The organism is Pseudomonas sp. ZS1P83, assembly GCF_054897825.1.
Genome location: NZ_CM142706.1, coordinates 1538531 through 1648623, shown reverse-complemented (window position 1 = coordinate 1648623; position 110093 = coordinate 1538531). Strand labels below are relative to the sequence as shown.

The following is a 110093-nucleotide window of genomic DNA, read 5'->3' as shown; positions in this document are numbered from 1 at the left end:
TAAAACCTGGTGAAACCGTTCGATTTATCCTTCGCAATGAGGGTTCGATGCTGCACGAGTTCAACATCGGCAAAGCCGCTGCTCATGCAGCGCACCAAAAAGAAATGGCTAGCATGTTCCAGAACGGGACGCTTAACCCCACCGGTACCGGGAAAACGATGAGCGACATGGGCCACAGCATGGGTGGAATGAAGATGGTCGGAATGGAACACAACGACCCGAACAGCGTCCTGATCCAGCCAGGCGCAACCCAGGAGTTGATCTGGACCTTCAACAACAGCACTGGGCTTCAATTTGCCTGCAACGTGCCCGGGCATTATCAGTCAGGGATGGTCGGTCAGTTTGACCTGAAATAAGCCAGAGCTGGCTGCTAACACCGCTTCGACGCAAGAGTTGGCTACGCTCTATCGCAGAGATCACAGCAACGCTCACACAGTGGGGGTTTAGATCATGAGTAACCATCAGCATCCGGATGGAAACACCACCGCACCATTTTGGAGGCGCAAAACAGGCGTTGTACTAATCATGCTCATTGCGATTGGTGTCTTTTACGTTTTGCGGGAGCATTTCAGCCACGTTTATCCATTTTGGCCTTATCTGATTCTGTTGATCTGTCCATTGATGCATTTTTTTGGACATGGACATGGACATGGACATGGCGGACATAGCCATGGCGATCAGGCAGCAACCCACAAGGACGAAAAAGGGAAATAGCCATGCCTACCATATCGAGCCACCACGACCACAGTCACGCCCATGCTGCTCCGCTCAATGACGATGATCTACGTGACCCGGTGTGCGGAATGGCAGTCACTTCACCAAGTAAATTGGGTGAGTCTTATCAGGGACAGACATATCAATTTTGTAGCCTGAAATGCCAGGAGAAGTTTCGAGCTGATCCTGAACGCTACAGCGGTAATGTTTCGAGCGCCGAATCCCGCGTCACCACTCCAGAGTCTGCGGTACAAACAGGCACTGAGTTTACCTGTCCGATGCACCCGGAAATACGCCAGCCCGGACCCGGCAACTGCCCTAAATGTGGCATGACATTAGAGCCGGTCATGCCCGCGCTCGATGAAGAAGAAAATCCTGAACTCCGGGATTTCGCCCGCCGCTTTTGGTGGTCGCTGCCATTAACCGTGATAGTGACCGTGCTCGCCATGGCGGGACACTCGTTACAACTCCTCCATGGCTCGATCCAAAACTGGATCGAGCTCGCTCTGGCGACACCGGTGACCTTATGGGCAGGTTGGCCATTTTTTGTAAGGGGCATCGCATCTATTAGCAATCGCAGTCCAAACATGTGGACTCTAATTGGTTTAGGTACCGCCGCCGCCTATCTTTACAGCGTCGCGGCAACACTCATGCCCCAACGTTTTCCCGCTACCTTCGTTCAAGATGGCCGAATCGGCGTCTACTTCGAAGCAGCCGCGGTCATCATCTCGCTCACCTTGCTTGGGCAGGTTCTCGAACTCAAGGCCCGATCGCAAACCTCTGCGGCCATTAAGTCTCTTCTCGGCCTATCTCCCAAAACGGCACGCAGGATCAACGCAGATGGCCAGGAGGAAGACATTCCTATCACCCATGTGCACCTGGGTGACCATCTGCGCGTCAGACCTGGTGAAAAGGTGCCGGTTGATGGGTCTGTACTGGAGGGCGAAAGTGCAGTGGATGAGTCCATGCTCACTGGCGAGCCAGTGCCGGTAATGAAGAGATCTGGGGATACCTTGATCGGTGCAACACTCAATACTCATGGGAGCTTAGTAATGGAGGCGCAAAAGGTCGGCGCCGAAACCATGCTCTCGCAGATCGTACAGATGGTCGCTCGGGCCCAACGCTCCAAAGCGCCAATGCAACGAATGGCAGACACGATTGCCGGCTACTTTGTGATGGGTGTTATCACGATTGCAATACTGACACTCGTAGGCTGGGGGCTCTTCGGCCCGGAACCCAGCTGGGTCTTTGGTCTGATCAATGCTGTCGCCGTGCTGATCATTGCTTGCCCCTGTGCGCTGGGGCTTGCAACACCCATGTCGATCATGGTTTCGACAGGTAAGGCAGCCAGCATGGGGGTGCTGTTCAGGGATGCCAGTGCCATCGAAAAACTTTGCAAAATCGACACGCTGATTGTCGATAAGACAGGCACCCTGACAGAAGGCCGGCCGGTGTTTCACAGTGTGGAGGCGACACCCAGTTTCAAACCTCAAGATGTTCTTCAGCTAGCCGCCAGCCTTGATCAAGGCAGCGAACATCCCCTGGCTCATGCCATCGTCGATCACGCTCGATCCGAGAAAATTGAGCTCACCAAGCCCCAATCCTTTGAGTCTGGTTCAGGTATTGGGGTCAGTGGCCTGGTTGATGGCAAGAAGATACAGCTGGGCAACACGGCGTTGATGGAAGCCGCCGGCGTGAGTACCAAGACCCTACAAGACCGTGCAGAGTTGTTACGTCTTGAAGGCATCAGCATCATCTATGTCGCAGTTGACGGGGTATTGGCAGGGTTGCTGGCGGTGTCAGACCCGATAAAACCGACCTCCAAAGAAGCAGTGACCAAGCTCAAAGCTGATAACGTAAAAATCATCATGGCCACCGGAGATGGGCTCACGACCGCTCGGGCTGTCGCCAGGGAGATGGGTATTGAAGAAGTACATGGTGAAGTGAAGCCTCAGGACAAGGAACGCCTCGTTGCAGACCTCCAGCAATACGGGCGGAAAGTTGCCATGGCTGGTGACGGCATCAACGACGCACCGGCCTTGGCGCGGGCAGATGTGGGCATTGCAATGGGGACAGGGACTGACGTTGCGATGAATAGCGCGCAACTCACGCTGGTTAAAGGCGACCTGATGGGAATTTTACGTGCACGGGCCCTTTCGGTTGCAACAGTAAAAAACATGCGGCAAAACTTGGGTTTCGCCTTTCTTTACAACGCGATGGGTATCCCCCTAGCCGCAGGCCTTCTCTATCCACTGACGGGACACCTCCTGTCGCCAATGATCGCCGCCATAGCAATGAGCGTCAGTTCGGCGTCTGTAGTTTTCAATGCATTGAGACTGAGGAATATCCGAATTGACTGAGCGTCAATGATGCTCACAACCCGAAACAGATAACTGTTGACCTTGCCATCGTGTCAACGTTGATGCTGTCGGTGCGGTGAAAAGAGACCGCTCAGCACGAGAGGAATAACCATGTTCGTCTTAGATGTATCAGGCATTGGTTGCGGCAGTTGCGTCAGCAAAATTACCAAAGCAATTCAATCACTCGACAACCAAGCTAAAGTTTCCGTGGATCGGGCAGCTGGTAAGGTGAGCGTTGAAAGCGTGGAAAGCCCAGAGCAGGTTCGCAGAGCAGTTGAAGCTTTAGGTTTTCCTTCCCAGATCAGCGCTTGAGAGGATGCCGTAATCGGGACAGTTGCAGGGCTCCAGCCGACGTCGACCAGTAATGCCTGTCGACGATAGCGGGCTAAATAGATAGCCGCCGTCAGCTCAGCAGGGCGTGCACCGACGATAAGGTAATCTTCCGCTCGACCATCATGCTGTCATAGAAATTAGCCCGGACAAACGCTTTGGCCCACGTCCTAGTTACATTCTGTCTCTTTCGCTCCCAAGCGATCAGGCTTCACGAGCCCAGTGGCAGAATACGTCTCGGGCTCAGATCAGTGCCCCTGTTTGCAGACCTTTGACCCAAGCGCGAATGACCTGGAAATCCATGGTCCAAGCGGAGCTTGGTTTTGCTCCTACCGTTCAAGATGATACGCCCGGATGGGAATCACCGGCCAAACCAGCGCGGAAATTTCTGTCACATAGAGGCAACGCACAGATCGATATCGCCATGGTCATGGTCATGGTTTTTTATTCGCTTTCATCCACTGATCGAATACAGCGATTTCCTTTTCCTGTGCGGCAATTATGTCCTTGGCCATTCGAAGCATCTCTGGATTTTTTCCGTTCTTGAGTTCGGCTTGCGACATCTTGACTGCCATCTGGTGATGCATGCGCATGTTAGCCGCGAAGTCATAATCCACATCGCCGGTCTTGGACATACCGCCCATTTCTTTCATGCAGTCCATCTTCGAGTGATCCATCTGCTCGGAGGGCATCGGCATCGTTTCGCTTTTCGCCGGCTCTGCGGCACTGGTCCACGTCGGCGCTGTCGCCATGAACGCGACAGCCATGGCTATTGCCCTCGCTGATAAAGTGAACCGGCTAGAGCTGCTGTGCTTGATATGCTGTGACATTGTGAATCTCCTGGTTAAAAGGCAGAGGATCGGCATATACATACGGCTGCGACATTTTCGATTGAAAACAGCTGATCATTTTCGACAGAAATGCCAGACGTGATGTCAGCAGGAAAATGCTTCATGGCTAGAGATAAATAAGTGCTCAAGAGCTCATATTTCACCCTAGACCACGCTAGGCGCACAGTCGATAGAAATGAAAATTACATTCCTGTCAGGTTCCAGTTGGTTAGCATTCCGTCGCGAATGAGCTGTAGGAAAACTCAAAAAGCTTCCTTCTCTGGTGCAATACCCGTCTCAGACAAACTCAATGGTAGAGCCTGTTGACGCCAATGCCGAATTGACCCACGTGCTGACGCAAGGCTAACCCGCCTTCAAATCGGCACAAATCCACCAAAGGTTTTGGTTCGCGAAGAATCAGACCGAGTCAGTGATATCTCGGCAACTGGTCAATTCGGCGTCGGCGCCAACACGCGTTGTACTGCGCCAATCTTTTCTGGACGCTTCATCCGCTTCCATTTTCTGATGTCTTCCTTGGTGCGACCGCAACTAAGGCACAGTTCACTGTTAGTTTGGCAAACGGAAATACAGGGGTTTTCTATGTCCTTGGCCATGGTTTAATTCCGCGTAGATCGTGCACAGGCTAAGCGCTGCTGCCAGTCACCGGCATTCGAGCGCTGACATTGCTCTTCACTATCGAAATGTAGGTTGGCCAACACCTGGCTGGCGTGAACATCCGCTTCGCTTAACGCCTGAGTCGTTAGTTCAAGCATTCGCTTATCTTGCCCATTGGCAAGAGCCTGATCTCTGTTGGCATCGGTGTCGAAGACCCAAACAACCATCAGGCTGGAGGGGAACCGCGCGTAATCCACATCGTGAGTCAACCAGGAGAAGCCCACGATTTCCGCTTTGGCGGTCTCGCAGGCCTTGGTCAGGGCGGCAATCAGACGACGCTCGATGTGCGCTTGATCGCGTTTGCTCAACAGCATCTCTCGATCCTTATTTTCAGATCAGTTAACTTTGCGTTCATTTCTAAGCCGGAGCCGAAACTTGAACCGATGAATCAGCTCCCAGCTTTGTGCGGTACTCAACCGTCAGATGAGTGACCTCATGAACCGTAGCAAGGCGTTCTCGTATGTTTTCGGCATTTATTGCTGGGCTGCCCAGAACACTCACAATCGCGGCTCGGGCCTGAGGCCCCACCTGCCAGACATGAAGATCAATGATCGAAGCATCCCCCGGTTTTTCAACCAATTCACGAATCTCTTCGGCAACATGATCATCTGTCTGGTCGAGCAATACACCCGCAGTCACCCGCATCAACGACCAAGCCCAGCGCGCAATGACAACTGCACCCACAATCCCCATCGCAGGGTCGAGCCATACCCAACCAAGGTATCGACCAGCAAGCAACGCAGCGATGGCCAAAACCGAAGTCAGGGCATCTGCAATGACGTGAACGTAAGCAGAGCGCAAATTATTATCGTGACCATGCGCATGGTGAGATTGATCGTGGCCGTGGTCATCCCCATGGTGATGATCATGACCGCCAGAAAGCAAAAGCGCGCTCACGACATTCACTGCTAATCCGACGACTGCGATAAGAGTCGCTGTCCCGAATTGCACTTGAGTCGGTTGAAAGAGGCGGAAGAGCGATTCTCCGCCAATGCCCAGGGAGACAAGCCCCAAAATCAGAGCAGAAGCGAAACCGCCCAAGTCTCCCACCTTGCCAGTTCCAAAACTGTAGCGAGCACTTGATGCATGCCTTTTTGCGTAACCGTAAGCAGCTGCGGCTATGCCGAGTGCTCCTGCATGCGTTGCCATGTGAAATCCATCGGCAAGCAACGCCATGGAACCTGTGACATAACCTGCAGTGATCTCAGCGACCATCATTACAACGGTCAGAGCCACCACCCACAAGGTTCGCTTGGCGTTTTCTTCATGCGATGCTCCCAGGAACATATGGTCGTGGGCATAGTCGGTGTACGAATTACTCATCTGGGTAAATCCTATTTGGAATAGCGGCGAATGGCTTCGAGAAGCTCATCGACGCCTTTCGCTCTTTCTTCGTTGCTGAGTGTCGGATTCGCGACGTGTTCACGAGCGTGGTCTTCGATGATTTCATCCATCAGCCCATTGATAGCGCCACGGGTTGAAGCGACCAAAAGCAAGGTCTTCGAGCAGTCTTCATCAGAATCGAGCGCTCGCTCAATTGCCTGAATTTGCCCAGCGATTCGTTTTACGCGTTTAAGAAGATTATCTTTACTCGATCTAACATGCCCCATACCATACTCCCCCTACCTATATTAAAGACATGATCACACGTCCCAGCTAGGTAGACAAGCAGGTCAACGCTTCCGACCGGCAGCATTGCGGTATTTGAACCTGAGATCTGAAAAGTGAGCACATCGACTTCGCTGGTCAAAACCAATGCAAACCGATGGTCAGCTTCCCACTTCAATCATTCGATGGAAGGCGCAGCGCCTATTCCTTGAGCTGCCATTGCCTATGGTTTAGGATCGAGCATGTATCCTCCCAGGGGGGATACATGCTCATCCATAAAGGCGAAGCTAGTAATTCGCTTCCTTCCGAGAAAAGTTCGGCAACCACCTGGTCACGCACTTCACCACTTGAGATCTTTCATGCTGAAAATCCTAGCCAATCGAACTTACCGTCACCTCTTCCTGGCCCAAGTGATTGCGCTCATAGGAACTGGTCTTGCCACTGTCGCGCTGGGCCTACTGGCGTTCGATCTCGCAGGTGCCCAAGCGGGCGCTGTCCTCGGTACAGCATTGGCGATCAAGATGACGGCCTACATCGGCGTTGCCCCCATTGCAGCGGCTTTTGCAGAGCGTCTACCCCGTCGAGCAATGTTGGTTTCGCTGGATTTGGTGCGAGCGCTGGTCGCGCTTGCTCTGCCGTTCGTGACGGAAGTCTGGCAAATCTACGTATTGATTTTCGTCCTTCAGTCCGCTTCGGCAGCGTTCACCCCAACGTTCCAGGCGACCATTCCAGACATACTGCCGGATGAAGACGACTACACCCGTGCCTTGTCGCTATCGCGTCTGGCCTACGATCTTGAAAGTGTCGCGAGCCCAATGCTCGCCGCCGCGTTGCTCACCGTGATCAGCTTCCACAATCTGTTCGCCGGCACTGTCATCGGGTTCCTTGCCTCAGCGGCCCTGGTCGCCACAGTGCTGCTGCCCAAGGCGAAGCAGACGCCGCGACGCAGCATCTACGAGCGAACTACCCGTGGCATGCGCATATTCCTAGCCACCCCCCGTCTACGGGGGCTTCTGGCTCTCAATCTGACGGTAGCTGCCGCCAGCGCCATGGTTATCGTCAATACGGTAGTGCTGGTGCAGTCGCGCTTCGCTCTGCCGCAGAGTTCTACGGCATTGGCGCTGGCCGCGTTTGGCGGCGGCTCCATGATCGCTGCCTTGGTCTTGCCTCGCCTGTTGAAAAACATCAAAGACCGGACGGCCATGCTGTTTGGCGGAGGGATTTTGGTCGCAGGCTTGGCCGCTGGCATCAACCTGACCACCTACAACTTCCTGTTGCCTCTGTGGATGGTGCTCGGCGTGGGCTATTCCCTAGCGCAGACCCCAAGCGGTCGACTTTTGCGTCGCTCGGCACATGCCGAAGATCGCCCAGCGCTGTTTGCCGCCCAATTTGCGCTATCCCATGCCTGCTGGTTGATTACCTACCCCTTGGCGGGATGGCTGGGTGCCAACATCAGCCTCACTGCGTCGTTTGTTGGGCTCGTTGTCGTGGCAGGTAGCGCATTGGCGGTCAGCATTGTGATCTGGCGTCCTGCTCATGACCAAGAGTCGATCAAACACACCCATGAGAACCTGCCAGACGATCACTCTCACCTCGACGGTCAAGATGGCGTGGATCACGAACACCCGTATGTCATCGATGATCAGCATCGCAGATGGCCGAATTGACGGGGCGCAGGGCGTTCAAGATCTGCTGAGTCTGATCGAACACAAAATTTAGCAACCTATGCCACAAGACCCTGATTTACATCTGCCCGCGGTGACCTCCGGACAATAGGGTGATACGCAGAAAACATTGGAAAAGATCATGAATTTCTCCCTGTTAAAAGAAGTTTTTGCGGGCTTCCTCCGCACACGCCACATCGCCCGCCACTTCCGGCGACTTGCATTACTGGAATCACTGGCCCAAACCGGTGTCAGCCGCGAAGTGCCTGCTACGCTCGCGCAAACGCTTGTTGCGGCCGCCAAGAGTGACGCGGGCTCACTGCTCAAAACGCTCGACACCCATGCTGCTGGCCTAAGCGAAAGCCAAGCCGACGCGATTCGCGAGCGGGTCGGCCCGAACGAGGTCGAGCACGAAAAACCACTGCGCTGGTGGCTGCACCTGTGGTACTGCTACAAGAACCCGTTCAACCTGCTGCTGTCCCTGCTGGCTGTCGTCTCCTATGTCACTGCGGACATGAAGGCCACAATCGTTATCGGCACGATGGTGGTGCTCTCGACCTTGCTACGCTTCTGGCAGGAAGCCAAATCAAACAAGGCGGCCGATGCGCTCAAGGCAATGGTCAGCAACACCGCGACCGTGATGCGGCGCGATCTTTCCGAAGATAGCGCCGGGGTTACCCAAAAGTATTTCGATATAGCATTGCATCCCGACGCAGCTCGGCGTGTTGAAGTCCCGATCAATCTGCTGGTGCCGGGGGACATGATCGTACTGTCGGCGGGCGATATGATTCCAGCCGACTGCCGTCTGCTCATGGCAAAGGATCTGTTCGTCGCGCAGGCGGCGATGACGGGAGAGTCGATGCCGGTGGAGAAATTCACCGAGTTGCGCGATGCCAAGATCATCAGCCCCCTCGAAATCGACAACATTCTGTTCATGGGTACCAACGTGGTTTCCGGCTCGGCCACGGCCGTGATTGTCGGCACCGGCAACGACACATATTTCGGGGCACTGGCCACCCGCGTTACCGCCATCGACCGCGCCCCGACTGCTTTCCAGCTCGGCGTGAACAAGGTGAGCTGGCTGCTGATCCGCTTTATGTTCGTCATGGCACCGCTGGTACTTTTCATCAACGGTTTCACCAAGGGCGACTGGATGGAGGCGCTGCTGTTCGCACTGTCCATTGCTGTGGGCCTAACGCCCGAGATGTTGCCAATGATCGTCACCTCGACGTTGGCCAGAGGCGCGGTGAACCTGTCGCGCAAAAAAGTCATCGTCAAACGTCTCGATGCGATCCAGAACTTCGGCGCGATGGACGTGCTGTGCACCGACAAGACCGGCACGCTGACACAGGACAAGATTTTCCTGTCGCGCCATACCGATGTCTGGGGTGAAGAATCAGATGATGTGCTGGAGATGGCCTATCTCAACAGCTATTACCAGACTGGCCTGAAAAACTTGCTGGACGTGGCGGTACTGGAACATATCGAAGTGCATCAGGAGCTGAACCCTACACGGAACTACCGCAAGGTCGATGAAATCCCCTTCGACTTCACCCGTCGTCGCATGTCGGTGGTGGTTTCGGAGCGTGAGGATCTGCAAGGGCGCGGTCGAGGAAGTCCTGTCGGTCTGCACCCAGGTGCGCCACGGTGAGTTGGTCGAACCTCTGTCGCCGGAACTGCTGGAACGTATCCGAAGAGTGACATCCGACCTGAACGAAGAAGGTCTGCGCGTGGTAGCAGTCGCGGCCAAGGAGTTGCCGCCGAGGAAGGAAGTCTATGGTTTGGCTGACGAACGCGAACTGACGCTGATCGGCTACGTCGCTTTCCTCGATCCGCCGAAGGAGTCCACGGCGCCGGCGCTGCGGGCTCTGGCTGAGCATGGCGTGATGGTGAAAGTTTTGACCGGCGACAACGAGCTGGTCACGGCAAAAATTTGCCGCGAAGTGGGGCTGGAGCAGCAAGGGGTATTGCTGGGTAACGACGTCGAGCGTATGAGCGATGTCGAACTAGCCAAGGAAGTCGAAATACACAATGTGTTCGCCAAACTCACACCAGCCCACAAGGAGCGTATCGTTCGCTTGCTAAAAGCCAATGGACATGTGGTGGGCTTCATGGGCGACGGTATCAACGACGCGCCCGCGCTGCGCGCTGCGGACATCGGCATCTCGGTGGACACAGCGGTGGACATCGCTAAGGAAGCGGCCGACATCATCCTGCTGGAAAAGAGCCTGATGGTGCTGGAAGAAGGTGTGCTGGAGGGCCGCCGGACGTTTGCCAACATGCTTAAGTACATCAAGATGACGGCCAGCTCGAACTTCGGCAACGTCTTCTCGGTGCTGGTGGCATCCGCCTTCATCCCTTTCCTGCCGATGCTGCCGATGCACCTGCTGGTGCAGAATCTGCTCTATGACATTTCACAGATCGCCATTCCCTTCGACAACGTGGATGAGGAACTGCTCAAGCAACCGCAACGCTGGCAGTCCGGCGATGTTGGACGATTCATGGTGTTTTTCGGCCCGATCAGCTCGATCTTCGATCTCGTCACCTACACGATGATGTGGTTCGTATTCAGCGCCAATACACCACAAGCGCAAACACTCTTTCAGTCTGGCTGGTTCATCGTCGGCCTGCTGACGCAAACGCTGGTCGTGCACATGATCCGTACACCAAAGATCCCGTTCTTCCAGAGCCGCGCCTCGACACCACTGATGGTGATGACTGGCGTCACCATGGCGGTTGGTATTTTCTTACCGATGGGCCCACTGGCGCACTACTTCAAGTTGCAGGCCCTTCCTCCGCTGTACTTCGTATTCTTGCCCTTGATCCTGCTGGGGTACATGGGACTGACCCAAGCCATGAAGAGCTTCTACACCCGCCGCTTCGGGTGGCAATAAGAGCGAGTACCCAAATCAACCGTTAGGCGGCTTGGTATGGTTTGAGCATCGCCGATGTGCAGGCGATGGTGTCGACTGTCATTGGCGACACCAATTTGGGTGCTGCAGGAATAACCAGAACTCGACAATGGGTGCGGTTTTCATAGGCCGTGCCCCTGAGGGCGCGCACTTGGCTCTGTCGTAGCGTGTGCCAAATGATCCGTTTGACACTCAGATAGAGCGGCCGCAACTACCACTTTTGTCGCCATTGCTTTGGTGAACACTCCGATTTCTAAATGCGCGTGAAAATTCGCGCCAGTCTCAGACTGGCGCGCTTGCCACTATCCTCCCCAGGGGGATAGGATGTATGCGTAAATCATCCGGCCAAGAGGTCAGGTCATGAGCGAACACGATCATCCCCACCAGAGCCATGACGACATGACGACATGACGACATGATCAAACAGCTTAAACGGGCTGAAGGCCACCTCAAGAGCATCATCATGCTGGAAGAGGGACGCAACCTAGCCGCGACAGACCGTCGAAAGCGCGATCAGCAACACCACGAAAACCATGGTGCATGACCACACGACCATTTCCTTGAGCTACAAGTGCACTCGGACGCCGACTCGACGAAAGACACGCTTGAATCAGCGAGTATTTGTGAGGAGTAGAGCTTGATGAAAAAAATTCTCGACTGGCTTGGTTTTGGAGACCAGAAACGTGAGCGCGGGCACGGCGGAAGCGGTCATGATCACAGCGGCAGTTCGCATGGCCACACTCACGGAGTGATCGACGCTACGATTGCGACTACCAGTCGAGGCATCTGGGCCATCAAGTGGTCTTTTATCATCCTCGCCATTACATCGGTGTTGCAGATTGGGGTCTTCCTAGCAACGGGGTCGGTCGCTTTGCTCGCGGACACGATCCACAATGTGGGCGACGCAACGACAGCTATTCCGCTCTGGATCGCCTTCGTGCTTGCTCGCCGCAAACCGAGTAGCACCTTCACTTACGGCTATGGTCGAGTCGAGGACTTGGCAGGGATTTTGATCGTTTTGATCATTCTCTTCAGCGCGGTGATCGCCGGATATGCGGCTATCAACCGCCTGATCCACCCGCAGCCGATCACACAACTTCTTTGGGTCGGCATTGCCGGCGTCATTGGTTTTGTCGGCAACGAGGTGGTGGCCGTTTTCCGTATCCGCGTCGGTCGCGAGATCGAAAGCGCCGCGCTGATCGCCGACGGCTATCATGCCCGCACGGATGGCCTGACCAGTTTGGCAGTGGTTCTCGGTGCGGTCGGCGTATGGGCCGGTTTTCCCCTTGCTGATCCGATCATCGGCCTGTTAATCACAATTGCCATTCTTGGAATTGTTTGGCAATCCTCGAAAGCCGTACTGACGCGCATGCTTGATGGCGTCGAACCGGGAGTCATAGAGGAAATCCGTCACGCGGCTGAGCATGTCCCGGGGGTTAAGCGGATCATCAATACGCGGGCACGCTGGATCGGTCACCGACTACATGCGGACGTAGTGATCGACGTCGGTAACGATCTATCTCTGACCGAAGCAAAAGGCATCGTCTCATCGCTACATCAAGAGTTACTCGGTCACCTGCCGGCACTCAGAACTGCGAGCATTACTTTTGGTGCTGCAGATGCTGTCGCAGACTCGTTTTCCGACTCAGACTTGCACGTGCACCATCACGCACCAGAACCGTTCAAAGTCGTTTGCAATCTGGTAGAAGGCAGTCTTGAGATCGTAGACACCCCACAAGGCGAGCGGATGCAGCTGACCCTACGCCGTCCCGTTGAAGGGCTGCAAGCTTCGGTTAGCATTAAGCGACCAGGGCTGACGAGGGAAACGCTTCCTCTCTCCCCCATGCCCGGAGATGCGACCTATCAGAGTGCTGTAGCGCCTGAAGAGCCACACGAGTTTGAGGCCGAGTTGCAACTCTGGGCAGGAGACCAGAGGGAAACTCTTTGCTTTCAAATGAGAGAGCCAGACCATGATCATTGACCTTGCGAGAGATCGTAAACAACATCAACTTGATCGGCGATGAAGATGAATGTCCGGCCTTTTTCATGAACACGTTCACCTGGCTAAGGCGGGCTAAGTGCAATAGACCAAAGGTTAGACCAGGAAACGGAGGGCTTGCAGCGCCGCAAGGTGACCCGGATAGAACCAGTAGCCCCACTGCCGCACGGGCCAGACCTTGAGGGTGAACGTCTGGCACAAAAGCCAGAGTCCGATCAGGGGAGCGGCAAAAGCGGTGCTCAAGGCCAGCAATGAATAGATTTCCAAGTCCATCGCCCGGGTCACTATGCTGCTGCGAGTGTTGCTCAACAGGCATAGAGCTGCTGGCAGCAACCAAAGAACACCGGGCCTCTTGATCGCTAACAAGACAGCCGCAGGAACGAGTGCCCCGTAAAATCCATACATCAAAGGATCGTCCAGCACATAGGCAATTGCGGCGGCAATTAACGCCATAGCACCACTCAACAGCGTGCGATGCTGCCATCCCCAAGCAATCACCAATCCCAACGCCAAGGTGACCAGCACATTAAATGATCCCGAGGTGCTGATGTAGTGATAAGGCACTTCTGAAATGGCGGCGAACAACAGCATCAACGCGAGGTATCGACCATTCGAGACAGTCACCAATGCGCCCGGTTTCGAGCGCGCCACGTTGGCCGCAATGGCGACACAGAAAAGCGGAAAAGAGAGTCGCCCCGGAATGAACAGAGTGCTCATCTCCGGCCACACCAAGCGCAGGTGGTCGATGACCATGGTCAGCATCGCCAGCCACTTGATCAAATCCAGGCTGCTGCTTCGGTTCTTGAGTGAGGATTGTTGGATTGTGTGCGCCATCGTCATGCCCACCCCCGCGTGACTGCGGTCAGCACGAGATAACGCACGCCCTTGGCCAGCGTGACGATCAACAGAAAGCTCCAGAGTGGCTCGCGCATCGCACCGGCGACGACCGTCAGCGGATCGCCAATGATGGGTACCCAACTCAGCAGTAATGACCAGCGCCCGTAGCGCAGATAGGACTGCTGGGCCTTTTCGAGCTTGTTCTCGCTCACCGGGAACCATTGCTTTTGGCGAAATCGTTCAATAGAACGACCGAGAATCCAGTTCAGTGCAGAACCGAGAACGTTGCCGAAGGTGGCGACCGCCAATAGCGTAGAAGCCACGTATTGGTCGGAGAGCAACATCCCGACCAACACTGCTTCAGACTGCATTGGCAATAACGTGGCGGCACCGAATGCCGCCAGGAACAGACCAACGTAGCTGGTGAGTTCAAACACTTAAGCGTCGCCTTATGCGTTCAGACCGATCCAGCCATGGATGCCCACGTAGAGGCCGACTCCGATGATCAGCGCGCTGGACAGATAAGGTGCGCGACGAGCAACGGTGCCCAACCACGGCCAGCGGTTGGAGGCCTGCTTGGCACCAATGGCTGCCGCCGCACCGACAGATACCAACGTGAGCGCCAAACCAATGCTGAAGCACAGGACGAGCACACCACCCAAGGCGACTTCTTTGACCTGAAGACAGAGCAGCAGCACGGTGATAGCAGCTGGGCACGGAATGAGCCCACCCGTCAAACCGAACATGACGATCTGTCCCGTGGTGACTTCGCGGTTGGTGAAGCGCTTGCGAATATCGTTGGCATGTGCGCGCTCATGCGCATCCTGATAGCCATCAATCGACAACTCCAGGCCTTCCAGTTCGGAATGCCCGTGCCCGTGCCCGTGATCATGCTCCTGGTATTCCAGGTCGTAATCATGGGAATGGCCCGCATGCCCAAGACTCAAGCGAGCACTGAACTCATGAGGCTCCGGGATATCGACTGCCGACGCCAAAAAGCCTTCGCGCTCGACGAAAGAGAACGATTGAGTGCTGCCGTCTGGACGAGTAGTAGTGAGACGAACGTCTGAAGCAGGCCACGCATGCCCGGTCAACGCTTTCAGGCGCCAGTGTGGCGGCATGCCCTCTTCGAATATCGACAGTTCGATACGGCCATGGCCGGTATCGACTCGGTGGGTTTCATCATGATGACCATGGTCATGCTCGTCGTGTTGGTGGTCACCACCTTGCTCGAACTTGAACATCTGCTCACCGCGCCAAGTACGCCACAGCATCCAAAGCGCAATCACAATGATCAGTGCAGAAGACGCGAGCTGGAAGTAAGGCTCAGTGGTTTGAGCGTCCAGACCTTTGCCCAGGTACATGCCGCCGATGGCGACCAACCACACCACGGCAGTGTGTGACAGCGTAGCAGCCAGGCCCAACAAAACGGCCTGTTTTACCGAGCCACGGATGGCCACGATGAAGGCCGCCATCATGGTTTTTGAATGGCCCGGTTCCAGGCCATGCAAGGCACCGAGCAAAATAGCACTCGGGAAATACAGCCAGGCGTGAGCCCCACCTTGTTGCAGCAGTTCAGCGAAATTGGGCATGTCAGACCTAGAGGTACTTGGTGATTTGTTTGAATGCTTCTAGCGGTGCACGCTCGCCATTGCTCAATGCCGAGACAGTGTTCTCCAGGCAATGATCAATGTGATCCTGGATAAGCGTGCGCTTGGCCTGACACACCGCTTTTTCGACCGCATGCAACTGCTGAGCAATGTCGACACACTCACGACCTTCTTCGATCATGGTGATGATGCTGCGCAGATGACCGTCCGCACGTTTAAGCCGTTTGATAATCGCTTCGTGGCTTTGGTGGGTATGCGGATGGGTGTGTTCCTGCTCATTCATGACTTGAGCCTCTGGCCTCAATGAATTACGCTTGCATCCTATCCCCCAAGGGGGATATGGTCAAACGTATAGCGACCACAACAAACGAGTTAAAACACGGACACTATGCTCAGTAGATCCCTGACAACGACGGTGGTAATCGCGCTTGCTCTCGCCATGTTTGTGGCTTGGGCCGGGCATACCTATACGTTGTCAGTGATGTCGAAACAGCCAGCCTGGGAGATTGCGCAAGACGCCTATCACTCCCATGACGAGCAAGCAGAGATGTCGTGTGCGAGCTGTTCGGATCACTATCACTCCCCATTGACCCCTGACCACCAGCACGAAACGCCACAGCTCAGTTCTGTGTTGACTTTGTCTGCGCAGCCGAAGCTATCCATGCGGGTCGATGCCCTGCGCTATTCCGTTCCTCGTCCGCCGATTTTCTTAATCGAGCGTCCACCCCGTCCTTCGTTCGCATCCTGACCATGGCCGTACTGCGGCCTTTGATCCCTGCAACGTAGGATTGATCTATGTATTCGCACTCGATGAGCGGCGTTGACGCATTTACTGCGCCTTCGCGTCGCCTGCTACTGCTGTTGTTTTTATTTGTCGCGGCACTTTTCCTCGCAATGCCCGAGGCGATGGCTCATGCCGTCGCGGAAGGTGATAAGGGGTTCATCCAGGAAAGCTCCGGCGTCATGTTGTTGCCCTTCATCTATATGGGCGCCAAGCACATGATGACGGGCTACGACCACCTGCTGTTTTTGTTCGGAGTGATCTTCTTTCTCTACCGCCTGAAAGACGTGGGGCTCTATGTCACGCTATTCGCTGTAGGCCACTCGGTCACGCTACTGCTGGGCGTGCTGACCGAGATCAGCATCAGCTCCTACATCATCGACGCCATCATTGGTTTCTCGGTGGTGTACAAGGCACTCGATAACCTGGGCGCATTCCAGCGCTGGTTCGGTTTCCAACCCAACACCAAGGTGGCCACGCTGATCTTCGGCCTGCTCCATGGTTTCGGTCTGGCCACCAAGATTCAGGAGTACGAGATCTCGCCTGATGGCCTGATTCCGAACCTGATCGCCTTCAACGTTGGTGTCGAGATCGGCCAATTGCTGGCCCTCAGCGCGATTCTCATTTTGATGGGGTATTGGCGGCGCACCGGCAGTTTCTGGCGCCACGCCTATACCACCAACGTCGCCATGATGAGTGCCGGTTTCCTCCTGATGGGTTACCAGATCACCGGACTGTTTGTCTCCGCGTAAGGAATTCTGACCATGTTCAATACTCCGCTTCCAACTGTTAATGAATTGCCCAGCACTCGCAAACTGGTGCGCTCGACTGTCATCGCACTGCTGACAGCAGTCGGCTTGCTGGTGACCGTTGTCATGCCTTCGGAATACGCCATTGACCCAACGGGTGTAGGCCGCGCACTGGGGCTGACGCAGATGGGCGAACTGAAAATCACCCTCTCACAGGAAGCCTTGGCGGATACCGCCCCACCGCAACCGACAGCGGTAGCTCCAGCTCCGGCTCCGGCTCCGGCTCCGCAAGTTGCGCAGATTGCGCAAATCCAACCTGCTGCGAAACCTGCCGCTCAGCCAGTGGTGACGCCTACCCCAGCTTTGAAGACCAATCAAATGACCGTCACGCTCAAGCCAGGTGAAGGGACAGAAATCAAACTGGAAATGCTGAAGAACAAGACTGTCAGCTATGAATGGACAGCAGCCGGTGGGCCTGTGAACTACGACACTCATGGTGAGCCCTACAACGGTGAAAAGGGTTACTTCCACAGCTACAACAAGGGCAAGCAGGTCAACAGTGATAAAGGTGAATTCACCGCCATTTTTGACGGCACTCACGGCTGGTTTTGGCGTAATCGCAGCGGCAACGACGTGACGATCTCACTGAGTGCTACCGGTGATTACCTGAGCGTTAAGCAGTAATCGCAGGAGCTAGCGCTCCTACCAAGGGGGAAGGAGCGCTTTAATCGAATATACAACTCCATAATCTCTTGGAAATACACGTATGAAAACTTCAGCAACGGTGTTCCGTTCAGTTCTTCTGATCTGCTTTCTGGGTCTGATGACCGCATGTAGCGGTGGTGAGAAAGACGCGGGATCGGAAAGTGCGGCATTTTACTTAGATCGCCGTCAATAGCTCTTTGGTTGCGATAAATTAACGCTCTTCCTGCTGAGCAAAGTGCTTTTTCAGAATCAACACTCACATTCAAACACCTTTAGTCGCACTACTCTTTCCAACATATATCAAACCCAAGCATTTAACTCGGCGCTCAAGTCGACGCATTCAATTCCAGTGCCGCTGCAAAAGTAGCGCAAGACCTCTGCCAAAGTGACCGGGAGCTTACAAACCACATCGCTGCAACTTCCAATCGGTAACTGGCGATTATGTGTCACTGGATGATCGAACCCTTACGGATTAAGTAGTGTGTTCCTCTAGAGAGTATCGCAACCTGACACAACTGTAATATTGGCCTAAGCTTCCTGACAGGGGAAAGTCTTATAGTCCTATTGAGCTTTAAGCTCACCCCTAAGAATCAACGCTTGATGTGGATTCAGGGGTTACCGAATACTCATCCGAGGAAACCCAAATGAACCCTATCAAATCCTTGTTCATCATTGCTGCTTTGAGCATCTCTTCTTTGGCTATGGCTGAAGGCGGTGGTGACCGGGCTTTCGCACGCATGGAAGCGGCCAGGAATAATTCGATTGAATCGTACCAAGTAGCTCAAACGCAAAGCTCCCAACCTCCCGTCGCAGAAAGCAAAGCCAAAGTGATGGACCACAAAAGTTGCTAAATAGCTGGGTACATTCCCAAGCTGACAGAAATGTAATCACTGTGGTGGTTTAAATGTGGCAATTTCTGAGCTCGCTTGCCGTAAGAGTTCGTTTTTTGTGACGGTGGGCGAAGCTCATCCGGGCAACTCATTGGTTGTTTCGCACGGCTTCCCTTTGACTGATTGGACATAAAACGGCATGCATTCCAAAACCTCTAGGCGGACATTCGTAAAAGGCTTGGCCGCTGGTGGCATTCTCGGCGGTCTTGGTCTGTGGCGCACGCCTGTATGGGCAGTGACCAGCCCTGGTTTTCCGAGCGTACTTACCGGTAACGAGTTTGATCTGTTTATTGGTGAAACCCCGGTAAACATCACCGGCTCGGCGCGCACGGCCATGACCATCAATGGCTCATTACCCGGACCTTTGCTGCGCTGGCGCGAGGGAGACACAGTCACGCTTCGCGTAAAAAATCGCCTAGATCAGGACACCTCCATTCATTGGCACGGGATCATTCTTCCGGCCAACATGGACGGGGTGCCTGGCTTGAGTTTCCACGGCATCGCACCCGACGGCATGTACGAGTACAAATTCAAGGTGCATCAAAACGGTACGTACTGGTACCACAGCCATTCGGGGTTACAGGAACAGGCTGGCGTTTACGGCCCAATCGTCATCGACTCGAAAGAGCCTGAACCCTTTCAATACCACCGCGACTATGTGGTGATGTTGACTGACTGGACCGATGAAGATCCTGCTCGCGTCATGGCCAAGCTCAAGAAGCAATCAGACTATTACAACCACCACAAACGGACCGTTGGCGACTTCATCGACGATGTCAGCAAGGAAGGTTGGTCTGCTGCCGTGGCCGATCGGAAGATGTGGGCTGAAATGAAAATGAACCCCACTGATCTCGCAGACGTCAGTGGGGATACTTATACCTACCTTATGAATGGCCAGGCGCCTAACGGTAACTGGACCGGTATTTTCAAACCGGGCGAAAAGCTGCGCCTGCGCTTCATCAATGGCTCGGGTATGAGCTATTTCGACGTCCGTATTCCTGGTTTGAAAATGACCGTTGTGGCCGCTGACGGACAACATGTCAAACCAGTCAGCGTCGACGAATTCCGCATCGCGGTGGCAGAAACGTATGACGTAATCGTAGAACCTGCCAACGAAGAGGCTTACACCATCTTCGCCCAGTCAATGGATAGAACCGGGTATGCACGCGGTACCCTTGCCGTTCGCGAAGGATTACAGGCACAGGTGCCTGCGACTGATCCTCGGCCTCTTTTGACCATGGATGACATGGGAATGGGCGGGATGGCGGGCATGGACCATGGCAGCATGGCGGGCATGGGCGGGGGCGATATGAAACAAGGTGACATGTCCGGGATGACAGGCATGGACCACAGCAAGATGTCCGGTATGGACCAAGGTGGCATGACTGGGATGACCGGTATGGACAGCGGTGACATGACTAACATGGCCGGCATGGACCACAGCAAGATGGCGGGCATGGACAAAGGCGACATGGCCGGAATGGATCACAGCAAGATGGCAGGGATGGGCAGTGGTGATATGTCGGGAATGGCTGGCATGGGCAGTATGGGTGGCGAAATGCAGACTCACCCGACTTCCGAAACCAACAACCCCCTGGTTGACATGCAAGCCATGAACCCAACGCCAAAGCTAAACGATCCAGGTATCGGGTTGAGGAACAATGGTCGTCGAGTACTCACCTATTCTGATCTGAAAAGCACTTTCCAAGACCCTGACGGCCGCGAGCCCAATCGCACCATTGAGCTTCATCTTACCGGTCATATGGAGAAATTTTCGTGGTCCTTCAACGGCATCAAATTCTCTGACGCCGAGCCGCTTCGCCTGAAGTATGGGGAACGTCTGCGTATCACCCTAGTGAACGACACCATGATGACTCATCCCATCCACCTTCACGGTATGTGGAGTGACCTTGAGGATGAGAGCGGCAAGTTCATGGTGCGCAAGCACACTATCGATATGCCACCAGGCACCAAGCGCAGCTATCGAGTTACCGCTGACGCATTAGGTCGCTGGGCCTACCACTGCCACCTGCTTTTCCATATGGAAATGGGCATGTTCCGTGAAGTACGGGTTGATGAGTAAAGGAGACGATCTGTGAGCGAATACCTAAATCGTAAATCGCTGGTGGGTTGCCTCTTTGCCATTGGCCTGTTGGGTGGAATCTCATCCGTGGCACTGGCAGGGGATGATAGTAGTGACCTTTCACCTGCGACTCCTGCGAAAGCAACGAATCAGCCCGCACCTACGGCAACTGAGTCAAAGCCCGATCACGGGTCAATGGACCACAGCAAGAAGCGCCATGAGTCGATGGATCATGACCCAAAAACCAAAAAGGCAGATTGAGATCATGACCAGCAAATTCATACGCCCAACGCTGTTAGCACTGGCAGTCTCTACCAGTCCTGCTTTCTTGGTCATGGCCCAGGCGGCAGAAGAGATGGATCATTCGATGGCAATGCCATCAGGTGCGAATTCAAAGCCTTCGTCCGCGCAACAACCCAAGCCTGCCCATGCGAAAGATGGCGTGATGGATCACTCCAAGATGGACCACGGCTCAATGGGAGCTATGGACCATAGCAAGATGGGGGCAATGGATCACAGCAAGATGAGCATGGACGATGGAGCAATGGACGGTATGGAAAGTATGGATGAAGGGGCTACCACCACCAGCCGAACTCCAATCCCTGTACTGACCGACGCTGACCGTGCAGCCGCGTTCCCAGGTGTGGCTGGGCATGGTGTTCACGACAAGAAGGTCAACTCCTTCATGCTGCTGGATAAGTTCGAATATCAAGATGCCGACAATGGCAGTGCACTGAGTTGGGACGCAAAAGGATGGATTGGTGGCGACATTGACCGTCTGTGGCTGCGCTCTGAAGGTGAGCGCACCAATGGCGTCACCGAAAGCGCTGAACTTCAAGCGTTATGGGGACACTCTATCGGTCCTTGGTGGGATGTCGTCACTGGCATTCGTCAAGATTTCAAACCAGGGTCGCCGCAGACTTGGGGAGCGTTCGGGATTCAGGGCATGGCCCTCTACAACTTCGAAACAGAAGCGACCGCCTACATCGGCGAGAACGGTCAGACCGCCGCGCGGTTCGAGGGTGACTACGATATTTTGCTCACTAATCGCCTGATTTTGCAGCCAACCGCCGAAGCAAATTTCTACGGAAAAAATGATCCTCAACGTGGCATTGGCTCCGGACTGGCCAACACCGAGGTGGGTTTGCGGTTGCGCTATGAAATTGTCCGTCAGTTCGCGCCCTATATCGGTGTTTCCTGGAATCGCTCCTATGGAAAGACAGCCGACCTGGCCAGCGATGAGGGGGAAAATACTAACGAGGCGAAATTTGTAGCCGGTATTCGGATGTGGTTCTGAATGGTTTGAGTAACGCCACTACGAATTTTGAATGATCGAGAAGTCGCTTTCTCCACTCTAGGGTAAGCGCTTCGATTGAACCGAAGCAGCGGGATTGAACGCTCGAGTCAGAGCTTGTCTTCTATCCGAAGGTATCCCGACGCAGCCAGGCAAGAGGAAAAATTAATGACAGCTAACTTCCGACTCTCAAGTCGCTTTCTGCGTATCGCAACGTTCGCAGCACTATTCATCGGTTCTACCGCTCAAGCAGCACAGGCGCTGACCATCGATGTTCATCGAGATGCAAACTGCGGATGCTGTAAAAAATGGATTCAGCACCTACAGGCAAACGGTTTCACCGTCATTGACCATGTAGAAACCAACATGAGCGCCGTCAAGCAGGATCTCGGTGTTGCTCCACGACTCTCGTCCTGCCACACAGCAATGATCAATGGAAAGTTTGTTGAGGGTCACGTGCCCGCCGAGCAAATCATTGCGATGAGCAAACGTGACGACCTTCTCGGGATCGCTGTTCCTGGCATGCCGGCTGGCTCTCCTGGCATGGAAGTCAACGGAAAACATGATGCTTACCAGGTAATCGGCTTACCCAAAGCAGGCGCAGACCAGGTCATTGCTGAATACCCTGGAAACTAATCCGGCCCCTTCTCAGGCGGGGCAAACGCAGTTACTGACAAACCAGAGCGTCGCGCCCTTATGTCAAGTTCCCTCAGTCATCTTGCTCACCCAAGGAAGATCGTATCCACTTCAAAAACCATAGATCATTTGGTAACAGTGTCTAGGTTCTTAAACAACGTCAGTTTCGATGGCAGGGGCAAGGTCGACCATAAAAGCTTCATGACCTGCGCGCAATGGAGTCGCGTGCAGCAAAAAGCCCGGGAGCCTTCCCACAGCTCCGGCGGCGGCTATTAGCCTAAGACCTCAGTGCCATGCGAAGAAAAGCCCCGGCGAACCGGGGCTGCAAGCGCACTATCAATCTGACTTCTGGCTGCGTGCAGGCCGGCTTGATCTGGCCTTGTAGCCGGGAAGAGAGGCCGCAAAGGCCAGTGCTTCCTCTCTGCTGCCAAAGGCTCCAAGCCGGTCACCTTTGGTGCACACCCGCCACGGGCCGTTGTTCACGCTGAGTACGTCATAACCGTTCATGTGCATTTTGGTCAGCATCGGAACGCTCATAGTCACCTCCATTTCGGCAGTGATGGTCCTGGATTCACCTGAATACCTTACACCCGACCTTCATTGAAGTGCCGACCAGACGTCGCGCCAGGAGGGTATCCGTAGAAACCCGACACCACGATGGCTCCATTTCTGGAGGGGTTGTTTGCGTGTCAGCCCTGGTCGCCGCCACCGACCGGCATGATCATGCCGGTGATGTAAGACGCTTCGTCGCTGGCCAGAAACAGAATAGCGCTTGCCTGTTCATCCAGCGTGCCGTAGCGCTTCATCAAACTGCTGTCGAGCGTCTGGTCAACAATCTGCTGATACCAGACCTTCTCTTGCGCACTCTGATCGGCGCTGTTGCGCGGAATGACCCGCGGCGGCGCTTCGGTACCACCGGGCGCGGTGGCATTGACCCGAACCCCACGACCGGCGGTTTCGAATGCCAGGCAAGCAGTCAGCGCGTTGACCCCACCCTTTGCCGCACCGTACGGCACGCGATTGACACTGCGAGTGGCGATGGACGAAACGTTGACGATGGCGCCGCTGCCCTGTTCAAGCATGAACGGCAGCGCGGCATGACAGCACCACAGCGTCGGGAACAGCGAACGGCGGACTTCAGCCTCGATCTGCTGCGCGTCGTAGTGCTCGAAGGGCTTGGCCCAGATCGTCCCGCCGACATTATTGATCAGAATGTCGAGACGATCGAAACGCTCGATAGTGGTTTGCATTACGCGGCTGCATTCGCTGTATTGCTCAAGATCAGCGGTCAACGCCAGCACCTGGCTCACCACCCCCAATTCCTTCTGCACCTCGAATACCAGCTCGGAGCGGTCGACCAGAATCAACCGCGCACCTTCTGCCGCCATGCGTTCAGCAACGCGCCGACCGATGCCTTGGGCGGCTCCGGTAATCAGCGCGACTTTTTCGTGAAATCTGTTCATGTCTCTCTCCCACAACAGCGCGGCTCAGGCCGCGCTGGCGGCAAATTTCTCGTAGTAAAAGTTTGTCGGCGCGATGCCTTTCTCACGGATGAACTGGCTGACGGCTTCGACCATCGGCGGCGGGCCGCACAGGTAGACATCGACGTCGCCTTTGTTCAAATGCCGCGGCTCGATGTGTTGGGTCACGTAGCCCTTGAGCGGGTGCTGACTGTCGGGGTTGGCCACGCACGCACTGAAGCTGAAGTTGGGAATGCGTGCAGCGAAGGCTTCGAGTCGATCCATTTCCACCAAGTCGAAATCGTTGGTCACGCCGTAGATCAAATGCAGCGGATGTTCACTGCCCTGCTCGGCGATTTTTTCCAGCATCGCCGTAAACGGTGCCAGCCCCGTACCACCGGCCAGCAGCAATAACGGACGACGGATATCGCGCAGATAGAAACTGCCCAACGGACCGGCCAGGCTCATGCTGTCACCCGCCTTGGCCATGCCTGTGAGGAAGCTGCTCATCAAGCCGCCGGGCACGTTGCGAATCAGAAAGCTGACCTCGCCGTCACGCTGCAACGAGCTGAACGAATAAGCGCGGGTCTGCTCGCTGCCGGGAATCCCGAGGTTCACGTATTGGCCCGGCAGGAACGCCAGTTTGCTCAGCGCCTCGCCCTTGATCGACAGCGCGATGGTGCTGTCGGACAACTGGCGCACGGCGCTGATGGTGGCGTCATAGCTGGCTTGACGGGTACGGCAAACCTGCGAGGAGGTCGGCACGCGAATCACGCAATCGCTCTGGGCGCGCATCTGGCAGGTCAGGACGAAACCTTGCTCGGCTTCTTCCGGGCTGAGGGCATCTTCGATGTACTCCTCACCCAAATCATAACGACCGGCCTCGGCGAAGCATTTGCAGGTACCGCAAGCGCCATCGCGGCAATCCAGCGGAATATTAATGCCCTGGCGGTACGCGGCATCGGCCACGGTTTCGCCGGCGTTGGCGTCGATGAATCGGGTGACGCCGTCTTCGAAATTGAATGCAATGGAATGAGTCATGACGGCCGCCTCAGAGGTGGTAGACATCGATGACCTGACGAACGTAATCGTTCTTCAGGATCACTTTCTTGGCCTTGATCAGCGGGTTCTCACCGCGCACATCGAGGGTGTAGAAACTGCTGCCGAAATAGCTGTCGACGGTCTTGTAGCGAAAGCTCAGGGTGTGCCAGTTGAAGCGCACCTTGCACAGTCCGTCGGCCTGTTCGAGCAGCTCGATGTTGCTGATGTTGTGCGAGGTGCGAGTGTCCGGAATGCTCGCACTGGAGCGCTCAGTCTTGATGCGGAAGACGCGGTCTTCCAGACCGGTGCGGTTGCCGTACCAGATCAGCGAGATTTCCCGTTGTGGGTCTTCGGTCAACTCGTCGTTGTCGTCCCAGGACGGCATCCAGAACGTCGCATCGGCGGCGTACAACTCCAGCCACTCGTCCCATTGCCGGTCATCGAGGTAGCGCGCTTCGCGGTAGAGAAAATCGCGCAGGTTGTCATAAGTGATGGTCATTGCACGGCCTCCACAGCAATCAGTTCGGACTGCTCTGCGGCCAAGGCCTTGAGCATGGTCTGCTGCCAATACTTGTGTTGCAGCACGAACAAACCTTCGTCTTCGGTGCGCACGCCGCTGAGTAATGGATGCAGGTCAATCTCTTTGGCCGCCTCATCCGCGCCTTCGACCCAGTGCTCGGCGCCACGGGACATGTCGTTCCAGGCGGTCACGCTGCCCTGGTAACTGGTCTGGCAGGAGCGAAACTCTTCCAGATCGTCCGGCGTGGCCATGCCGCTGACGTTGAAGAAATCCTCGTACTGACGAATCCGGCACGATCTGGCATGGTCGCTTTCGCCTTTGGGGGCGATGCAGTAAATGGTGATTTCCGTGCGATCGACCGAGATCGGCCGGGCGATACGGATCTGCGAACTGAATTGGTCCATGAGGTACACGTTCGGGTACAGGCACAGGTTGCGCGAGTTCTCGATCATCCAGTCGGCGCGAGCCTTGCCAAAATCCTGAGCCAATTCATCGCGACGCTCGTACAGCGGACGGTCCTCTGGATTGGCCCAACGGGTCCAAAGCAGCATGTGGCCCTTGTCAAACGAGTAGAAACCCCCGCCCTGCTTGGCCCAACTGCCGGCACTCATCGTCGGATTGCAATCGCCGGCCTCGCGCTGCTTGCGCTGGCTCTGGGTGGCCGCGTAGTTCCAGTGCACGGAGCTGACGTGATAGCCGTCGGCGCCGTTTTCGGCGGTGAGTTTCCAGTTGCCTTCGTAGATGTAGCTGGAGGAACCGCGCAGCACTTCCAGGCCATCGGCGGACTGGTCGACGATCATGTCGATGATCTTTGCCGACTCGCCCAGGTGTTCAACCAGCGGCACAACATCAGCCTTCAGGCTGCCAAACAGGAAGCCGCGATAGGATTCGAAACGCGCAACCTTGGTCAGGTCGTGGGAGCCTTCGCAGTTGAAGCTCGCCGGGTAGCCCGCTTCGGCCGGATCCTTGACCTTGAGCAGCTTGCCGGAGTTGTTGAAGGTCCAGCCGTGGAATGGGCAGGTGTACGAACTCTTGTTGCCGGACTTGTGCCGGCACAGCGTTGCGCCACGATGGCTGCAGGCGTTCAGGAACGCATTCAGCTCACCGTCCTTGTTGCGCGCAATGAAGATCGACTGGCGCCCCATGGTGGTGGTGTAAAAGTCGTTTTTGTTGGGGATCTGGCTTTCGTGGGCCAGGTACAGCCAGTTGCCTTCGAAGATGTGCTGCATCTCGAGATCGAACAGCCGCGGGTCGGTGAACATCTCGCGCTTGCAGCGATAGATGCCCTGTTCTTTGTCATCTTCGAGCAGGGAGTGAAGGTATTCGGGTCGCAGGGTCATGGCCGCCGCCTCCATTGTTTTTATTCAGGCAGGGCCATGCTAGGACGGGGGGATATGGTGGACTATCCGATGGGTGCAGACCTGTATCCGTTTTGTGCAAAGGTTTATACGGCACGTACACGTAGCAGCAGCCGAGCCCGTGAGGTGTGATGAGGTGAGGTGAGGGGATTTATCCCCGTTCGGCGGCGAAGCCGTCGTAATCCATTGGACGCGGTGTGGCTGGAAAAACAGGGGCCGCTTCGCAGCCCAACGGGGATAAATCCCCTCACCACACCTCGCGGGCTCGGCAGCTGCTACAGGTGCTTTTTGGTGTTTCAGTGCCGGCGTTTGAGGGTGTCGGACGGTAATTCGCCAAACTGTTTGCGGTAGCTGTCGGAGAACCGGCCCAGGTGCAGGAAGCCGTAATCCATGGCGACTTCCGTGACGTTGCGCACGTTGCAGGTCGGGTCGCTCAGGCAGGCGTAGATACGCTCAAGGCGTTTTTGCCGGATGTAGCTTTTCGGCGTGGTGCCGACGTTACGTTCAAACAATCCATACAACGAGCGCAGGCTCATTCGCGCCTGACGTGCCAGCTCTTCGCTGTCGATGTCTTGCTTGAGATTGCGCGCGATGTAGTCGGCAATCACCTCGAACGTAGCCGTCTGTGAGCCGAGACTGATTCGGCTGACATTGGTCTTCATCAGGCTGAGCATCTTGCTGACGATGATCTGTGCGTAGTGCTCCTGCACCTTGGGAATCTGCTCGGTGGCCTCGGCTTCCTGGCAAATCATCGCCAACAGACCGACAAAGCCTTCCAGCTCATCAAGCTGATAACGGTTCTCCAGAAACCGCACGCCCTGCCCCGGATACCGCCAACGCTGCTCATCGCACACGGACTCCAGCAACGGGGTGGGGACTTTGAGGATGAATTTTTCGCAATCGTCGGAGTAGGTCAGGTCTACCGGATCGTCGGGATTGATCAGCAGCAATTCACCGGGGGCGAAGTAGTGTTCCTGGCCGTGGCCGCGCCACAGGCAGTTGCCGCGCAGCAAGACTTGCAGGTGATAGATGCTTTCCAGAGCACCGGAGGTGACCCGTACGCTGCCGCCATAGCTGATGCGGCACAGGTCGAGGCTGGCAAATTTACGGTGATTGAGGCTGGCCAGCGGTCGCCCGGCCCGGGGCATCAGAATGCAATGGTTACCGACATGCTGATTGACGTAGCCCGACACCGCGTAAGGATCGGCGTGGTCGAATACGGTGCTGCGCTGACTCAACAGTTGCGCTTGCATCATCGGGTCACTCTCATTGTTGTTATCGGTGCGTCGGGGCTTTCAAGGCAGTGTAATCAACAGGGTGTCAGTAAACGGAGTGTTGGATGTTCCGCCCTCTTCGCGAGCAAGCTCGCTCCCACAGGGCCACGAGATAAACGCTCGGTTTCTCGTGGCCCGGTCCCGCTGTTCGAGGATATCAGTCCTCGAGCGCGCGGACCCGTTCGTGGCGCCGCTGCTCGTCGGGTTGCGCGGAGTTCTGCAAGGTGAAATCGAAGTCGATTTCGGCAAAACGACCGCTCACACCATGGGCCGCCGCACGCGCTGGATCGTCGCTGAACGTGATTTTCGCGATCAGCTCATCCCGTGTGGCATAAGCGAAATCGTCGTGCAGGTATTGATCGCCTTCGAGGTTGATCTGAGTGGTCAGGTGACGATGATCTGGCGCGGAAATAAAGAAGTGAACATGCGCCGGCCGTTGACCATGACGGCCCAGTTGATCCAGCAATTGCTGGGTCGGACCGTCCGGCGGGCAGCCATAGCCCGACGGTACGATGCTGCGCAAGCGATAACGGCCTTCGGCATCGGTGACGATACGACGACGCAGGTTGAATTCCGACTGGGTGGTATCGAAGTAGGAGTAAGTGCCGCCCGTATTGGCGTGCCAGACATCCACCACCGCGCCGACCAACGGTTCGCCGGCGGTGTTCTTGACCTGGCCCTGCATGAACAGCACCACACCCGGATCGACACCGTCATCCAGTCGCGCCTCGCCCTCCGACAGTGGCGCGCCCGCCACATACAGCGGGCCTTCGATGGTCCGCGGTGTGCCGCCAGCCTTGCCGGCCTGCTCGTCTTCGGCGTCCATCAGCAGGTCGAGGTAATGTTCCAGACCGAGCCCGGCCACCACCAATCCAGCCTCTTGACGCGCACCCAGCACGTTGAGGTAGTTGACGGCTTTCCAGAACTCTTCCGAGGTCACGGCCAGGTCTTCGATGATGTTCACCGAATCACGCAGGATGCGATAAACCAGGGCCTTGACCCGCGGGTCGCCAGCCTCGTTGTGCAGGCCGCTGGCCTCTTCGAGAAATTTCTGGGCACTGGCAGTATGGGAAATCTTGACGTTCATGGGGGTTCCTCATCTTGTAATTATTAGCGTAGCGAACTGAACAGGCGGGGTTCAGCGGTCATCCTCGTGAATGGAAGAAGGATGCCGGCACATCGCGTCGACCTCGATCGCCATGTACGGAAACAGCGGCAATTGCATGAGCAGGTCGTGCAGTTCCTGAACGCTCTCGACGTCGAAAACGCTGTAATTGGCATAGTGCCCGGCGATACGCCACAGGTGACGCCACTTGCCCTGCTCTTGCAGGCGCTGGGCCAGGGCTTTCTCGTCAGTCTTCAGCTGGGTGGCTGTTTCCGAATTCATGTCGACCGGAAAATTCACGGTCATTTTTACGTGGAATAGCATGAAGCACTCCTCAGACTTGATGAATGACAGTGGATGTCTTGTCGCGACGGAAAAACGCCAGGCGCTCTTCATCCAGGCTAAAACCCAGGCCCGGTGTTTTCGGAACATGCAGCTCAAAATCGCGATAGACCAACGGCTCGCTGAGAATGTCTTCAGTCAGCAGCAACGGGCCGAACAGCTCGGTATCCCACGCCAGTTTATTCAGCGTGATAAAGGCATGGGCCGAGGCCAGGGTGCCGATACCACCTTCAAGCATGGTGCCGCCATACAGGCCGATACCAGCGGCTTCGGCGATGGCAGCGGTTCGCAGCACGGCGCGCGGGCCGCCGTTCTTGGCGATTTTCAGCGCGAACACCGACGCCGCGCCCTCCCGCGCCAGGTTGAACGCATCTTCCACGCATTCGATGGATTCATCGGCCATGATCGGCGCCGGGCTCATCGCGTTCAGGCGTACCATGCCGGCGCGGTTGTTGCGCGAGATCGGCTGTTCGATCAAGTCGATGCCATTCGTGCCCAAAATCCGGCAGGCGCGCAGCGCAACCGCTTCATCCCAGGCTTGATTGACATCGACCCGCACGCTGGCGTGATCGCCCAGGGCTTTCTTGATTGCAATAACGTGGGCCAGGTCGCGGTTGACCTCACCCGCACCGATTTTCAATTTGAAGATCCGATGGCGGCGCAGGTCGAGCATTTTTTCCGCTTCGGCGATGTCCTTGTCGGTGTCGCCACTGGCCAGGGTCCACGCCACCGGCAAGGCATCGCGAACGCGGCCGCCCAGCAGCTCGCTGACCGGCAGCCCAAGGCGTTTACCCTGAACGTCGAGCAAGGCGGTTTCGATACCTGATTTAGCAAAGGTGTTGCCACGGATGCTGCGCTCCAGGCGCAACATCGCGGCATTCACGTTGGCGCTGTCCTGGCCCAGCAGCAGCGGTGCGAAGTGCCTGTCGATGTTGGTCTTGATGCTGTCAGGGCTTTCGTTGCCATAAGCCAATCCACCGATAGTAGTGGACTCACCAATGCCCTCGATGCCATCGGCACAGCGCACACGAATGATCACCAGCGTCTGGTTCTGCATGGTGTGCATCGCCAGCTTGTGCGGGCGGATGGTCGGCAGATCGACGATGATCGTCTCGATCGATTCAATGGCTGTTGCAAGCATGTCGATACCCGTGAGGTTCTTGAGTTCTGGAACCGATTCTCGTACGGCTTTTTTCGGGAAGCCAATATAGAATTGGTCTGACTTGATACCTTTAAGGTATGCAACCGACTTGTGTCTGGAGGTTCCATGGAACTGCGTCACCTGCGTTATTTTCAGGTGTTGGCTCAAACCCTCAATTTCACCCGTGCCGCCGAGCTCCTGCACATTGCCCAACCGCCCCTGAGCCGGCAGATGCAGCAACTGGAGGATGAACTCGGGGTGTTGTTGCTGGAACGCGGGCGGCCGCTGAAGCTGACCGACGCCGGTCGGTTTTTCCATGAACACTCCACCGCGCTGCTCGAGCAACTGAGCAAGGTGTGCGACAACACGCGACGGATCGGTCTGGGTGAAAAGACCTGGCTGGGCATCGGCTTTGCACCGTCGACGCTCTACGGCGTTTTGCCGGAACTGATTCGCCGTTTGCGCAGCGGCGAGCCCCTGGAACTTGAACTGGGGCTCTCGGAAATGACCACGCTGCAGCAAGTTCAGGCGCTCAAGGCCGGGCGTATCGATATCGGTTTCGGTCGAATCCGCATCGACGACCCGGCCATCATCCAGACGGTGTTGACCGAAGATCGGCTGGTCGCCGCCCTGCCCGCTGGCCACCCATTACTGGCTGGCCCAATCAGCCTTCGCGACCTGGCGAAAGAACCTTTTGTGCTATACCCCGGCAACCCGCGCCCCAGCTACGCCGACCATGTCATCGCGTTGTTCGAATCCTACGGCGTGAGCATCCATGTGGCGCAATGGACCAACGAACTGCAAACAGCCATCGGCCTGGTGGGGGCAGGAATCGGGGTGACCCTGGTGCCGGCATCGGTGCAATTGCTGCACCGCGACGACATTGGTTTCACGCCGCTGCTGGAGGACAACGCCACCTCGCCGATTATTCTCAGCCGGCGCATGGGCGACGTTTCCCCGGGGTTGAATCATTGCTTGCAGATGATTGATGAGCTGCTGCCGCGGGACTAGCCGGCAAACGCCCGGCGCCCGGCACGCATCTCGATGCGCAACTCGCCAATCAGATTGGAGATATCGCGAACGCTGGTCAGCCGTTCGGGTGATACACCGGTAATCAACAGATCAATTCGCCCGGTGGCGGGTTCGTAGACCTTAATCCGTAACGTTGCGTCGAGATTCACCGTGCAAGCACAGGACAGCGGTTGAAAACCGGACTCAACAATGCGGCAAAGCTCAGGAACTGAAACCATGACTGGCGCCTCCGTGGCAGTTAATCGGATCCAACTTGCTCAGCATAGATGCACATTTCCCATCCTGCGCCGCCAATGCTCAAAATAGGTGTTAACTGTTTCTCACTTCGGAGTTCTCTCAGTGAGAATCCCGATCCCAGATCCAGTTCCAGATCCCCGGCAATTTAACCGCCTCTGAACCGTCGCGGACGGTGCGCGCCATGGCCGCGCGTTGCAGCGCTGCCGTGTCGTCATAAAAAGGTCTCTGAGCTGTTTTCAGACCGGTGGCGCTCGCACTGTCGAGGAGGATTTGCAGGTACTCCCGCGTGTGCCGGGCGGTGTAGCGATTGAGGTCGTGAAAGGTCACCACCACCGGAATCACCCCATCCACCACCGGTAACTCGCCAAGGGCGATGCGCTCGCGCACTTCGGACATGGTGCGCAGCATATGGGCTCGCCGCCGGGGGCTGGCGTTGAAACCCCAGATCTTGCCGTCATTGGCACTCAGATCGGTCAGCAGCACCTGCATGCCATGTTGCTGATAGGCCGCGAAGGTGCGTTTGTCGTAGCTCCAGAATGGCGGGCGCACCAGCGTCGGCGGCGCGCCGGTGATCGCGGCGATGTCGGCGCTGCCATTGGTGAGGGACTGCTCCAGTGCTTGCGGGTCCAGGGAGCGATGATTGGAGTGCCCGGGCGTGGACGTGTGAAAGCCCAGGATCTGACCTTCAGCTTGTTCGCGGTGCATGACCTGGCGACCTATTTCACTGCCGCCGGCTCGTGAGGCGCGGGTCTGCACGAAAAATACCGCTTTGAGGTTCGGCTGCACCGGGTTAGTGGCCAGACTGTCGAGCACCGTCATCGTCGGGTTCCAGAAACTCGATGCGCTGGGACCGTCGTCAAAGGTCAGCAGAAAACGGATCGGTGGTTGCGCACTCAGACGCTGCTCGGTCCGCGGTGTCATTTCGATGGGAGAAGCAATGCACCCGACCAGCCCTGTGGCGATGACGAGTGCAGCTAGAACCTTGAACAGCTGTTTCATGTTTTGCCTTGGGCCAGACCGTTATGGTCAACACGTCAAAGGGCAAAAATTCTCCGCCCATTTATCCTTCGTCGGCCCACCTGTCGCTGCGGGCCGAGGTTGGATAAGGGTACACAGTGTTTGGTTCCCGTGCGGCAATGGCTTCGCGCTTGCTGTCGATCGAAGGCGTCGGCCTCGGTGGTTTGCTCAAGCCCTGCCCAAAGCGCTGTCCGGCGGCATGGCGCAGCGGATGGCAATCGCTCGCGGCCGCTACTCGCGACCGCAAGTGCTGTTGCTCGACGAACCCTTCAGCGCGGTGGACGACTTCACGCGCATGAAATTGCAGGACCTGCTGCTGCAACTGGCCGAACGCCACGCCATCGCCCTGCTGTTGGTGACCCACGACGTGGATGAAGCGCTGTACCTCAGCGATCGGGTGCTGGTGATGGACAATCGCCCCAGCAGCATTCGTCAGGAGCTGGCGGTGCAACTGGTCCATCCCCGGGACCGGCGGGACCCGCTGCTGGCGCGCCTCAAGGCCTTGTCGTTGACCGAGTTGCAGCGCGCCCATTTGATCTGAGCAACTAAGCTGAAATCTCCAGCCAGCGCTCTTCAATCAGAGCGTTTCAATCAGGGCTCTTCAATCACAGGATCAGCCTATGTGCGGACGCCTGTCGCAGTACCGTGGCATTCACGATTTTGTCGCGGCGCTGAGCATCCCCGACGCGCTGATCAACCACGTCGGTGATGAACCGCTGGCCCGCTACAACGCGGCGCCCACCACGCAACTTGCCCTCCTGCATCTGGAGAGCAACGGCCTGCACGCCGAATTCCAGCGCTGGGGATGGCGGCCACACTGGGCGAAGGATCGTGCGGCACCGATCAATGCGCGGGTCGAAAAAGTCGCCCACGGTGCGTTCTTCCGGGGGATCTGGCCGCACCGCGCGATTATGCCGATCGACAACTGGTTCGAATGGGTCGACGCCGGGGATTCGACGAGGCAACCATGGCTTATCCGCCGACGGGACCGGGCGCCGATTTTATGCGCGGCAATCGGACAGTTTCCCGGCGCGGAGGGTGAGCCGCGGGCCGACGACGGTTTTGTGATCATCACCGCCGACAGTATGGGCGGCATGCTCGACATTCATGACCGGCGCCCCGTGGTGTTGTCTGCGCAACTGGCGCGGGAATGGCTTGACCCGGCCACCCCCAAAGAACGCGCTGAACACATGGCGCTGTTGCAGAGTGAAGTCAGCGAGGTTTTCGAGTGGTACAAGGTGGACAAAGCGGTTGGCAATTCAAGAAATCAAAACGCGGCACTGATTGACGAAACACCCTGAACGTATCAATACGGACCCTTACGGCGGGTCACTTTGGAACCAAAGGGTTCTTGCCCCTTTCGTTCGGTGCCTCGCTAAGGCTCGGTATGCCCTCGCTCCGGCCCTGCTCCGTGGGCTCGCCGCGAGTGCGCACTCTCCCTCCTGTGGGAGCGGGCTTGCTCGCGAAGCTGTTGATCTTGCTGTTGCTTTGGCTTTTGATTTTGATCTGTTGCCCCTTTCCAAGAGGCCGGAGTGAGGGCATGCCGAGCTTGGGCGAGGCACCGAATGGCGGGGCAAAAGCCCTTGGTTACTTGGGGTTGGGCGGCACTCAAATCGGTCAAGGCTTCAGCGGACGCTCCTGGTCGCGATCTGACAGCTCTTTACCGTCGTCGGGGTGCTTCCAGTCCGGCGTCGAACGCCGCTGCCGCTTGAGCTCCTCTTCCGTGGGTTCATCCACCTCTTCATCCGGGTTCGGACGTTTTGGATCAGTTGCCATGCTCACCTCTCATCCTGAAGGGATTTCCTTTAAGCGTAGAACAGTTTCGACGGGAACGATTTAGAGCCACCAGCGCAGCAAAAAGAAAAACCCCATGCTCAACAACATGCTGAGCAAGGTATTGCGGGTGTACAGCACCAGCCCCACCGCCACCAGCGAACTGATCAGATACGGGTTGTCCCACTGTAGATTCAGCTGCTTGTCCGGCATGAACACGATCGGCCCGCAGATCGCGGTCAGCATGCCCGGTACCGCAAAACCCAGGAACTGCCGCGCATTACTGCTCAAGCGCACGGGCAGCCGAGGCTCCAGAAACACATAGCGGTTCAGGAAAACCAATATCCCCATACCGACAATAACCGCCCAGACCATCATGTGCGTCCACCGTAGAATTTGTTGCAGATAAAGCCTGCGGTCATGCCCGCCAACCCCGACAGCACCAGCGCCGAGCCCCACTGCCAGTAGCTGAACAGCACCGAACAGAACAGCGACACCGCCACGCACACCACGGTCGGCACGTTTCGCACTACCGGGGTGATCAAGGCGATAAAAGTCGCCGCGATGGAGAAGTCCAGCCCCAGATGTTCGAGCCCAGGAATGCTGCTGCCCAGCACGATGCCGGCCAGGGTGAAGAGGTTCCAGGCGATGTAAAACGTCAGGCCCACGCCAAGGGCGTACCAACGGTTGAATTGCTGTTTGTCATGCTGACTGGTCAGGGCGAACAGCTCGTCGGTGAGCAAAAACCCCAACCCCACACGCCAGCGACCCGGCAACGGCGAAATCACCGAACGCATACTCATGCCGTAAAGCAAATGCTGGGAGGTCAGCAACAACGTGGTCAGCAGAATCGAAAAGATCCCGGCACCGCCCTTGAGCATGCCAATAGCCACCAGTTGCGCCGCCCCGGCAAACACGATGCTCGACAAACCCTGGCTTTGCAGGGGAGTGAGATTGGCCTCGATGGCCATGGAGCCGGCCAACAGTCCCCAAGGCGCGGTTGCCAGGGACAACGGCATGATCGCCGCAGCGCCGCGAAGAAAGGCACTGCGCGGCATGAGTGAATTGGACATAACGCTCTACAACCAGGGAAAGACCTCAGACTGTGCCAGCAGTCGCGGCCGATGGCTTGAACAATCTTGCGCACGGCTGCGAACTTGTTCCTTTCCTCGGCGGCTGGTAGCGCACAAATGCCCGCAGGGCCAAGCACAACGGCAGGATGCGTGCTGAGCTCGCTGATTTTCGCAATTGACAAAAACCGCGCCGGCTTTTAAAACTGAGCACCTCATTCAGGGTGTAAGCAAGTATGTCCGCAACCTTCAACCTCAACACTGTCGTCATTGGCTTGAATGCCAAGGCGCAAGGTTGCGCTGCGCACGCCCTCAAATCGAAGAAACAGTCGCTCATGTGACCGGGGCGCGCTGTCCCGTCAGATGAGCTGACAGGACATTGAGCGCGACGGACACCCTCCCCTTGCTTACTGCCTTCTACGCTTCTGACGGTGACGAAATCGGTCAACCTTCAGGAGTAAGTGCATGTCATCGTTTCAAGGTATTTGGGTTCCCCTCGTTACGCCGTTTCGCAACGGTGCGATCGATTTCGTCGGCTTGCGCCGGCTGGTCAGTCATTTGCTGGAAAAAGGCGTCGATGGCGTTGTGGTCTGCGGCACCACGGCGGAAGCGGCGGCATTGAGTAAACACGAGCAACTGGCGGTGCTCGATGCGGTGCTGGCGCAGGTGCCGGCGGAACGGGTGGTCATGGGCCTGGCCGGCAACAATATGACCGAGCTGCTGCAGTTACAGAGCGAAATCCTGAAACGTCCACTGGCCGGTTTACTGGTACCGCCGCCGTATTACATCCGCCCTTCCCAAGCGGGCCTCGAAGCGTTTTTCAAAACCGTCGCCGATGCCTCCAGCGTTCCACTCATTCTTTACGACATTCCTTACCGCACCGGCGTGGCGTTCGAGCAGGCAACGCTGCTCAACATCGTCGCCCATGAGCGGATTGTCGCGATCAAGGATTGCGGCGGCAATCAGGCCAACACCCTGGCACTGCTCGCCAGTGGCAAGGTCGATGTGCTGTGCGGTGAAGATAACCAGATCTTCAGCGCCTTGTGCCTGGGCGCCAAAGGCGCGATTGCCGCTTCGGCGCATGTTCATCCCGAGCTGTTCGTGGCGTTGTACCAACAGATCCGCGACAACCAGTTAGCAACCGGCCGAGCGACATTCTTCCAACTGCTGCCGCTGATTCACAGCCTGTTCATCGAACCCAATCCCGCCCCGGTGAAAACCGCCCTGGCCCTCGAAGGCTTGATCGACGACGAACTGCGGGCGCCGATGCAACGCAGCAGTGAAACATTGCTGGTGCGTCTGAAGGAAGTGCTCACAGCGTTGAACAGCAACAATCGATAGAGCGTCAGCGACCAGCCCGAGTACCATGGAGCGATTCGCATAATGCGTCAGGGAGTCGACATGCTGTACCGAATCGCCGCCGACGGGCTGGTGCTGTTTCATCTGTTGTTTATTCTGTTTGTGCTGTTCGGCGGGCTGCTGGTGCTCAAATGGCGCCCCCTGATCGGGTGGCACCTGCCCGCGGCTGCGTGGGGCGTGTCGGTGGAAGTCTTCCACCTGACCTGCCCGCTGACCGAGTGGGAAAACCTGATGCGTCACGCGGCCGGGCAAACCGGGTATGGCGGTGGCTTCATCGAACATTACGTGTGGCCGGTCATTTACCCGGCGGGCCTGACGCCGGCGATTCAGCTGGGACTGGGCAGCGTGGTGCTGGCAATCAACGTGCTGGTCTACCTTCGGTTGATCAGGCTGTGGCGGCGCCCAACGGGCGCGTAGCTGCCGCAGGCTCGGGCCGCGTTCGGACGATCTTTTGATCTTTTTCGTTCAAGGATTCCCAAGTGACCGGTTTGTTTGAATTCAGTTGGCAATGACGCTCATGTTCCGGCCGCTGGCCTTGGCCACATAAAGCGCCTTGTCGGCGGCCCCCACCAAGTCATCGGGCTGGGCCTAGGACGCCGGATCGTAAGCGGCGACGCCCAGGCTGACCGTCACCGTGCCTTCAGCACCTGCACTGTGCTCGATGCCCGCCTGCTGAACCGCGCGACGGATTTTTTCCGCCACCATAAACGCCCCCACATAGTCGGTCCCGGGCAGAACTACCGCAAACTCTTCGCCGCCATAGCGCGCAGCCAGGTCGCCGGGGCGCATGAGGTTGTCCCTGATGATCGTGCTGATGTTGCGCAAACACTCATCGCCGGCCACATGGCCGTAAAGATCATTAAAGCTCTTGAAGTGATCGACATCGATCATCAGCAGCGCGAGGTGGGTCTGGTTGCGTCTGGCGCGGCCCATTTCAGCAAGGATGAAATGATCGAACTGACGCCGGTTGGAAAGACCGGTCAGGGCATCCTCCAGGGCTAGCAACTCAAGACTGCGGTTGACCTCAATCAGTTTTTCCTGCGCATCCAGCAATACACTCTGCACGTGATTCTGCTGCGTCATGAGGCGAATGAGGCGATAACCAAGTACGCCTAGAAACCCCAGGAATAACGTGACGATCCCGGCACTCAGCAGTACCTCCTTACGCCAGGCTGCCAGGACTTCTTCTTTATTCAACGCTGCAAAGATGATCAGCGGATAACCGGCGACCCTGCGAAATCCGACCACGCGCTCGACGCCATCCACATAGGAAGGGACCGTTGCCGTGCCCGAATCGCCCTTGGGCAACAGTTGCGTAAACAGCGGCCCCTTGGCGACGCTGGTGCCGATTTCAGCTTCTTTGAACGGCCGGCGAACGACGATGGTGGCGTCATCGGCGATCAGGTTGATCACGCCGTTACCGCCCATGTCGATGCTGTTGTAGAGCGCAAGGAAGTGGCTGAGATAGAGGCTTGCCAGCGCCACGCCGGCAAAGCTGCCATCCGGATGATTGATCCGACGGGAAACCGTCATGACCCATTCACCGCTCGAACGGCTCTTGATCGACGGGCCAATGTGAGGCCCACGATCGGGATGATCACGATGGAAGATGAAATATTCGCGGTCGGCATTGTTCGCATCGGGCACGACGGCACCATTGGAATTGGCAACCCAGCGACCTTTTTCGTCATACACGAACAAGCCATGGAGCTGGCCCAACTCGCTGCGCTGGGCCCTGAGCAATCGCTCCAGCCCGGGCAGCCGGGCCTGGTCGATACCGTCGTTTTCGAGGCGATCCACCAGGGTAAACAGCAGCGTATCGGCTTGCTTGATCAATGCCTGCGCTTGCGAGGCAAGAGTCTGCGCAAGGTTGGACATCGCCACTTCCTTGTCATGCAGATGGTACTGGCGCGAGTTCCAGGCTTCCCACATCACGATAGCCGTCATGGACAGGCACACCGCGACCAGCAGAAACACCGCAGAGCGAACCTTGAGCGTTACCCCGACCTGCTCGGCTACCAAGGGAATGCCGTGGCGGGCTTGTTCAATTCGATCTTTAACGGACGGATGACCCATGACGCTCCTTGAATTCTGACCCCATGGCGAAACTTCCCGTTCGCCCTTTTTATGACCCCTGGCGGGTATGAGCCGCCTGGTGCAAGGCGACTATGCATCATCAAACACCCGATAGGGTGCGTAATGCCAGTCAGTTTAACCGCGATCCGTAGCAGCTGAAATGACTTAGCTGATTGGCATTAGACCCAACGGAACGGTTTCTGCCCACACCAGAGGTCCTACCGAGGCGCCTGCTTCACGGCCTCGATCCAGGCCGGATTCAATTGCGTTTGATCAGTCTCGATGCCCAGCGCTTCCATCCGTGCCTTGTGCTGATCCATCTCGCGGGTCAATTGGCTGTGATCACTGGAGTTGCCGTCCAACTCGTGCATCTGGCTCAACCCCAGATGATAGAAACGCAGCAGCTTCATGGCGCTCGGATCCTCCTTCTCCACCGCCGCCGTCACCTGATGCATGACGTTGGTAATGCTCATCAAACTGCGCTTGAGCCGCCAGCCGTAAACCGCCGGGGCCATCCATTGCTGGCGCCAGAACGTACCACGCATCAGCGCTGCCATCAGCAGTACCGCCACAAACACGCCACCGACGTTAAATCGCAGATTGTCGCCGTCGGGCTCACCGAACAGCGCCACCGCCACGGTGGAGAGCACCATCGCCAGGGCCAGGAAAATCAGGGCTATGATCACTGTGCTGCGTCGCGTCTGGCTTCGATAGCGTTCGGGGTTCTGCGGCTGTATTTCGAACATCGCAACAGGTTTCCTTGAGGGCATGGGTAAAAAGACTGCGGGGCATTATCGCCTCTGCAGGGGATTTAGCTATGCTGAGGTTCCTTTTCATCTTTTCATCGTCAAACGGGGAAATGGCGATACAACGCAGTTCGTGCCATCTTCTTTCATGGATACATACCATTCGGATGCCAGTTGCCTGTATGAATGGCATCGTTTTAAGGATCATTGAATGACCCAACGACAAGTAATCAACGCCTCGGTCAGCCCTAAAGGCAGCCTGGAAACCCTCTCTCAACGTGAAGTACAGCAACTGAGCGAAGCCGGATCCGGCAGCACCTACACCTTATTCCGCCAGTGCGCCCTGGCCATCCTCAATACCGGCGCCCATGTTGATAACGCTAAAACCATCCTCGAAGCCTACAAGGACTTCGAAATCCGCATTCACCAGCAGGACCGCGGCGTACGCCTCGAACTGCTGAACGCCCCGGCCGACGCCTTCGTCGATGGCGAAATGATCGCCAGCACCCGCGAAATGCTCTTCAGCGCCCTGCGCGACATCGTCTACACCGAAAACGAACTCGACGCCCAACGCATCGACCTGAGCACCTCCCAGGGCATCAGCGACTACGTGTTTCACCTGCTGCGCAACGCCCGTACCCTGCGCCCCGGCGTCGAGCCGAAGATCGTGGTGTGCTGGGGCGGCCACTCGATCAACACCGAAGAATACAAATACACCAAGAAAGTCGGCCACGAACTGGGCCTGCGCAGCCTCGACATCTGCACCGGCTGCGGTCCTGGCGTGATGAAAGGCCCGATGAAAGGCGCGACCATCGCCCACGCCAAGCAGCGTATCCACGGCGGCCGCTACCTCGGCTTGACCGAGCCAGGCATCATCGCCGCCGAAGCGCCAAACCCGATCGTCAACGAACTGGTGATCCTGCCGGACATCGAAAAACGTCTGGAAGCCTTCGTCCGCGTCGGCCACGGCATCATCATTTTCCCGGGCGGCGCCGGCACGGCCGAAGAGTTCCTGTACCTGCTCGGCATCCTGATGCACCCGGACAATGCAGGCGTGCCCTTCCCCGTGGTCCTTACCGGACCGAAACATGCCGCGCCGTATCTGGAGCAACTGGACGCGTTTGTCGGCGCCACGCTGGGTGAAACCGCAAAACAACATTACGAGATCATCATCGACGACCCGGCTGAAGTCGCGCGTCAAATGACTCAAGGCCTCAAAGCGGTCAAACAGTTCCGCCGCGAGCGCAACGACGCGTTCCATTTCAACTGGCTGCTGAAGATCGACGAAGGCTTCCAGCGCCCGTTCGATCCGACCCACGAAAACATGGCCAACCTGAAACTGAGCCGCAACCTGCCGGCCCATGAACTGGCCGCCAACCTGCGCCGTGCGTTCTCCGGCATCGTCGCCGGCAACGTCAAGGACAAGGGCATCCGCCTGATCGAAGAGCACGGGCCTTACCAGATCCGTGGCGATGCAGCCGTCATGCAACCGCTGGATCAACTGCTCAAAGCCTTCGTCGCCCAGCACCGGATGAAACTGCCCGGTGGCGCGGCGTATGTGCCGTGTTATCAGGTGGTTGCGTAGCTCGGCTAAAGATCGTTCCCACGCTCCCGCGTGGGAACGATCAGCAACGTGAACTGTAACCTTGCGAGCCGAAGCAGACGCTTCGGCTAGCTGCCTTCTATGGAAAGAGAATTCTTGATGCGCCAACGTAATGCCGCACGACTCCTCGTGGTCAATCCGGCCCGTCAGGTCCTGCTGTTTCGCTTCCAGCACAAGGGAGATGCCTTGGACGGACGCGACTATTGGGCCACCCCGGGTGGAGGCCTTGAGGAAGGTGAAACCTTTGAAGCCGCCGCCATACGCGAACTGCATGAAGAAACCGGACTGCACACCAACACGGTGGGCACTAGCGTGGCAGAGCGCAGCTTTTCGATGATGTTGCCCAGCGGCGAAACCGTCCTTTCCGTGGAACGCTACTTCGTCGTCTGCACCGATGAAGAACGGCTGACGCGTGATGGCTGGACTGCCGATGAAGCCCGGGTGATGACTGAACACAAATGGTGGTCAATCGCCGAGTTGAAAGAAACCGCTGAAACAGTCTGGCCAGAAAACCTGATCCAAATGATGGAGCAGGCCTGACCAGTGCCAGATGAATAACAAAATTCTAATAAAGATCGTTCCCACGCTCCCGCGTGGGAATGCTCAACGGACGCTCCGCGTTCGGCTTTGAAGGGACGCGGAGCGTCCAGGGCTGCATTCCCACGCAGAGCGTGGGAACGATCATGCCTCAAGCTCGCGGCACTAATGCACAGAGGTGATCCGCGTCGATTACTGCCTTGGCAAAGCACTGCGGATCTTCCTGCGGCAAGTTGTGGCCGATGCCGCCGATGATGAGGCGGTACTTGTATTTGCCGGTGAAGCGCTTGGCATAATCCTCGGCCGCCGGGTGCGGCGCCCCGTTGGCGTCACCTTCCATCGTGATGGTCGGCACCGTAATAACCGGGGCCTTCGCCAGCCGTTGCTCCAGCGCTTCGTATTGAGGTTCGCCCTGAACCATGCCCAACCGCCAGCGATAGTTGAAAATCGTGATTGCCACATGGGAAAGGACTCGCTGTAAGAGCGAATCCGCCAGCCGCCGTTACCGCAGAAACGGATATGTACACCAACCCCAAACAACCATCACCGCCAAAACAGCGGTGTTGCCAGCCGAGCCGCCAACGCCTTGGCCTGACTCGCCACATCGGTCACCGCCGTGCTTTCCCACCACATGCCACGTAGCGGTGGACCCATGGCAAACAGGCGACTGGCGACGTGTTCATCGGCGCCCAACACCGCGCCATCCACCGCCGCTGCAATCCCCAGCGCTAACGGCCCCGGCCGGACAAGTCCGCGCGCCAGCAGTTGCTGTGGCAACGGTCGGGCGACCCGTCGCCAGTCATATTCGATGCCGCTGGAATTGATCAGTGCCGCGCCGCTGACAACGGTGGTTTCTGATTCACCACGACGCCGAATGCGAATGCTCACTGCTCCGTCCACTGAAGGCTCCAGCCCTTTGAACGACGCGGCCTGAATCCGCAACCGCCCTTCCTTGTGCAAGCGTTCCACCAACTCTGCACTCAACGGCGGCGAGCGGTGATGGTGACTTTCCCACCAAGGCCGCACATGCCGCACGAATTGCCGACGCTGCACGTCCGTCGCCTGATTCCACAAACGGCCGATATGCACCCGCACGGTGTCGAGTGGCGCTTGCCAGTCGATGCCTTGAGCGATGGCGTCTCGGCAATGCCGACGCAGTTCGCGCACCAGCTGACGCGGCGTACGAATGCTCTCATCCTCGGCGAGAAAATCTGCCCAGGCTGGTGGCTGTCGACGCACGTGAGGCAGCAAGCCATGACGGGAAAACACTTCAATCGGCCCGCGATGCCCGGCCTGTTCCAACGACACTACGGCATCGACCATGGTCAGGCCCGAACCGATGATCAGCACAGTCGACTGCGGATCAAGTTGTTGCATGGCGGCGACATCCCAAGGGTCGAGCGCAGCGGCGTTCAAGCCGCTGGACTCGGTCTGTGGCGTGCGCGCAGCGGGGAACATCCCCGTCGCCAACACCGCATAAACGCCCTGCAAGCGTTGCCCGTCACTCAACGTCAGCAGCACCGAATCGTCCCGGGTTTGCAGGTCAACCACCTCGGCCTGGACATGCTCGACCGTTGACCCGTTCACGGCGCCCACCGCTTGCGCTTCAGACAGGCGCTGTTGCACGTACAGACCGAAAATCCCCCGGGGCGGGAACAATTCACTGACCGGCACCTGTTGCTCGTCAGACTCCGGCCAGCCGCCGGCCGCGATGTACTCGGTCAGCCATTGGGTCAGGTCGTCGGCGTTATCCGGGTCGACGCTCATCCGCGCCGCATTGCCGTTGAGCGTATGACCCAACTCGACCGCGCTGTACGCCTCACCCCGTCCCAGTTCGGCGCGGGGTTCGATCACCAGCACTAGGCGCTTGCCCGGCAGGCGTAGCAACTGCGCCGCCAGCATTGCGCCGCTGAGGCCGCCGCCGACGATCAGGATGTCGGCGTGGCGGATGGCGTGGGTCGCTTGGCCGCTTTGGAGTTCACTCATGCCGTTCTCACTGATCAATGTTTACCTAATAGAAGGTGTGCAGATCGCCCACATTAATGTTTTGCAAGCCAATCAGGAAGCTCCAGACAAACCCTGTGAAATCACTTTACTTTCAATAGGTTAAAGGATTACCCGAGAAAGTCTCGCAGCTTCAAAACAGCAAAGTGTCTATCCAGTATTGATCGGCAAACAGTTAGATCACCACGTTTCGCACAAACCGCGCCGCCACCGGCCCATCGTTGCGATAGCAATGCGGCTGACTGCTCGCAAACATGTAGAACTCGCCGGCGCCAATGTCCTGCGGCGTGTCGCCCAGCATCAACGTCAGGCGGCCTTCAAAGACGTAGATTTGTTCACTCCAGCCCTCGGCGTCCGGTTGCGACGGGTAAATTTCCCCCGGCTGCAGGCACCATTCCCATTGTTCCACCTCACGGGTGGCGGTGGCTTTGGACAGTAAAACGGCTTTGCTGCCCGGAATCGTCCCGGCCCAGGCCAGTTCGTTAATGCGGCTCGGGTCGCGGGCATCCGGGGCCTGGATCAGGTCGCTGAACGCCACGTCCAGCGCTTCGGCCACACGGTCGAGGGTGGTCAGGCTGACGTTCTTCTCGCCGGCCTCGATGGCCACCAGCATCCGGCGGCTGACTCCGGACTTTTCGGCCAGCGCGGCCTGGCTCATGTCGGCGGCGTGGCGCAAGCGTCGAACGTTCTGACTGACGTGCTGGAGGACCGAAGCCCGCTGAGCTGAATCTTTGTGCACTATATTGCTCACTTGGTGGGGTTGGGCAGTATACTGCGCAACATTCGGCGCATTGTGCGTCCCCCTCAGGTAGCGCGCAAGGTCATGACGTCGGTGAACTCCCCTCACACTTCCCCCCGTTTCTCGCGATTCAGCAAGGCCGAGTGCGTGCTGGTGCTGATCACCATGGTCTGGGGCGGCACCTTCTTGCTAGTGCAGCACGCAATGACCGTCAGCGGGCCGATGTTTTTCGTCGGTCTGCGTTTTGCCGCGGCGGCGATCATTGTTGCGCTGTTCTCCTGGCGTCACCTGCGTGAACTGACGTTGTTCGAATTGAAGGCCGGGGCCTTTATCGGTGTGGCGATCATGCTCGGTTATGGTTTGCAGACCGTCGGGTTACAGAGCATTGCCAGCAGTCAGTCGGCGTTTATTACCGCGTTGTACGTGCCCTTCGTGCCGTTGCTGCAATGGCTGGTGCTGGGGCGTCGTCCGGGGTTGATGCCAAGCATCGGGATCATGTTGGCGTTTACCGGGTTGATGCTGCTGTCGGGACCGGCCGGTGCTTCGTTGAATTTCAGCCCCGGTGAAATCGCCACGTTGATCAGCGCCGTGGCGATTGCGGCGGAGATCATTCTGATCAGCACCTATGCCGGCCAAGTCGATGTGCGACGGGTGACGGTGGTGCAATTGGCGGTCACTTCGGTGCTGGCGTTTTTGATGGTGGTGCCGACTCAGGAAAGGATTCCCGACTTCTCGTGGCTGTTGTTGTGCAGCGCATTGGGGTTGGGCACGGCCAGTGCGGCGATTCAAGTGGCGATGAACTGGGCGCAAAAGAGCGTTTCGCCGACTCGGGCGACGTTGATCTATGCCGGTGAACCGGTGTGGGCCGGGATTGTCGGACGGATCGCCGGGGAGCGGTTGCCGGCGATTGCGCTGGTCGGCGCGGGGTTGATTGTGGCGGCGGTGATCGTCAGTGAGTTGAAGACCAAGGGTAAGGTTGCTGTTCCTGAGGAAGAGTTGGAACAAGAAACCCAGCGATAAGCCCCATGTCTACGTTGCCCGCGATGGGGCCGGGACAGGCGAAATCGCACTCTCTGAAACAATGAAAAACAGGTTTTTTCCGTCTACCTTGTAGGATTCTGCGACAGCTTGGCGTTTGGCGATCCGGGAACTGGCACGTATGATGCTTCACAAACTTCCGCAGATTAGAAGCCTATGTCCCTGATAGTTCTACTGCTTCTGCCTTTTATCGGCAGCTGTCTGGCAGCCTTGCTGCCGCACAACGCGCGTAACACCGAATCTCTGCTGGCGGGTCTGGTTGCCTTGATTGGCACCGTTCAGGTCGCTCTCTTGTACCCGCAAATCGCCCATGGCGGGGTGATCCGCGAAGAATTTTTCTGGTTGCCCAGCCTGGGCTTGAACTTCGTCCTGCGCATGGACGGGTTCGCCTGGCTGTTCTCGATGCTGGTGCTGGGCATCGGCACGCTGGTTTCGTTGTACGCCCGCTATTACATGTCACCGGACGATCCCGTACCGCGGTTCTTCGCGTTTTTCCTGGCGTTCATGGGCGCCATGCTCGGGCTGGTGATCTCCGGCAACCTGATCCAGATCGTGTTTTTCTGGGAGCTGACCAGCCTCTTCTCGTTCCTGCTCATCGGCTACTGGCACCACCGCGCTGATGCGCGACGCGGTGCTTATATGGCGCTGATGGTCACCGGCGCAGGCGGTTTGTGTCTGCTGGCGGGGGTCATGCTGCTCGGTCATGTGGTCGGCAGCTATGATCTGGACAAGGTCCTGGCCGCCGGCGATCTGATTCGCGCGCACGCCCTCTACCCTATTCTGCTCCCCCTGATTCTGATCGGCGCCTTGAGCAAAAGCGCACAATTCCCCTTCCACTTCTGGCTGCCCCACGCGATGGCGGCGCCGACACCGGTTTCGGCCTATCTGCACTCGGCGACCATGGTCAAGGCCGGAGTGTTTCTACTCGCACGACTGTGGCCGTCGCTGTCCGGCAGTGAAGAATGGTTCTACATCGTCAGCGGCGCCGGCGCCTGCACCCTGTTGCTGGGCGCGTACTGCGCGATGTTCCAGAACGACCTCAAGGGTCTGCTGGCCTACTCGACCATCAGCCACCTGGGCTTGATCACCCTGCTGCTGGGCCTGAACAGTCCGCTGGCCGCCGTGGCCGCGGTGTTCCACATTCTCAACCATGCGACGTTCAAGGCCTCGCTGTTCATGGCCGCCGGGATCATCGACCACGAAAGCGGCACCCGGGACATTCGCAAGCTCAGCGGCCTGATCAAGCTGATCCCGTTCACCGCCACCCTGGCCATGGTCGCCAGCGCCTCGATGGCCGGTGTGCCGTTGCTCAACGGCTTCCTGTCGAAAGAGATGTTCTTCGCCGAAACGGTGTTCATCAATGCAACGGCCTGGGTCGAGATGACCCTGCCCATCGTCGCGACCATCGCCGGGACTTTCAGCGTCGCCTACTCGCTGCGCTTTACCGTCGACGTGTTCTTCGGCCCGACCGCCACCGACCTGCCGCACACCCCGCACGAACCGCCACGCTGGATGCGTGCGCCGGTGGAACTGCTGGTGTTCACCTGCCTGGTCGTGGGGATTTTCCCGGCGCAGGTGGTCGGTCCGTTGCTGGCCGCTGCTGCCCTGCCGGTGGTGGGCGGGACCTTGCCTGAATACAGCCTGGCGATCTGGCACGGCTGGAACGCACCGATGATCATGAGCCTGATCGCCATGTCCTGCGGCATCGTGCTTTATCTGCTGCTACGTAATCAGCTCAAGCGTGGGCGCTTCAAGTACCCACCGATCATTGGCCGGTTCAACGGCAAGCGCCTGTTCGAACGCTGCCTGGTAATCATGATGCGCCTGGCCCGTCGTCTCGAGCGGCGGATCAGCACCAAGCGCCTGCAAACCCAATTGTTCCTGGTGGTACTGGCAGCGGTGCTGGCCGGGTTGATCCCGATGCTCCACAACAGCCTGAGCTGGGGCGACCGGCCGAAGATTCCCGGCTCGATCGTGTTCGTGACCCTCTGGCTGCTGGCGATTGCCTGTGCCCTCGGCGCGGCTTGGCAGGCCAAGTATCACCGGCTCGCGGCCCTGACCATGGTCAGCGTCTGCGGCCTGATGACGTGCGTGACCTTCGTCTGGTTCTCGGCGCCCGATCTTGCACTGACGCAACTGGCGGTCGAAGTGGTGACCACGGTGCTGATCCTCCTCGGTCTGCGCTGGTTACCGCGCCGGATCGAAGAGGTGTCACCGCTGCCGAGCACCCTGCGCAAGGCACGCATCCGTCGTATCCGCGACTTGTTGTTGTCGACCGTGGTCGGCGGCGGCATGGCGTTGCTGGCCTACGCGATGCTGACGCGCCAGACACCGAACCACATTTCTTCGTTCTACCTCAGTCGTGCCCTGCCCGAAGGTGGCGGCAGCAACGTGGTCAACGTGATGCTGGTGGACTTCCGCGGCTTCGACACCCTCGGTGAAATTACCGTGCTGGTGGCCGTGGCCCTGACCGTATTCGCCCTGCTGCGACGCTTCCGACCTCCGAAAGAAAGCCTGCAATTGCCCGCCCAGCAACGTCTGCTGGCACCCGACGTGGTCACCGACCTGGTCAACCCGCGGCAGGCCAGCGACACCGCGCTCGGTTTCATGATGGTGCCGGCGGTGCTGGTGCGCCTGCTGTTGCCGATTGCGTTTGTGGTATCGGTCTACCTGTTCATGCGCGGCCACAATCAACCGGGCGGCGGCTTTGTCGCAGGGTTGGTGATGTCGGTGGCGTTCATCCTGCAATACATGGTCGCCGGCACCCAGTGGATCGAGGCGCAAATGAGCCTGCGGCCACTGCGCTGGATGGGCACTGGATTGTTGTTCGCTACGGTCACCGGGCTTGGGGCGATGGCGGTTGGTTATCCGTTCCTGACCACCCATACCTGGCATCTGGATCTGCCGGTGTTGGGCGATATTCACATCGCCAGTGCGCTGTTCTTCGACATCGGCGTGTACGCCGTGGTGGTCGGTTCGACTCTGTTGATCCTCACCGCTCTCGCTCACCAATCGGTACGCGGTCACAAGACCGCTGCCCTGCCTAGATCCGTCGCCACGCAAGGAGCCGTCTGATGGAAGAAGTCATCGCAATCGCCATCGGCGTGTTGGCGGCGTCCGGGGTCTGGCTGATCCTGCGGCCACGGACGTTTCAGGTGGTAATGGGCCTGTGCCTGCTGTCCTACGGCGTCAACCTGTTCATCTTCAGCATGGGCAGCTTGTTTATCGGCAAGGAGCCGATCATCAAGGACGGCGTGCCGCAGGACCTGTTGCACTACACCGATCCGTTGCCGCAAGCGCTGGTGCTGACCGCGATCGTCATCAGCTTCGCCATGACCGCGCTGTTTCTGGTGGTGCTGCTGGCCTCCCGGGGCCTGACCGGTACCGACCATGTGGACGGCCGGGAGCCTAAAGAATGAATCTGATGCCGCACCTGATCGCTGCACCGATTCTGCTGCCGCTGCTGACCGCCGCCGTGATGCTGATGCAGGGCGAGAAACACCGGCCGTTAAAGGCCAAGATCAACCTGCTCTCCAGCCTGCTGGGGCTGGGCATTGCCGTGCTGTTGCTGCAATGGACTCAGGAGACTGGCGTCCCCGGCTCCATCGGCGTGTACCTGCCGGGCAACTGGCAGGTGCCGTTCGGTATCGTGCTGGTGGTCGATCGTCTGTCGGCGCTGATGCTGGTGCTGACCGGGATCATCGGCGTCAGTGCCCTGCTGTTCGCCATGGCCCGTTGGGACGGCGCCGGTTCGAGTTTCCACGCGCTGTTCCAGATCCAGATGATGGGTCTATACGGCGCGTTCCTGACGGCGGACCTGTTCAACCTGTTTGTGTTTTTTGAAGTGCTGCTGGCAGCCTCTTACGGCCTGATGCTCCATGGGTCGGGCCGCTCGCGGGTGTCGGCGGGGCTGCATTACATCTCGATCAACCTGCTGGCCTCGTCACTGTTCTTGATCGGCGCGGCGCTGATCTATGGCGTCACCGGCACCCTGAACATGGCCGATCTGGCGCTGAAAATTCCGCTGGTGCCGGAAGCCGATCGCGGCCTGCTGCATGCCGGCGCGGGAATTCTCGCGGTGGCGTTCCTGGCCAAGGCCGGGATGTGGCCGCTGAACTTCTGGCTGGTGCCGGCGTATTCCTCGGCGAGCGCGCCGGTGGCGGCGATGTTCGCGATCATGACCAAGGTCGGCGTCTACACCTTGCTGCGCTTGTGGACCCTGCTGTTTTCCGGCCAGGCCGGCGCCTCGGCGTATTTTGGCGGCGACTGGCTGATCTACGGCGGCATGGCGACCATCGTCTGCGCCGCCGTGGCGATCCTCGCCGCACAACGACTGGAGCGCCTGGCCAGCCTGAGCATTCTGGTGTCGGCCGGGATTCTGCTGTCGGCCATCGGTTTCGCCCAGCCGAACCTGATCGGCGCGGCATTGTTCTATCTGGTCAGCTCGACCCTGGCGTTGAGCGCGTTGTTCCTGTTGGCCGAGTTGATCGAGCGTTCGCGTTCGGCCAATGAAATGCCATTGTTCGATGACGGCGATCTACTCCCGCGACCGATGGAATCCTTGCAGCCACCCAAAGGCATCAACCTCGATGACGAGCAGAAAGCCGTGGTCGGCCAAGTGATTCCCTGGACCATGGCGTTCCTCGGATTGAGCTTCATTGCCTGCGCGCTGCTGATCATCGGCATGCCGCCGCTTTCAGGATTCATTGGCAAACTTGGCTTACTCAGCGCCCTGCTCAATCCGTTGGGCCTGGGCAATGGCAGCGATGAGCCGGTTTCGAACGCGGCGTGGGGCTTGCTCGCGTTGTTGATCCTCTCCGGGCTGGCGTCGTTGATCGCCTTCTCGCGCTTGGGCATCCAGCGCTTCTGGACACCCGAGGAGCGGCCGTCGCCATTGTTGCGACGTTTCGAATGCGTGCCAATCATCGCGCTGCTGGGCCTGAGCATTGCGCTGACCTTCAAGGCCGAACCGCTGTTACGCTACACCCAGGCGGCCGCCCAAGCCTTGAACAACCCACAGCAATACGTGATGGCGGTGCTCGGTACCCGTGCAATTCCGAGCCCGGAAGCCAAAGCCGCGATAGCGGAGGTCAATCCATGAAGCGTCTGTTTCCGGCCCCGTGGTTGTCGTTGGCGCTGTGGTTGTTGTGGCTGGTGCTGAACCAGTCGATGAGCCCCGGCAATCTGCTGCTGGGCGCGGTGCTGGGGTTCTGCGCGCCGTTGATGATGCGCAAGCTGCGACCGCTGCCGATCCGCATTCGTCGGCCGGACGTGATGCTGCGTTTGTTCTTTCTGGTCGGTCGCGATGTGGTGGTGTCCAACCTCGCCGTGGCCTGGGGCGTGCTCAACGCCGGTCGCCGTCCGCCGCGTTCGCGCTTCATCAAGGTGCCGCTGGACTTGCGTGACGCCAACGGCCTGGCAGCGCTGTCGATGATCTGCACGGTGGTTCCCGGCACCGTATGGTCGGAACTGGCGCTGGACCGTAGCATTTTGTTGCTGCACGTCTTCGATCTGGATGACGAAGCGCTGTTCATCCAGCACTTCAAGGCGACCTATGAGCGCCCCTTGATGGAGATCTTCGAATGAGCGCATTGCTGTCGAACGCAATCCTGCTGAGTCTGTTCATCTTTTCGCTGGCAATGATTCTGACCCTGATCCGGCTGTTCAAGGGACCGTCGGCCCAGGACCGTGTTCTGGCGCTGGACTACCTGTACATCATTGCGATGCTGATGATGCTGGCGCTGGGCATTCGTTATGCCAGTGACACTTACTTCGAGGCAGCGCTGCTGATTGCGCTGTTCGGCTTCGTCGGCTCGTTTGCCCTGGCGAAATTCCTGCTGCGTGGCGAGGTGATCGAATGAGCGCTGAACTGTCTTTGTGGGTGGAAATTCCGGTGGCGGTCCTGCTGGTGCTCAGCAGTGTGTTTGCACTGATCGGCGCCGTTGGCCTGGTGCGGATGAAAGATTACTTCCAGCGCATGCACCCGCCGGCGCTGGCGTCGACATTGGGTGCCTGGTGCGTGGCACTGGCCTCGATCGTTTACTTTTCGGCGCTCAAGTCCGGGCCAGTGTTGCATGCCTGGCTGATTCCGATCTTGTTGTCGATTACGGTGCCGGTGACCACGTTGCTGCTGGCGCGGGCGGCGCTGTTTCGCAAGCGCATGGCGGGGAATGATGTGCCGGCTGAGGTGAGTAGTCGGCGTTCCGACGATGCTTTTCAGATCCAGGCAACGGCCAACAACCCTGCCCCCAGCACCACACACAGCGGCGAATAGGCCCAAGTGTCGAGCCGCGCAAACTTCGAATCCTTCACCTGTTTGAAGAACCCAATCAGATTCGAATCGCCGATCGCCCTGGCGAACATCAGCATCGCAATGGCGCTGATCACCCATTGCAGCGACGAGTGATGCACCGTCGGCAGATACAGGCCGACCCGCAAGCACACCAGCATCGCAATCAGCAGCAACCCGACCGCCACCAATAACGTGGCAAAGCCTGAAGGTTTGAAGACCGGCCTGGATTCCCCACCGCCCTCCGTGGATATTCGCGGGACCGCCGCCTCGCTACCCAACTTGCCACCTGCCGCCCAGTACAGGTGGATCAGGCTGATCAACAGGAAGATGGCAGCCATCCATTGCGCGATCAATAGGCTCATGTTCAGACTTCCAGCGTGAAATGTCGCAGCAGGATGAACTTCCTTGAACGATTTTGTAAGGGTATTCGTCATCGGCAATGATAAAGGTGCCGCCCCATGAAACTCGCCCGAACCGATCGCACGCGGTGGCGCGGCGATCCGACTTGCTCGCGAAGGCGCCATCAACTCACCGCATCATTTCAACTCGGCAGACACCTTGTCCGCCACATCCTTCGGCAACCAGGCCTGCCACACGTCCGGGTGCGCCTTCATGAACGCCTCCGCCGCCTGCCGTGGCGGGGTGTGTTTTTCGCTCATTACGGCCAGCGCCTTGTTCAATGGATCGATCGGCAAGTCGACCTTGCTGAAGAACTCGGCAATCTGCGGATACTGTTTCTGGAATGGCGTGGACACGCCGATGGACAGCTTAGAGGCCAGTGAGCGCGTCGCTTTCGGACTCGGGTTGTCAGCGTCGGTCAGGGTTTTCCAGGCTTCGGCGTCGAACGGCGGCTCTTCCAGCTGAATCAGTTTGAAGCGGCCGAGCAACGGCGTAGGCGACCAGTAATAGAACAACACCGGTTTGCCGCGACGAATCGAAGAACTGATCTCCGCATCCAGTGCCGCCCCCGAACCACTGCGGAAGTTCACATAGCTGTCGTCCAGCCCATACGCCTTGAGCTTCTGTTTGTTGACCACTTCCGACGTCCAGCCGATCGGGCTGTTGAGGAAGCGCCCCTTGCCCGGGGTTTCCGGATCACTGAATACACCCTTGTAGCGCGGCAAGTCGCTGACACTGCGCAGGTCCGGTGCCAGCGGCTTGATGCCTTTCGCCGGATCGCCCTTGATCACATATTCGGGCACCCACCAGCCTTCGGTCGCGCCCTTGACCGTATCGCCGAGGCTCACGACTTTGCCTTCGGCCTCAGCCTTGACCCAGACCGGACTGCGACCGGCCCACTCTTCGCCAATCACCTGAATGTCATTGTTGGCCAGTGCGGTCTCCAGGGTGATGGTCGTCCCCGGCAAGGTATCGGTCGGTAGTCCATAGCCCTTCTCGACGATGATCCGCAGGATATCGGTGATCAGGCTGCCGCTTTCCCAGTTCAGGTCGGCAAAGTGGATCGGCGCCTGGGCAGCGAACACCGGAACGGGTGAAGCCAGCAAACCGAAAGTGGCCAGGGTAGCGGCCAGCAACCGTCGAAATCCGTTCATGCTTTTGCACCTCGTGCTGTTCACAGCAATAGCAGGATGGCCTGGCAGAAGACCGCGAAGCCTCTGAATACTCAGTCAACTGACTGTAGTAGAGGTTCCTGCTTTCGAGGGGTGTCAACTAATTTTCGGAAGTTTCCTGCAAGTGCGCCAGCTCTCTTCGTACCATGCTGGCGTACTCCGCCGGACGCAACGTATAGATCTGTGACGCCACCCAACCCAGCCATGCACCTTGCAAAACAGTCTTCTGGTCGAACAGCCGTCGGGCCTCGACTTGCGCACTGGCCTGGTTCTGTACGTGGAAGTCGGCGCGGGTCAGGGTCATTACTCGCTGGCCTTGAAAGTAACCAATTCACCTTTGCGCCACTTGGCAGCCTTGGCGGTAACGGCTTTGAGGGTTTTGGTCAGGCCTTCCTGCAACGGTTGGTGAGCGGCGAACACCATCACCAAGCTATGACCTTCCTTGAACACGATCCCGTGGCCATCAGCGGTGGTGACGAACGCGTAATCACCCAGGCCGTAAACCGTCAGTTTGATGTCGCGGAACTTGATGTCCAGCTTGCCGCCTTCGCGACTGGGCAATACAGAGGCGCTGAAATGATCGCCGACCTTGAGTTTAAGCCCAGGTTTGTCATCAACCACCAGCGCCTCTTCGGTGTCGATCTCGGCAATATAAATGCCTTCAGCGTTCTGTTCGGTGATGTAAACAAAACGTGACTGGAACTGTTTAACCAGCTTTGCGCGCAAATCACCCAGCACGAACAAAGCATGCATATCGAGATTACTTACTGCCAAGGAAACATCCCCACATCTGAAAATGATGCTGCACGCAGGAAGATAGCGCACAGCAGAAAAAAGCGGCAATGCCGAAGGTGTAGCCGAATGGCCCGGGTTGAAATCCTGAAACGAGTAGAGCGCTCATTCATCGCGAGGTTTAAGAAGACTACTGGAACGTCACTCACGTCGTCTTGCCTGGCATTCGTCAGAGGTTGAAGGAAAACGCTCTTCTAACGGCCAGATAAAACCGGACTACCAACCTTAGGGAACAAACTCTTTAATAAAAGCACTTTTCCTACATATCGCCCGCAGAAAATTGCTTTAGATGAGCATCAATCGCCAACCCGTGGTGGTGATTCTAGAGCAGCGATGCTCACTGAGACTACCCAAAACGACGAACACACGTCGGTAAAACAACGAAAAGGACTTCATATGTGCACGCTGACACACTTCGCTCACCCCCCGGCACCTGACACAAACAGCTCGCTGACCTTGCACTCGGTGATGTTTCAACCGCATGAATACCACCCTGAAGAGCTTGCCCGGCCACGCTTTCAGGTGCTTTTGGCCGGCAATGCCTTCTTCCATATCAAGGAAATTTCCACCGGCCGCGTCAGAGGTTTCCGCAGCAGTCATAACGAAGCCTGCGCCCTTGCCCGCTCTCTCGAATTACGCCGTTGACAGTCCCGCCGCATTCATTTCCATAGACGCTTCGTCATGCCGACGACTTATCTCAGCCGCCGGCATGCAACAACTGCCATACTGCCCGACCAATGAAACCCGTCCCCAAGGCGGGCGGCGTTCAAAACAACAGAATATTTCAAGGGAAGGCTGCAACGTGACGGAATTTGATATCGGCGAATTTTTTATCCGCGGCGAAGCCAGAGAGGTCGAAGGCGAATTCCAGGCAGTCATTATCATGCGCGCCAAACCACCGCTGACCACCGTGACGTATCACCAGGTCGAGAAGGATCGCTGGTTCAAGACCTCGGACGTCGCCGCCATTGCCGCCCAGGAAGCCGCCAAGGCGCTGAAGCTTGCGGTCGATGAAGGGGCATTGAAAGCCTGAGATGGCTGGGCAAGTCCGGGAAACGTCGCTGGACAGCGCGATTTTCATGCCCGCCAGCGCGTTGTATCAAGCCAGACCTGCCTCGCCGTCAGGGTCGGCACCTCGGCCCGAGAGGTGTCTGCGGCGTGCCAACCTTGCACAGGTTGCACGCTTCATGTCGACAAATAATTAGATCAGCTTGCGCTTGACCGCTTCATCCAGCGTGCTTTGGGTCAGGTGCTTGAGCAACACGTCCCCTCGCTCATTGAACGGCAACCCGACAATCAGCAGGATCTGCAACCAGGTGCGAGTGCTTTCCTGTTTGACGACTTTACCCAGCACGTTGCCTTCCTGATCCTTGAACACCGTTTCCAGCGTGAAGGTATTGCTGAACGTTGTCGGGATCACGAACAACGTGAACCCAGTCAGCCAGGCACTGGCGATATTGCCCTGCTCGTTATTGGTCAAGGTGCTCGTGACGTACAGGTTCGAGTCGACTTTGTCCGTGGTCACGTTTTTGAACTGTCCGGATTCCTTAAAGGTTTCCAACATGTTCTTTTCCACCAGCGCCGCATTGCCCACACCACCCGACAGTTCGCCGTTGAACTGCTGCTGAGTGGTCACGTGCAGATAAGCACTGGGCTTGTCTTGTCTGGCCTGGGACGGTGGCCACTGATCAACCGGTGGCAAGTCATGCTTAGAGTAGGAAATGCAGCCCGTCAGGGTGCTGCTGACCATCAACAGCAAAACCAAAAGGTATTTATTCATGTGCAGCCAATTCCTTTGACAGTGGACGTAGTTGAGGGGTGGCACCGGCGAGCAATTGAGCGATCAATTCGCGCAACTGAGTACCGCCCAGGCGGGGATTGAGATAATCGGCGTTCCACAGGCCGACATTCTTGTCGAGCTTGACCTGCTCGACCGATCTGGCCAGTTGCTTGCCCTGACGGTCTTCGATGATCAGCTCGCCCGCGAGGTCATATTTGTCGACGTAAATCGGACCGTCGACCCAGATCCATAGGGTCAAGGTCACCAGCGCGCCGGGAATGTATGCCGGGTGCATGGTGCGTTTGCCTGCCAGCGAGGTCAGGTTGAACTTGAGCACCACGTCGTCCTCACCGGCCTTGGCCGGGAACACCACGATGCGCTTGAAGTAATCGCTTTTGTCGACATAGGCGCTGATCTGCTCCGTCAACTGCCGGCTGCCGGCGACACGCACCTTATCGTCCAGCTCGGGGGCGGAAATCACCACGTCGCTGATCGCGGCACTACGATCAAGGGTGGATGGCGCGGGGTTCAAGGGTTCGCCGATGGGACCCAGCGGTGTGAACGACACACAACCAGTCAACGACAGGCCAAGTGCGATGGCCATCAGATAAACAAGACGCTTCACTGCATACATCCTTTTCATGCGGGATCGGGGACGCGTCGACTCGAAAGAAAATCGCACAAGGGATGGGCAATGCAGTACTGAAAGGCGGTAAACCTGGGCAGTGAGTGTCGCCTACATCCTTGTACGAACTCTTTGAATGGCGGCTTAGTGACGCCAAAAACGCGACAGCATCGTAATCGTTGAAGCCCTGCCAGGCAATAGCCAACTGCCATCATAGTGGCGAATCCAGAGAAAGCTGCTAAACCCCAATCGAACTCCTGAAGCGCGGCTCCCTCAGATGTATTGAAGCCGCCCCTCAGATCTCGCACTCGACGTGCCCCGCAAGGAGATGAACATGGATTCACCTACACACGACTTGAAAGGCTTGTTCGACCAACTCGGCCTGGACTCCAACGAAAAGGCCATCGACGATTTTATTGCCAGTCATTCCCCGCTGGCCGACGACAAGAAACTCATCGATGCCGAGTTCTGGACCCCGCAGCAAGCCGGTTTCCTGAAAGAACAATTGCGTGAAGACGCCGATTGGGCACGGGTGGTCGACGACCTGAACCTGCGTATGCATCAGATCCACTAGCCCAAATATCTTGACTGTGGCGAGGGGATTTAGCGAAACGTCCCACCGCCCCGTTCGGCTGCGCAGCACTCGTCAATCAGGACAATTCAGTATGTCTGAACGGACGCTGGGGGCCACTTCGCGACCCAGCGGGGATAAATCCCCTCGCCACAAAAGCCAGCATCCCGCGTCTAGCGAGGATTCTCAGGTTTATAGCCCAATCGCAAACCACCCCAATGTCTGCCCTTGAGCATGATCGGCACCGAGAGGTCGTGCATCAGTTCACCGGTGTCCCGGGTGTAGGTTTGCAGCAGTACGGCCTGCTGATGGCTGCCACAGCGGATCCCGGTGCGGTCGGCGAATTTGCGTTTGGTGCGGTTTTGCAAGGTATCGACCTGCGCATCACCGGTCAGTGGTTGGCTGAAGACTTTGTTGTGGGTCGGCACATAGCCCTGCTGCGTGCAGGCGATGGCGAACACCAGGCCTTCGTGGCGCGGCAACAACGGTTCCTGAATCGCCGGCAAGACCTGATCGGCGTAGCGATCGAAGCGGGTCTGGTACTTGGCGGGGCTGGTGTTGGGAATAGCCTGGTAATTGCGATCAAACAGGTCATCGAGGCTGACGCGGCCCTCGTCGATGTCCGCTTCAAAGCGCGCCGCAATCTGACTCGCGCCTTCGCGGGCCAGGTCATAAACCCGCTGGTGATAGTCATCCAGGCCGACTTCCGCGAGGCGTTCGCTGATGGTTTCAGCCTGACCTTCCATTTGCACCGCGGCCTGGGCCAGGCGCTGGGTCTGTTGGTCACTGATTGCCAGGTCGCTGCGCATCTGTTCGATGGCGTGAAACAGGCTATCGAGTTGCTCTCGGTTGGTGTCAGCGCCCCTGGCGATTTCCCCGACCTGCCTTTCGACGCCAGCGGCCAGACGTGCAATGTTCTCCAGGTGCTGACCGGTGTGCTCGACCTGCTTGACGCCGATATCGAGGTCGCCGGACAGTTGACGGATCTGCTCCACCACTTGCGCGGTGCGTTGCTGAATATCAGCGACCATTTCCCCCACTTCGCCGGTAGCCGTCGCCGTACGCGCGGCCAGACCGCGAACCTCATCAGCCACCACCGCAAATCCGCGACCATGCTCCCCGGCCCGCGCCGCCTCGATAGCAGCGTTCAATGCCAGCAGATTGGTCTGGCTGGCGATGGACTGGATCACCAGGGTGACCCGTTGGATATCGTCACTGCGCAGGCTCAGGGCTTCGATCAGTTCACGACTGTTACTGGCGCGCTGACTGAGTTGATGCATACGAGCGATGGACTCGATCAGCTCCGTACGCCCTGCCGCGCTGCTCTGATGAGCCTCGCTGGCCGCACTGAGGGCTTCCCGGCTGAGTGTCGAGGTGGCTTGCTCGGTGGCGATCATCACTTCGGCGTTGCTGACGATCTGCGCCGCGGCACCGAGCTGCGATTGCAGTTTGTCGGCCAGTTGCTTGACTGAAAAGGCCACACCGGCAGCAGACAAAGCGTTATGACTGGTTGTGTAGGAAAGATCGCGAGTCAACTCGGCAATCGCGCTGGCGCTGCCGGCGGGGGTTGCCTCAGGGATGGCGCGTGAGCGCAAGCGAGGTAGCCAGATCACCAGCACGGCCAATGGCAGGCCAAGGTAAAGCGACCACCCCCCCAGCGTCATGCCGCACAACAAGAGCATCAGGGCGATGCTTTGCAGGGTCGGCGTCAGCCAAAAGTTTTTTGGCAAAAGCACGGGTGCAGGCACTGCCGCAACCAGAGATCCGTTTCGCGTCATCTTCGTCACCCCACGAATAATTCTAATTGTTGTGTCGGCATTAAACGCCACTACAAGGCCATTATCTATGGTCCATTAGTAGTGGGCGTTGCAGCATCAATAGAAGTACGCGAGATTTCTGCAGACGAAAAAAAGCATCGCGGGCAAGCCTTGCTCCTCCGGGAGAAAGGCTTGCCCGCGATGCGGGCGTTACGAAATCAGGCCTGACGCTGGTGCTTGTCGATCTGTTCGTGACGCTCTTGAGCTTCGATGCAGTACTTGGTGGTCGGGCTGATCAGCAGGCGCTTCAGGCCAATGGCCTCGCCGCTGTCGTCGCACCAGCCAAAGCTGTCTTCCTTGATGCGTTCCAGAGCCTGTTCCAACTGAGGCAGCATGCGCTGGTCGCGATCGATCGCGTTCACCAGCCAGGTGCGCTCTTCTTCAACAGAAGCAGCGTCAGCCGGATCGGCCGGGGTGTCCAGGCTTTCGATGGCGATGCGGTTCTGTTCGATGCGCTCATGGGTTTCGACTTTCATGTTCTGCAACAGCTCAGAGAAAAAAGCGTGTTGCTCGGCATTCATGTAGTCATCCGCCGGCATGGCCAGCAACTTGTCCTTTGTCATTGATATCTCTATAAAAAAAACGTGCATTAAGGCGAATTAGGGAGTGTTCCGGCGGACCTGGGCTGGCCATCGGAAAGGCGCCGTTTATTCCAAGCGCCACCCGGCACTCAATTTACGAGGGGCGGCAGTCTAAGGCCGACTTGAGGCCTCAGCAACTGAAAAGACAGCGATTTTGTCCGACAAAGCCCAGAAAGTGCTCTATGGCAACCTTTGTGATGGTTATCGGAGTGCGTTTATAGCAAGAAATTCAATCGAGCGGCTGTATATAGAAGATAAACGGCTGCGCCACGCGGGTCAGGCGTGGCGCATTGGCTGTTTTGTCGGCGGCTCAGCGCTTGAGTTTGCGCTTGTTGCGGTACTGATCGATGACCACTGCCACCACGATGATCACGCCCTTGATGATGTCCTGAATGTAAGCATCGACGCCAACAAAGGTGAAACCACTGGCCATGACCCCGAGGATCAGTGCGCCAATGACGGTGCCGGTAATGCGTCCTACGCCACCGGCCAGGCTGGTGCCGCCGATCACTGCCGCGGCAATCGCGTCCAGCTCATAAGACATGCCCATCCCGGCCTGCCCGGTCGCGGCCCGTGCCGAAGCCACCACACCCGCCAGACCTGCCAGCAACCCGGCGATGCTGTAGACGATCACCAGATGCCGCTTGACGTTGATCCCCGAGGTACGCGCCGCCTGCATGTTGCCGCCGATGGCGTAGGTGTACTTGCCGTACTTGGTGTAACGCAGGGCGATGTGAAAGATCACCGCGACCACCAGGAAAATGATCACCGGCATGGCGCCATGTCCGATGGCTGTGTAGGAATCCGAGAGCATGCTCACCGGCTGGCCTTCGGTGTAGAACCGCGCCAAGCCACGCGCCGAGACCATCATGCCGAGGGTGGCAATGAACGGCGGGATACCGGTTATAGCAATGATGCTGCCGTTGATGGCCCCCGCCAGCAGTCCCACCCCAAGCCCGGTAATCACCGGAATCCATACCGGCAAGTCAGTCAGCGACGGGAACACCGCCCGGGCGAAGTCCGACGTCTGGGCCAGACTGGCAGCGATCATCGCCGATAGCGCCAGCACCGAGCCGGAGGACAGGTCAATGCCGGTGGTGATGATGACCTGGGTCACGCCGATGGCCAGCAGGCCAATGATCGACACCTGCAGGATCATCAGCACCAGACGCTGAGAGTTCATCAGGAAGCTCTGATCGCGCACGATCCAGCCAAACACTTCAAAGACCAGGCCGATGCCAATCAGCACCAGGAAAATACTCAACTCGGTCGGAAAGCGCCGGCGACTCTTGACCGGTGCCGTTGCTGGCTTGTTTTCCAGTATCGCGTTCATAAACACTCACCCTTCTATCGCGTCGCCGATTAGTGAACCGCGGACATGCCCGAAGCCAATTGCATCACTCGTTCCTGGGTCGCTTCGCTGCGGTCGAGGGTGCCCATCAGATCGCCCTCGTGCATGACCATCACCCGGTCGCTCATGCCAAGCACTTCCGGCAGCTCCGAGGAAATCATGATCACCGCCATGCCTTCGCTGGCGAGGCAGGAAATGAGCCGGTAGATCTCGACCTTGGCGCCGACGTCGATACCGCGAGTCGGCTCGTCGAGAATCAGGATCCGTGGATTGGTCATCAGCCAGCGCGCCAACAAAGCCTTTTGCTGATTACCGCCGGACAAGGTGTCGATGCACTGCTCCAGCGACGGGGTTTTGACCCGCAGCTTCTTGCACATGTCTTCGCACAAGGTGCGCAGGGCTTTTTGCTGGATGAAACCGTGGCCGGCGTAATGCGGCAACACCGCCATTTCCATGTTCTCCAGCACCGACAAGCACGGGAACAAGCCGCTGAGCTTGCGATCCTCGGTCAGCAATGCGAAGCCCTTCTCGATCGCCATGTGCGGATCGCTGATGCGCACCACTTCACCATCGAGACGAATCTCGCCACCGTCGCTCGGCGTGATGCCGAAAATCGCTTCGGCGACGTTAGTCCGCCCCGAGCCCATCAAACCGGCGATGCCGAGGATCTCGCCGGCATGCAGGTCGAAGGAAACACCTTTGAAAATGCCGTCCAGTTTAAGGTCGCGCACCGACAGCAGCAGATCACCAATCGGCTGCTCGCGCACCGGGAACAACTGGCTCAGTTCGCGGCCGACCATCATCGAAATCAGGCTGTCGCCATCCATGCTGTCGGCCCGCTGCAGGCCGATATAGGCACCATCACGGAACACCGCCACTTCATCGGCGATGCTGAACACTTCGTTCATTTTATGGGTGATGTAAATGATGCCTTTGCCCTGACGCTTGAGGTCGGCAATGATCGAGAACAGATGGGCGACTTCCTTGTCGGTAATGGCCGAGGTCGGTTCGTCCATGATCAGGATGTCGGAATCGTAGGACACCGCTTTAGCGATCTCGACCATCTGCCGCTCGGCGATGCTCAGGTTGCCGACCTGCTCTTGCGGATCAAGGTTGATCCGCAGGCGTTCCAGCAGGTTCGCCGTGCAACGGTGCATTTCGCGGTGATCGATCATGTGCAGGCCATTGAGCTGCTCACGGCCGATCCAGATGTTCTCGGCGATGCTCATGTGCGGCATCAGGTTGAGTTCCTGGTGGATCATCGCGATCCCGGCCTGGAGCGCTGCCAGTGGCGTTTCGAAGACCACCGGTTTGCCCCTCAGGCGCAGTTCACCGGCGTCCGGCTGATAGATGCCGGCAATGATTTTCATCAGGGTGGATTTGCCGGCGCCGTTTTCGCCCATCAGGGCCAGCACGGAACCGGGGCGTACCCGAAGCTGCACATCGGACAAGGCCACCACACCGGGAAATCCCTTGCTGACGTTGATGATCTCCAGCAGGTACGGCTCATCGACAGGTGTTGCAGCTGGCTGGATACCCACCAACGGGGTGCTCGAAGCAGTCGCTGAAGCGAACATGATCAGGTACTCCATCAGCAAGGTCGCGGTCGCAACCTTGCGTATTTATTGTTGTTATTTGAACGGACGGGCTATTTGAACGTGTCGACGTTTTGCGGGGTGATCAAGCGGTATGGCACCCACACGGCCTGTTCAACCGGCTCGTTCTTGGCCATTTTCACTGCAGTGTCGATTGAACCGTCCGCCTGACCTTTCGCGTCCTGGAACACCGACACCGTCATGTTGCCTTTCTTGATTGCGTTCAAGCCGTCCGGCGTGCCGTCGACACCCGCGATCAGCACACTGCCCTTGTCGATGCCGGCCTGTTGCAGGGCCATCGCAGCACCAATAGCCATTTCATCGTTGTTGGCGATGACCGCGTCAAACTTGCGGCCTTGGGTCAGCCAGTCGTTGACCAGGGTCATGCCTTTATCCCGCAGCCAGGTCCCGGTCTGCTCTTGCTCGATCTTGATGTTCGGGTATTTGGCCAGTACGTCTTTGACGCCCTTGGTGCGGTTGGTGGTGGAGTTGTTAGCAAGGTCGCCCAGCAGAATCACGATATCGCCCTTGCCACCCATTTTGTCGGCCAGGTATTGCATCTGCATTTCACCGGCCTCCAGATCGTTGGAGGCCACAGTGACCACGCCCTTGGGCAGCTTCAGGTCATCCGGGCGGCGGTTGACATAGACCAGCGGGATGCCAGCCTTGACGGCGGCTTCGGTGATTTTTTTGGTGGCGGCGGTATCCACCGGATTGACCACGATGGCATCGACTTTCTGGCTGATGAAGTTTTCGACCTGGCTCAACTGCTTGACCACGTCGCTGCGGGCGTCTTCAAATTGCAGCTGGACGCCATCGGGATAGGACTTGGCTTTCTTGTCCATGGATTCGCGCAGGTAGGTCAGCCAGGTGTCATCGAACTGCGACATGCTGACGCCGATCTTCATTTCGGCGAGTACAGCGCCGCTGGCGAACATCAGGGACAAGGCAAGTGAGGCGAAACGGATCTTGGTCTTCATGAAAAGTCTTTCTCCACATTCTTGTTGGTTTTATGGATGAGGCGTGACGATTTCAGTCAGCGAGAAAAGAGTGAAAACGAGTCGTGAGGCAGGTCGCTGGAAATGACTCTATTGGAATATAATTTCTATATCAACTCATTTTAGAATTTTATTCTAATTTTGTTCCATGGCTTTCGAACGGGCTCAACTCCACCACTTGATGGCGCTCGAAACTCAGTCGCGCAGCGTCTAGCACGCGGGTGGTTGCCAGTGCATCACGGGCGTCCACAGGCAGTGGGCCACCGCTCTGCAACGCGGCTTGCAGCTGTAAATAGAACTGATTCCAGCAACCGCGCTCAGAGGGAACCCGTTCGCGCACTTCACCCTGTTCGAACCAGCCCCATCGGCGATGCTCTTCAATGCCCCAGCGTTCACCTTCGGAGTTTGGCGAGAGCCCGGCGAGCGCCGATGCTTCCTGCCCGTCGAGGCCATCGACGCTGTAACAGCCTTGGGTGCCGGTCACCCGAAAGCGCGGGCCGGGGGTGTTTTGCAGGCAGCTGCCGCCCAAGTGCGAGGTCACGCCACTGGCATGGGTCAGGGACATAAAGAAGCCGTTATCGAAGACCTGGTCTTTTTCCAGGTAATCCAGTTCGGCGTAGACCCGCGTCACAGGACCGAATAAAAGCAACGCCTGATCCACCAGATGACTACCGAGATCGCGCAGGAAGCCACCGCCACTGCCGTTGTTCACCGCCTGCGGTGAGTAACGCTCGATCCGCGATTCGAAACGGGTGACCTGGCCCAGCGCACCGGAGTCGATGAGTTTGCGCACGGTAAGGAAGTCCGAGTCCCAGCGACGGTTCTGGTAGACGCTGAGCCGTACGCCTTGGCGCTCGGCCATGGTGATCAGGGTTTGCGCCTGCTGCGCGTCAGCGGCGAACGGTTTGTCGCTGACCACCGCGACGCCGTGCTCGATGCCATCGAGCACCAGCGCCGGACGGCCCTTGAGCGGAGTGGACACCACCAGCACATCGATCCCGGCTTCCACCAACTGGCCGATGCTTTCAAACGCGGGCACCCCAGGGTGCTCGGCCGCCAGCAACTGTCGGCGCTCAGGTGAACGAGTGACCACACCCACGAACTTCGCTGCCGGCAAACTGCTGATCAGCGGAGCATGGAAAAACCGGCCACCATGGCCGTAACCGACAAGTCCGATACGCATGATTCAACTCCTCTAATGATCGTTCCCATGCTCTGCGTGGGAATGCCGCAACGGACGCTCTGCGTCCGCTTTGTGACGCGGAGCGTCACGGGATGCATTCCCACGCGGAGCGTGGGAACGATCATGTGTTAGCCGTAGAAGTGTGGGCGCGCTGGCAAGCCGACTTTTACGATCTGGCCGTTGTTTTGGGCTTCGATGCACGCGTCTGCGGCGACGGCGGCAGCGAAGCCATCCCACGCCGAAGGCCCACCCACCTGCCCTGCCCGCACACCATCGATAAACGCCTGCAATTCGACGTCGTACGCGGCGATGAAGCGATCCTTCCAGTCCATCAGAATTGCGTTGGACAACTTCGCCCCGCTGCGCAACTGAACCTGCGATGGCTCAGGCAGTTTGGCGATGCCGGTCTCCCCCACGACTTCGCACTGGATGTCGTATCCGTATTGGCAGTTAACGAACACTTCCACGTCGATGCGCGTGCCTTTGGCCGTTTCCAGCAGCACGATCTGCGGGTCTTTCAAATGCGCGAGCGCCTTGCTGCTCTTGCGCGGGAACACCACTTGCACCGACACGTAATCGTCGTCGAGCAACCAGCGCAACACGTCCAGTTCATGGATCAGCGTGTCGGTGATCGCCATGTCGGTCTTGTAGTTTTCACCCACGGTCGGGTTGCGGTGCGCGCAGTGCAACATCAGCGGTTCGCCGATCTGGCCGCTGTCGATCACCGCTTTGAGGGCGCGATAACCTTCATCGTAAGGGCGCATGAAACCGACCTGCACCAGGCGCTTGCCGTGGGCCACTTCAGCCTCGACGATTTTGCGGCAACCTTCAGCGGTGACCGCCAGGGGCTTCTCGCAGAACACCGGTTTGCCGGAAGCAATCGCGGCCAGCACGAACGCTTCGTGGCTAGGCCCCCAGGAGGTGACCAAAATGGCGTCGACTTCCGGCGCCTTGATCAGCGCATGGCCGTCGGGATAGACCTCGGCGGTCAGCTTCAGGTCAGAAACCACATTCGCTGCTTGTTGCAAGTTGATGTCAGTGACAGCGACCACCTGGCTGTTGAGCAAGGTCTGGCTGCAACGACGGATATGGTCCTGGCCGATGGCCCCGGTGCCGATGACGCCTAGCTTCAATGACATATAAACACTCCCGTTTCTTGGTTTCAGGGGCAATCAGTACTGACGAGCCTTAACCAGTCGTTCACTCAGGGTCTTGGCCACCGCATCGGTGCGGGCGCTGGTGGAGACTTGCGCCACGCCGACCCGCCACCACGACAGGTATTTGTGAATCATGGTTTTGGGCAGAACCTTGATGTCGATCAGCGTCGACACCGTCTGCAATCGCGCATCGGCCAATGCCGCTTTCAATTCTTCGACTGTGTTCACTTTGTAGGTTTTGCAGCCATAGGCCGCCGCGCTCATGGCGAAATCCACCGGCACGAAACCACCGTCCAGCTTGCCGGTTTCCGGGTTACGGAAACGGAACTCGGTGCCGAAGCTGTCCATCCCGTGTTCCATCTGCAGGTTGTTGATGCAACCGAACGTCATGTTGTCCAGCAACACCACGTTGATTTTGCGTCGCTCCTGAATCGAGGTCGCCAGCTCGGAATGCAGCATCATGTACGAGCCGTCGCCGACCAGCGCATAGACCTCGCGCTCAGGCTCGGCGAGCTTCACACCCAACGCGGCGTTCACCTCGTAACCCATGCAGGAATAGCCGTACTCGACGTGATAGGTGTTCACCCCCTTGCTGCGCCAGCTGCGCTGCAAGTCACCGGGCAGACTGCCGGCAGCGGCGACGATCACTGCATCATCGGCGAGGGATTCATTGAGCACACCGAGCACTCGGCTCTGGGTCAGGCAGGAACCGGTCAGCTCGATGAATTCGCGCAGCACCGCCGGGGCCATGTGGTCGTTGATTTCCGGGATGAAGTCTTTGCTCTGGTAGTCGACCTGAGAGAGGCGGTCGACTTCCTCGTCCAGTTGCGCCTTGGCCTGACACGGTTGATCGCCCCACGCAGAACGGTAGTCGCCCAAGGCTTCAGCCAAGGCTTGCAACCCGACATTGGCGTCCGCCAGCAGTTGCACCCCGTCGAGCTTCAGGGCATCGCAGGGGCTGATGTTCAGGTTGAGAAATTGCACGTCCGGATGCTGAAACAGGGATTTTGACGCGGTGGTGAAATCGCTATAGCGCGTGCCGACACCGATGATCAGATCCGCATCCTTGGCCAACAGATTCGCCGCCAGACAGCCGGTTTCACCAATCCCGCCGACGTTCAGCGGGTGACTGGACACCACTGCACTCTTGCCGGCCTGGGTTTCGGCGAAGGGAATGTCGAAGCGCTCGGCAAACGCTTGCAAGGCGGCATTGGCGCCGGAGTATTTGACCCCGCCACCGCAAATGATCAGCGGTTTGCGCTTGCCTTTGAACAGCGCCAAGGCATCGCCGAGCATCGCTTCGGTGGCCGGACGACGTTCGATGCGGTGCACGCGTTTTTGCAGGAAATAATCGGGGTAGTCGTAAGCCTCGGCTTGCACATCTTGTGGCAAGGCCAGGGTCACCGCGCCGGTTTCGGCAGGGTCGGTGAGCACACGCATGGCGTGGATCGCCGCCGTCATGAGTTGCTCGGGACGGTTGATGCGGTCCCAGTATTTACTGACGGCCTTGAACGCGTCGTTGGTGCTGATGCTCAGGTCGTGGAACTGCTCGATCTGTTGCAGCACCGGGTCCGGCTGGCGGCAGGCGTAAACGTCGCCGGGCAACAGCAGCAGGGGAATGCGGTTGGTGGTCGCCGTCGCGGCGGCGGTCAGCATGTTCGCCGCGCCCGGCCCGACCGATGAAGAGCAGGCGTAGATCTTGCGCCGCAGGTGTTGCTTGGCGAAACCGATGGCCGCGTGGGCCATGCCTTGCTCGTTGCGGCCCTGATGGACGATCAGGTCGCCACTGTCCTGTTCCAGCGCCTGGCCCAGGCCCAGCACGTTGCCGTGGCCGAAAATGGTAAAGATCCCGGCGACGAATTTGCTTTGAACCCCATCGACCTCGATGTACTGGTTATCGAGGAATTTCACCAGTGCCTGGGCCATGGTCAGTCTTGTTGTGGTCATAACCGCACCTTTCAGGCCAAAGAGTTGTTCAGGTGATCCATGCTCGCGCCGATCGCCTGCTGGATATCCGCCAGGCCATGGACACTGTCGGCAAACGGCTCGAACGACAGATAGCCGCTGTAACCGCTGCTGAGCAAGGTGTCGATTTGTGCCGCGTTGCCGAGGATGTCGCCCTCGCCCACCAGCACCCGGAGGCCGTCGCGCAGGGTCGCCAACGGTGCCTCGGCATCTTCGACACCGGAGATGTGCACCAACCCGGTCAGCTCGGGGAAGAATTCATGCTCGCAGGCCAGGTGATGGTGAAAGGTGTCATGAACCAGACGGAACACATCCAGCCCGCCAATGGCCTTGATCGCCTCCACCGCCGTGCGTTTACGGCGCAGCGAGCACTCTTCAAAACCCAGCGGCTCGATGAAACCGAGAATGCCGTGTTCGCGCAGGATCGGCGCCAGTTCACATAACGCCGTGCGCAGACCTGAAGCACGTGCGGCCTCGTCACGCGGGTCGGCACGGTCGTTGAGCGGACACATGACCAAACCTTGAGCGCCGCAATCACGGGCATAAGCGGCGAGTTTCAAGGCGTGTGCGCGGCGCTCGTCATTCCACACATCAAACGGATACAGCGCGTTGATCGACAGCACGGTAATGCCCCTGGCGGCACACAACTCACGGACGCGCTCGGGTGCGGTGCCGTCTTCGATCTCGACACCTTTAAGGTCGTTGCGAATTTCTATCGCGTCGGCCTTGAGGGTCACCGCCAACTCGATGAACGCGGGCAAGGACAACCGTGGGGCGACCATACGGTTCAGGGCGAAACGCAGGGGTTTGCTCATTATTGTTGTTCTCCGCACAGGTGAATTATTTGGCTGTCGGCATGCTGAATTCGGGGCCCTTGGCGATGCTGTCGGGCCAGCGCTGCATCACGCTTTTGTAGCGGCTGTAGAAGCGGATGCCTTCTTCGCCATAAGCGTGGTGATCGCCGAACAGCGAGCGCTTCCAGCCGCCGAAGGAGTGCCAGGCCATCGGCACCGGAATTGGCACGTTGATGCCGACCATGCCGACCTTGATCGTGCGGGCGAAGGCTCGGGCGATGCCGCCGTCGCGGGTGAAACAGGACACACCGTTACCGAATTCATGGGCGTTGATCAGCGCCACGGCGCTGGCGAAGTCCGGTACCCGAACGATGCCCAGCACCGGGCCGAAAATTTCCTGTTGGTAGATGCTCATCTCGGTCGTCACGTTATCAAACAGCGTCGCGCCGACGAAGAAGCCGTTCTCGGCCCCCGGCACCTTGAAATTACGGCCATCGACGATCAGCTGCGCGCCCTGGGCCACGCCTTCGTCGATGAAACCTTCGACTTTGGCCTTGTGCTCGGCGGTCACCAACGGTCCCATGTCGCTGTCGCCCTGCAGGCCGTTGCCGACCTTCAGTTGATCGATGCGCGGCAGCAGTTTGGCAATCAATTGGTCGCCGACATCGCCCACCACCACGGCAATCGAAATCGCCATGCAGCGCTCGCCGGCCGAGCCGTAAGCGGCACCGATCAAGGCATCGGCGGCTTGATCAAGATCCGCGTCGGGCATGACGATCATATGATTCTTCGCCCCGCCCAGCGCCTGCACGCGCTTGCCGCGGGAGGTGGCTTGCTGGTGGATGTACTCGGCAATCGGCGTCGAGCCTACAAAGGAAATCGCCTCGATGTCCGGGTGTTGCAGCAACGCGTCGACGGCGGTCTTGTCGCCCTGAACCACGTTGAACACGCCGTCCGGTAAACCGGCTTCGGTCAATAATTTCGCCATCAACAAACTGGCGGAAGGATCACGTTCGGAGGGTTTGAGGATGAAGCAATTACCGGTGACCAGCGCCAACGGGATCATCCACAGCGGCACCATCACCGGGAAGTTGAACGGCGTGACGCCGGCACAAACGCCCAGCGGTTGACGCAGGTTCCAGTTGTCGATGCCGCCGCCGATGTTGTCGCTGAACTCGGTTTTCAGCAGGTTCGGCGCACCGCAGGCGTACTCGACGATTTCGATGCCACGGGTGACTTCGCCCTTGGCATCCGAAAATACCTTGCCGTGTTCGCGGCTGATGATTTCTGCCAGCTCATCGTGATGTTGCTCGAGCAATTCCTTGAACTTGAACATCACCCGCGAACGGCGCAGGGACGATTGCTCGGACCAGGCCGGAAACGCTTTGAGTGCCGATGCGACAGCCTCGTCCACAGTCTTCGCGCTGGCCAGCCCGACGCGCGCCTGGACGCTGCCGGTGGCCGGATTAAAGACGTTGCTGAACCGCTCACTGCTGCTGTCTTGCACTTGACCGTGGATGTAATGGCCGACTACCGGGGCGTTGCTCATTGATCGTGTTCTCCGTGAAGAAATTGGAATTCAGGCTTTTTAGTTCAGAGATCAAGCAGCCAGCTGTGCTGCGGATCGTTATGGAACTGCCAGACACGTTTCGGGCCGGCCATCACGTTCAGGTAATACGACTCGTAGCCGTAAGGCACGCTGACCGGGTGATAACCCTTGGGCACAACCACGAGGTCACTGTTCTCCACAGCCATGGCCTGATCGATGTTGCGATCGTCGGTGTACACCCGCTGGAACACGAAGCCCTGGGGCGGGTTGATCTGGTGGTAATAGGTTTCTTCAAGAAAGCTCTGGTGCGGCAAATCGTCGGTGTCGTGTTTGTGCGGCGGGTAGCTCGACGAGTGACCTGACGGCGTGCGCACCTCCACCACCAGCAGCGAATGGGCCGGTTCGGTGTCCGGCAGAATGTCGCAGACGTAACGGGTGTTGGCGCCTTTGCCGCGCACGCTGCGTTTCATGGTGTCGGGTTTGATCAGCCGTGGGCCAAGGCCGTTGCTCGTCGAACCGGGTGCGGCGCACACAGCGATCTGCACGTCGCTGAGCGCCACCACTTGAGCCTGACTGCCAGGCGGCAGGTACGCAGCGAAGGGTGATTTGTCTTCGAACACCGACTGACGATCACCGATGTTGTCCCAGTCGAACGCGCTCTGCCCCGGCGCTTCGCCCTTGATGCTGACCCGGCCGCTGAGTAGCACCAGGCACAGTTCTTTATTACCGGCCGACACTGGCAGGGTTTCGCCCAGGCTCAAGCGGTACGCGGCGAAGCCGACGTACTCAAGCTCACCTTTACCCAGCTCTACCATGGTCCGGCCATGGGCATTGCTTTTGACCAGCAGGCTCATAATGCAGTCCTCTCGTCGAGCAGCGTGCGTAAGGTGTCATAGCCTTTTTTGGCGTAGACGTAGCTCGGCGCCACCGCCGGGTCCTGCTCGGCTTCGACCACCAGCCAGCCGTGGTAATCGGCCGTCAGCAGCACGTCGAGCAAGGCGCCGAAATCGATATCTCCGTCGCCGGGCACGGTGAACGTGCCGTTGATGATGCAGTCCGGGAAGCTCCACAAATTGTTGCGTGCCAGTTGCACCACCGGTTTGCGCACGTCCTTGAAATGCACGTGGCAGACGCGTTCGATGTGTTTGCGCAGCACCTGCAACGGTTCGCCGCCGCCCATGTAGCAATGGCCCGAATCGAACAGCAGACCGACTTCACTGCCGGTCAACGCCATCAACGTGTCGATGTCCGCCGCAGATTCGACGTAAGCGCCCATATGGTGGTGATACGCCAGGCGCACGCCTTGGGACAGGGTGAAGCGTGCCAGCTCAGTGAGCTTGTCGGCATATTCCTGCCAGGCGTGTTCGGTGTTGAAACGCGGGCGCTCGACCAAGGGAATGCGCTGGCCTTGAATGGAGTCGGCGACTTCGCCGTACACCAACACTTTGGCGCCGTTCTTCGCCAACAGCTCGACATGACTGCCGATGGCCTCGATTTCTTCGGCCACCGAGCGGCGGGCCAGACGGCTGGAATACCAGCCGGACACCAGCGCCAGGTCATAGGGGCGCAGTACATCGCCGACACCCTTGGCGTCCTTGGGGAATTTGCCGTTGAGTTCGAAACCTTCGTAGCCGATGTCCTTGCCTTCGCTCAGGGCGGTGCTCAGCGGCGTCTCCCCACCGAGGGACGGCAGGTCGTCGTTGCTCCAGGAGATCGGGTTGATGCCAATTCGAATAGCGGGCATGGCTGCACCTTTTATTGTTTTACCTAACCAGTAAGAGCGAAACAGGCCCTTGTGGGAGCGAGCCTGCTCGCGAAAGCGGTGTGTCAGGCGCCATTGACGTTGGCTGTCAGTCAGCTTTCGCGAGCAGGCTCGCTCCCACAGGGGTATTGCGACAGCAGGTCCTATGCGTCAGGCGCGGGCTGTGCGCCAGGCATCAATCAGTTCAACGAACGTGCCCTGCACCTGACGGATCAGCGCCTCATCGTCGATTTCACCGGCCAGCCACGCTCGGCTCGGCTCCTGGAAAATCGTCCGGCCCACGGCGAAACCACGGCAGGTCTGGCTCTGGCTGGCCCGTTGAAACCCTTCGGCCAGTGCCGCTGCCGGTGCATTCAGCCCCAGCAACACCACGCCACGGCAGTACGGATCACGCGCCAGAATCAGCTCATCGAGTTGTTTCCACTCCTCGGCGCTCTGCGCTTCGATCTTCCACCACGCCGGGTAAATGCCCAGGTTGTAGAGGCGTTTAAGGGCGCGATACAGCACGTCCGGATGCGGCGACGGGTGATCCTTGGGCGGGATGATTTCCAGCAGCAGCTCATGACCACTGACCTGGGAGGCCTGATACAAACCCTTGATCTGCGCTTCCTGTTCAAGTCGCAGCAGCGGCTCGTCGTCCGGGTGGAATTGCACCAGGCACTTGATGATTTGTTCCTGCGGCCAGGCGATCAGGTTGCTGCCAATCGAGCGCCCATGTTCGAAAGCCAATGGCCGCGAGCCCTGCACTTCCACCGGCCGCGCCACCCACCAGCCGCGACCGGTGGCGGTGTTCAGCGAGTCCTGACCGAAGCGTTGATCGGCCAGCAGCCCGACTTCGGCCTCGATGCCCTGCTCGCGCAAATCGGCTTCGACCCGTTCCACAGCCTTGATAAAAAGTTGCTTGAGTTCGCCGATAGCGTTCAGGTCGCGACCGCCCTTTTGGGCCAGTTCCACCAGTTGCCCGCGATGGTCGAAGGCAAAAATGAACAGTTGCTTCCACTGTTTGCGCGGCACGCTGACCTGATGCAGACGCTGCAGCACCGCGTCCTGATCCGGCCGGGTAATCGGCACCGGACTGTTAAACAGATAGTCGAGTTCGGCGCGGGTTGGCATGGCCGGGGCGCAGGCATGGCGCGACACCACCAGCCCGCCGCAGGCATTGGCCAACTGGCAGCAGCGCTCGTCGCTCGCATCCACCAGCCAACCGCTGAGGAAACCCGACATGAAGGCATCGCCGGCCCCCAGCACATTCAAGACTTCCACCCGAACGCCGGGATAAATGGCGCCGTCTTCCAGACGCACCGGAATCACCCCATGAATCACCGTGCATCCCTGCGGGCCGAGCTTGACCACTAACGTCGCCGCGCTCAGACGCCGGACATTACGCAGCGCAGTGAGCAAATCCTCGGAACCGCCGGCAATCAGGAATTCTTCTTCAGTGCCGACGATCAGGTCGAAACGCGGGAGGATTTTCTGCACATGCTGGCTGACGTTCTGGTCGGCGACGAAACGGGTTTCGCCGTCGGCCTTACCGGCCAGGCCCCAGAGCACCGGGCGATAGTCGATATCCAGTACGCGTTTGACGTTGTGCTTCTCGGCGTAATCCAGCGCCTGGATGCTCGCCTTGTAGACGCCGTCGGTGGAGAAATGGGTGCCGGTGATCAGCAAGGCTTTGCTGGAAGCCATGAAGGCTTCGCTGATGTCTTCGGCCCGCAGCGCCATGTCGGCGCAGTTTTCGCGGTAGAAGACCAAAGGAAAGGTTTCGCGATCCTTGAGGCCCAACAGGACCATGGCGGTCAGGCGTTCCGGATCGACCTTGATGCCGCTGACCTCGCAACCTTCGCGGGCCAGGGATTCAACGAGGAAGCGGCCCATGTGATCATCCCCTACCCGGCTCAGCATCGCCGATTTCAGACCCAGCCGAGCCGTGCCGAAAGCGATGTTGGCGGACGATCCACCGAGGTATTTGGCGAAGCTTGAAACATCTTCCAACCGCGCTCCGACTTGCTGCGCATAGAGGTCGACGCCAAGGCGCCCCAGGCAAATCAGATCCAATTGACGCCCACTGGCAAAACGAGTCTGGCCCATGTTGGCTCCTGTTATTTTTATCAGCCTGCGTTCGGGGCGATGGCTGCGCCGAACACGCTGGGTGGATGCAGACTAAAACGTCCGGGACCGAACAATCAATAATTATTCCAAATAATTTTTACGTGGAATATTTTTTCCAATAAACTTTAGTGCAAGCGTTCCAGAGACAGTGCATCGTTTCAGCACACTCCGTACGGACTGCAAGCTCAAGATTTTATTCCGGCCTACCCTGTAGACTGCGCACAGCCAACCTATTGTCAGGGGATGACGCTATCTGTCGTCCCTATAAGAACAAGCCAGAAGGATTCTTTATGACCCGCACCGATCAGCCGGCGACGACCGAGAGTACGCCCGACAGCGATGTCGCCAGCCCCCCGATCAACGCCGAGCGTCTGCTGCAGCTGATCACCAACGAATACGAAAGCCTGCCGCGCCAGCTCAAGCGCATCGCCAGTTACATGAGCCAGCAGAGCGACCGGATCATGGTTGACCGCATCAGCGACATCGCCCGCGAGTGCGAAGTGCACCCCTCGGCGATCGTGCGGTTTTCTCAGCGTTTCGGGTTCAGCGGCTTCAGCGAAATGCAGTCGCTGTTCCGCGAGGCCTATACCCACAAGACCACGCCGGTTCAGAACTACCAGCAGCGCATTCGCAGCATGATCGCCAACAAGTCGCAGAAGGCCAGCGGCGGCGACCTGGCGCGTGAGTGCATCAATGCGACCCTCTCAGGTATCGAACGGCTGGGTCTGGAACTGGATGACCAGGCCTTCGACAAAGCTGTTGACCTGGTGGTAAATGCCGACAACATCTACGTGGTCGGGGTGCGTCGTTCGTTCGCGGTGGCCGACTACCTGGTCTACAACCTGCAGCACACCAACAAGCGCATCCATTTGGTCTCGGGGCTCGGCGGTAGCTACCGCGAGCAAATGCGCAGCGTGCGCGCCAATGACCTGGTAATCGCCATCAGCTTCACGCCCTACGGCAAGGAAACCCAGCATTGCCTGCGCATCGCCCAGCACAATCAGGCAAAAACCCTGATCATCACCGACAGTAACCTCTCGCCCCTGGCCAAGCGCGCCAACACCGTGCTGCTGGTCAATGAAGGCAGTTCGTTTGCCTTCCGTTCGTTGAGTGCGACGCTGTGCCTGTGCCAGGCGCTGTTCATCGCCGTGGCCTATCGGCTGGAATTGAAGGTCGATGAGATTCACGAACAGGTTGGCTTCGAGGATTAGCCCGGTGCCAGTTGCACGTCGCTGAACCTCAGCTAAGGTAGTCCATCCCGAAATAGCCATCTGAAGGAAAGGATCAATGAAGCTGATCGGCATGCTGGATTCACCGTATGTGCGGCGCGTCGCCATCTCTGCCAAACGCCTTGGCATCCCTCTGGAACACCAGTCGGTTTCGGTGTTTCGGCACTTCGAGCAATTCCAGCAGATCAACCCGGTGGTCAAGGCGCCAACCCTGGTGCTGGACGACGGTGAAGTGTTGATGGACTCGACGCTGATCATCGATTACCTGGAAGCGCTGGCCGGTCCCGGAAAGAGTTTAATGCCGGGTGATCTCGATCAACGACTGCGCGCGTTGCGCCTGATCGGTCTGGGATTAGTGGCCTGCGAGAAATCCGTGCAGCTCTACTACGAACGCAGCCTGCGCCCGGCGGAGATCCAATTCGAACCGTGGGTGGAACGAGTCGAAGAGCAATTGGCGGCGGCGTATTCGGCGCTGGAGCGGGAGCTGGAAAAGCAGCCGCTGAAGATTGACGGTTCGATTGCCCAGGACGGAATTACCTTGGCAGTGGCCTGGAGTTTTACCAATCTTGTAGTGCCGGATCAGGTTGAGGCTGCGCAGTTTCCGCTGATCAGCGCGTTTACCGCGTATGCCGAAGGGCTTGAGGTGTTTGTGAGTACGCCGATTGAGTAGATAGACTGAGGGCGCCTGATCTGACCCCTTCGCGCTCCCACAGGTAAACGCAAGTCTAAACATACAAGCGGGCTTGCTCGCGAAGGGGCAGTCACATTCAACATCAAGGTGGTTGCCAGCCCGCTCACAAAAAAACGCCGCTTCCACTCAAGGCAGAAGCGGCAGAGGCATAAGCCCCAGCGTAAATCAGTGCATGAACAGGGCGATCAGGATGATGATCGGGATCGGTACGCCGAGAAAGAACAGCAGTAATGAGCGCATGGTAGTTCTCCTGGGTTAACGAACAGGGGGCAATGAAGTGGTGGTCACGTAATCGTCGGTTTCCAGATACACCACGGCATCCCGACGACGGCCACCGAAGGTAGCAGCGAGGCTGGCGAAAAACGCACCGATCAGCAGCGCAACGAACATCCAGAGCGCGGTCATTGCAGCGACTTTGGCGGCTGTGTCAGCAGCTTGTTTGGCAGCCAGTTTGGCGTCGGCTACGGCTTTCTGGGTGCGGGCATACACTTCATCAACGCGACGTTCAGCGTCCGCTTGCGTGAGGTTGGTCCGTTGAGCCACCAATTGGCCCAGATAGGTACGATCTTCGGCAGCCAGTTGACCGTTATTGCTCAGACTGCGCACGAAGATGCGCGTCACGGTGCCACGGGCGGCATCATCGCTGACGGCGGCCGGACGATCGTCGCGGAACAGGCTGTCGATGAAGTAACCATATTGGTCACTGTCGGTTTTGCCGACCGCGGAGCCAGCAACCTGAGTCGCCGCATTCGCCGCACCACCGACGACACTTGCCCCAGCCTGTACGCCACCGCTGACAATGCTGCTGACCGAGCCAACGACCAATGTCGCGGTCACCAACGTCGCCACGCACCAGGCCAGAAAACCATGGGCCGTGTCACGGAAATAAACCTCATCACCATGCATGTTCGCCCACTTCACCCGCAGGCGACCGGCGATGTAACCGCCAAGCCCGGACGCCACGATTTGGGTCGCGGCCAGCCAGACGATCGTTGAAATACCCAAGCCCTTGGCGCTCACGCCTTCATTGGCCCAAGGCGACACCGCTGAAAAGCCCAGGCCAAAGCCGAGCAGCACGAGGATCAGCGACAACGCCGCCGCCGCAGCGGCCCCGGCGAAAATCGCGCCCCAAGACACGCCAGAGAGCGTGCTTGATTCTTCTGCGGCAGGATAGAAACCATCAGGGGATCTATTCATTGTTATATCGCTCCAGGCAGGAAAGATGGTGTTACAACTCTTCAACGGAGTAATTGCAGTCACCGTGCCAGTTGCCAACTTTCAATAAATCGCGGTATTTCAATAAGTTATAAAATTTTAACTTCCCATGACCATGCAATTTGCAAGGAAGTGCCAATCGCAGCGGGTTTTATGCATTGACCAAATAGATGCCTGCATGAAGTTTTATTTAGAAAGACTGCACTCATTTCTTGGCAAAATGCCGCGCAACGTTGTGAACTCTTAATCAGGCCCGCCCTATGACCCGCATCTTGACCATCGAAGACGACGCCGTGACTGCCCGGGAAATCGTCGCCGAATTGAGCAGCCACGGCCTCGACGTGGATTGGGTCGACAACGGCCGCGAGGGTCTTGCGCGTGCGGTCAGTGGCAACTATGACCTGATCACCCTCGACCGCATGCTGCCCGAGCTCGATGGTCTGGCGATCGTCACCACGCTGCGGACCCTGGGCGTGGCCACGCCGATCCTGATGATCAGCGCCCTCTCCGACGTCGATGAGCGTGTGCGCGGCTTGCGTGCGGGCGGTGACGATTACCTGACCAAACCGTTTGCCACTGATGAAATGGCCGCCCGGGTCGAAGTCCTGCTACGCCGACAGAACACCGTGACAGCCCAAGCCACCACCTTGCGGGTGGCGGATCTGGAGCTGAACCTGATCAGCCATGAAGCCAGTCGCGACGGTCAGCTGCTGACACTGTTGCCTACCGAGTACAAGTTGCTGGAGTTCCTGATGCGCAACACCGGGCAGATTCTGTCGCGGATGATGATTTTCGAAGAGGTCTGGGGTTACCACTTCGACCCCGGCACTAACCTGATCGACGTGCACATCGGCCGGCTGCGCAAAAAAATCGACCCGCCAGGCAATGTCCCACTGATTCGGACCGTGCGAGGCTCGGGTTATGTCATTGCTGAACCCCTCTAACGGCTGGCGCTCTTCCAGCAGCCGTTTGCTGGCGCTCTACAGTTCGCTGTTCGTGCTCTGGAGCGGGATCCTCATGGGGGTCATGTACTACGAGGTTTCCGCTTACCTGGACAACCTGGCCAAACACTCGCTGATGCAACGTCAGCACCTGTTTTCACACTTTTCGGGCGAACAACTGGCAGACGCGCTCGCCGTCAGCATGACCTTCGACATTCGCGGCATCGATGCCTATGGCTTGTTCGATAACCAGCATCGCTACCTCAGCGGCGCTCTGCAGCACATTCCCGAAGGGCTGGCGCTGGACGGCAAGATTCACATGCTCAGCGACTGCGCCGATTCCGACGACCCGACCCTGCCCGCCGACAGTTGCGACGCGGTGGCGACCCAGACAAAGGACGGGCGCTGGCTGGTGCTGGTGCGGGACAACGGTTCGTTGTTCGCCGTCACCCGGATCATCCTTCATGCGTTGTTCTGGGGCGTGACGTTGACGATCCTCCCGGGCATCGCCGGTTGGCACTTGTTGCGCCGCCGTCCACTGCGGCGAATACGCGCGATTCAGGCCAGCGCCGAGGCCATCGTCGCGGGCGACCTGACCCGGCGACTGCCACTGTCCAATCGCCGCGATGAGCTGGACATGCTCGCCGCTATCGTCAACGCCATGCTCGAACGTATCGAGCGCTTGATGAACGAGGTCAAGGGCGTCTGCGACAACATCGCCCATGACTTGCGCACGCCGCTGACCCGCCTGCGGGCGCAGCTGTACCGGATTCAGCAGCAGGCTGACGACGGTTCGACGCTGGCCGTGCAACTGGATTCAGTGCTCGGTGAGGCGGATACCTTGATGGCGCGTTTTCGTGGGTTGCTGCGGATTTCCGAACTGGAAGATCGCCAGCGCCGCTCGGGTTTTGTACAGCTGGATCCGGTGCCGTTGCTGCAGGAACTGCATGCGTTTTATCTGCCGCTGGCAGAAGAAGGCGAACTGGATTTCCAGTTGCAGCTGCCTGAAGGCTTGCCGCTGCTCAATGGCGATCGAGCGCTGTTGTTCGAAGCCGTGGCAAACCTGTTGAGCAACTCGATCAAATTTACACCGCCCGGTGGCGAGGTGATTTTGCGTGGGCTCAATGAAGGCGGGCGTACACGAATCGAAGTGCTCGATTCGGGTCCGGGCATTCCGGTGGCTGAGCGAGAGGCGGTGTTTCGACGCTTTTATCGTGCAGAGGGTGGTCATCAGAAAAGCGGGTTTGGGTTGGGGCTGTCGATCGTTGCGGCGATTGTGAGCTTGCATGGGTTTACGCTTGAGGTGGGCAGCAGTGAACTCGGCGGTGCGCGGTTGGTGCTCGATTGCCAGCAAAGCCTGGTTCCACAGACCTGACACTAACTCAAGAACACGACAGCGAATTCGGCCTCGGTGCCGGGATCTGGAGCCGCGACATCGGCCGCGTGCATCGGGTCGCCGCGCAACTCGAAGCGGGTCGAATCGTGGTCAACGAGTACAGCGGCGGTTTCGTGCAGATGCCGTGCGGCGGGTTCAAGCAGTTCTTCGACCAGGCCTTGAGCGACGGCGATCCGGGACGGGATATGACGCAGGTGGTGCAGGTGCTGGAGCAGTTGGCGGGCGTTACGTTGCAAGGGTAGGTTCAGTCACCTCCTCGCCATCGCTGCTTTTGTGATTTGTAACTGCATTTTGGGAACCGTCTGACATCAATTCGTTTGCGCCCTTGATAGCGTTGCACTGAACCCGGCTCCAGGACGTTCTGTTGTGATTAGGCCATGGAAGGTCTTTCACACGTGTTGCATCAACGTCCCGGAGCCTGTGCTACGTCACCAGACAAGGAACACTGGATGTTTGACGCTAACCCACACGCCCGTTTCAGCCTCACGATCAAAGACTTTGAACATGACCTTCAGGTGCTCAGCTTCACCGGCAAGGAGTTCATCAGCCAGCCTTACGCCTTTGAGATCGAGCTGGTCAGCGACAGGCGAGACCTTAACCAGAACGACCTGTTGAATAAATTGGCCTTTCTCGCTTTCAACGACGCTGGCGACGGCATTCACGGGCAAATTCATTGCGCAGGCAAAAGTAGTCTCGGAAATGGCCTGACCCGCTACAGCGTGACGCTGGTGCCTCGGTTGGCGTACCTGGACCACCGCGTCAATTGCCGCATTTTTCAGCAAATGACCGTCCCGCAAATCATTGCGCAGGTGCTGGAAGGTCACGGCATTCATCGTGATTTCCACCAGTTTCAGCTGGGCAGCGCTTATCCGGACCGTGAGTATTGCGTTCAGTACAACGAGTCAGATCGCCAGTTCATAGAACGCCTCTGCCAAGAGGAAGGTCTGCACTACCACTTTCAGCACAGCCGCGAAAAACATGTGATGGTGTTTGGCGACGACCAGACCGTTTTTCCCAGGCTCGACCGTCCGACACGCTATAAACACGACAATGGCATGGTCGCCGAAACGCCGGTGATCAACCACTTTGACGTGCAAGTGAAAGCGGGCACCAGCCGCACCACTCGCCGCGATTATGACTTCAACAAAGCACGTATTTTGCTGGAGGCCGAGAGCAGGTCTGATATTTCCAAGGCTCAGCCGGATCTGGAGGATTACCAGTACCCCGGTCGTTTTACCCAGCGCGATCGCGGCAAGCTGTTGAGTCGACGCGCACAGGAGCGCCACCGCGGCGGGTGCCGTGTGGCGCGGGGTAAAAGCGATCAACCGGCGCTGCTCTCCGGGCACTTCCTGCCACTGTCCGAACATCCGGACGAAGAATGGAACGACCTGTGGTTACTGACCGAAATCGAGCATGAAGGGGCGCAGCCGCAGGTCCTGCAACAGTACGCGGCATACACCGGCACCGCCGATGAAAACGGCTTTCAGGGTTATCGCAACCAGTTCCTCGCCACGCCTTGGGAAGTGATCTACCGCTCGCCGCTGACGCATAACAAACCACGCATCGCCGGCAATCAGAGCGCAGTGGTCACCGGCCCGAAAGGCGAGGAAATCCACTGCGACGACTACGGTCGGGTCAAGGTGCAGTTCTTCTGGGATCGCGAAGGCCGTCACGACGATAAAAGCAGTTGCTGGCTGCGGGTCTCCTCCCTCCTGGCCGGCAATGCCTTTGGCGGCGTTGCCGTGCCGAGAGTCGGCATGGAGGTCCAGGTCAGTTTTCAGGACGGCGACCCCGATCATCCCGAAATCAGCGGCTGTCTGCCCAACAGCGCCAACCCGGTGCCCTACGAATTACCTGCGAACAAAACCCGCAGCGTATTCCGCTCCCGCAGCTCGCCGGACAGCACAGGGTTCAGCGAACTGCACGTTGAAGACCGTGCCGGTCAGGAATTGATTTATCTGCGCGCCCAGCGGGACATGGAACAGCGGATAGAAAACGACAGCCGTCTGGAGGTCGGCAACGAGCAACGCACCACCGTCATGGGCGACAGCTTTACGGTGCTGGAAGCCACGGAGCATCGAACCACGACCGGTGACCGGCACATACAGCTCAAGGCCAACGACTATCTGCAAGTTGTTGGCAACAGCCACACCCACGTAGATCAAACGCTTGCGCTTAGCGCCCGCCGGGTGGTTGTTATTGAAGCCGACCTTATCATTCTGAAGGCCGAGACCAGGTTCTCAATCGAAGCCGGTGGTGAACATTTACAGGTAGGCGGCGGCGGAATATTCGGCAGCAGCGAACTCCAGATCGGTGGTGCTCCAATGCGAGTGCCAGCCGCCTCAGTCGCTGCGCCTCGGTCAGTTGATGGCTTGTCTGTGCCACCCGAACTGCCGCCGATGCTCGCGTCTTCCCAGCCCGCACTGATGGCGGCAAGCAACGCGCTGGCGGCGGACTTCTGCCCGATCTGCGAAGCCTGCCGAGAGGGCGTCTGCCCAACGGAAGGAACCGCCGCATGATCAACACACTGCCCCGCCGATGGATGAACGAACAGCGCCGCTCTGGCCATGAACTTTGCCTGGTGCTGGACTCGCAGAACGAGCGCGAAACCCGTCAGCTGTTAATGAAGTCCAGCGGACATGACCACTACCTGAACGTCTACAACGCAACAACCCTCGCGAATCTGGCCGATGCCGGTCCGTTCATTTTTACTCTGGATCAGTCCGGCGACAGACGCCTCGATGACCTGCTCGATCATCCCGAACGCAACTGGGGCTGGCTCGCGAGCGTGGAAAAAGGCGCCTTGCGCGGGTTGGTCAATCATTGGCAACAGCGGTTGATTGTCGGGACGCGTCCCTATCAGGCGCTGTATCGCTTTCACGACAACCGAGTGTTGAGTCGCGCGCTAAAACATCTGCCAGCTGAAGAATATCCGGCCTTCCTCGGGCCGGCGATCAGCGTTTGCTACTGGGATGGCACAGCCTGGAACACCGCTCAAAACCCTGCCCCCGGAACGTACCCTGTGCCAGACAAACCACTCTGGTTGCGCACGCCCCTTCCCCAACCGCAGGCCTCGGAAATTCGCCGGCTCAACGCCCATCGTTACTTGCTGGCCGAGCATGTTGAGGCCTACGCCAACCTTGCCGAAGTGCATGATCCTGATGCGTGGTTGCGTGAGCGATTGGCCATGGCGGATGCATGGGGCTGGTTGGAGCCGGAGCAGTTGGAGTTTCTGTTGATTCAGAGTTTGCAGGTGCCGGGTTTTACGTTATCGCCACATTGGGAGGTGCGGGGTGATGAGAGTCCGGTGGAGCACTTTGAACGGGTGCGGCAGTTGGTGGATTTTTGGCAGGGAGATGCGCCGATATGAGATATGCATTACGCATCGCGAGTGTGGGTTGTTGCCTTGCGTTGGCCATGGGTTGCTCGACTGGGCAACCAGACACATTCACCTTCACCGCCGATTTACCGCCCGATTTTGCCTACAAGGCCATCGCCGAGTATGTGCCCGCCAAAGGCGAAACCTGCACCGTGCCGGGGGGAAGGAATACGGCCGTCGGGTACAACATGAAGTGGCGTGAAAGTTACACGCCGAATTCTGAAATTGCCATGTATCGGACGGTCAGTGGCTGTCCGCTGGTGATCAGGCGCATCAAGCTGGATATCAACTCATCTTATTGGACACATCGGGGAGATTTCGGTGGGGACAGTGCAATGGTTATCGTCCGCGATGACCTGGAGGAACAGCACAAGGGCACGTTCAATGAAGCGGGTGAAAGCACTTTCTACGGCCATTGTCAGTGGCTGTTTCGCACTTCGGGTGCGCAGCGACGCATTGTCAAAATTCTTGATTGCAAAACAGCGAACGCCCGAGGCGAGCCGCAACGTGGCCGCCCGGTTTCGGGGTATAGCCTCGATCAGCTGAAAGGCAAAACCGTAAAAATGAAGATCACGTTGGCCGCAGAGGAAAGGCCTGGTTGGGGTGACACATGGGTCGAAGTACCCGGTGGATGGAAGCGCTGCATGGGAAAAGGTTTTGAAGATCAGGATGCGTTCTGTTTTGGAAATCACTCCGATTTCAGCACTTTCAAAATGCCAGATGGCCGTATCTGCACTATTTACCCTGGCTGCACGGAATAAGGAAATTTGGACATGGCATCTTTGGAAAAAGAACTTGCATCACCATTGAGCAGCAGCGTGCTGACATGCCCCTTACAAGGTAAATGGAGCAGCTTCCAACTGGTCGACGAATTCGGATCAGGCGAGCCGTACTCGGGGCTGGCTTATTCAGTAACGGACTCTGAAGGCCAGAAATACAATGGGCATCTAGATATCACAGGGACGGGTAAAATCAACAACCACTTTGCGGGGCCCATTGCGTTGGTTCTCGACCAGAAATATGAAGGGGAGGAAATCGTTTATGTGCGAGCCCAAACAAGACCGCACTACCCGCTCAAAATCACTGAACTTCAAGTACGCGCCGAACAAACCCGCTACCAGAACCAAAACTCAACCCGCACCCGGACAAACCCCGCACAAGCCTGCGCAGATGAGTTCCTCCAAATAGAAGTACGTCACTTGGTAGAGCATGTTTCTCACCTGCCACCCGAGGTCTATCGTCATTATCCCCACAGCCCGAACCGAGCGAAAATCATGGGTGAACATGGGAAGCTCGGCGTTGCGCTGATGCCCCTTAAACACACGGTTCTGGAAGTGCGTCCTCTGCGAGCCTTGCGACCAATGCTGTCGACCGACCCGGAGTTCTGCGCGCTGAATCTCTACCAGCTCGCGCTGATGGCGACGCTGAGTTATTGCCCTTTCGGGCAGCAGCCAGAAGGTCATCCGGTTGAAACGACGACCGTTACCTTCCCGATACAACCCAGCGTGGGAAATTGGTTCGGCGATGCGTTGGCCAAGGCTGATGAGTTGTGGCGTGTCAACGCGGCGCAAAAAAGCGCCTTCTACCCTCTGTATGAGGATGTGCCGTACTCCAAGCGTCTGGAGATCGTGCCGTTCGATCCAGGCCTTTATAAGGCCAACGCACTCGATCAAGAAAGCGCGCAGGAACATCCTGCCAAAATTCACTTTCTCGATGACAGAACACTTGGCGCAGAGTCGACCGATACCCAAGCCTTCATCACTCACAACGACGAACTGATCCTGATCGCTGTACGGGGTACCGCTCAATATTGGGCGGATGGACGGCGCGATGCCGACGCCTCCCAAGTGCGGTTTGAAGACACCGACAGCAAAGTACATAAAGGTTTCTACGAGTCCGCGCAGACAGCCTACGAATTCGTTGTTAACTACCTCGAAAAATTTTACGCCGGACAGAAGCTCATGATTTGCGGCCACAGCCTTGGTGGTGCAGTGGCATTGCTGCTCTCCGAAATGCTGCGTCGTCGCCCGGGCTTCGAGTACACCCTCCAGCTCTACACCTACGGCGCCCCCCGCGCGGGCGATGCCAACTTCGTGGCCGGCGCGAAGGACTTGGTGCATTATCGTGTCGTCAATCACAACGACCCGGTGCCGAGTGTGCCGGGCAGGTGGACGGATACCAAGGCCGATGTGATTAAGATGGGGTTGGCCTTGACGTTCGTCAACGTGCCGGCCGGTTTGTCGGTGTTTTTTGCGGGCATCACGAACTGGAATGGCGAGCCCTACGATCACCACGGCAAGTTGCAGCACTTCATGCCGGTGGAATTCAGCAGTGGGGAAAAGTCCGCGATCCTGTGGGAACCCGGCTGCGACACCATCACCCAACATGCCGCGTGCAGTTTGGCGCTTCAACAAAAAAACGGGTTGCCGCATCGGCCGCCATTGCTGCAGATCTTCCACGTCTTGGATCATTTGATGACCGGTGGGTATGTTCCGGCGTGTTGGGCGGTTCTGCTGCGGTGGCAGGAAGCGCACGAGAAGAAGCGTTCGCGGGTTACGGATCTTGAGTTTAATTGGGTCGCGGGTTCGCTGGCACGCATCACCACACAGTTGCGTGAAATAGAACGTGGTTTGCCGGCGCGTTCGGAGGCTTACGCACGCACTCAGGAGAACAACGTCCGAGCACTCGGCCTGGAAAAAAGCAAAATTGAAATCACAGTCGATCGCTTGAAACGCGTTCGTGAAGAGCGGGTTACGGCACACGCGCTTTACGGGTCGCTGTCGGAACAGCCTGAGCAACTGGCGGCTAACGTGGCGCGCTGGCTGGCGCATCCTGAGAACAAGGTCAAGGAACCGTTCGCCATGGCGCCGGAAGACCCTGAGGGGGATGCGCTGACGGCTTCGATCTATGGGCACACCGTCGGGGCACCGTACACGCTGGATATCGATTCGATCTGTTAAACACCCCGTGTTTAAAAGCCTTCCAGGTTACTTCCCGAGAGCTACAGCGCCTTGCGTCATTGCCTACGGTTACGCCAGAATCCGCCGGCTTGTGCGCCTTGGGCCTGGGCTTTATCGTTTCCCGGTCGCTGAAAAACAGCGATGGGGTTTGGTAGCCCCGGGTTATACAAGGTGCAACGCATCGCCATTTGGGGCATTTTTTGTCTCGGCTTTATGGTGGTCATGCACAGGGCGCCTTCGGGCGCGCCGGTTTCCTTGTGCCCGGTCTACCAACCTGCGTATGGCCGCCACCCTTCGTTTGGTAGCGAGGGTGATGGCTCCTCGTTTGTCGCATAAGGAGTTTCATCTATGTTCAAAGTAACGCCCAACCCGCCGGACACCGATCCAGCATCTCCCTCCGAAAACCTCGATTCAGAAAAACTCCACGAAGACCCCGACCGCATCCCGTCCTATGCCGACATCCGAGCCACCCCGCGCAGACTCACCACGATGTACGTCATCGATCCGCACATCAACACCGAAGACCTGCTGGGTAACGCATGCGAATCGCTGGCCTCCGCCCATGTCATGACCATGGACCTGGCAGATCGCACGCACGGCCCCAATCGCAACACTCTGCTGGGCATCGCGCAAGTCATCATGCTGGGTGAACTGACGGTGAATCGGGCGCTGGACCGACTCGACCCGATCGAGTAGCCGCTGACTCGGTGCTATCCAACTGTGTGAGCGAGCAGGCTCGCTCACACAGGTTTTGCGTTCACGGATGAAATCGCCAATCTGCTGGCTTTCATCGCAGCCTCAAGGTTTGCTGCTTTACTTAACAGACCCCCGAAGCCCTGCGAGTAGCCCTGCCATGAACCGCAACGACCTGCGCCGCGTGGACATGAACCTGTTGGTGATTTTCGAAACCCTTCTCAGGCCTGCGTGCCCTGTTGGCGGGCACCGACATGCTCGCCGCAGTGCCGAATTACGCGGCGTGCGCGTTGATCGAAGGCAGCAGCCAGTTGCGTGCCGACGACCCGCCGTTTGACATCGTACTGTCCGAACTGTCCATGGTCTGGAACGGCGTCAACGATAACGATCCGGCAGAACGTTGGTTGCGCTGGCGAATCGCCCAACACATCGCGGCGCCACTGCCGGTGTATTAATCGATTTGAAAGACTCGGGTCGGTTTCGCGCAGGTATATCGGCATGTCCGTCATCGGCGGCATGGCCGGAATCTCGAAATACATCTGGATCCCCCAGCCGCGGTGATAACTGGCGTGATTGACCACATGCATCAGCATCGCGCCGGCGCTCATGGTGCCACTTTCCCCCGAGACAAAGGTGAACTCAACGGGCTTATCCAGCGAGACATCGGTCTGCCGGGCGCTCCAGTCGCAGTACCAGCGATCGATGTCCTTTTGCGCCATGTGCAACTCAGCGAGTTCGGGATGCAGCAAAGTGAACGGCATTGCAAACGCTGATTACCGGTCACTTCGCCGCGACGCGATCTGTGTAGCCGCTGCGTTGTGGCGAGGGGATTTATCCCCGTTCGGCTGCGAAGCAGTCGTGAATTCAGACAACGCGGTGCATCAGATAGACCGTGCGTTCAGGTTTTACGACTGCTTCGCAGCCGAACAGGGATAAATCCCCTCGCCACAGCGCTGCTCGACAGCTGCTACAAGGATTGCGTCGTCAGATGGTCCACCACCCGATCGGCCAGCACCAGGCAACTGGTCAACCCCGGTGATTCGATACCGAACAGGTTCACCAGCCCAGGCACGCCATGTTCGGCCGGGCCACTGATGACGAAGTCGGCAGCCGGTTCGGTCGGCCCGGTGATTTCCGGGCGGATGCCGCTGTAGGCAGGTTGCAGACTGTTATCGGGTAATGCCGGCCAGTAGCGCCGGATCGCCTCGTAGAAGCGCTGAGCTTTTTCAGAGGCAGTCTTTGGTCTGATCACGCATCGACAGGGAACTCCTGACGACCGCCACGCATCCTAATAGATGAGGCACTTCCTTTTTTGCTTCCCGTTTTAAGAGGACACCGTCATGCGCCGTCTGATTATCATCTCTTCCCTTCTGCTGTGTTTACCCTTCGGCTCCGCTATGGCCAAAGTGGATGCAGGCGATGTCGCCACGTCAGCCGGGGTTTCCGCATCGTTGTACTCGACGTTCAAGGACCACAAACTCATGATTCCTGCCCGGGATGACGCCTCCAGCTTCGTTGCCAGTGACGGTGCGATTCGTGGGGCTTATCTGGAGTCGGTCTTAAAACAGATTCGTCAGGACAATCCCGGTCTCAACGCCAGTGACGAAGACCTGGCCAGAGCGATCCTCGTCCAGGATGGCATTGCTGCGGGTCAATGAAGGCTGAAAAAATAGCGGTGGGGCTCGCAACACCCGGATAGCGTTTGCAGCCCTACTTTGCTTCAGCGCCTGTGAATAAACGCGCCCACCCCGCCACCAATTGCGCGTTGATGCTCACGCCGCCGCACACCACAATCACTACATCATGGGCATCGGCAATCGCCGGATGGTCCAGGTATCCAATCGCCAACGAAACACCACACGCAGGCTCGACCAACTGACGCAAGTCGTTGGCGTAACGGACCACGCCCATGATCGCCTCGTCATCGCTGAGCACCACGCACTCGTGGGGAAAGTCGAGGATGTGCTGCACCGGCCAGGCGGCTACCTGAGCAGCACCAAGCGAAGTGGCAACGGTGTCGATCCGCGGCAGTCTGACCGGATGCCCGGCAGCAACCGCGGTCGCAAAAGAAGCCGCCCCCCGGGTTTCGCAAGCAATGATCCGGCAGTCCATGCGGTCATGGCGAATCAGCCCGGTGAGGATCCCCGCCAGCAAACCACCACCCCCTACCGACGTCACCACGGCATCGACCTGAGGACAGTCTTCGAGGATTTCATCGACTATCGTGCTGTGCCCTTCCCACAACACCGGGTGATCGAAAGCAGGCACGTATTCGGTGTCCGCGTCCTGTGAGAGTTCCTTCGCCCGTTGATTTGCGTCGTCCCAGAGCTTGCCGTGGACAATCACCTCGGCACCGGTTTTCCTGATCCGTGCGCGGGTGGTTTCCGGTGTGGTGTGCGGCACCACAATGCAGGCTGTCAACCCCAGGCTGGCGGCAGCCACGGCGGTGGCAAACCCGGCATTGCCGCCGGAAGGACAGACGACTTTGCGTTTGCCCTGCGCCTTTGCCTGACTGCACAAAAGGCCCATGCCGCGCAATTTGAACGAGCCGCTGGGTTGCAGGTTTTCCAGTTTGAGCCAGATCCGCCGGGCCGGCGTCGACAGGCTCGGGTGCAGAATCAACGGTGTTCTGATGTGAAGCATGGTGGAATTCCTTAAGGGTGAACGGCCCTAATCCAAGCTTAGTTCACCCTGCCCCGGCGGTTACCGTCTTAGCGATAACGCGGTGCCGCCGTGGAATTGCCGAACAAACCTGAAAGCGTCTGACGCTGGGCTTCGTAGGCGTCCCACTGATCGCCTTCGTACGAATGCCTTTGTCCGCCAGCTCGCAGCAGCATGACACCGCCGACCCCGGCATTATTGAGCGGGCGACCAGAATCAGGTCGTAACCCTGCCGGGCCAGACGGTCGGCATACATCGCGCCGATGCCCGAAGATGCGCCAGTGATCAGTGCGGTGCCTTTGGATGAGAGGGCCATGTCGATTTTCTTCACAGTGAGGCGATATGTTCGCCGGGTGTGAACCGTTATAAATGGACTCACGCTCGTCTCAAATGATGTTTAAAGTATGTTTTTCGGACATGACCTTTTGAGGGCATTTCGATGACTTCCGTGGCGTTTGTAGTGTTTGAAGGGTTCCAGTTCATGGCGCTGGCGGCCATGCCGGTGTTCGAGTACGCCAATTTCAGCGCCGGCGAGGCACTCTATGAAGTGAGCGTGGTGTCCGAAGATGGCCGCACGTTGCGTGCTTCTGGCGGTTTGAGTGTCGGCACCCAGGCTTTCGGTGAGCAAGTGTTCGATACAGTGATTGTAGTTGGCGGCGATGCCATCCTCGAGCAGGCACCCGAGGGCGTGCTGAATTACCTGCGTGCAAACGTTAAAACCGTACGACGAACGGCGTCGATCTGCTCCGGAGCGTTCGTCCTGGCCCAGGCGGGTTTGCTCGACGGACGGCGGGTCACCACCCATTGGGCTTATGCACGGGAGCTGCAAGCGCGGTTTCCGTCTATCAAAGTGGAAGAAGACCGCATCTACGTCGTCGACGGTTCGATCTGGACTTCCGCCGGGATGACCGCCGGCATCGACCTGGCGCTGGCCATGGTTGAAAAGGATCACGGCGCCGCACTGGCCCGTTCCGTGGCGCAGAAACTGGTGATGTACCACCGCCGCGCGGGAGGCCAGTCGCAGCACTCGGCGCTGCTGGAACTGGAAGCTAAATCCGACCGCATTCAAACCGTCCTCGGCTATGCGCGAGAACACCTCACCGAGACGTTGTCGGTGGAGCAACTGGCGGACGTCGCGCGCCTCAGCCCTCGGCAATTCAGCCGGGCCTTCCGGGCGGAAACTGGTCAATCGCCGGCCAAGGCCATCGAAAACCTGCGTCTGGAAACGGCGCGTCAGATGCTGGAGCGCGGGCGACTGACCCTCGATCAAATCGCCGAGGAGTCGGGCTTCAGCGACTGCCGCCGCATGCGCGAAGCTTTCCTTCGAGCGTTCGGGCAGCCGCCACAGGTGATTCGACGCAATGCCCGTTCGGCGTAGGATGAAACGTGTCAGGTCCACGTGTGGAGATGCAGATGAAAATCTCGGCCAAACTGGCGTTTTTCGCCATTATCACCACCCTCGCCTACCTCGGCCTCGCGGTTTGGGGGCTTGGCGGATTTTCGGCGTTTTTCGCTCATGCACCGCTGGTGGTCATTGCGCTTGCTACGTTGGTGATGGCCATCGCGTCCTTGTTCACCGAGGTTAACTTGAGTTCCGGCGAACGTGAAGACCGGGCCAATCGCTGGGTGCTGCCGGCGTTCGGGGTGATCGGATTATTGAGCGGGTACCTGCCGGCCTATACCGACCGGATCGACTTCTGGACCTTGGGTGGCGAAGGTGTGCGTTGGCTCGGGGCGTTGCTGTTCATCATTGGCGGCGCGCTGCGGCTCTGGCCGGTGTTTGTGCTGGGCAAGCGTTTCAGCGGACTGGTGGCAATTCAGCCGGGGCACAGGCTGGTCACCAACGGGATTTATCGCACCTTGCGTAACCCCAGTTACCTGGGGCTGATGATCAATGCCGTGGGCTGGGCACTGGCGTTTCGTTCCGGCGTTGGCCTGTTGCTGGCAGCGGCGACGCTGATCCCGCTGATCGCCCGCATTCACTCCGAAGAAGCACTGTTAAGGGCGCAGTTCGGCAGCGAATATGAGGCTTACTGCGCCCGCAGTTGGCGGTTGATTCCTCGGGTTTACTGACGGCCACGCGGCTCAAGGCGCAGCAGGCCTTCAGCCTCCACGCGGCTGCCGACGGACTCATAGCTGGCGAGTGTGGCGTGCGGGGTCTGGAGCGGATGGTCGTGGGTCGAGGTCACCACGATCAGGTCCGCGCCCGCCGCCTCGGCCGCGAGAATACCCACGGTGGCGTCTTCGAAAATCAGGCAATCGGCCGGTTCAACGCCCAACCGTTCAGCCGCCAGTCGATAGCCCGCGGGATCGGGTTTGCCGGCACTGACGTCTTCGGCAGTGACCATCACCAAAGGTTGCGCAATGCCCGCCGCGGCCATCCGCCGCAGCGCCAATGCCTTCGGCGCCGAGGTGACGATCGCCCATTGGTTGGCGGGCAGCGACTTCAGAAAGTCTGCCGCGCCAGGCACCTCAATGATCCCCTCGACATCCTCGATTTCTGCCTCAGTGATGAACGCCGCTTCAGCCTCGGCATTCACCCCGGGCAACGCCAGACGATTGATGGTGTCGATGGCGCGAACGCCATGGATGGTTGGGAGGAAGGTGTCGACATCGACGCCGTGGCGCAAGGCCCAGGCCGCCCAGATTCGCTCGGCAGCGGCGATGGAATTGAGGACGGTGCCATCCATATCGAACAGAAAAGCGCGGTACGGGGTGTTGAAGACGGAATCGTGAGCAGACAAGGGGGGGCTTCCTCTCGCAAGTGCAGGCGGGTTCGCCGAGCAATGTAGCATTGGCGAGGCAGGAGCTGCCGCAGGTTCTACAGGGTACGTTTCGACTTCAAGGCATCTGCTACACAGTCCAGCAACTGCCCAAGCGCCCATGGTTTCTGGATGAATGAAACCGAATGCCTGACCCCGGCGCTTTCCGGTGTTTCGAAGCCAGACATGATCATGATCGGTTTGTCCGGCCAGCGGTCGCCAAACAGATTGGCCAGGCCCGCGCCATTGAGTTTGCCCGGCATGGTGATGTCCGTGAGCAACAAGCTTACCTTTTGTGCATGCAGTTCCAGGTATTTCGATGCGGCGTCTGCGCTGGCCTGCGGTTCAACCACAAAGCCTTCCTCCTGAAGAATTTCGCAGAGAAACTCCAGGATCAGCGGGTCGTCCTCCACCACAAGAATCAACCCGCCAGGGAGATGATTGCCCGCCGTCGATACTGGACTCATGACTGTGCCACTCCCTGATTACCCGAATAATTTCGCGGCTCAAATCCGCTGTATATCAGGTATGAGCAGCGGACTCGGCGGAAAATTCATTTTTGATACAACCGGGTGATGAAATCAGGGTCTGGCCTCGAAGGATGGGTTCGAATCAGTACGACGGAGCGTCTTTTTTCATGGTGTCCTTGGACATCTCGTCCTTCTTCATTCCGTCCTTGGACATGGTGTCTTTCTTCATCGTGTCCTTGCTCATGGAATCGTTGGACATGTCATCCTTTTTCATCGTGTCCTTCTTCATCGTGTCTTTATGCATGGCGTCTTTGGACATCGAGTCTTTGCTCATACTGTCATTGCTCATGCCGTTATTGGTTGTTGCATCGGCGGCAAACACGCTGGCAGTGCCCAACGCGATGCACATGGACAGAACGGCGGTCGTTAACGTTTTCATGATGAAACTCCTTGAAGCACAGGTTGCGAATGAGCGCAGCGAGCGCTACGCAGTGAAGTGGCCAGGCACCGTCAGCTGCCACCGAACCAGTTGTAGCCCTGGTCTTCCCAGTAGCCACCCGGATAGGTGTTGGTGACGAACATCGCCTGAATGTGTTTTGGATTCTTGTAGCCCAGCTTGGTGGGCATGCGCAGCTTCATCGGGAAGCCGTACTGGCGAGGCAACACTGCACCGTCATAGGCCAGCGTCAACAAGGTTTGCGAATGCAGTGCGGTGGCCATGTCGATGCTGGTGTAGTAGTCGTCCGCGCATTTGAAGCCGACATATTTGGCATCCGTGTCAGCACCGACCCGCTTCAGGAAGTCGCTGAACCGTACGCCACCCCAACGCCCGATCGCGCTCCAGCCTTCCACGCAAATGTGCCGGGTAATCTGTTCGGTCTGCGCCATGGCTCGCAGCTCTTCGAGCCGCCAGCTGCGCTTGTCCGTGACCAGCCCGGTCACTTCCAGTCGATAACTCTCTTCCTCCACCGTCGGCGCCTCTTCGATGCCATAAAAGGCATTGAAGGGAAACGGCCGGGTGATCATCGATTCGGGATAGGTCGGCGCCAGTGCGTTGGGGTTGAACAACCAGCCCTGCACCCGATCGTTGAATCGGGACATGCTGGACAACGCGGTTTCGACGCTTTCGTTGTCAGTGAGGTTGCAGCCGGACAACATGGCCACGCCGCCGAGGGTCAGGCTGCGCATCAGGAACGAGCGTCGTGAGCGGTCCTCGATCTGCGGTGCAAGGATCTTTCTGGCGTCTGTCAGGATGGACGACTCGTCCAGTCCTGAGCCTTCGATGCGCTTTTTCATACGGGCTCCTTGCGACCGACAATCATGGCCCACAACGTTTTGGGAACCAGCGCGACCATCACCAGATGAACCGCGACAAAGGCCACCAACAGCGACATCGCGATGAAGTGCACGTGCCGTGCGCCTTCGTAACCGCCCAGCAGTTCACGCAACAGCGCAAACTGGACGGACTTCCACAACACCAGCCCGGACATCACCAGCAGTGTGATGTCGACCATCACGAACAGGTACGCCACCCGTTGCACCTGGTTGTAATGGCTCAGATCGGCATGCCCCAACCGCCCTCTCAACGCCGCCCACAGGTCATGCAGGACACCTTTAGGCGAAACCGGGAAAAAGCGCCGTTTCAGACGACCACTGACGAGGTTGATGATCAGGTAGACAAGACCGTTGACGGCCAGAAACCACATCGCTGCGAAATGCCATTGCAACGCCCCGCCGAGCCAGCCACCCAAGGTGATCGTTTTGGGGAAACTGAAGTCGTACAGCGGGGAAGCGTTATAGATTCGCCAACCGCTGGTGACCATGACCAGCACCGCCAGGGCGTTCAGCCAATGGGTCAGCCGTAGCCAGCGGGGATGTGTGCTGACCGTGGGTGAAGCAGGCAACTGCGACATGATGGGCTCCCGGCGGTTGATCGTTGGAGCCGATTATGTGAGCCGATAGATCGCCAAATCCTCACGTAAAGTTAAATTAAACGTGATAACTCTCGGCACCTTGCAGCGGTCCTCGCGCCGCAATTGTGTTTAAAATGCCGCCCCTTCTCATTGCCGACGCTGCCCGATGAACTCAGACGCCCTCTCCACCCTCCACGACCATTTACTGACGGCCCTGGCAGCGGCGCCCTCCGAAACCCGTCGGCTGTTCCACGGTCGTGGCCGGTGCTGGCCGGGGCTGGAACAACTGACCGTCGATTGGCTGCAAGGCGTGGTGCTGGTGTCGCTGTTCAAGGAACCCGAAGCATCGCAACTGGACGCGCTGAAACAGAAGCTGATGGACATCACGCAATCGCCTGCGTGGACGCAATCCGGCGCGCACACGCTGTTGCTGCAACATCGCTACCTGCTGCAAAGCACGACCGAGTGGCTGTTGGGGGACGCAATCGACGAGATGACGATCACCGAGGGCGGTCTGCGTTACCGGGTGGACCTGGGCCGTAAACAGAACACCGGCCTGTTCCTCGACATGCGTTACGGCCGCGACTGGGTGCGGGCCAATGCCCAGGGCAAGCGCGTGCTGAACCTGTTCGCCTACACCTGCGGATTCTCGGTGGCGGCCATCGAGGGTGGTGCAACGCACGTGGTCAATCTGGACATGTCGAGCCCGGCCCTGAGCCGTGGCCGCGACAATCACCGGCTCAACGGCCACGACCTGAGCAAGGTGACTTTCCTCGGTCATGACCTGTTCAAGTCCTGGGGCAAGGTGATCGGCAAAGGCCCTTACGACCTGGTGATCATCGACCCGCCGTCCTTTCAGAAAGGCAGTTTTCTGTTGACCAAGGACTACCAGCGCGTGCTGCGCCGGCTGCCGGAATTGCTCGGCCCCCAGGGCACGGTTCTGGCGTGCATGAACGATCCGGCGTTCGGTGCGGACTTTCTCATCGACGGCGTCACCCGTGAAGCACCGAGCCTGCGTTTCGAGCAACGGCTGGACAATCCGCCGGAGTTTCCGGACGCCGATGTTGAATGCGGGTTGAAGGCATTGGTGTTCAGGCTGGAGGATTGAGCACCAACGCAAACAACTCACCATGCCCATTCACATTGAGCTTGTGATAGAGGTTGCGCCGGTGCACCTTCACCGTCTCCGGGGAAATGCCCAGCTGTTGGGCGATGGCCTTGCTTGAGAAGCCCTGGAGAATCAGTCGCGCCGTTTCGATTTCCCGCACCGACAGGCGCGCGTCGAAGCGATCCAGCAAGGTCGCCAGATCCCCGGCCACCGCCTCGGCGGCCGGTCCTTCAGGCGGCATCAATTGCAGGTGACGGCGCATCGCCGCCAGCACCCAATCACGCACACAGAGCAGGCGGCCCTGCTCTTCAGGGCTGAACCGCGTTGAGCGACCCAGGGACAAACCGAGCACGGCGCCATCGACGTTGACCATGAACTGCAACTCGTCACCGCCCACCACGGTGCGGAAGTAGCTCAGGTAGTACTCGCTCTGCTGGAACTGGTCAGGGGCGACCGAATCGAGACTGTGCAAGCCGTCGACAATGCCGGCGCAGGCGGCCTGATAAAACGGATCGAGCAGGTACATGCCAGCCCTGTAGTCCGCCAATTCCTCATGCTCGTCGGCGCCACCTTTGGCGTCGAAATCAATCAGCAGACGCGGCACCCGCCCGGCCCGCATCACCGCGACCAACGCATTATCCAGCGGCACCAGCAGGCGCAGCGTGTCGACCAGCGCGCGCCAGAACCCGTTCTGTCCCACGGCACCAAATACCCGCGCCAGCCCTTGGTGCACCGGTAACTCTTTCAACAACGCGTCCACGCACTACCCCTTTCGAGTAACCCATGATGGGAATGGGTGAGTCCACTCCCCGCCGATACGCTGCAAGCACCTGATCATCACCGGCCTGCAGCAGGCCAGGAGCTCCGCATCATGAGTCGTCACCGCGCGTATATCAATCTTGGACTGGGCGCCTGTCTGTCGGTCTCGCTATCGGCGGTTGCCGCCGAGGGCCCGACGGTTCACGTGTACAACTGGTATGACTACATTGGTCCCACGACCCTGCAGGATTTCAAACGTGACACCGGGATTGCGCCGGTCTACGACACCTTCGACAGCGCCGAAGTCCTGGAGGGCAAATTGCTCACCAGCCGCAGTGGATACGACGTGGTGGTGGCCAGCAACTTCAGCCTGCCGACCCTGATCAAGGCCGGTGCACTGGCACCTCTGCCGCACGCTCAGATGCCTGATTTCAAAAACATGGACGCTGATCTGTTGGCAAAGCTGGCCAACAATGATCCGGGCAACCAGTACGCCGTGCCGTATCTGTGGGGTACCAATGGCATCGGCTACAACATCGACAAGATCCGCGCTGCGCTGGGCGACAAGGCGCCGGTGGACTCCTGGGACCTGGTATTCAACGAAGAAAACCTGGCCAAGCTCGGCCAGTGCGGCGTGGCCATGCTCGACTCGCCGGCCGAGATGTTGCCGGTCGCCCTGCACTACCTCGGTCTGCCACCTAACAGCACCAACCCCGAGGACTACAAGAAGGCCGAAGCGCTGCTGCTCAAGCTGCGTCCGCACATTGCCTACTTCAACTCGTCCAAATTCATCAGCGACCTGGCCAACGGTAACATCTGCGTGGCTGTGGGTTGGTCCGGTGCGATGCTGGAAGCCAAGACCAATGCCGAGCAGGCGAACAACGGCGTGAAGATCGCCTACAGCCTGCCGAAGGAAGGCGCGCCGGTGTGGTTCGACACGCTGGTGTTGCTCAAGGACGCGCCGCATCCGGAACAGGGCCTGGCCTTCATCGACTATCTGATGCGCCCCGAAGTCATCGCCCCCGTCAGCGATCACCTCTCCTACCCCAATGGCAACCGCAGCGCGACACCACTGGTGGCCGAAGCCACCCGCAACAACCCGGCCGTGTATCCGTCGGCCGAAGCCATGGCCACGTTATTCACCCTTCAGCCTCTGCCGCCCGCCACCGAGCGCGTGCGGACGCGGATCTGGAGCAAAGTCAAAAACGGTCAGTAAGCCCCGCCGTAGCGACAGCTGCTACAGGGATTGCGTTAGCCAATAACTTTTTTGAATAAATTGAAGATGAGAGAAACGATGAAACCACGTGCCCGCGACCTGAACATTCACTTCGGCCAATTGCAACCCGGCCCGCTCAACGCCATTACCGATGTGCCCGGCGTCCGGGTCGGCCACAGCAATGTGCGAGGACGCACGGCGAATGGCCGCGACATCTTGACCGGCGTCACCGTGATCGAGCCGCGTGCCGGTTCAACCAACCAGCAACCGTGTTTTGCCGGCGTCCATGTGCTCAATGGCAACGGTGATGCCACGGGGCTTGAATGGATTCGCGAGGCCGGCCTGTTGACCAGCCCGATCGCCTTCACCAACACCCACAGCCTGGGTGTGGTGCGCGATGCGCTGGTGACGCTGGATCGCCAGAACCAGCCCGATGACGGGCGACTCTACTGGAACATGCCCGTGGTACTGGAGACCTTTGACGGTCTGCTCAATGACATAAACGGTTTCCACGTGAAGCCTGAACATGTGGCCCAAGCCCTGCGCACGGCGGCGGGTGGCCCGGTCATTGAAGGCGCCGTCGGCGGCGGCAGCGGCATGATCTGTCACGAATTCAAGGGCGGGATCGGCACTGCTTCGCGACGTCTGAACATTGCTCAGGGCGGCTGGACCGTCGGCGCCATCGTTCAGGCCAACCACGGCATCCGCAACGAATTGCGCGTCGACGGTTACCCGGTCGGGCGCTACATGGAAAAGGCCGACTCGCCGTTCCTCAAGGCGTCCTTGCCGCATCCTGGTATGGGTTCGATCGTTGTTTGCCTGGCCACCGATGCGCCGTTGCTGCCACACCAGTGCACGCGCCTCGCGCAGCGCGCCAGCCTCGGCCTCGCCCGCACCGGCGGCGGCAATGAAGACCACAGCGGCGACATCTTCATCGCTTTCGCCACCGGCAACCAGCACGTGCCGCCGGCCGCTTATGAGGGCAAAGGCGCGCCAACCTGCGACAACCTGAGCATGGTCAACAACGACCACATCAGCGAGCTGTTCCTGGCCGCCACCGAAGCGGTGGAGGAAGCGATCATCAATGCCTTGCTGGCCTCCGATACCGCCGAGGGCAATGGCCATGCGGTGCCGGGACTGGACGCCGGAACGCTGCTCAACGCGTTGCGTCGGGCCGGTTGGCCAGGCGAACAGGCCTAGCAGAGTTGATGGGGCTGGATGCCGCAAAGAGCTCGCGCCCCAAGGCCCGTGCAGCATCCAGGTGCACCGCCGGATCCTGAGTTTCCGATTCGAGCAGCAACTCGGACGTCACTACCTGCGCACCGCAATAATCGAAAATCCCATGGTCAATCTGCGTCTTCATGGCCTCGGCATAACCGTGTCGGCCGTAGGTTGCAGCGTCGGCACCGCCCACACCGATCAGGTGAACCCGCAGATGGCCAAGCTTCTTCTCCAGCTTGGCATCTGCACCGAAATCGAACGCCCAGCCGTTGGCAAACACCCGATCAATCCAGCCCTTGAGCAGCGCCGGCATCGACCACCAGTAGACGGGATAAACCAGCACCACCGCATCGGCGCGGTCTATCCGCGCTTGCTCGGCAACCACATCAGCAGGGGGCGGCGATTCCCGGTGATGCACCGCCAGATCAGCAGCGCTGAACCTCGGATCGAACCCTTCGGCCGAGAGGTCGGCGATTTCAACGGTATGACCGGGATCGTCCAGGGTGATGCCCTCCGCGACTTGCGCAGCCAGGCTTTGGGTGAGCGAACGCGGATCGTGATGAGCCACAACAATAAGCGCGTGCATGCTGGAAACTCCTGATTGAGAGCACAAGGCGGACCTTATATACTCTTGGTAAGTTACGATCAGTAAGTTACTTTTGGTACATAGCTATGTCAACCACCGCAACAGACGCGCAAAATTCCACCCCGCTACCGCGACGACGAATGTCCCGGGAGGAACGCCAACGCCAGTTGCTGGGCGTCGCCTGGCAACTCGTTCGGGAAGAAGGCACGGACGCGCTGACATTGGGGCGGCTCGCCGAGCAAGCCGGGGTTACCAAACCGGTGGTTTACGATCACTTCACCACGCGATCCGGGTTGTTGGCGGCGCTCTACCAGGACTTCGATGCCCGACAGACAGCGCTGATGGATGCTGCGCTTCAGGACAGCGAACCGACTTTGCCCGGCACCGCAAGGGTGATCGCCTCGTCGTATGTCGACTGCGTGCTGCTTCAGGGCAACGAAATCCCCGGCGTCATCGCGGCACTGGCCAGCTCCCCGGAACTGGAGAAGATCAAACATGAGTACGAAGCAATTTTCCTGAACAAGTGCCGGACCGCCCTCGCCCCTTTTGCTGGCTCGGGTGAGATCAAGGCAGCGGGCCTGAGGGCGATGCTTGGTGCGGCGGAAGCCTTGTCCCATGCCGCGGCAAATGGAGAAATCACTGCGGTGCAGGCGCAGGATGAATTATTCGAAACCATCGTGGGGATGGTTGAAAGGAGTGCGCGTGGAGACGCTGGAGAGGTCGCCGGGGTTGATGCCTGAAACAGCATGCGACTAGCGGTACTTGAGTGCGAACCCCCATCTTTCTACGATGACTTTACGCAGCCGCTTGTTTGCTCAAGCCGTTGCGTAAGTGGTGGGTGAAATGAACCCCTACCAAGCTCACCACTTGTTTCATGCGCATCTTGAGCCTCAAGGGCTCTACTTCCTCCCCATCAAAGAGCGTTGAGGCTCTTTTTTATCTGCACGAATTCCAGACACCAAAAAGCCCTTGGCGCGTTGTCCGCACCAAGGGCTTTTTTTGCATTGCGTCGAAGGTGACTAGACCAACCGCAGTCGAGGGGAATGGGCTGGCACGGCACCTTCACCCAGTCGCTCGCGGACACACTCATTCGCTTTGCGCGTCATCTGGTCCAGATGCCGGTCACGCTGCTTTTCCGCATCGAGCATCGCGCGCTTACCGTGTTTTTGCAGCAGGTACGTATGAATCTGTCGCACCTCCAGCGAGCTGTAGATCGACGCCACGTCCAGCAGGGCCATCAAGCCGTCGGAGCCATGGTCACGGGTGTTCATCAGCACCTGAGTACCGCGCACGCCCACTACCTGAAAGCCCATTGCCTCAAAATACGGAACCTTGGTCACAGCGCACGTCAGTTCGGCATGCGGATAGCGGCCGACCATCTCCCGCAGCATCTTTCGGGCGACACCCTGACGCCGATGGCTCGCATGCACCGCCATATACGCCACGCCGCACGCCTCGGGATCGTCCTTGACCGGCAAGTACAACAGGAAGCCGACAACCTTCTCGGGGTCGTCTTCGTCGGTCGCGACGAGCAACTCCACGGCAATCCCTTTCGCCCCGTTCAATGCCTCCAGATAAAGGTGAACTTCGTAGCCGATCGCGTACTGGTACACGTTGTACAGCAGGTTGCTCGGCGCAATAGCGATCATGCTGATGTCGGTCAGGTAATCGACCACCATCTGCAGGATCTGGCTATTGATGTGCTCGGGGCACGGGGTTTTGAAATGGGTGATCTGGGGCATTCGTGGTTCTGACTCTGGGGCGGACGTGAAGAATGTGTTCGCGGGCGTGCCTATCATAACGTGCTGACGTGACCGAAGGACGATCGTTCCCACACTCTGCGTGGGAATGCAGCCCGGGACGCTCCGCGTCCCTTCTGAAGCCGAACGCAGAGCGTCCGTTGAGGCATTCCCACGCGGGAGCGTGGGAACGATCGTCGACACAACTAAACAGTGGCGTTGAACGCCTCCTCCCGCTGCAACGCCCGCGCTTGAATCACATCCAGCACGGCGCAGCCTTCACGCATCAGCAGATGCACTGCGCGGGTAACGCGCGTCAGATCACAATCGGAAATGTTTTTGAGATCCAAGCTAGACAACGTGTCCGCCAAATCGCGAACCACGGTGAAGCGGTGCATGGCGCAAGCGGCCAGGTCACTGAGTTCTTTGTGGGTGTTGACGAAGAGCATCGGGTTTTCGGCGTCGTAGGTGTCGATGGGGAGGTAACGAGGCACGACTTGGAACATGGGTGTAACTCCAAATAGAGCAACCACCGTTCGCGGCCAAGCGAAAAAGGTGGCAGCTGTGTGCGGGTTGGCCGACCGGCACCCATCAATCCGGCACACCCGAAGATGTCCCGCGCACAGCTGCCATAACACGATGTTCAGACGTAAGAAGGTCTGAACAATGACGCTGTTGCGTTTCGGGGGTGACCGACCGGCCAAGGTCGTTCGCGGTGTTTTCCGCGAGCCCGAACTATAGGGGTCGATGCTGAAACGCGGCAACAGGGTACGTTGTAGGAAACGTCTTGAAAAGTTGTGCGCTACGCAATGATCATTCCCACGCGGGAGCGTGGGAATGATCGTCGGCGCTCGGACGGTGTCACCTACGTGAACGCCGCTGCGCTGCCGATCTTGCGCACTGACTTCGCAAGCCCGGACGTACGATGGGCTCCCGTTCCGAGGTGATGACCACTTGGGCCTTCGAGTTCGAAACCACGGCGGGCAAGACAGGTGGGGACCACATGCACGTTACTGCTCCGGCGCAACCATGCGAAACCGGATATTGATCTTGTCAGAGACGACACCGTCGGCCCATTCACCCTCACCGACTTTGAAGTCGCTGCGTTTGAGCGTTAACTGGCCGTCGAAAATCCCGATGGCGTTCTCGGACTTTAGGAGGACCGGTACATCCACTTCACGCGTGATCCCCCTGAGCGTGAGTTTGCCCGTGATCGAGTAACGGTTGTTGCTCAGTACTTTCACGCCGATCGATTCAAACGTCGCCACTGGAAACGTTGCGGTGTTGAACCAGGCAGGCTTTTGCAGTTCGCTGTTGGCGTCGCTGCTTCCGGCATCGATGCTGTCGAGCTGGATGGTGAGCGCGGCGTGGGCTGCTGACGGGTTCGCCGTGTCGAAATCAAGCGTGGCCTCGAACTTGCCGAACGTGCCGTACACCCGCGAGGAGAACTGTTTATACGTGAAGGAGATCGTGCTGGCGGTTTCATTTACCTGCGTGTACTCGACCGCTTGGACGCAAGGCAACGCGCCGAATGCAAGGGCGGCAACCAGCACGGCGCAGGTCGGGAATCGATGTTTCATGGGATTCTCCGGTCGGGGCTCCCGTCATGAGCTGAGGCGCCGCACAACGTTAGCCAGCGATAGGTGGACTAAAGCAAAAAAACGCCGTTTATTCCACCTGGCACTCAGACTTCCGACCACCTGTCGGCCAACGGGAGTAGCCGCCCGATACGGCCTGACGTCCGGGTGTTTAATCACTGTCCGACTCACCGCATCGGGAGACTGGCCATGAAATTTGTCATCATTGGAGGAACCGGGCTGATTGGCAGTAATGTCTGCAAGAACCTCCAGAATCAGGGGCATGAAGTCATAGCGGCGTCACCGAGTACCGGCATCAATGTCATCACCGGCGAAGGCCTGGCCGATGCGCTCAAGGGCGCCGACGTGGTGGTCGACGTGGCCAACTCACCCTCATTCGAGGATCACGCGGCGTTGCATTTCTTTAAGACAGCCGGGCATAACCTGTTCGCTGCCGAGAAGGTAGCCGGCACCAAACACCATGTCGCCCTGTCAGTTGTCGGCACCGAACGGATGCTCGACAGCGGTTATTTCCGGGCCAAAATGGCCCAGGAAAAACTCATCAAGGCGTCGGGCGTTCCCTACACCATCCTGCGGGCCACGCAGTTCTTCGAATTCATTGGGGCCATTGCGTACTCAGGTCGCGAGGACGGCAACACCATCCATCTAACGTCTGCCGCGTTGCAACCGGTGGCCTCGGTCGATGTCGCAGCCGCACTGACGGATCTCGCTCAAAAAGCGCCGATCAATCAGACAGTGGAAGTGGCCGGGCCGGATCGCCGCCCCATTGTCGAGTTCGTGAGTGAGTACCTGAAACACACCAAGGACCCGCGCGAGGCGGTTTCGGACGACACGGTTCCTTACTTCGGCGCGCCGATCGATGACAAGTCCCTCACGCCAGGCGATAAGCCCATTGTCGGAGCGACCCGATTTGAAGACTGGCTAGAGGCCTCGCATCCTTCTTGAGTCGCTATTGACGATGATGATCAGCGGCGCTGGTCTCTCGCTGCCACGCCCGCTGCAACAGCTTGATGACCTCGGCATCCGAGGTCTGGGAAAAGTCCATGTACCAACGGCCGATCGACATGAGCCAGTCGGGAATGAGCGGGCATATCAGCTCATCCACCTCGCTGCGCAGCGCCTCCGCCGTCTCTATCGGCGCCACCGGCACGGCGACGACGATACGCGACGGCGCCTGCACACGCACCGCGTGTATCGCCGCCATCATCGAGGCGCCTGTCGCCAGGCCGTCGTCGATCAGAATCACCACTTGATCCTTGAGTTGCACAGGCGCGCGTGTTCCCCGGTAAACCTGCTCGCGACGCAACAGCTCCCGGTTTTCCCGTTCGACCACGGCGTCGAACGTGGCCTGATCAATCGGGTGGGCCCGCAGCGCGTGTTCATTGAGGATTTGGATGCCGCCGCTGGCGATGGCGCCCATGGCGAGTTCCTGATGGGACGGAACCCCGAGCTTGCGCACCAGCATCAGGTCGAGGCGAACCTCCAGGGCAGTGGCCACTTCATAGGCGACCGGCACACCGCCACGGGGCAAGGCGAGGACGATGACATCGGGTCCATGCGCGTATTTGAGTAACGGCTCCACAAGACGTCGACCGGCCGCGGCCCGGTCCTGCAAGAGGGTTGGCGATGAGGAACTCATTTGAAAACCTCCTCAGGCGATCACGCCTGTCGGTTCGCATCACACGGTCACTCAGGATTGTCGGTCTGACGGTGGCTGACATCAAGTTGCGACCTCCCTGATGCAGGCCTTTATTGTCACTGCACAAAGAAGTTCACCTCTGTCAGGCTCAGGACAAGCCCATAAGGTTTACGCGGTGAACCGGCCTAGCGTGCGTTCGCTACTGCCCGCGGAGAAATAACGATGGAGTCCTGTAGTTTCACACGCTGAGTCAATGCCAGCATCGTCAGAAAACCCAGTGCAATCAGTAGCGGATACGCCATCAACAGTTCGCAAAGGGAGTACTTCCAGACCAACGGGCGCCCGACCCCCAGCATGGCCGCATACATCCAGAACACGGCCGACATCGAGCCGCAGAACAGCGCCAGCATCCGTGCGCTGAATCCGAGATTGAGCAAGGAGCCCGCCTTTCGCAGTGCGGGCAATACCAGGCGATGCAACAAGATGCCGTTGTAACTCAACAATATGACAATAATGACTTGGGCTTGAAGTTTTGGATTCATAAAGTAATTCATACCTTTTTCCAGGTAATCAATACCGATAACGGCGATACCGGTCACCCACAAAGATATCAATGCAACGATGACAGACTTCTGAAGACTTTCCATGTGAGCATTATCATGCTCAGTGAATGCCTTTCGCTTTAACAGATCTCTTACCATCGCAATATCGCTCGTCAACACCAAGCCGATGGCCACACAACACGACACTAAATGAACGTAAATCACGCCCAATCGCAAAAACTCCATAAACTCTTTATTTTCGAGCAGGCTCATAATTGTATTTATCGCCACGGCACTTTCTCCAGCTTATTCGATAGTAAAGATCGATAGTTAACAGGGCATCCAACGCTTCAAAAGCCTGTACGATCTTACTTTTATAAGATATGCCAAATCATAGACTTGGCACTGCTTAGCCCATTGATTCGCCTGGCAAACCAATGACCGGTTTATTATTACCTCCTGAATTTCAGGTAAAAAAATCCCCATTAGCATTCAATGCCCATGAGGTTTATTTTCCACTTCTTTTCTGCGGCTGCAGGAGCAGGTCTTGGGTGACGCGCTGCGGAATCAGAGGCCCACGATCCCGGAATGTTCATTTTTTGATCACACTACCAACAGACGGTGGTTATTGCGAAAGACATTCGCATCGCAGTAGCACGTGCATTCCCCCCAGAACCCCCATGGCAACTGGCCTGATGAATTACATAAGTTTAAAACAGTGTTTATTGGATCCATTAGTTGTTGCCACGCTCACGATGAGTGCAGTAGCGCCCCGCTCTCATTTAGGACTGACACCCACTACAATAGTCATCCTTTTCACTTAAAAAACACACTAATTTTATCGAGCGTACGGACAGCACGTTAACGTTGATAACGTCAGTATTTGGCACAGCCCTCAGCCTTCGACAGTCGACGCGAGCGGAAACCAGACGCAGACTTCGAATCCTTCCGTTCGACCTGTAGCCGGCGATACCAGCCGTATTCTCGCGTTGACTCCCTGCACAATGGTTTTGGCAATCGCCAACCCCAACCCTGAGCCGCTGGTTTCACTGTTACCCCGCACAAAGCGCTCGGTGAGGCGCTGCAACACCGGCTCGGGCACCGCCGGGCCACCATTGACCACCCGCAGCAGCGCCTGGTCGGTGAGGCTGACTTCGACCGGTTGATCCGCGGCGCCATACTTGAGCGCATTCTCGACCAGGTTGCGCAACAGGATTGCGAAGGCGTCCGGATCAATCGCCGAGTACACGCTGGCTTGGGTTGGGAGTTGCAACTCGATCCGGTGCCCACGGCTGTGGTTCCACTCATCGACTACATGGGCCAGCAACGGAATGAGGTCCTGGGGCGTTTCGGACAACAGCCCACCGCCCTCGGCCTTGGCCAGCTGCATGAGTTTTTCCGAGAGCCGCGTCAGCTCACGTAACGAGCTTTCGATTTTAGCCGCACGTAACCGCAACGGGCCTTCGGGCGCTTCGTGACGCAAACGCTGGATCTGCGCCAGGGTCGCGGCCAGTGGCGTGCGCAGTTCATGGGCGCTGTTGGCAGTAAAGCTGCGTTCGGCCTCCAAGGCCTTGCGCAAGCGCTCCAGCAGATGATTGACCGCCTCGGCCAGCGGGGCGATTTCCGCCGGCAATCGCGCCACTTTGATCGGCGACAGATCACCCACGCCGCGGGCCTCTACGGCACGATGATAGGCCAATACACTGCGCAGGCTGATGCGCACAAATATCCAGGTGCCAAACAGGATGATGGGAATCAGCGCCAATAACGGCAACAACAAGGCAAGCAACGCTTCCCGCGCGGCTTCACGGCGATGCGCCAGAGGTTCGGCGATTTCGATGAACACCGTCTCACGCAGCGCACTGGCGCCGTACAGACGGTATTTTTTCGTGGTTGAAAAGCCTTCGGTAGGTTGTTGGTTGAAGATCTTCGGGTTGGCGTCGTGGGACTGCATCAGGATCTCGCCCTTGGCATTGCGCACCAGATACGTCAGGTATTCCTTGTGCATTTTCAAGGTGGCGACGTGCTGTGCCCCACGGGGGTTTTCCCGGTTGCTGATTTCCAACACGGCCAAGGGCAGGATGCGCTGCGCGGTCTCTTCCAGCGCACTGTCGAACGCCTCGTTCAACTCATGTTGCACCACCAGCCAGACGCCGACGGTCGCCGCCAGCCAAAGTAAGGTCGTGCCCAACGTCAACCCCAGGCCAAGTCGTTTTTGCAGGCTTGACGACGGCTTCATACGGACATCAACCGGTACCCCATGCCCCGCACGGTTTCAATCAGGTCACGCCCAAGCTTTTTACGCAGACGGCTGATATAGACCTCGATGGTATTGCTCACAATTTCCGCGCCGAAGGCATATAGCCGTTCTTCAAGCTGCGACTTGGACAGCAGCGCGCTGGGGCGCTGCACAAACGCCTCGAACAGCGCCCACTCCCGCGCTGTCAGGTCCACAGTCGCTCCGGCCCGCAGCACCGTACGGGCACTCATGTCGACCTGCAAATCACCGAGCTTGATCTGCGGATTGGGGTTGCCGCTATAGCGCCGGGCCACCGCCGCCACACGGGCCGATAGCTCAAACAAATCGAACGGTTTGACCAAGTAGTCGTCTGCGCCGGCGTTGAGGCCAGCGATACGATCGGAAATCTGATCCTGGGCGGTCAGGATAATCACCGGGGTCACCTCCCCGGCCGAGCGTTGCTGACGCAAAAAATCCAGCCCGCGACCGTCCGGCAACATCAGGTCAAGCAGGATCAGGTCGTAAGGCGTGGTGCGCACGCTGTTGCGCGCATGGTCCAGGCGCTGCACCCAATCCACGGCGTGGCCGTCATCGGCAATCTGTTCGCGCACCGCCTCCCCCAACCCCGGTGCATCTTCGACCAATAAAACCCGCATCTGGCACCTCCTGTGATGGTTCTCGTGCAGCACCTTAATCGCCTTACCTGACGTGAATCTGAAGATTCAGCTGGTTGTCAGGAATGCACCTTAGGGTATGCCACAGACGCCGCCCTCGGCAGGAGACAGATCATGAAATCAGGTTTTTTTGCCAATGCCGCGCTGTTGAGCCTGCTGGTTAGCGGTTACGCCCTGGCGGATGACGACTGCAACGACCCGGTGAGCGACTGGCAACCGCGCGAAACCTTGCGTCAGCAAGTAGAGCAGCAATACGGCTGGAGCGTGCGGCGCATCAAGGTCGACGACGGTTGTTACGAGCTCAAGGGGTTGGACCGCAAAGGCAACACCATTGAAGCCAGTTACTCACCGGCATCGCTGCGCCTGCGCACACTGGAAATCCATTTCCGGGACAACGGCGCCAGGGAATACCTCGGCAGCCCGTTCACCGAATGACGCCTCACCTGTCGATGAGTTTTTCCTGGCATTCAGGTTGCTGTCAGCCAGCAGGTCCAGGCTCTCGACCAAACGATCAAAAGGACACCCCCATGAAAAAGATCATCGCAGCAACCTGCCTCGCTGGCGCCATTGCCCTGCCAGGGCTGGCCCAGGCCCGTGAAGTGACCTTGACCACCCAACTCAAGGACTACAGCGCAAATGATGCCTACCTGGCGATCTACGTCACCGACGCCAATGGCCAATACCAGAAAACCCTCTGGGTGGCGGGCAAGAAGGCCAAGTACTACAAGCACCTGGGCGACTGGGCCCGTGGCAGCGGGCTGAAACCGGACGAGTTTGACGGAATCAGCGGCGCCAGTGTCGGCAGTGGACGTACGCTCAAAGTCAGCGTCGAACTGGCAGACACCCTGATCGATGCCGGGTATCAGATCCGCATCGACAGCGCCGTTGAGGACAAACGTGACGCCCGCGCCGATGTCAGCGTGCCCCTGACGTCCAAGGGCGCAGGCAAGCCGGCGACCGGCAGTACCTACGTCGAGTCCTTTACTTACGATCTGTAGCACCTGCCATTTCTGGAGGCTGAACATGCTTCGCCAGTTCCATTCCCTACCTGGCCTGATCGCCGCCCTATTGGTCATGCTGTTGGCCATCAGCGGCGCGATCCTGTCTGTCGACCCGGCCCTGGAACGCCTGCACAGCACGTCCACCACTGCAGGACAACTCAACGTCGGCCAACTGGCCGGGCGTGTTACCAGCCACTTCCCGGGCGTGGAGCAGATCCAGCGCACAGCGTCCGGGACAGTTATCGTCTACTACAACCAGAACGGTCAGGCCGGCGCCGAAAAAATCGACCCACGGACCGGCCAAGGCCTCGCACCCTACGAGCCATCCGCGTTCTCACGTTGGGTGAAAGACCTGCACCGCTCGCTGTTCCTTGGCGCGCCTGGACACGGAGTGTCGGGTGTTGGCGCGCTGCTGATGCTGATGCTGTCGGTGTCCGGCGCGCTGTTGCTGGCCCGGCGTCTGGGCGGTTGGCGCAACCTGTTGCGGCCACTGCGGGGCAGCTTCAGCCAGCGCTGGCATGCAGAAGTGGGGCGACTGGCATTGCTCGGGCTGCTGCTGTCGGCATTGAGCGGGCTCTACATGTCCGCCACCACCTTCGGTTTGATCGCCGACGGCAGTCAGAGTGAACCCGCCTTCCCCGCCCACGTCAGCGTCGGCCCGGCCTTACCGGTGGCGAGCCTGCGAGCCTTGCAGGCCACCGACCTGAATGACCTGCGCGAGCTGGTCTACCCGAGCCCCGGCAACTCTCAGGACGTGTTTTCCCTGCGCACGGTCCAGGGCGACGGCTACGTGGATCAGGCCAGCGGCGCCTTGTTGTCC

At 58.3% G+C, this 110093-nt stretch carries 111 protein-coding genes and 9 pseudogenes (2 of these 120 running past the window's edge); 54 read left to right on the top strand and 66 right to left on the bottom strand.

Annotation, left to right across the window (positions count from 1 at the left end; all coding sequences use genetic code 11):
* From ACYZT0_RS08060 to ACYZT0_RS08045, 4 genes are all read left to right on the top strand, one after another.
* Window positions 1–356 carry the 3' portion of a cupredoxin domain-containing protein gene (locus tag ACYZT0_RS08060; RefSeq protein ID WP_462045368.1) on the top strand. The gene continues 181 nt to the left of window position 1, outside the view, so 356 of the gene's 537 nt are visible here — the last part of the coding sequence; the start codon falls outside the window, past its left edge; the stop codon is at window positions 354–356.
* A gap of 94 nt (window positions 357–450) precedes the next feature.
* Window positions 451–714: a DUF2933 domain-containing protein gene (locus ACYZT0_RS08055; protein ID WP_462045367.1), complete on the top strand. Its 264-nt coding sequence runs from the start codon at window positions 451–453 to the stop codon at window positions 712–714.
* Window positions 715–716: 2 nt separating this feature from the next.
* Window positions 717–3074 carry a heavy metal translocating P-type ATPase gene (locus ACYZT0_RS08050; protein WP_462045366.1) on the top strand — a complete coding sequence of 786 codons (2358 nt, stop codon included), beginning with the start codon at window positions 717–719 and terminating at the stop codon, window positions 3072–3074.
* Window positions 3075–3185: 111 nt separating this feature from the next.
* Complete coding sequence (locus ACYZT0_RS08045; RefSeq protein ID WP_462045365.1) at window positions 3186–3386, top strand: heavy-metal-associated domain-containing protein; 201 nt, start codon at window positions 3186–3188, stop codon at window positions 3384–3386.
* 452 nt (window positions 3387–3838) lie between these two features.
* Here ACYZT0_RS08045 and ACYZT0_RS08040 read toward each other — a convergent pair whose 3' ends face one another.
* From ACYZT0_RS08040 to ACYZT0_RS08020, 5 genes are all read right to left on the bottom strand, one after another.
* Entirely contained in the window at window positions 3839–4234 is a 396-nt protein-coding gene (locus ACYZT0_RS08040) for a DUF305 domain-containing protein (RefSeq protein WP_462045364.1), read from the bottom strand.
* 449 nt (window positions 4235–4683) lie between these two features.
* A complete protein-coding gene (locus tag ACYZT0_RS08035) occupies window positions 4684–4848 on the bottom strand; it encodes a DUF1289 domain-containing protein (RefSeq protein WP_462045363.1) in 165 nt (54 codons plus the stop codon).
* A gap of 3 nt (window positions 4849–4851) precedes the next feature.
* A complete protein-coding gene (locus tag ACYZT0_RS08030; RefSeq protein ID WP_462045362.1) occupies window positions 4852–5223 on the bottom strand; it encodes a hypothetical protein in 372 nt (123 codons plus the stop codon).
* 43 nt (window positions 5224–5266) lie between these two features.
* Window positions 5267–6232 carry a CDF family Co(II)/Ni(II) efflux transporter DmeF gene (dmeF, locus tag ACYZT0_RS08025; protein ID WP_462045361.1) on the bottom strand — a complete coding sequence of 322 codons (966 nt, stop codon included), beginning with the start codon at window positions 6230–6232 and terminating at the stop codon, window positions 5267–5269.
* Between the two features lie 11 nt (window positions 6233–6243).
* Complete coding sequence (locus ACYZT0_RS08020; protein ID WP_462045360.1) at window positions 6244–6519, bottom strand: metal/formaldehyde-sensitive transcriptional repressor; 276 nt, start codon at window positions 6517–6519, stop codon at window positions 6244–6246.
* Between the two features lie 357 nt (window positions 6520–6876).
* On the opposite strand from ACYZT0_RS08020, the gene ACYZT0_RS08015 reads away from it, so the two are divergent.
* The 3 genes and pseudogenes from ACYZT0_RS08015 to ACYZT0_RS08005 all read left to right on the top strand — a co-directional run bounded on the left by ACYZT0_RS08015 (window position 6877) and on the right by ACYZT0_RS08005 (window position 13074).
* Window positions 6877–8184 carry an MFS transporter gene (locus ACYZT0_RS08015; RefSeq protein WP_462045359.1) on the top strand — a complete coding sequence of 436 codons (1308 nt, stop codon included), beginning with the start codon at window positions 6877–6879 and terminating at the stop codon, window positions 8182–8184.
* A 139-nt stretch (window positions 8185–8323) separates the two neighbouring features.
* Window positions 8324–11075 (top strand): annotated as a pseudogene (mgtA, locus tag ACYZT0_RS08010) (magnesium-translocating P-type ATPase).
* A 658-nt stretch (window positions 11076–11733) separates the two neighbouring features.
* Window positions 11734–13074: a cation diffusion facilitator family transporter gene (locus tag ACYZT0_RS08005; RefSeq protein WP_462045358.1), complete on the top strand. Its 1341-nt coding sequence runs from the start codon at window positions 11734–11736 to the stop codon at window positions 13072–13074.
* Between the two features lie 114 nt (window positions 13075–13188).
* Here ACYZT0_RS08005 and ACYZT0_RS08000 read toward each other — a convergent pair whose 3' ends face one another.
* From ACYZT0_RS08000 to ACYZT0_RS07985, 4 genes are read right to left on the bottom strand one after another with little or no spacing between them, the layout of a single operon-like run.
* Complete coding sequence (locus tag ACYZT0_RS08000; protein ID WP_462045357.1) at window positions 13189–13932, bottom strand: TraX family protein; 744 nt, start codon at window positions 13930–13932, stop codon at window positions 13189–13191.
* Window positions 13929–14366, bottom strand: coding sequence for a YqaA family protein (locus ACYZT0_RS07995; protein WP_462045356.1), 438 nt, complete (start codon window positions 14364–14366; stop codon window positions 13929–13931). The genes ACYZT0_RS08000 and ACYZT0_RS07995 overlap by 4 nt, the downstream gene beginning before the upstream one ends.
* Before the next feature lie 12 nt (window positions 14367–14378).
* Window positions 14379–15521 carry a nickel/cobalt efflux transporter gene (locus ACYZT0_RS07990; RefSeq protein WP_462045355.1) on the bottom strand — a complete coding sequence of 381 codons (1143 nt, stop codon included), beginning with the start codon at window positions 15519–15521 and terminating at the stop codon, window positions 14379–14381.
* Window positions 15522–15528: 7 nt separating this feature from the next.
* Window positions 15529–15822: a metal-sensing transcriptional repressor gene (locus ACYZT0_RS07985; RefSeq protein ID WP_462045354.1), complete on the bottom strand. Its 294-nt coding sequence runs from the start codon at window positions 15820–15822 to the stop codon at window positions 15529–15531.
* 512 nt (window positions 15823–16334) lie between these two features.
* Here ACYZT0_RS07985 and ACYZT0_RS07980 point away from each other — a divergent pair.
* From ACYZT0_RS07980 to ACYZT0_RS07945, 8 genes and pseudogenes are all read left to right on the top strand, one after another.
* A complete protein-coding gene (locus ACYZT0_RS07980) occupies window positions 16335–17072 on the top strand; it encodes a HupE/UreJ family protein (RefSeq protein WP_462045353.1) in 738 nt (245 codons plus the stop codon).
* Window positions 17073–17084: 12 nt separating this feature from the next.
* Entirely contained in the window at window positions 17085–17753 is a 669-nt protein-coding gene (locus ACYZT0_RS07975; protein WP_462045352.1) for a transmembrane anchor protein, read from the top strand.
* 665 nt (window positions 17754–18418) lie between these two features.
* A complete protein-coding gene (locus ACYZT0_RS07970; protein ID WP_462045351.1) occupies window positions 18419–18625 on the top strand; it encodes a co-regulatory protein PtrA N-terminal domain-containing protein in 207 nt (68 codons plus the stop codon).
* A 178-nt stretch (window positions 18626–18803) separates the two neighbouring features.
* A complete protein-coding gene (locus ACYZT0_RS07965) occupies window positions 18804–20747 on the top strand; it encodes a copper resistance system multicopper oxidase (protein ID WP_462045350.1) in 1944 nt (647 codons plus the stop codon).
* A 12-nt stretch (window positions 20748–20759) separates the two neighbouring features.
* Window positions 20760–21008, top strand: coding sequence for a hypothetical protein (locus tag ACYZT0_RS07960; RefSeq protein WP_462045349.1), 249 nt, complete (start codon window positions 20760–20762; stop codon window positions 21006–21008).
* Window positions 20980–22044: a copper resistance protein B gene (locus tag ACYZT0_RS07955; protein WP_462045348.1), complete on the top strand. Its 1065-nt coding sequence runs from the start codon at window positions 20980–20982 to the stop codon at window positions 22042–22044. Before ACYZT0_RS07960 ends, ACYZT0_RS07955 begins: the two co-directional genes overlap by 29 nt.
* A 165-nt stretch (window positions 22045–22209) precedes the next feature.
* Window positions 22210–22677 (top strand): DUF411 domain-containing protein, encoded by a 468-nt coding sequence (locus ACYZT0_RS07950; RefSeq protein WP_462045347.1) that lies wholly within the window; start codon window positions 22210–22212, stop codon window positions 22675–22677.
* 156 nt (window positions 22678–22833) lie between these two features.
* Window positions 22834–22953: pseudogene (locus ACYZT0_RS07945) on the top strand (osmotically-inducible lipoprotein OsmE); the annotation flags it as partial.
* Between the two features lie 60 nt (window positions 22954–23013).
* Here ACYZT0_RS07945 and ACYZT0_RS07940 read toward each other — a convergent pair.
* The 9 genes from ACYZT0_RS07940 to ACYZT0_RS07900 form a co-directional block, all read right to left on the bottom strand.
* Window positions 23014–23214: an SPOR domain-containing protein gene (locus tag ACYZT0_RS07940; RefSeq protein WP_282377869.1), complete on the bottom strand. Its 201-nt coding sequence runs from the start codon at window positions 23212–23214 to the stop codon at window positions 23014–23016.
* Between the two features lie 152 nt (window positions 23215–23366).
* Complete coding sequence (locus tag ACYZT0_RS07935) at window positions 23367–24140, bottom strand: 1,6-dihydroxycyclohexa-2,4-diene-1-carboxylate dehydrogenase (RefSeq protein WP_462045346.1); 774 nt, start codon at window positions 24138–24140, stop codon at window positions 23367–23369.
* A gap of 24 nt (window positions 24141–24164) precedes the next feature.
* Entirely contained in the window at window positions 24165–25178 is a 1014-nt protein-coding gene (benC, locus tag ACYZT0_RS07930; protein ID WP_462045345.1) for a benzoate 1,2-dioxygenase electron transfer component BenC, read from the bottom strand.
* A 10-nt stretch (window positions 25179–25188) separates the two neighbouring features.
* A complete protein-coding gene (benB, locus tag ACYZT0_RS07925; protein ID WP_462045344.1) occupies window positions 25189–25677 on the bottom strand; it encodes a benzoate 1,2-dioxygenase small subunit in 489 nt (162 codons plus the stop codon).
* Window positions 25674–27038: a benzoate 1,2-dioxygenase large subunit gene (benA, locus tag ACYZT0_RS07920; RefSeq protein ID WP_462045343.1), complete on the bottom strand. Its 1365-nt coding sequence runs from the start codon at window positions 27036–27038 to the stop codon at window positions 25674–25676. The genes benB and benA overlap by 4 nt, the downstream gene beginning before the upstream one ends.
* 314 nt (window positions 27039–27352) lie before the next feature.
* The gene (locus tag ACYZT0_RS07915; protein ID WP_462045342.1) at window positions 27353–28312 is read right to left on the bottom strand and encodes an AraC family transcriptional regulator; all 960 of its coding nucleotides are present in this window, start codon (window positions 28310–28312) and stop codon (window positions 27353–27355) included.
* A 175-nt stretch (window positions 28313–28487) separates the two neighbouring features.
* Window positions 28488–29417 carry a catechol 1,2-dioxygenase gene (catA, locus tag ACYZT0_RS07910; protein WP_462045341.1) on the bottom strand — a complete coding sequence of 310 codons (930 nt, stop codon included), beginning with the start codon at window positions 29415–29417 and terminating at the stop codon, window positions 28488–28490.
* Window positions 29418–29468: 51 nt separating this feature from the next.
* Entirely contained in the window at window positions 29469–29759 is a 291-nt protein-coding gene (gene catC, locus ACYZT0_RS07905) for a muconolactone Delta-isomerase (RefSeq protein WP_462045340.1), read from the bottom strand.
* Window positions 29760–29769: 10 nt separating this feature from the next.
* Window positions 29770–30918, bottom strand: coding sequence for a muconate cycloisomerase family protein (locus ACYZT0_RS07900; RefSeq protein ID WP_462045339.1), 1149 nt, complete (start codon window positions 30916–30918; stop codon window positions 29770–29772).
* 126 nt (window positions 30919–31044) lie between these two features.
* On the opposite strand from ACYZT0_RS07900, the gene ACYZT0_RS07895 reads away from it, so the two are divergent.
* A complete protein-coding gene (locus ACYZT0_RS07895; protein WP_462045338.1) occupies window positions 31045–31929 on the top strand; it encodes a LysR family transcriptional regulator in 885 nt (294 codons plus the stop codon).
* Here the strand turns inward: ACYZT0_RS07895 and ACYZT0_RS07890 are convergent.
* Window positions 31926–32168, bottom strand: a complete 243-nt coding sequence (locus ACYZT0_RS07890) for a DUF1652 domain-containing protein (protein ID WP_462045337.1) — start codon at window positions 32166–32168, stop codon at window positions 31926–31928. The two genes, ACYZT0_RS07895 and ACYZT0_RS07890, sit on opposite strands and share 4 nt — an antisense overlap.
* A gap of 118 nt (window positions 32169–32286) precedes the next feature.
* Window positions 32287–33186 carry a polysaccharide deacetylase family protein gene (locus ACYZT0_RS07885; RefSeq protein WP_462045336.1) on the bottom strand — a complete coding sequence of 300 codons (900 nt, stop codon included), beginning with the start codon at window positions 33184–33186 and terminating at the stop codon, window positions 32287–32289.
* A 181-nt stretch (window positions 33187–33367) separates the two neighbouring features.
* Here ACYZT0_RS07885 and ACYZT0_RS07880 point away from each other — a divergent pair.
* Together ACYZT0_RS07880 and ACYZT0_RS07875 are read left to right on the top strand one after the other, a co-directional pair.
* Window positions 33368–33745 (top strand): annotated as a pseudogene (locus ACYZT0_RS07880) (ATP-binding cassette domain-containing protein); the annotation flags it as partial.
* 79 nt (window positions 33746–33824) lie between these two features.
* The gene (locus ACYZT0_RS07875; protein ID WP_462045335.1) at window positions 33825–34505 is read left to right on the top strand and encodes an SOS response-associated peptidase; all 681 of its coding nucleotides are present in this window, start codon (window positions 33825–33827) and stop codon (window positions 34503–34505) included.
* Between the two features lie 316 nt (window positions 34506–34821).
* Here the strand turns inward: ACYZT0_RS07875 and ACYZT0_RS07870 are convergent, their stop codons facing one another.
* From ACYZT0_RS07870 to ACYZT0_RS07860, 3 genes are read right to left on the bottom strand one after another with little or no spacing between them, the layout of a single operon-like run.
* Window positions 34822–34980 (bottom strand): hypothetical protein, encoded by a 159-nt coding sequence (locus ACYZT0_RS07870; RefSeq protein WP_462045334.1) that lies wholly within the window; start codon window positions 34978–34980, stop codon window positions 34822–34824.
* 60 nt (window positions 34981–35040) lie between these two features.
* Entirely contained in the window at window positions 35041–35352 is a 312-nt protein-coding gene (locus ACYZT0_RS07865) for an AzlD domain-containing protein (protein ID WP_192308866.1), read from the bottom strand.
* Window positions 35352–36050 (bottom strand): AzlC family ABC transporter permease, encoded by a 699-nt coding sequence (locus ACYZT0_RS07860; RefSeq protein ID WP_462045333.1) that lies wholly within the window; start codon window positions 36048–36050, stop codon window positions 35352–35354. Before ACYZT0_RS07860 ends, ACYZT0_RS07865 begins: the two co-directional genes overlap by 1 nt.
* Before the next feature lie 462 nt (window positions 36051–36512).
* Between ACYZT0_RS07860 and dapA the strand changes: the two genes are divergently transcribed.
* Both dapA and ACYZT0_RS07850 read left to right on the top strand, forming a co-directional pair.
* Window positions 36513–37388 (top strand): 4-hydroxy-tetrahydrodipicolinate synthase, encoded by an 876-nt coding sequence (dapA, locus tag ACYZT0_RS07855; RefSeq protein ID WP_462045332.1) that lies wholly within the window; start codon window positions 36513–36515, stop codon window positions 37386–37388.
* Window positions 37389–37448: 60 nt separating this feature from the next.
* Window positions 37449–37823 carry a DUF2784 domain-containing protein gene (locus ACYZT0_RS07850; RefSeq protein WP_462046517.1) on the top strand — a complete coding sequence of 125 codons (375 nt, stop codon included), beginning with the start codon at window positions 37449–37451 and terminating at the stop codon, window positions 37821–37823.
* Window positions 37824–37904: 81 nt separating this feature from the next.
* Here the strand turns inward: ACYZT0_RS07850 and ACYZT0_RS07845 are convergent.
* Both ACYZT0_RS07845 and ACYZT0_RS07840 read right to left on the bottom strand, forming a co-directional pair.
* A pseudogene (locus ACYZT0_RS07845) lies at window positions 37905–39482 on the bottom strand (sensor domain-containing diguanylate cyclase).
* Between the two features lie 218 nt (window positions 39483–39700).
* Window positions 39701–40228 (bottom strand): DUF3087 domain-containing protein, encoded by a 528-nt coding sequence (locus ACYZT0_RS07840; RefSeq protein ID WP_462045331.1) that lies wholly within the window; start codon window positions 40226–40228, stop codon window positions 39701–39703.
* 211 nt (window positions 40229–40439) lie between these two features.
* On the opposite strand from ACYZT0_RS07840, the gene ppnN reads away from it, so the two are divergent.
* Together ppnN and ACYZT0_RS07830 are read left to right on the top strand one after the other, a co-directional pair.
* Window positions 40440–41813: a nucleotide 5'-monophosphate nucleosidase PpnN gene (gene ppnN, locus ACYZT0_RS07835; protein ID WP_462045330.1), complete on the top strand. Its 1374-nt coding sequence runs from the start codon at window positions 40440–40442 to the stop codon at window positions 41811–41813.
* 117 nt (window positions 41814–41930) lie between these two features.
* On the top strand, window positions 41931–42371 hold the full coding sequence (locus ACYZT0_RS07830; protein WP_462045329.1) for an NUDIX hydrolase: 441 nt from the start codon (window positions 41931–41933) through the stop codon (window positions 42369–42371).
* A gap of 148 nt (window positions 42372–42519) precedes the next feature.
* On the opposite strand, the pseudogene ACYZT0_RS07825 reads toward ACYZT0_RS07830, so the two are convergent.
* From ACYZT0_RS07825 to ACYZT0_RS07815, 3 genes and pseudogenes are all read right to left on the bottom strand, one after another.
* Window positions 42520–42831, bottom strand: a pseudogene (locus ACYZT0_RS07825) (alpha/beta hydrolase); the annotation flags it as partial.
* An 80-nt stretch (window positions 42832–42911) separates the two neighbouring features.
* A complete protein-coding gene (locus ACYZT0_RS07820) occupies window positions 42912–44354 on the bottom strand; it encodes an FAD/NAD(P)-binding protein (protein ID WP_462045328.1) in 1443 nt (480 codons plus the stop codon).
* A 193-nt stretch (window positions 44355–44547) separates the two neighbouring features.
* Window positions 44548–45111: a helix-turn-helix domain-containing protein gene (locus ACYZT0_RS07815; RefSeq protein ID WP_462045327.1), complete on the bottom strand. Its 564-nt coding sequence runs from the start codon at window positions 45109–45111 to the stop codon at window positions 44548–44550.
* Here ACYZT0_RS07815 and ACYZT0_RS07810 point away from each other — a divergent pair.
* The 7 genes from ACYZT0_RS07810 to ACYZT0_RS07780 all read left to right on the top strand — a co-directional run bounded on the left by ACYZT0_RS07810 (window position 45106) and on the right by ACYZT0_RS07780 (window position 52423).
* Window positions 45106–46131, top strand: a complete 1026-nt coding sequence (locus ACYZT0_RS07810; RefSeq protein WP_462045326.1) for a DMT family transporter — start codon at window positions 45106–45108, stop codon at window positions 46129–46131. The two genes, ACYZT0_RS07815 and ACYZT0_RS07810, sit on opposite strands and share 6 nt — an antisense overlap.
* Before the next feature lie 174 nt (window positions 46132–46305).
* Window positions 46306–49224 carry a monovalent cation/H+ antiporter subunit A gene (locus tag ACYZT0_RS07805; RefSeq protein WP_462045325.1) on the top strand — a complete coding sequence of 973 codons (2919 nt, stop codon included), beginning with the start codon at window positions 46306–46308 and terminating at the stop codon, window positions 49222–49224.
* Entirely contained in the window at window positions 49224–49568 is a 345-nt protein-coding gene (locus tag ACYZT0_RS07800; RefSeq protein ID WP_007986256.1) for a Na+/H+ antiporter subunit C, read from the top strand. The genes ACYZT0_RS07805 and ACYZT0_RS07800 overlap by 1 nt, the downstream gene beginning before the upstream one ends.
* A complete protein-coding gene (locus ACYZT0_RS07795) occupies window positions 49565–51250 on the top strand; it encodes a monovalent cation/H+ antiporter subunit D (RefSeq protein WP_462045324.1) in 1686 nt (561 codons plus the stop codon). The genes ACYZT0_RS07800 and ACYZT0_RS07795 overlap by 4 nt, the downstream gene beginning before the upstream one ends.
* On the top strand, window positions 51247–51735 hold the full coding sequence (locus ACYZT0_RS07790) for a Na+/H+ antiporter subunit E (protein ID WP_462045323.1): 489 nt from the start codon (window positions 51247–51249) through the stop codon (window positions 51733–51735). Before ACYZT0_RS07795 ends, ACYZT0_RS07790 begins: the two co-directional genes overlap by 4 nt.
* Window positions 51732–52010 (top strand): K+/H+ antiporter subunit F, encoded by a 279-nt coding sequence (locus tag ACYZT0_RS07785; protein WP_008151692.1) that lies wholly within the window; start codon window positions 51732–51734, stop codon window positions 52008–52010. Before ACYZT0_RS07790 ends, ACYZT0_RS07785 begins: the two co-directional genes overlap by 4 nt.
* On the top strand, window positions 52007–52423 hold the full coding sequence (locus ACYZT0_RS07780; RefSeq protein ID WP_462045322.1) for a Na+/H+ antiporter subunit G: 417 nt from the start codon (window positions 52007–52009) through the stop codon (window positions 52421–52423). The genes ACYZT0_RS07785 and ACYZT0_RS07780 overlap by 4 nt, the downstream gene beginning before the upstream one ends.
* On the opposite strand, the gene ACYZT0_RS07775 is transcribed toward ACYZT0_RS07780, so the two are convergent.
* From ACYZT0_RS07775 to ACYZT0_RS07760, 4 genes are all read right to left on the bottom strand, one after another.
* The gene (locus ACYZT0_RS07775) at window positions 52366–52803 is read right to left on the bottom strand and encodes a DUF3995 domain-containing protein (protein WP_462045321.1); all 438 of its coding nucleotides are present in this window, start codon (window positions 52801–52803) and stop codon (window positions 52366–52368) included. The genes ACYZT0_RS07780 and ACYZT0_RS07775 overlap by 58 nt on opposite strands.
* 174 nt (window positions 52804–52977) lie before the next feature.
* A complete protein-coding gene (locus ACYZT0_RS07770; protein WP_462045320.1) occupies window positions 52978–53994 on the bottom strand; it encodes an ABC transporter substrate-binding protein in 1017 nt (338 codons plus the stop codon).
* Between the two features lie 118 nt (window positions 53995–54112).
* Window positions 54113–54316: a hypothetical protein gene (locus ACYZT0_RS07765; protein ID WP_462045319.1), complete on the bottom strand. Its 204-nt coding sequence runs from the start codon at window positions 54314–54316 to the stop codon at window positions 54113–54115.
* Window positions 54316–54786: a hypothetical protein gene (locus ACYZT0_RS07760; protein WP_462045318.1), complete on the bottom strand. Its 471-nt coding sequence runs from the start codon at window positions 54784–54786 to the stop codon at window positions 54316–54318. Before ACYZT0_RS07760 ends, ACYZT0_RS07765 begins: the two co-directional genes overlap by 1 nt.
* A 414-nt stretch (window positions 54787–55200) precedes the next feature.
* Here ACYZT0_RS07760 and ACYZT0_RS07755 point away from each other — a divergent pair, with 414 nt between their 5' ends.
* Window positions 55201–55449, top strand: a complete 249-nt coding sequence (locus ACYZT0_RS07755; RefSeq protein ID WP_462046516.1) for a hypothetical protein — start codon at window positions 55201–55203, stop codon at window positions 55447–55449.
* A gap of 157 nt (window positions 55450–55606) precedes the next feature.
* Window positions 55607–55837 (top strand): hypothetical protein, encoded by a 231-nt coding sequence (locus ACYZT0_RS07750; RefSeq protein WP_033057642.1) that lies wholly within the window; start codon window positions 55607–55609, stop codon window positions 55835–55837.
* A 168-nt stretch (window positions 55838–56005) separates the two neighbouring features.
* On the opposite strand, the gene ACYZT0_RS07745 is transcribed toward ACYZT0_RS07750, so the two are convergent.
* Complete coding sequence (locus ACYZT0_RS07745) at window positions 56006–56584, bottom strand: hypothetical protein (protein ID WP_462045317.1); 579 nt, start codon at window positions 56582–56584, stop codon at window positions 56006–56008.
* Window positions 56577–57209 (bottom strand): hypothetical protein, encoded by a 633-nt coding sequence (locus ACYZT0_RS07740; protein WP_462045316.1) that lies wholly within the window; start codon window positions 57207–57209, stop codon window positions 56577–56579. Before ACYZT0_RS07740 ends, ACYZT0_RS07745 begins: the two co-directional genes overlap by 8 nt.
* A 334-nt stretch (window positions 57210–57543) precedes the next feature.
* On the opposite strand from ACYZT0_RS07740, the gene ACYZT0_RS07735 reads away from it, so the two are divergent.
* Complete coding sequence (locus ACYZT0_RS07735; protein WP_462045315.1) at window positions 57544–57783, top strand: DUF2789 domain-containing protein; 240 nt, start codon at window positions 57544–57546, stop codon at window positions 57781–57783.
* A 170-nt stretch (window positions 57784–57953) separates the two neighbouring features.
* Here the strand turns inward: ACYZT0_RS07735 and ACYZT0_RS07730 are convergent, their stop codons facing one another.
* From ACYZT0_RS07730 to ACYZT0_RS07670, 13 genes are all read right to left on the bottom strand, one after another.
* Entirely contained in the window at window positions 57954–59177 is a 1224-nt protein-coding gene (locus ACYZT0_RS07730; RefSeq protein WP_462046515.1) for a methyl-accepting chemotaxis protein, read from the bottom strand.
* A gap of 578 nt (window positions 59178–59755) precedes the next feature.
* Window positions 59756–60160 (bottom strand): TraR/DksA family transcriptional regulator, encoded by a 405-nt coding sequence (locus tag ACYZT0_RS07725; protein ID WP_007907888.1) that lies wholly within the window; start codon window positions 60158–60160, stop codon window positions 59756–59758.
* Window positions 60161–60488: 328 nt separating this feature from the next.
* The gene (locus ACYZT0_RS07720) at window positions 60489–61511 is read right to left on the bottom strand and encodes an ABC transporter permease (protein ID WP_462045314.1); all 1023 of its coding nucleotides are present in this window, start codon (window positions 61509–61511) and stop codon (window positions 60489–60491) included.
* Window positions 61512–61540: 29 nt separating this feature from the next.
* The gene (locus ACYZT0_RS07715; protein WP_462045313.1) at window positions 61541–63106 is read right to left on the bottom strand and encodes a sugar ABC transporter ATP-binding protein; all 1566 of its coding nucleotides are present in this window, start codon (window positions 63104–63106) and stop codon (window positions 61541–61543) included.
* Window positions 63107–63177: 71 nt separating this feature from the next.
* Window positions 63178–64104: a sugar ABC transporter substrate-binding protein gene (locus tag ACYZT0_RS07710; protein ID WP_462045312.1), complete on the bottom strand. Its 927-nt coding sequence runs from the start codon at window positions 64102–64104 to the stop codon at window positions 63178–63180.
* Window positions 64105–64252: 148 nt separating this feature from the next.
* Entirely contained in the window at window positions 64253–65305 is a 1053-nt protein-coding gene (locus ACYZT0_RS07705; RefSeq protein WP_462045311.1) for a Gfo/Idh/MocA family protein, read from the bottom strand.
* A gap of 128 nt (window positions 65306–65433) precedes the next feature.
* Window positions 65434–66444, bottom strand: coding sequence for a bifunctional inositol 2-dehydrogenase/D-chiro-inositol 1-dehydrogenase (iolG, locus tag ACYZT0_RS07700; protein ID WP_462045310.1), 1011 nt, complete (start codon window positions 66442–66444; stop codon window positions 65434–65436).
* Window positions 66445–66477: 33 nt separating this feature from the next.
* Complete coding sequence (gene iolD / locus ACYZT0_RS07695) at window positions 66478–68409, bottom strand: 3D-(3,5/4)-trihydroxycyclohexane-1,2-dione acylhydrolase (decyclizing) (protein ID WP_462045309.1); 1932 nt, start codon at window positions 68407–68409, stop codon at window positions 66478–66480.
* Window positions 68410–68420: 11 nt separating this feature from the next.
* Window positions 68421–69242, bottom strand: coding sequence for a TIM barrel protein (locus ACYZT0_RS07690; RefSeq protein WP_462045308.1), 822 nt, complete (start codon window positions 69240–69242; stop codon window positions 68421–68423).
* Between the two features lie 25 nt (window positions 69243–69267).
* A complete protein-coding gene (locus ACYZT0_RS07685; protein WP_462045307.1) occupies window positions 69268–70770 on the bottom strand; it encodes a CoA-acylating methylmalonate-semialdehyde dehydrogenase in 1503 nt (500 codons plus the stop codon).
* 44 nt (window positions 70771–70814) lie between these two features.
* Window positions 70815–71624 (bottom strand): 5-deoxy-glucuronate isomerase, encoded by an 810-nt coding sequence (gene iolB, locus ACYZT0_RS07680; protein WP_462045306.1) that lies wholly within the window; start codon window positions 71622–71624, stop codon window positions 70815–70817.
* Window positions 71621–72514, bottom strand: a complete 894-nt coding sequence (gene iolE / locus ACYZT0_RS07675) for a myo-inosose-2 dehydratase (RefSeq protein WP_462045305.1) — start codon at window positions 72512–72514, stop codon at window positions 71621–71623. Before iolE ends, iolB begins: the two co-directional genes overlap by 4 nt.
* 168 nt (window positions 72515–72682) lie before the next feature.
* Window positions 72683–74620 (bottom strand): bifunctional 5-dehydro-2-deoxygluconokinase/5-dehydro-2-deoxyphosphogluconate aldolase, encoded by a 1938-nt coding sequence (locus tag ACYZT0_RS07670; RefSeq protein WP_462045304.1) that lies wholly within the window; start codon window positions 74618–74620, stop codon window positions 72683–72685.
* 311 nt (window positions 74621–74931) lie between these two features.
* Between ACYZT0_RS07670 and ACYZT0_RS07665 the strand changes: the two genes are divergently transcribed.
* Together ACYZT0_RS07665 and ACYZT0_RS07660 are read left to right on the top strand one after the other, a co-directional pair.
* Window positions 74932–75852 (top strand): MurR/RpiR family transcriptional regulator, encoded by a 921-nt coding sequence (locus tag ACYZT0_RS07665; RefSeq protein WP_462045303.1) that lies wholly within the window; start codon window positions 74932–74934, stop codon window positions 75850–75852.
* 76 nt (window positions 75853–75928) lie between these two features.
* A complete protein-coding gene (locus tag ACYZT0_RS07660; protein WP_462045302.1) occupies window positions 75929–76540 on the top strand; it encodes a glutathione S-transferase in 612 nt (203 codons plus the stop codon).
* Window positions 76541–76816: 276 nt separating this feature from the next.
* On the opposite strand, the gene ACYZT0_RS07655 is transcribed toward ACYZT0_RS07660, so the two are convergent.
* Window positions 76817–77758 carry a hypothetical protein gene (locus ACYZT0_RS07655; RefSeq protein ID WP_462045301.1) on the bottom strand — a complete coding sequence of 314 codons (942 nt, stop codon included), beginning with the start codon at window positions 77756–77758 and terminating at the stop codon, window positions 76817–76819.
* Between the two features lie 278 nt (window positions 77759–78036).
* Here ACYZT0_RS07655 and ACYZT0_RS07650 point away from each other — a divergent pair, with 278 nt between their 5' ends.
* The 9 genes and pseudogenes from ACYZT0_RS07650 to ACYZT0_RS07610 all read left to right on the top strand — a co-directional run.
* Entirely contained in the window at window positions 78037–78720 is a 684-nt protein-coding gene (locus ACYZT0_RS07650; RefSeq protein ID WP_462045300.1) for a response regulator transcription factor, read from the top strand.
* On the top strand, window positions 78698–80092 hold the full coding sequence (locus tag ACYZT0_RS07645) for a sensor histidine kinase (RefSeq protein WP_462045299.1): 1395 nt from the start codon (window positions 78698–78700) through the stop codon (window positions 80090–80092). The genes ACYZT0_RS07650 and ACYZT0_RS07645 overlap by 23 nt, the downstream gene beginning before the upstream one ends.
* A gap of 14 nt (window positions 80093–80106) precedes the next feature.
* Window positions 80107–80256 (top strand): annotated as a pseudogene (locus ACYZT0_RS07640) (aldehyde dehydrogenase family protein); the annotation flags it as partial.
* A gap of 306 nt (window positions 80257–80562) precedes the next feature.
* Window positions 80563–82632 carry a type VI secretion system Vgr family protein gene (locus ACYZT0_RS07635; RefSeq protein ID WP_462045298.1) on the top strand — a complete coding sequence of 690 codons (2070 nt, stop codon included), beginning with the start codon at window positions 80563–80565 and terminating at the stop codon, window positions 82630–82632.
* Window positions 82629–83483, top strand: a complete 855-nt coding sequence (locus ACYZT0_RS07630) for a DUF4123 domain-containing protein (RefSeq protein WP_462045297.1) — start codon at window positions 82629–82631, stop codon at window positions 83481–83483. Before ACYZT0_RS07635 ends, ACYZT0_RS07630 begins: the two co-directional genes overlap by 4 nt.
* A complete protein-coding gene (locus ACYZT0_RS07625; RefSeq protein ID WP_462045296.1) occupies window positions 83480–84253 on the top strand; it encodes a hypothetical protein in 774 nt (257 codons plus the stop codon). The genes ACYZT0_RS07630 and ACYZT0_RS07625 overlap by 4 nt, the downstream gene beginning before the upstream one ends.
* Before the next feature lie 12 nt (window positions 84254–84265).
* A complete protein-coding gene (locus ACYZT0_RS07620) occupies window positions 84266–86452 on the top strand; it encodes a lipase family protein (RefSeq protein ID WP_462045295.1) in 2187 nt (728 codons plus the stop codon).
* 348 nt (window positions 86453–86800) lie between these two features.
* Window positions 86801–87148, top strand: coding sequence for a DUF6124 family protein (locus tag ACYZT0_RS07615; protein WP_462045294.1), 348 nt, complete (start codon window positions 86801–86803; stop codon window positions 87146–87148).
* 215 nt (window positions 87149–87363) lie between these two features.
* A pseudogene (locus ACYZT0_RS07610) lies at window positions 87364–87600 on the top strand (LysR family transcriptional regulator); the annotation flags it as partial.
* Here the strand turns inward: ACYZT0_RS07610 and ACYZT0_RS07605 are convergent.
* Both ACYZT0_RS07605 and ACYZT0_RS07600 read right to left on the bottom strand, forming a co-directional pair.
* A pseudogene (locus ACYZT0_RS07605) lies at window positions 87521–87897 on the bottom strand (DinB family protein); the annotation flags it as partial. The pseudogenes ACYZT0_RS07610 and ACYZT0_RS07605 sit on opposite strands and share 80 nt — an antisense overlap.
* Window positions 87898–88112: 215 nt before the next feature.
* Window positions 88113–88397, bottom strand: a complete 285-nt coding sequence (locus tag ACYZT0_RS07600; RefSeq protein WP_462045293.1) for an FAD-dependent oxidoreductase — start codon at window positions 88395–88397, stop codon at window positions 88113–88115.
* A gap of 88 nt (window positions 88398–88485) precedes the next feature.
* Between ACYZT0_RS07600 and ACYZT0_RS07595 the strand changes: the two genes are divergently transcribed.
* The gene (locus tag ACYZT0_RS07595; protein WP_462045292.1) at window positions 88486–88803 is read left to right on the top strand and encodes a DUF2388 domain-containing protein; all 318 of its coding nucleotides are present in this window, start codon (window positions 88486–88488) and stop codon (window positions 88801–88803) included.
* Window positions 88804–88855: 52 nt separating this feature from the next.
* Here the strand turns inward: ACYZT0_RS07595 and ACYZT0_RS07590 are convergent, their stop codons facing one another.
* Window positions 88856–89788: a pyridoxal-phosphate dependent enzyme gene (locus ACYZT0_RS07590; protein ID WP_462045291.1), complete on the bottom strand. Its 933-nt coding sequence runs from the start codon at window positions 89786–89788 to the stop codon at window positions 88856–88858.
* Window positions 89789–90008: 220 nt separating this feature from the next.
* Window positions 90009–90122: pseudogene (locus ACYZT0_RS07585) on the bottom strand (SDR family NAD(P)-dependent oxidoreductase); the annotation flags it as partial.
* 123 nt (window positions 90123–90245) lie between these two features.
* Here ACYZT0_RS07585 and ACYZT0_RS07580 point away from each other — a divergent pair.
* The gene (locus tag ACYZT0_RS07580) at window positions 90246–91184 is read left to right on the top strand and encodes a GlxA family transcriptional regulator (RefSeq protein WP_462045290.1); all 939 of its coding nucleotides are present in this window, start codon (window positions 90246–90248) and stop codon (window positions 91182–91184) included.
* 35 nt (window positions 91185–91219) lie between these two features.
* Entirely contained in the window at window positions 91220–91879 is a 660-nt protein-coding gene (locus ACYZT0_RS07575) for a methyltransferase family protein (RefSeq protein WP_462046514.1), read from the top strand.
* Here the strand turns inward: ACYZT0_RS07575 and ACYZT0_RS07570 are convergent.
* The 5 genes from ACYZT0_RS07570 to ACYZT0_RS07550 form a co-directional block, all read right to left on the bottom strand.
* Window positions 91873–92550 (bottom strand): HAD-IA family hydrolase, encoded by a 678-nt coding sequence (locus ACYZT0_RS07570; protein ID WP_462045289.1) that lies wholly within the window; start codon window positions 92548–92550, stop codon window positions 91873–91875. The two genes, ACYZT0_RS07575 and ACYZT0_RS07570, sit on opposite strands and share 7 nt — an antisense overlap.
* 77 nt (window positions 92551–92627) lie before the next feature.
* A complete protein-coding gene (locus ACYZT0_RS07565) occupies window positions 92628–93035 on the bottom strand; it encodes a response regulator (RefSeq protein WP_462045288.1) in 408 nt (135 codons plus the stop codon).
* Window positions 93036–93180: 145 nt separating this feature from the next.
* Window positions 93181–93477, bottom strand: a complete 297-nt coding sequence (locus ACYZT0_RS07560; RefSeq protein ID WP_462045287.1) for a pentapeptide MXKDX repeat protein — start codon at window positions 93475–93477, stop codon at window positions 93181–93183.
* A gap of 71 nt (window positions 93478–93548) precedes the next feature.
* Window positions 93549–94334: a molybdopterin-dependent oxidoreductase gene (locus tag ACYZT0_RS07555; protein WP_462045286.1), complete on the bottom strand. Its 786-nt coding sequence runs from the start codon at window positions 94332–94334 to the stop codon at window positions 93549–93551.
* Window positions 94331–94951 carry a cytochrome b/b6 domain-containing protein gene (locus ACYZT0_RS07550; RefSeq protein ID WP_462045285.1) on the bottom strand — a complete coding sequence of 207 codons (621 nt, stop codon included), beginning with the start codon at window positions 94949–94951 and terminating at the stop codon, window positions 94331–94333. The genes ACYZT0_RS07555 and ACYZT0_RS07550 overlap by 4 nt, the downstream gene beginning before the upstream one ends.
* Before the next feature lie 166 nt (window positions 94952–95117).
* Here ACYZT0_RS07550 and ACYZT0_RS07545 point away from each other — a divergent pair, with 166 nt between their 5' ends.
* Complete coding sequence (locus tag ACYZT0_RS07545; RefSeq protein WP_462045284.1) at window positions 95118–96059, top strand: class I SAM-dependent methyltransferase; 942 nt, start codon at window positions 95118–95120, stop codon at window positions 96057–96059.
* On the opposite strand, the gene ACYZT0_RS07540 is transcribed toward ACYZT0_RS07545, so the two are convergent.
* Complete coding sequence (locus ACYZT0_RS07540) at window positions 96043–96819, bottom strand: helix-turn-helix transcriptional regulator (RefSeq protein ID WP_462045283.1); 777 nt, start codon at window positions 96817–96819, stop codon at window positions 96043–96045. The genes ACYZT0_RS07545 and ACYZT0_RS07540 overlap by 17 nt on opposite strands.
* A gap of 111 nt (window positions 96820–96930) precedes the next feature.
* On the opposite strand from ACYZT0_RS07540, the gene ACYZT0_RS07535 reads away from it, so the two are divergent.
* Both ACYZT0_RS07535 and ACYZT0_RS07530 read left to right on the top strand, forming a co-directional pair.
* The gene (locus ACYZT0_RS07535; RefSeq protein ID WP_462045282.1) at window positions 96931–98034 is read left to right on the top strand and encodes an extracellular solute-binding protein; all 1104 of its coding nucleotides are present in this window, start codon (window positions 96931–96933) and stop codon (window positions 98032–98034) included.
* A gap of 78 nt (window positions 98035–98112) precedes the next feature.
* Window positions 98113–99234 (top strand): DmpA family aminopeptidase, encoded by a 1122-nt coding sequence (locus ACYZT0_RS07530; protein WP_462045281.1) that lies wholly within the window; start codon window positions 98113–98115, stop codon window positions 99232–99234.
* On the opposite strand, the gene ACYZT0_RS07525 is transcribed toward ACYZT0_RS07530, so the two are convergent.
* Window positions 99191–99841, bottom strand: a complete 651-nt coding sequence (locus ACYZT0_RS07525) for an NAD(P)H-dependent oxidoreductase (RefSeq protein WP_462045280.1) — start codon at window positions 99839–99841, stop codon at window positions 99191–99193. The genes ACYZT0_RS07530 and ACYZT0_RS07525 overlap by 44 nt on opposite strands.
* A gap of 86 nt (window positions 99842–99927) precedes the next feature.
* On the opposite strand from ACYZT0_RS07525, the gene ACYZT0_RS07520 reads away from it, so the two are divergent.
* Window positions 99928–100581, top strand: coding sequence for a TetR/AcrR family transcriptional regulator (locus tag ACYZT0_RS07520; RefSeq protein WP_462045279.1), 654 nt, complete (start codon window positions 99928–99930; stop codon window positions 100579–100581).
* Between the two features lie 279 nt (window positions 100582–100860).
* Here the strand turns inward: ACYZT0_RS07520 and ACYZT0_RS07515 are convergent, their stop codons facing one another.
* From ACYZT0_RS07515 to ACYZT0_RS07505, 3 genes are all read right to left on the bottom strand, one after another.
* Window positions 100861–101583, bottom strand: coding sequence for a GNAT family N-acetyltransferase (locus ACYZT0_RS07515; RefSeq protein ID WP_462045278.1), 723 nt, complete (start codon window positions 101581–101583; stop codon window positions 100861–100863).
* 203 nt (window positions 101584–101786) lie between these two features.
* Window positions 101787–102086: a hypothetical protein gene (locus ACYZT0_RS07510; RefSeq protein ID WP_462045277.1), complete on the bottom strand. Its 300-nt coding sequence runs from the start codon at window positions 102084–102086 to the stop codon at window positions 101787–101789.
* A 504-nt stretch (window positions 102087–102590) separates the two neighbouring features.
* Entirely contained in the window at window positions 102591–103160 is a 570-nt protein-coding gene (locus ACYZT0_RS07505) for a YceI family protein (RefSeq protein ID WP_462045276.1), read from the bottom strand.
* A gap of 207 nt (window positions 103161–103367) precedes the next feature.
* On the opposite strand from ACYZT0_RS07505, the gene ACYZT0_RS07500 reads away from it, so the two are divergent.
* Complete coding sequence (locus ACYZT0_RS07500) at window positions 103368–104123, top strand: SDR family oxidoreductase (protein ID WP_462045275.1); 756 nt, start codon at window positions 103368–103370, stop codon at window positions 104121–104123.
* Window positions 104124–104127: 4 nt separating this feature from the next.
* Here the strand turns inward: ACYZT0_RS07500 and ACYZT0_RS07495 are convergent, their stop codons facing one another.
* The 4 genes from ACYZT0_RS07495 to ACYZT0_RS07480 all read right to left on the bottom strand — a co-directional run bounded on the left by ACYZT0_RS07495 (window position 104128) and on the right by ACYZT0_RS07480 (window position 108254).
* Window positions 104128–104817 carry a phosphoribosyltransferase gene (locus tag ACYZT0_RS07495; protein WP_462045274.1) on the bottom strand — a complete coding sequence of 230 codons (690 nt, stop codon included), beginning with the start codon at window positions 104815–104817 and terminating at the stop codon, window positions 104128–104130.
* Window positions 104818–105002: 185 nt separating this feature from the next.
* A complete protein-coding gene (locus ACYZT0_RS07490; RefSeq protein WP_462045273.1) occupies window positions 105003–105650 on the bottom strand; it encodes a hypothetical protein in 648 nt (215 codons plus the stop codon).
* 604 nt (window positions 105651–106254) lie between these two features.
* Entirely contained in the window at window positions 106255–107598 is a 1344-nt protein-coding gene (locus ACYZT0_RS07485; protein WP_462045272.1) for a sensor histidine kinase, read from the bottom strand.
* Window positions 107595–108254 (bottom strand): response regulator transcription factor, encoded by a 660-nt coding sequence (locus ACYZT0_RS07480; protein WP_462045271.1) that lies wholly within the window; start codon window positions 108252–108254, stop codon window positions 107595–107597. The genes ACYZT0_RS07485 and ACYZT0_RS07480 overlap by 4 nt, the downstream gene beginning before the upstream one ends.
* Window positions 108255–108386: 132 nt before the next feature.
* Here ACYZT0_RS07480 and ACYZT0_RS07475 point away from each other — a divergent pair, with 132 nt between their 5' ends.
* The 3 genes from ACYZT0_RS07475 to ACYZT0_RS07465 all read left to right on the top strand — a co-directional run.
* Complete coding sequence (locus ACYZT0_RS07475; RefSeq protein ID WP_462045270.1) at window positions 108387–108707, top strand: PepSY domain-containing protein; 321 nt, start codon at window positions 108387–108389, stop codon at window positions 108705–108707.
* 92 nt (window positions 108708–108799) lie between these two features.
* Window positions 108800–109270, top strand: coding sequence for a DUF2271 domain-containing protein (locus ACYZT0_RS07470; RefSeq protein ID WP_462045269.1), 471 nt, complete (start codon window positions 108800–108802; stop codon window positions 109268–109270).
* Window positions 109271–109295: 25 nt separating this feature from the next.
* Window positions 109296–110093: the start of a PepSY domain-containing protein gene (locus ACYZT0_RS07465; RefSeq protein WP_462045268.1), read on the top strand. 1383 nt of this gene lie beyond the right edge of the window; the window shows 798 of its 2181 coding nt (coding positions 1–798); the start codon lies at window positions 109296–109298; the stop codon falls past the right edge of the window.

What these genes read in the sequence shown, in the direction of transcription:
- ACYZT0_RS07510 (WP_462045277.1), bottom strand. Translation starts at nt 102,086, where the DNA reads ATGTTCCAAGTCGTGCCTCGTTACCTCCCCATCGACACCTACGACGCC.
- benA (WP_462045343.1), bottom strand. Translation starts at nt 27,038, where the DNA reads ATGACCCTGCGACCCGAATACCTTCACTCCCTGCTCGAAGATGACAAA.
- ACYZT0_RS07480 (WP_462045271.1), bottom strand. Translation starts at nt 108,254, where the DNA reads ATGCGGGTTTTATTGGTCGAAGATGCACCGGGGTTGGGGGAGGCGGTG.
- ACYZT0_RS07865 (WP_192308866.1), bottom strand. Translation starts at nt 35,352, where the DNA reads ATGGTCTGGGCGGTTATTGTCGGTATGGGGATATTGGTTTTCCTGAAC.
- ACYZT0_RS08050 (WP_462045366.1), top strand. Translation starts at nt 717, where the DNA reads ATGCCTACCATATCGAGCCACCACGACCACAGTCACGCCCATGCTGCT.
- benB (WP_462045344.1), bottom strand. Translation starts at nt 25,677, where the DNA reads ATGACCATCACTTATGACAACCTGCGCGATTTTCTCTACCGCGAAGCG.
- ACYZT0_RS07895 (WP_462045338.1), top strand. Translation starts at nt 31,045, where the DNA reads ATGGAACTGCGTCACCTGCGTTATTTTCAGGTGTTGGCTCAAACCCTC.
- ACYZT0_RS08030 (WP_462045362.1), bottom strand. Translation starts at nt 5,223, where the DNA reads ATGCTGTTGAGCAAACGCGATCAAGCGCACATCGAGCGTCGTCTGATT.
- ACYZT0_RS07785 (WP_008151692.1), top strand. Translation starts at nt 51,732, where the DNA reads ATGAGCGCATTGCTGTCGAACGCAATCCTGCTGAGTCTGTTCATCTTT.
- ACYZT0_RS07795 (WP_462045324.1), top strand. Translation starts at nt 49,565, where the DNA reads ATGAATCTGATGCCGCACCTGATCGCTGCACCGATTCTGCTGCCGCTG.
- ACYZT0_RS07765 (WP_462045319.1), bottom strand. Translation starts at nt 54,316, where the DNA reads ATGACCCTGACCCGCGCCGACTTCCACGTACAGAACCAGGCCAGTGCG.
- ACYZT0_RS08040 (WP_462045364.1), bottom strand. Translation starts at nt 4,234, where the DNA reads ATGTCACAGCATATCAAGCACAGCAGCTCTAGCCGGTTCACTTTATCA.
- ACYZT0_RS08005 (WP_462045358.1), top strand. Translation starts at nt 11,734, where the DNA reads ATGAAAAAAATTCTCGACTGGCTTGGTTTTGGAGACCAGAAACGTGAG.
- ACYZT0_RS07580 (WP_462045290.1), top strand. Translation starts at nt 90,246, where the DNA reads ATGACTTCCGTGGCGTTTGTAGTGTTTGAAGGGTTCCAGTTCATGGCG.
- ACYZT0_RS07780 (WP_462045322.1), top strand. Translation starts at nt 52,007, where the DNA reads ATGAGCGCTGAACTGTCTTTGTGGGTGGAAATTCCGGTGGCGGTCCTG.
- ACYZT0_RS07630 (WP_462045297.1), top strand. Translation starts at nt 82,629, where the DNA reads ATGATCAACACACTGCCCCGCCGATGGATGAACGAACAGCGCCGCTCT.
- ACYZT0_RS07745 (WP_462045317.1), bottom strand. Translation starts at nt 56,584, where the DNA reads ATGAATAAATACCTTTTGGTTTTGCTGTTGATGGTCAGCAGCACCCTG.
- ACYZT0_RS07520 (WP_462045279.1), top strand. Translation starts at nt 99,928, where the DNA reads ATGTCAACCACCGCAACAGACGCGCAAAATTCCACCCCGCTACCGCGA.
- catC (WP_462045340.1), bottom strand. Translation starts at nt 29,759, where the DNA reads ATGCTATTCCACGTAAAAATGACCGTGAATTTTCCGGTCGACATGAAT.
- ACYZT0_RS07790 (WP_462045323.1), top strand. Translation starts at nt 51,247, where the DNA reads ATGAAGCGTCTGTTTCCGGCCCCGTGGTTGTCGTTGGCGCTGTGGTTG.
- ACYZT0_RS07625 (WP_462045296.1), top strand. Translation starts at nt 83,480, where the DNA reads ATGAGATATGCATTACGCATCGCGAGTGTGGGTTGTTGCCTTGCGTTG.
- ACYZT0_RS07500 (WP_462045275.1), top strand. Translation starts at nt 103,368, where the DNA reads ATGAAATTTGTCATCATTGGAGGAACCGGGCTGATTGGCAGTAATGTC.
- dapA (WP_462045332.1), top strand. Translation starts at nt 36,513, where the DNA reads ATGTCATCGTTTCAAGGTATTTGGGTTCCCCTCGTTACGCCGTTTCGC.
- ACYZT0_RS07495 (WP_462045274.1), bottom strand. Translation starts at nt 104,817, where the DNA reads ATGAGTTCCTCATCGCCAACCCTCTTGCAGGACCGGGCCGCGGCCGGT.
- ACYZT0_RS07970 (WP_462045351.1), top strand. Translation starts at nt 18,419, where the DNA reads ATGAACCCTATCAAATCCTTGTTCATCATTGCTGCTTTGAGCATCTCT.
- ACYZT0_RS07885 (WP_462045336.1), bottom strand. Translation starts at nt 33,186, where the DNA reads ATGAAACAGCTGTTCAAGGTTCTAGCTGCACTCGTCATCGCCACAGGG.
- ACYZT0_RS07620 (WP_462045295.1), top strand. Translation starts at nt 84,266, where the DNA reads ATGGCATCTTTGGAAAAAGAACTTGCATCACCATTGAGCAGCAGCGTG.
- ACYZT0_RS07690 (WP_462045308.1), bottom strand. Translation starts at nt 69,242, where the DNA reads ATGAGCAAACCCCTGCGTTTCGCCCTGAACCGTATGGTCGCCCCACGG.
- ACYZT0_RS07870 (WP_462045334.1), bottom strand. Translation starts at nt 34,980, where the DNA reads ATGGCAACTGATCCAAAACGTCCGAACCCGGATGAAGAGGTGGATGAA.
- iolG (WP_462045310.1), bottom strand. Translation starts at nt 66,444, where the DNA reads ATGTCATTGAAGCTAGGCGTCATCGGCACCGGGGCCATCGGCCAGGAC.
- ACYZT0_RS07575 (WP_462046514.1), top strand. Translation starts at nt 91,220, where the DNA reads ATGAAAATCTCGGCCAAACTGGCGTTTTTCGCCATTATCACCACCCTC.
- ACYZT0_RS07665 (WP_462045303.1), top strand. Translation starts at nt 74,932, where the DNA reads ATGACCCGCACCGATCAGCCGGCGACGACCGAGAGTACGCCCGACAGC.
- ACYZT0_RS07475 (WP_462045270.1), top strand. Translation starts at nt 108,387, where the DNA reads ATGAAATCAGGTTTTTTTGCCAATGCCGCGCTGTTGAGCCTGCTGGTT.
- ACYZT0_RS07980 (WP_462045353.1), top strand. Translation starts at nt 16,335, where the DNA reads ATGTATTCGCACTCGATGAGCGGCGTTGACGCATTTACTGCGCCTTCG.
- ACYZT0_RS07860 (WP_462045333.1), bottom strand. Translation starts at nt 36,050, where the DNA reads ATGTCCAATTCACTCATGCCGCGCAGTGCCTTTCTTCGCGGCGCTGCG.
- ACYZT0_RS07655 (WP_462045301.1), bottom strand. Translation starts at nt 77,758, where the DNA reads ATGAATAGATCCCCTGATGGTTTCTATCCTGCCGCAGAAGAATCAAGC.
- ACYZT0_RS07635 (WP_462045298.1), top strand. Translation starts at nt 80,563, where the DNA reads ATGTTTGACGCTAACCCACACGCCCGTTTCAGCCTCACGATCAAAGAC.
- ACYZT0_RS08055 (WP_462045367.1), top strand. Translation starts at nt 451, where the DNA reads ATGAGTAACCATCAGCATCCGGATGGAAACACCACCGCACCATTTTGG.
- ACYZT0_RS07705 (WP_462045311.1), bottom strand. Translation starts at nt 65,305, where the DNA reads ATGCGTATCGGACTTGTCGGTTACGGCCATGGTGGCCGGTTTTTCCAT.
- ACYZT0_RS07900 (WP_462045339.1), bottom strand. Translation starts at nt 30,918, where the DNA reads ATGCTTGCAACAGCCATTGAATCGATCGAGACGATCATCGTCGATCTG.
- ACYZT0_RS07650 (WP_462045300.1), top strand. Translation starts at nt 78,037, where the DNA reads ATGACCCGCATCTTGACCATCGAAGACGACGCCGTGACTGCCCGGGAA.
- catA (WP_462045341.1), bottom strand. Translation starts at nt 29,417, where the DNA reads ATGAACGTCAAGATTTCCCATACTGCCAGTGCCCAGAAATTTCTCGAA.
- ACYZT0_RS07770 (WP_462045320.1), bottom strand. Translation starts at nt 53,994, where the DNA reads ATGAACGGATTTCGACGGTTGCTGGCCGCTACCCTGGCCACTTTCGGT.
- ACYZT0_RS07965 (WP_462045350.1), top strand. Translation starts at nt 18,804, where the DNA reads ATGCATTCCAAAACCTCTAGGCGGACATTCGTAAAAGGCTTGGCCGCT.
- ACYZT0_RS07800 (WP_007986256.1), top strand. Translation starts at nt 49,224, where the DNA reads ATGGAAGAAGTCATCGCAATCGCCATCGGCGTGTTGGCGGCGTCCGGG.
- ACYZT0_RS08015 (WP_462045359.1), top strand. Translation starts at nt 6,877, where the DNA reads ATGCTGAAAATCCTAGCCAATCGAACTTACCGTCACCTCTTCCTGGCC.
- ACYZT0_RS07775 (WP_462045321.1), bottom strand. Translation starts at nt 52,803, where the DNA reads ATGAGCCTATTGATCGCGCAATGGATGGCTGCCATCTTCCTGTTGATC.
- ACYZT0_RS07915 (WP_462045342.1), bottom strand. Translation starts at nt 28,312, where the DNA reads ATGATGCAAGCGCAACTGTTGAGTCAGCGCAGCACCGTATTCGACCAC.
- ACYZT0_RS07820 (WP_462045328.1), bottom strand. Translation starts at nt 44,354, where the DNA reads ATGAGTGAACTCCAAAGCGGCCAAGCGACCCACGCCATCCGCCACGCC.
- ACYZT0_RS07595 (WP_462045292.1), top strand. Translation starts at nt 88,486, where the DNA reads ATGCGCCGTCTGATTATCATCTCTTCCCTTCTGCTGTGTTTACCCTTC.
- ACYZT0_RS07590 (WP_462045291.1), bottom strand. Translation starts at nt 89,788, where the DNA reads ATGCTTCACATCAGAACACCGTTGATTCTGCACCCGAGCCTGTCGACG.
- ACYZT0_RS07545 (WP_462045284.1), top strand. Translation starts at nt 95,118, where the DNA reads ATGAACTCAGACGCCCTCTCCACCCTCCACGACCATTTACTGACGGCC.
- ACYZT0_RS07735 (WP_462045315.1), top strand. Translation starts at nt 57,544, where the DNA reads ATGGATTCACCTACACACGACTTGAAAGGCTTGTTCGACCAACTCGGC.
- ACYZT0_RS07535 (WP_462045282.1), top strand. Translation starts at nt 96,931, where the DNA reads ATGAGTCGTCACCGCGCGTATATCAATCTTGGACTGGGCGCCTGTCTG.
- ACYZT0_RS07485 (WP_462045272.1), bottom strand. Translation starts at nt 107,598, where the DNA reads ATGAAGCCGTCGTCAAGCCTGCAAAAACGACTTGGCCTGGGGTTGACG.
- ACYZT0_RS07470 (WP_462045269.1), top strand. Translation starts at nt 108,800, where the DNA reads ATGAAAAAGATCATCGCAGCAACCTGCCTCGCTGGCGCCATTGCCCTG.
- ACYZT0_RS07725 (WP_007907888.1), bottom strand. Translation starts at nt 60,160, where the DNA reads ATGACAAAGGACAAGTTGCTGGCCATGCCGGCGGATGACTACATGAAT.
- ACYZT0_RS07565 (WP_462045288.1), bottom strand. Translation starts at nt 93,035, where the DNA reads ATGAGTCCAGTATCGACGGCGGGCAATCATCTCCCTGGCGGGTTGATT.
- ACYZT0_RS07975 (WP_462045352.1), top strand. Translation starts at nt 17,085, where the DNA reads ATGTTCAATACTCCGCTTCCAACTGTTAATGAATTGCCCAGCACTCGC.
- ACYZT0_RS07515 (WP_462045278.1), bottom strand. Translation starts at nt 101,583, where the DNA reads ATGCCCCAGATCACCCATTTCAAAACCCCGTGCCCCGAGCACATCAAT.
- iolB (WP_462045306.1), bottom strand. Translation starts at nt 71,624, where the DNA reads ATGAGCCTGCTGGTCAAAAGCAATGCCCATGGCCGGACCATGGTAGAG.
- ACYZT0_RS07935 (WP_462045346.1), bottom strand. Translation starts at nt 24,140, where the DNA reads ATGAACAGATTTCACGAAAAAGTCGCGCTGATTACCGGAGCCGCCCAA.
- ACYZT0_RS07715 (WP_462045313.1), bottom strand. Translation starts at nt 63,106, where the DNA reads ATGTTCGCTTCAGCGACTGCTTCGAGCACCCCGTTGGTGGGTATCCAG.
- ACYZT0_RS07805 (WP_462045325.1), top strand. Translation starts at nt 46,306, where the DNA reads ATGTCCCTGATAGTTCTACTGCTTCTGCCTTTTATCGGCAGCTGTCTG.
- ACYZT0_RS07560 (WP_462045287.1), bottom strand. Translation starts at nt 93,477, where the DNA reads ATGAAAACGTTAACGACCGCCGTTCTGTCCATGTGCATCGCGTTGGGC.
- ACYZT0_RS07670 (WP_462045304.1), bottom strand. Translation starts at nt 74,620, where the DNA reads ATGGGCCAGACTCGTTTTGCCAGTGGGCGTCAATTGGATCTGATTTGC.
- ACYZT0_RS07720 (WP_462045314.1), bottom strand. Translation starts at nt 61,511, where the DNA reads ATGAACGCGATACTGGAAAACAAGCCAGCAACGGCACCGGTCAAGAGT.
- ppnN (WP_462045330.1), top strand. Translation starts at nt 40,440, where the DNA reads ATGACCCAACGACAAGTAATCAACGCCTCGGTCAGCCCTAAAGGCAGC.
- ACYZT0_RS07530 (WP_462045281.1), top strand. Translation starts at nt 98,113, where the DNA reads ATGAAACCACGTGCCCGCGACCTGAACATTCACTTCGGCCAATTGCAA.
- ACYZT0_RS07940 (WP_282377869.1), bottom strand. Translation starts at nt 23,214, where the DNA reads ATGAGCGTTCCGATGCTGACCAAAATGCACATGAACGGTTATGACGTA.
- ACYZT0_RS08035 (WP_462045363.1), bottom strand. Translation starts at nt 4,848, where the DNA reads ATGGCCAAGGACATAGAAAACCCCTGTATTTCCGTTTGCCAAACTAAC.
- iolD (WP_462045309.1), bottom strand. Translation starts at nt 68,409, where the DNA reads ATGACCACAACAAGACTGACCATGGCCCAGGCACTGGTGAAATTCCTC.
- ACYZT0_RS07985 (WP_462045354.1), bottom strand. Translation starts at nt 15,822, where the DNA reads ATGAATGAGCAGGAACACACCCATCCGCATACCCACCAAAGCCACGAA.
- ACYZT0_RS07550 (WP_462045285.1), bottom strand. Translation starts at nt 94,951, where the DNA reads ATGTCGCAGTTGCCTGCTTCACCCACGGTCAGCACACATCCCCGCTGG.
- ACYZT0_RS08020 (WP_462045360.1), bottom strand. Translation starts at nt 6,519, where the DNA reads ATGGGGCATGTTAGATCGAGTAAAGATAATCTTCTTAAACGCGTAAAA.
- ACYZT0_RS07730 (WP_462046515.1), bottom strand. Translation starts at nt 59,177, where the DNA reads ATGATCGCCACCGAGCAAGCCACCTCGACACTCAGCCGGGAAGCCCTC.
- ACYZT0_RS07840 (WP_462045331.1), bottom strand. Translation starts at nt 40,228, where the DNA reads ATGTTCGAAATACAGCCGCAGAACCCCGAACGCTATCGAAGCCAGACG.
- ACYZT0_RS07830 (WP_462045329.1), top strand. Translation starts at nt 41,931, where the DNA reads ATGCGCCAACGTAATGCCGCACGACTCCTCGTGGTCAATCCGGCCCGT.
- benC (WP_462045345.1), bottom strand. Translation starts at nt 25,178, where the DNA reads ATGACTCATTCCATTGCATTCAATTTCGAAGACGGCGTCACCCGATTC.
- ACYZT0_RS07505 (WP_462045276.1), bottom strand. Translation starts at nt 103,160, where the DNA reads ATGAAACATCGATTCCCGACCTGCGCCGTGCTGGTTGCCGCCCTTGCA.
- ACYZT0_RS07890 (WP_462045337.1), bottom strand. Translation starts at nt 32,168, where the DNA reads ATGGTTTCAGTTCCTGAGCTTTGCCGCATTGTTGAGTCCGGTTTTCAA.
- ACYZT0_RS07955 (WP_462045348.1), top strand. Translation starts at nt 20,980, where the DNA reads ATGACCCAAAAACCAAAAAGGCAGATTGAGATCATGACCAGCAAATTC.
- ACYZT0_RS07645 (WP_462045299.1), top strand. Translation starts at nt 78,698, where the DNA reads ATGTCATTGCTGAACCCCTCTAACGGCTGGCGCTCTTCCAGCAGCCGT.
- ACYZT0_RS07555 (WP_462045286.1), bottom strand. Translation starts at nt 94,334, where the DNA reads ATGAAAAAGCGCATCGAAGGCTCAGGACTGGACGAGTCGTCCATCCTG.
- ACYZT0_RS07990 (WP_462045355.1), bottom strand. Translation starts at nt 15,521, where the DNA reads ATGCCCAATTTCGCTGAACTGCTGCAACAAGGTGGGGCTCACGCCTGG.
- ACYZT0_RS07615 (WP_462045294.1), top strand. Translation starts at nt 86,801, where the DNA reads ATGTTCAAAGTAACGCCCAACCCGCCGGACACCGATCCAGCATCTCCC.
- ACYZT0_RS08045 (WP_462045365.1), top strand. Translation starts at nt 3,186, where the DNA reads ATGTTCGTCTTAGATGTATCAGGCATTGGTTGCGGCAGTTGCGTCAGC.
- ACYZT0_RS07685 (WP_462045307.1), bottom strand. Translation starts at nt 70,770, where the DNA reads ATGAGCAACGCCCCGGTAGTCGGCCATTACATCCACGGTCAAGTGCAA.
- ACYZT0_RS07755 (WP_462046516.1), top strand. Translation starts at nt 55,201, where the DNA reads ATGTGCACGCTGACACACTTCGCTCACCCCCCGGCACCTGACACAAAC.
- ACYZT0_RS07850 (WP_462046517.1), top strand. Translation starts at nt 37,449, where the DNA reads ATGCTGTACCGAATCGCCGCCGACGGGCTGGTGCTGTTTCATCTGTTG.
- dmeF (WP_462045361.1), bottom strand. Translation starts at nt 6,232, where the DNA reads ATGAGTAATTCGTACACCGACTATGCCCACGACCATATGTTCCTGGGA.
- ACYZT0_RS07660 (WP_462045302.1), top strand. Translation starts at nt 75,929, where the DNA reads ATGAAGCTGATCGGCATGCTGGATTCACCGTATGTGCGGCGCGTCGCC.
- iolE (WP_462045305.1), bottom strand. Translation starts at nt 72,514, where the DNA reads ATGCCCGCTATTCGAATTGGCATCAACCCGATCTCCTGGAGCAACGAC.
- ACYZT0_RS08000 (WP_462045357.1), bottom strand. Translation starts at nt 13,932, where the DNA reads ATGACGATGGCGCACACAATCCAACAATCCTCACTCAAGAACCGAAGC.
- ACYZT0_RS07710 (WP_462045312.1), bottom strand. Translation starts at nt 64,104, where the DNA reads ATGAAGACCAAGATCCGTTTCGCCTCACTTGCCTTGTCCCTGATGTTC.
- ACYZT0_RS07950 (WP_462045347.1), top strand. Translation starts at nt 22,210, where the DNA reads ATGACAGCTAACTTCCGACTCTCAAGTCGCTTTCTGCGTATCGCAACG.
- ACYZT0_RS07525 (WP_462045280.1), bottom strand. Translation starts at nt 99,841, where the DNA reads ATGCACGCGCTTATTGTTGTGGCTCATCACGATCCGCGTTCGCTCACC.
- ACYZT0_RS07875 (WP_462045335.1), top strand. Translation starts at nt 33,825, where the DNA reads ATGTGCGGACGCCTGTCGCAGTACCGTGGCATTCACGATTTTGTCGCG.